Here is a 115,343-nt window from a genome sequence, read left to right on the forward strand (position 1 = left end):
GTTCGTCGATTTGCTTCAAAAACGTATCTTTATCAGTACTGCTTTTCCAATACGCTTCAAGTGCTTTTTTCCATTCCCGGTTCAGTCCGATTCTCGGAAATCCTAAATTCGATGTTTTGATGGTTGTCATTGTTTCTCCTCCTTTATATGTAAAACACTCTCTTTAACCCGCGGATACAGGCTGCTAAGAGGTTTTCTCACAACAAAAAGCCTCTTTCCCATGAGAGAAAGAGGCTTTTCTACGTAAAACACTGCCTCTCTCATCTCTCAGATTCAATCTGATGGAATTAGCACCGTGCCTTATGAGACATCAGTCTCGGCGCGAAAAGCAGTGCGCCCCATTTCACAATGGTATTACGGTCGGTTGCTGTTGGGGTCAAAAGGCCAATCCCTCGCCCAACTCTCGATAAGAGAAAATGTTATTAATTTTTTGAAAAGTTGAATCATTTGTTGGTAATCTTAACAGTAATTCAAATTCATTGTCAACATAGAATTTGAAATTTTTATTTACATGATGTGGTGTATATTATATAAGAAAAATAATCTTATAGGGTCAACAAATGTGATTGCTCTGCTTTTTCTGCGAGCTCATCAGGAGCTGTTAAATACAGGAATCCATTGCCTGCCAGCGTTTTTGCAATATCAAGAGGAAGTGTCCTGCGGATTAGCTGTGCGAAAACCTCAGATTCAGAAAGCTTTCTTTGAAATGATTCTTCTTCATAGCTTTTGATTAAAGCAAGCGCACCGCTGACATGAGGGGCAGCCATTGAAGTGCCGGTCAGCTTACCGTACTTCTTGTTGGGAAGGGTGGATAAGATGTTTTCTCCTGGTGCCACAAGGTCAATCTCTTTATTCGCGTTAGAAAATTCTGATAATTCTCGCGCTACAGAAACAGATCCAACTGCAATCACTTCATTATAAGCTGCGGGGTAGGAAAGCTCTTCTGTGCGTTCGTCGCCGTCACCTTCATTTCCCGCTGCACAAACGACAAGCACTCCGTTTTTGACTGCGTTTTTCACTGCTTCTTCCAGCTCTGGCACATCGCTTGGCCCTCCAAGGGACATTGAGATGATGTCGACTTTCTGTTCCACCGCGTAGTTGATGCCGTTGATTATCCATTCGTATTGTCCGCTGCCGTTCTCGCCGCCAAGAACCTTCACAATCAATAGGCTTGCCTCAGGCGCGACTCCGGCAATGCCTCCGTTTGAATCATTAGCTGCAATCGTTCCGGCGACGTGTGTGCCGTGTCCGTTGTAGTCGGAAATCGCATCTTCCTTGCCGCCGTCGTCATCCGTGAAGTTCTTTCCGCCGATGATTTGATTTTTTAAATCAGGGTGGCTTGTGTCGCAGCCCGTGTCTAATACAGCAACTTTAATATTTTTGCCTTTTACCCCTTTTGCCCACATTTCTGGCGCCTTAATCACTTTAATGCCCTCAGGAAGCTCGTTTACATCCATGATCTGCTCATTCGTCACATACGGGATCAAGCGGATTTCACCATTCATAAAAAAGCCCTCCTTTTTTATGCTTTCAAGTGGATTCAAGGGTGTTGCCTCATATTATATGAAAAAAACAAGCGCTCGGACAGAGCCATTTGAAGCATTTTGAAAAAATAGGATACACACCAAAGAATTAGTAATTTTCAAAATATTGGATGGCTTCGGCGTGTATGACTGGGATTCAACTGTAAGTCAAGTTATAATAGTGTTGGGGAAAGGAGCAGTGTCATGAAACTGAATGAAAAATTATATGCATTTTTTTCAGAGCATGTGGAACAAATGGCCGAGGAATGGATTGAAACGATGGAGGAAAGTGATCCGAATTCGCTTTACGCCCTACATAATGCAACAGTAACGGAAGAATTGAAAGAGCAGGACAGAGAATTTTACCGGCATCTGAATTACATGTATGTTTTACCGGAAAAACAATTTCTCGAAGAGTTTCAAGAGTGGGTCATTGAGCTGACCAACGATCAAAAACATCTCGACACACCGGTTCAGTATGTCATTCGGGAATTTATGAGAAACAGGAGATTATATACGAAGTATTTTGAGAAGTTCGCAGAAGAAAATGGGTCAGCGTTTGAGCCGGGAGAGAAGCAAAAATGGGCTGATTTGATTGTGAAAGTATTTGATTTCACCATTTATACATTCGTTGATCACGCTGAAATGAATGCCAAGCAGCAATTAAACGCCCAAAGAGAAATGATATTGGAATTAAGCTCACCTGTCATTACCCTGAGCAAATCAACAGCTCTGCTGCCGCTTGTCGGTGACATTGATACCGAACGGGCGAAGTTTATTCTGGAAAACACGCTTCAAGCTTGTGCGAAAAGACGTGTGGAGCATCTATTAATCGATCTGTCAGGTGTTGTTGTGGTGGATACGATGGTGGCGCACCAGATCTTTAAATTGATTGAGGCGCTAAATCTGATCGGTGTCCGGTCAACCCTGTCAGGAATCAGGCCTGAAATTGCGCAAACTGCTGTACAGCTGGGGATTGACTTTTCGAATATTACCATTAAAACCAACCTTGCCCAAGCATTAAACTATCATCAATAAAAAAATCCGCTATCTGTGATAGCGGATTTTTTATGATGCGAAACATAAAGATACGAGAAAGGATCCCGCGAATAATATGAGGACGAGGCAAAAGAACACCCAGTCGCGCCGGTTCACGCTCAATGTCCTGTAGTATGTCCGGTTTCTGCTTCCTGTAAATCCTTTCGATTCCATCGCAAGCGCTGTCCGTTCCGCTTTTCTGATGGCGCTTGCCAATAGCGGTATGGTATATCGTTTTAACGCACTGATTTTATTCATGATGCCGCTCTCCGCCGCTCCTCCTCTGATTTTATGAGCCTGCTGAATCAGCTGGACCTCATCCTTTAACAGCGGAAGAAAGCGAAAGCCTGCAATGACACCGTACGCGAGCTTTGGTGAGAGCCTGCACTGCTGGACAAGGCTCAGCATAAATAAAATCGGATCGGTTGTAAAAACAAACATCATCGATAAGGCGGAAAAGCATAAAATACGAAACCCGAGAGAGATGCCGACAGACACATTATCGCTGTTAATTGAGATAGGGCCTGCTTGAAACAAAAAATTATCCGGTGTTGTCGGCACTTTTCCAAAAACTGCGGCTGTCCACACGCATCCGAATGCTAAAACCAAAAACGGAATCGTAAACAACAACCATTTTTTCAATGGGATTCCGGCCGCCAGTAGAACGCCCGCAACGATGATGATATAAAAACATGCCGGAGTGTATGGGTTGTAAATAAACGACAGCATGACGACACAACAAAAAACCGCCGCCGCTTTCACAGTCGGATTAATGAGATGTAACGGCTGCTTCATCACGCACCTCCTCTTGAAATGCCATCTATTCATATAGAAGGGGAAGGGTGAGCTTTGCTTTTTGAACAAGCCCTGTTTCTTGAGAAAACAACTGCGCTGGAGATCCGTCAAAGGCCAGGCCTGTATCGTGAAGCACAAGCACGCTGTCAGCATACGAAGAGACTAGCTCCATATCGTGTGTAATCATAAGGACAGCGGTTCCCTCTGCCTTGATACGCTGAATCATTTCCATGCATTCAGCCGCCGTGCGGGCATCCTGGCCAAAGGTTGGTTCGTCTAATAATAAAACCTTTACGTCATGCATGAGCATAGTAGCAACGCTCAGTCGCCGTTTTTGCCCTTGGCTGATCGCAAACGGATGATGATCAGCCAAATGCGCAAGACCAAAACGCTGCAGCAGGTGTTGCGCTTTTTTCTCAGTTTCAGCATTTGCTTTCTGGCCGAACAGAAGCTCGTCATATACCGTATCGGTGACGAATTGATGCTCAGGGTTTTGAAAAACAAATCCCATCCGTTTACGCAATTCTTTTTCTTTATATTTCTGCAGCGGCTGATCATAGAGAAGGATTTTGCCGCTTTGCGGTTTCATGAGACGGGCCAGAACTGATAGGAGCGTCGATTTTCCAGTTCCGTTCGGACCGACAAGCGCCGTTAAAGAGCCTTCGCGCAACGAAAAGCTGATGTCTTTGAAAATCGCCTGCTGTCCTCTCGCGAACGAAAGGCTGCTGACTTCAAGCACACTCTCCCCAGGAGGGGCTTTCTTCTTTTTGACACGCCCGGCAGGAACAGGCTCTTTGAACAGCATCTCTTTTGATAAAGTAAACGGCATACTCAGCTTTTCCTGCAGATGACAGACCTTTGGAATGGCGATGCCCAATTTCTTTAGTGTCTCCGCTTCATGCTGAAATAGATTTTTCGTCAGGCCATCCAGCGCCTTTTTGCCTGATTTGTCGAGTACGATCGTTCTCTCAATCCAAGGCGCCCATTCATCAAGCTGGTGCTCAATGACGAGGAGGCTGAAACCTTTTTCCCGCTGAAGATCCTTCATCAGATGAACGAACTCCCGCGCTGAGAAAGGGTCTAAAAGAGAGGTCGGCTCATCTAAAATAATAAGCTCAGGCTCCATCGCCAAAATACAGGCGAGAGCCACTTTCTGCTTTTGTCCTCCTGAAAGGGTTGAGATCATTTTTTCTTTTAAATGGGTAATGCGTAATTTTTCTAATACGGCGTTGATTTTCTCTGTCATTTCTTCTTTTGGAATTTGCAGATTTTCCAGCCCGAACGCTATTTCGTCCTCCACCGTCAGCATGCAGAACTGCTGATCAGGATCCTGAAAAACGACCCCGGCATGCTGAGCAATCGTTTCGGAGGTTTCAGCATCTGTGACCGGCTTTTGAAATAGAAAGACATGTCCGGACTGAACGCCGTCGCAAGCCTCCGGATATAGACCGTTTAAACAAAGGGCGAGCGAGCTTTTGCCGCATCCGCTCGGTCCTAATAATAAAACACATTCTCCTTTTTGAAGCTCAAACGAAATGTCTTGAAAAACCGGTTTCTCGTCTTCTTCATAAGAGAAGCTGAGCTGCTCAACCGTCAGAAGCTCATCAAAGGCTTGCATGTTCTGACGCCCGCTTCCGTTTCTTTTTCAGTTCCTTTCCGAGTGCCATTCCGTTTAACACACCTGTATAAGCGAGAGAGTCGCTGACAGCTTTTCCGAGAAGCCCCGCCAAAAGCGCGCCGGAAATGAGGCGGATCACAAGCATAATGAGCAGATAACCTGGTGAATAGGCTGCATAGCCAGAAACAAAGAGATCATAGATAAAGCTGGCTACTGAAGACCCCATACCGGCCAGCATAAGGACAGGGAGAGAGTATGCTTTCCAGCGTGTTGCAAGAAACACAGCCTCAGCCCCGAGTCCTTGAACAATGCCAATGACGATGACCATCGGGCCAGACGGATTTCCCAGCAGGCACTCAACGAGAGCGGCAATGATTTCAGAAACGAGCGCCGCACCCGGTTTTCGAATCATGTACGCGGCGATCACAGAAACGATAAACCAAATGCCGTAAATCGGTTCATAGGCGATTGGCCCAAACATACCTGCAAGCACGTTTCCGAAATGTGTAAATAATAAATAAACAACGGCAAATACGATACTGATAACCGACATGATGACAATTTCTTTTACTTTCCAGCTTTTCATTTTATCCCTGCTTTCTGTTTTTTCTTGATGGACTGTTAGCCGAAAGATTCACAGTCATGGTGATGTGGTTTGTTTGCTGCTCAGCCATGCGGAAAACGGCTTCCAATGTGCTGAATACGTCATGCGCATCCCCGTCAAGCTCGCTCGCGTAATGGACACCCTGTACGAAAGTGCCTTGGGCTTTTGCAATGTCGACAGCCTTCATAATCAATCCCATATAATCCGGCTCGTTCATTGGATAAAGGGCAAATTGGCACGGCGCTTCCGCCTTCAAGCCTCGGACAGCATCTTCATTGACACGCTTATCACCTTTGGAAAGATATGTATCCCCCTGTGTGTCACCCGGGCATCCAATGGAAAACGTGCCGTTCATGACGATGTGTTTTTCGCTGTTTGCTGCATGAAGGTAAATGGCTTTTGCAGCATCGAATACATGATCAATCGATCCGCGTAACACCGTGCTGATATGGTCGGTTTTCGTCCAAACCTTGGATGTATCTGTTTTTTTCAACGCAGACTTGATCACACTGATAAAATCATCCGTCATCGGATATAAAGAGAAGCGAAAACCGGCGATTCTGCTTGTACCGCAAATATGCTCCATTTCTCCGACCTCCTGTTTTTTTGGTAAAATAAAAAACTGCATATCCTAAGGGAATATGCAGTCATAGATCGATTAAGCGCACAAAAAAATACACCATTCGGTCAACCTGCACTTCCCCACGCTGGTATTATCCAGATCGGGTCATAAGGGATCAAAGCGCGTTTCTTCCGCGCTTTATCTCAGCCAAAACAGCACCCCTAGTGCTTTCCGTATACAATTTTTTATTTTGACATCATAATAGATGATAAGAATCATTTTGTAAACAACGAAATCATTTTTTTCATATAGGGACGGGAGAGGATGATCAAATTTGGAAAAAGGACACATATTAATTGTGGAAGATGAAGAAAAAATCGCCAGGGTTCTTCAGCTTGAATTGGAATATGAAGGATACAGCGTCACCATCAAACAAAATGGCACAGAAGGTCTGGATGCGGCAGCGGAGGGCGGGTATTCCTTGGTGCTTCTTGATGTCATGCTTCCGGGGCTTAGCGGACTGGAAGTGCTGCGCAGCTTGAGAAAAACGGATTCGCAGACACCGGTCATATTATTAACGGCGCGAGACAGTATTCCTGATAAGGTAACAGGTCTGGACATCGGTGCAAATGACTATGTCACCAAGCCGTTTGAAATCGAGGAATTGCTTGCGAGAATCAGGGCGGCGCTGCGACAAAATGGAACAAAAACGGAAGATATCGGCACCTTTCTTACATATGACGATTTGCGAGTGAACGAAAAAACCCGTGAAGTGAGACGCGGAGACAAAGAGGTGGAATTAACGCCGCGGGAATTTGATCTGCTCGTCTATATGCTAAAGCATCCGCAGCAAGTGCTGACACGGGAGCAAATTCTAAGCTCGGTATGGGGATTTGATTATATCGGTGATACCAATGTCGTGGACGTCTACATAAGATATATCAGAAAAAAACTGGACTATCCTTACGAAAAACAGCTGATCCATACGATTCGCGGGGTCGGCTATGCCATTAAGGGGTAAACGATGAAGCTGAAGACCAAGATTCATCTATACACTTCGCTATCACTGTTGATTTTATTAATTTTGGTTCATACCGCAGTATATCTCATTTTTTCGTCTGCGCTGACATCAAAGGATGCGGCCCGGCTTGCTGATGAGACGGATAACATTGCCGAAGCGCTGCGTGCCGCTGAAACAGAAGGAGTGGCTTTGCAGGATATGCTGCAGGCCTATCTTCCGGCAAATGGCATGGTGCGTGTAGTGAATAGTGAACAAAAAGCCGTTATGACGATCACAAAAGAAAAAGCCTATAAAGATTTTCCTCTCTCTTTTCATAGCGGAGAAACGGCAGATGTGAGGAAACATGACGGCAAGCTGTTTGCCGAGGCTGCTGTTCCGGTGATTTGGACTGATGGACAAGTGGTGTCTCTTCAGCTGGTTGAAAGGCTTGAGAACACAGAAGAGAGTTTGTTTCTGCTGAAAATCATCTTAATCGCTGCAAGTGCTGCTGTCTGCATTGCTTCTTTTTTTGCCGGCAGCTTGCTTGCCCGCCGTATCATCAATCCGATCAGACGATTAATGATCACAATGAAAGACATACAGCGAGACAAAGAATTTAAAACGATTTCTTTAGAAGGACAGTCCAACGATGAATTGTATCAAATGGGGCTGACATTTAATGAAATGGCAATGATGCTGAAGGATCACTATGATAAACAGCAGCAATTTGTTCAAGATGCTTCACACGAATTGAAAACCCCGCTCACCATTATAGAAAGCTACAGCAGCCTGATGAAGCGGTGGGGGGCAAAAAAGCCGGAGGTGCTTGAGGAGTCGATAGAAGCCATTCACTCAGAAGCGATGCATATGAAAAAACTGACCAATCAGCTTTTGGCGCTGGCCAAAAGTCATCAAGAGCTTGAGCTTGATCTGAAAACAATCGATCTGATTGAAGCGGCGCGCGCGGTTATGCCAAACGCTCCAGTCCGTTTATCAGCGTGACATATTGCTTGAAACAGATAAAGAGAGCCTGCTTGTAAAGGCTGATGAAGAACGCATCAAGCAGCTGTTGACCATTTTGCTTGATAATGCAATAAAGTATAGTGAAAAGCCTGAGATGTCAGCCGGAACGAGGAATGGACGGCCGTTTCTATCAGTGAGGGATGAAGGCATTGGAATACCTGAGGAGCATATCCCGCATTTGTTCGAACGGTTCTACCGGGCAGATGAGGCACGAAACAGAAAAACAGGCGAAATGGGTTTAGGCCTTTCCATTGCCAAGCAAATCGCCGATGAGCATGGCATTGAGCTGTCTGTCAAAAGCAAGCCAGGACAAGGAACAGCTGTCACCATGCAATTCAGCGAACAGAATGGGGGAGGCCGATGACTAAAACAATAAAAATAGTATCTTTTGCTGCAGCAGCCATTTTAGTTGTCATCATCTGTACGTTTCTCATCATTCGGCAAACCCATGAGAACGTATTGTCAAAGGAGACTGTCGTAAAAAAAGTCGAATCCTCTTATGATGGCAAGGTCACGAAAGCAACACAATCAAAGGATAAAAAAACATATGATATAACGCTTGAAAATCAAAAGGGAACTTACTTTGTAAAAGCAGACGCAATATCGGCTGACATTCTTTCAATGAATAGAGTAAAAGCAGTGAATCCATCTGCCATGACAGAAAAAGAAGCCGAGCATCTCGCGCTTGAGCGAGTGCCGGGAACGGTCAAAAAACAAACACGGCAAAGTCGAGTTGCCACTTATACCATACAAAAAGAAGACGGGAAAACATACGAAGTGAAGGTAGACATGCAGGCAAAAACAGTCTTGTCTGCCGATCATCAGCAGCAAAGATCAACAAAAAACGCCGATTACGAAAAAAGAAGCCAAAACAATTGCAGAGCGAAAAACGGGCGGAACAGCGGATGACGCAGATCTCGAAGAAAGTGAGGGCACTCTCATCTTTGAAGTAGACGTTGATCTTCCTGATAATAAGGAAGCGACAGTGAAAATCAATGCCTACTCAGGAAAGGTAGCTAACATTGTGTATGAAGACTGACGGTTTCTCATCAAATTCTCATCTTGCTCTCGTTTTCCTTTCATGTTGAGTGTGTAAACTGTACTCATACAAAACAAAGGAGGACTCACAAATGCTCAAGAAAAAATGGATGGTCGGTCTTTTAGCAGGGTGCCTAGCGGCCGGAGGATTCAGCTACAACGCGTTTGCCAAAGAAAACAATGAAAACAGACAGGCTTCTTCTAAGACGGATGCACTCACTGAACAAGAAGCAGAAGCAATTGCTAAAACAGTTGTTGACGGCACAGTAGAAGACATTGACAGAGACCTTTACAACGGTAAAGAAGTCTATGAAGTGGAGATTGAAAAAGAAGGTGAAGACTACGACGTTTATGTAGATATTCATACAAAACAAGCGCTTAATGACCCGTTAAAGGAGAAAGCAGAACAAGTCGCCATAACCAAAGAAGAAGCTGAAGAAATTGCTTTAAAGCAAACAGGTGGAACCGTAACAGAAAGTAAGCTTGACGAAGATGACGGTGCTTACATCTATGAAATGGAAATCCAAACGAAGCAAGGAACTGAGACAGAATTTGAAATTTCCGCAAAAGATGGACGCATTATCAAACAGGAGATAGATGACTAATCAAAACCCCCGCTGCAGCGGGGGTTTTTCATGATAAGAAACCTTCTTTTGGACAATCTAAGTAGAAAAGGAGGCGAAACGCATGGAAAAGAAAGAGGAGCAATACATCAATCAGGCTGAATATGTCCCTCATCCGACGAAGGAAGGAGAGTACGCCTTATTTCTTCATGAAACGTATCATTTGCTTTCTGAAGATGACGAGACACAAACAACAGAATAAGGGCTTAGGCCCTTGTTTTGTTCCGTAATTGTGATGTAAGCGCATTTATTACTTTTTTGAGTTGACACAGCTTGTTTTTTTCTGTAATCTCAGTGTGTCAATTCAATTAGGAACTTCGTTAGGTGAGGCTCCTGTATGGAGATACGCTGCTGCCCAAAAATGTCCAAAGACGCCAATGGGTCAACAGAAATCATCGACATAAGGTGATTTTTAATGCAGCTGGATGCTTGTCCTATGCCATACAGTGCTAAAGCTCTACGATTGAAGGCGCCCGCACGCTTTTTTTGCCGTGCTTCTTTCACCTTCAATCCCGAAGGCTTTTTTTATGCCTTTAAAACGAAACCAATCAAAGGAGGTGCGGAGTATGGATTCTCCCCATTCGAGTCAATCTGAAGAAGTACCCATATACTATGACAGCAAGACAATTGATTACACGATGAGGAGACGAACTGCCGCACCTTCTGGCGAGGCCGGCACGTCTCCGTAGAGGAGGTACGAGTCCCGATGGTTCAAAACATGACCTATGACGAACTCATTTTACGCATCATTATTTTACTGCGAGACGGGAAAATCAGGGATTTCAGAAGTGTTATTGATGAGCTTCAGCCCTATGACATGGCATTTATTTTTAAAGAAATGCCGGAAAAACACCGCGCCCGCTATTTATCTTATTTAACTGTAGACGATATCACTGATATGATCGGGGAGCTGGAACGCGAATTTCAGCTTGTCGTCTTAAATAAAGTCGGAAAAACAAAAGCAACACTGGCGATGAACAAAATGGACAACGATGACCTCGCTCAATTGCTTGAAGAAATGGACGAAGAACTGAAGGAACAGCTTTTGTCCAGCATGGAAGCGTCAGAATCAAAAGCTGTACAGCTCTTGATGAATTACCCGGCTGATTCAGCGGGACGCATGATGACAAACCGGTATGTGTGGATTCCTCAGCATTACACGGTAAAAGACGCGGTCGTCAAACTGAAAAGCTTCGCTGAAATAGCTGAATCGATCAACTACTTATATGTTATTAATGAAAGCAAACAGCTGGTTGGGGTTCTTTCCTACCGCGATTTGATTCTGGGTGAACCTGAAGAAAAGGTGCAGGATTTAATGTTTACCCGCGTCATATCAGCAGATGCTCTTCAGGACCAGGAAGAAGTTGCCCGCCTGATTGAACGTTACGATTTTTTGGCAATACCGGTTGTAGAAGAAAACAACGTGCTTGTCGGCATTGTGACGGTCGATGATATTATCGACGTCGTTATTCGGGAAGCTGATGAGGATTACGAAAAATTTGCCGCTTCCGGTAAAGACATCACCTTTGACACAAAAGCTTACGTGGCGGCATACCGGCGCCTGCCATGGCTGATTTTACTCTTGTTTATCGGACTGATTTCAGGAAGCATTATCAGCTATTTTGAAGATGCGCTGAAGCAGGTTGTCGCGCTTGCGTTTTTCATGCCGATGGTGTCAGGGATGACAGGAAATACGGGAACACAATCTCTCGCGGTTGTCATCAGAGGTTTGTCTAAAGAAGAAATGAACAAAAAAACGATTGTGCGTCTAATCTTCCGGGAGTTCAGAACAAGCATTTTTATCGGAGCGGTTTGTTCTGTGCTGATTGCGATTGTCTCCATCATATGGCAGGGGAATGCGCTTTTGGGATTTGTTGTCGCCTCTTCACTGTTCTTAACCTTAATCATCGGCACGATGTCAGGAACGATTATCCCTATTATTTTACACAAACTGAAAGTAGACCCGGCAATTGCTTCTGGACCGCTGATTACAACGTTAAACGATATTTTATCTTTATTAATCTACTTTGGCATTGCCACTGCATTCATTCACTCATTATAAACGTAAAAAGTCCGCCTCAACTGCGAGCCGGACTTTTATTATTTAACGGTTTTTGTACCGAAAGTGAGCATTAAGCTGCCCCTCCAGCATTTTTTTCCGCACTTGCGGATCGTTTTTTAACATCTGTTCTTTTTTGCGCATATCCTTTAAAATCTCTGCCGTCTGTACGCCGTCTTCACGCTTATTGGCGATATCCATCAGCCGCTCTACATCGGCAAAGGAGTATTTTCTTGTCCCCCTTGAAGAACGCTGCGGGTAAATGAGCTTTCGTTCCTCATAATACCTGATCTGTCTTACGGACAATCCTGTCAGTTCACTCACAATTCCGATTGAAATCACTTTTTTGTCTTTATAAGAATGATCTTCTGTGGTCATTTTTCCACCCCTGGATGTCTTTTGATAATAGTATATAAAAAACAAAGAGAAAAAACCTGACGCTTGTCATATTTTCTAACATCAAATAGAAGATTTTTGAAAAAATACGGAAGAAAAATTAACAAGAATAATGCGTAACACCCAAGCGCGTTTTATCCTTTATGTAACAAATCAAACGAGGAGGAAGGATAATCATGGAGGAAGAAAAAGCGGTCTCACTGGCAAAAGAAATTATAGAGTTGGATATCCAGCGTGATGAAATGCTGGAGACGTTTATGCAGCTTGCCGGAGAACAGGCTTTTCAATTATTAAGATCGGTTCAAAACGGACAGTACCGAAAATCTTCGTAAACATAAATTCTTTACATTAGATTCATACCACGTTCATTTAAAAAGAGTATCTTTTGTATAGGATACCTCAAAATGAAGGAGGACGCTATGAGTAATTTATTGAAATCCGCTTTAGAAAAAGAACGAAGCCATTATTCTGAAAAACTCTATCAGATTGGGGTTTATAATAAAGAGGTCATGAACAAAATGACGATTTCTGAGCTTCGGAAAGAATACGCTTATTTCTTTCGAAGCATTACAAATCATAAAAATTATCCTTATACAAGATAATGTATAAGGATTTTTTTGCTTTTAGAAGGAATTTCTCGAATTATAGCGAATACGTATAGTAAGGGACTGAACTCTTATTATATGTAAGGGTTTTCATTATTTTTTTATAAAAATCCTATATACGAGGTAGATATGATGAGATTATCGTTTAACGAAGAAGAAGTTGAGCGTGCGATGAATTTGTACAGAGTTTTTGCAAGGGCTTTCAAAAGTGTGTCCGAACATAGTATCCGTGATAGCAAAGAGCACGGTTTTAATCCCACTGAATTTGCTGTACTGGAGCTCCTGTACACAAGAGGCCCGCAAAAATTACAGCAAATTGGGTCGAGACTTCTGCTTGTAAGCGGAAACGTCACATATGTTATTGACAAACTAGAAAGAAACGGGTTTTTAGTTAGGGAGCAGGACCCGAAAGATAAACGCTCTGTTTACGCACATTTAACTGACAAAGGAAATGAGTATTTGGATAAAATTTATCCGATTCATGCACTGCGTATTGCGAGAGCGTTTTCAGGTCTTTCGCCTGATGAACAGGACCAGCTGATCGTCCTGCTCAAGAAAGCAGGCATACACAGCCAGCATTTGCTGTTTCGTTAACTATTCTACACTCTCTATTTCAGGAGAGTGTTTTTTTGATTCCATATGATTCTTTTTAAAACATCTTCAATCTTCCTATCAGACATTTCGCCAAGGTATCCATTGACGTGTTTTTTATACTCCTTCCTCTGTTCGTTCGATTGAAAAAATGCCGCGATATACTCTTCTGCTTTCTGCATGTCCCAGTTTCTCATATCTGTGACGAGCTTCCTTTCATGTAGGAGGTTTAAATTCATTTCCTCCTGTCCCGGCAGTGCATGATAAATAAATACCGGAAGCCGTTTCTGTAAGCATTCACTGATGGTCACGCCTCCGGGTTTAGTCATGATGCCTGTCGCCTGTTCGTACAAACGGTTCATCTCTGCTTTGCTGTGAAGGTAAGGAATCGCCTCAATCAAGGGGTGGTGTAAACTTTTGACATAGGAGTAGAGCTTTTCGTTTCTGCCGCATAATATTTTGTATAAGATCTTTCCGCCTGGCGACAGTTCCTGCACCCATTTTAAAATCCCGCCGACCCCCATACTGCCCCCTGTGATGATGATGGTATATGGCGGGTGGTGCTGCAAGGTATCTGCTGATTCCATTTCAAAATTTCGGTGAACTGGAATACCGGTCAAGTATATGTTGTTCTGATCGATCCCCTCTGATATTAGCTGCTTCTTTACTTCCGTGCTCGGAACAAAATGGTAATCAATGTTCTTCCGTCCCCATAATTGATTTACGAAAAAATCAGTGTATACATTCACAACCGTCAGATTCGGATATTCAGGCTTTAATCGGTTCAGCAGATAAGAAGGCAGCGCATGTGTGCAGAAGGCGATATCAGGCTGTTTTTCTTGGAGAATGTGCCTCATTTGCTGTGTGAACAGCCATTCGTACATGAAATAGCGTTTGTCATGCTGAAATTCTCCGCAGGCGAGGAGCCTGTAAATGCCGCTGTACGTTTTCGGGAAATATTGAATCCATTTTAAATAAGCCACGGAGGACAATTTTTCTAACCGCCTATACGAATGTGAAAAGATATCAATCTTTTCAGCTGCCAGCCCTTGAGACTCTAATTCAGCCTGCAATGCATCAGCCACATGATGATGGCCGGTGGAAATGCTTAAAAAAGGAAAAATGAGAATGTTTTTCATGACAGTCCTCCTTAAAAAATATGGCAACTATATTTTGAGGAGAACGTTCACAAAATATAAGGGTGTCTTTGATCACAAGGAAGGTGAAAAGATGAAAATCTGTTTCCTTTCCATTTGGAGAATGGTTGATCCGATTTATTTCTTTTTTTCAAGGCTAAGCTTGATTGACAACGATCAAAAAAGCGTTTTTCGAGTCAGGCTGACGAAGTATAAAGGACATCATGTCGTACTGAGCGATGGAACGCATATTAGAAAAAATGATGTGCTCGTTAAAATTCATCTGCACAATATTAAGCTGATAAGAGAACTGCAAAGCATTGAGAGCGCAGTCAGAAAGGGAATCATTATTTATCAGAAAGTATATCAATCGATGCCGCTTCTTCTTGACTATATTAACAATCATAAAAAAAGCGAGAAAATCAAAGGAATCATTGGGATTACAATGCTTGACAAAGGTGTGGAAAGGCTCGGCTTTGATGTGATCACCCCGGTGAATCCTTTTTACAGATGTTTTAAAAAAGTGTCCCATGTGCCGATTTTATATTTGACTTCAAAGCCTGTGAGCTTGCGGCATTTACCGAATTCATCCTATTTGTTTATCTCAAAAGAAAAGCTGCAGAAAACCTATCAAAAAAAAGACTGATGCCTCGGTCAGCACAGTCTTTTTTGATTAAATCTGATGAAATGTCACTTCAGGACGGCTTCCGACACGGATATTTACGCCGGTTTGTCCCAAGCCCTCGCTGATATAAAATGGTTTATCGTGATGATAATGAAGGCCTTTAATCATGTTCATTCGCACGAGCTTTCCCATTTTCACCAAATGATACGGTTTTGGCCAGTGAATTTGCCCGCCGTGAAAATGCCCTGACAGCAGGTAATCATAATGAACATCCTTCATATCCAGAATAATATTTGGGTCATGTGTTAAGACAAGATGATAGCCATTTTCCAGACTTTGATAAGAGCCGTTGATATTACTCCGATTCGTACTGTAATCATCAATGCCAATAATATTGACTGGCCCTGCAGCCGTCTCGATTCGAACATGTTCATTTTGCAGCGTGATACAGCCGTTTTCCTCTAAAACTCGCTTCAATCTCTGAAAGTCCTCTTCGTTCAATACATAATCGTGGTTACCGAACACCGCGTACATTCCATATGCAGGCTTTAGCTTTTGCAAGGCGTTCAAGTAACCTGCCAGTTTCGGAATATTACGTTTCCGATCAAGAAAATCCCCGGTAAGAGCAATGATGTCCACAGGCTGATCTTTTGTTAAATGATACAGCTCCTCAGGTGAGACTGAAATGTTTTCCAAGTGAAGATCAGATAAATGAAGGATATTTAATTTTTTTCTGGCTGGAAGGCCGTCTTTTTGGTCGATTGAAATGGTGTTGACTTTCACATCTTTTGTATTGCGGTTCGCTTTATATAGAAATGGCACAAATACGAGTATGGCCAATGAAAGTAAGATTGTAAACAAAATATATCCCCTCCCTTCTATCAGTATAGTAAGTGATCAAGCCCTATGGATAGCGGGAATTAATGGGTAGAGACAGGTTGAAAAACGGATTGTCATATGATGAATGATTTGGAAGGGAAAAGGGATAATAAATTTTGACACATGAGGCAGAACATGCCGACGGAGTCAGAATAACAAATGGATGTGTAAGCAATGTTACGATTGATGAGACAACAAAAAAAAGAAACATATTATCTCTGGATCGCATTATTTCTTCTTTTATTGTATGTATCCCCGCTTTTTATTTTAAAGGAAGATGCCCATATCCGGGTCCACGATAATTTAGATTCCAACATCGCTTGGTACAAGGTTCTGGCCGATAGCGGAGAAATCGTCGGCAAGGTTGACGCTGCCATTCCGCAAATCATTAACGGGCTGCCCCGGGATGCCTTTGGCACCGAGTGGAGCGGAATTGTTTGGCTCCATGCTTTCTTTTCTTCCATGACCGCCTATGCAATAAGCCAGACGGTTACAAGAGTTGTCGCTTTTTTTGGAATGTATGTGCTGCTGAAGAAACATATAATCCCGGAACCAAAAGCGGCTTTTATCCGAATTGGCGTATCGCTTGCATTTGCCTTAACACCGTTCTGGCCTTCGGGAATGCTGAGTACGCTTGGGTATCCCTTGGCACTGTGGGCTTTTTTAAATATCCGAAAAGGGGATATCTCATGGAGAGAGTGGCTGACGCTGGGCTTGCTCCCTCTATACTCAAGCTTTGTTCTAGGCTTTTTCTTTTTCCTGGCAGGGATGGCGTGTTTTTGGCTGTATGATGCCATTACAAAAAGAAGATGGAATTTGATGTTCTTAGGCAGTATTGCATTTATGACGAGTATTTATCTTTTCGTTGAATATCGGCTTGTCTATTCGATGCTGTTTGAGCACGCACCGATGCATCGTATCGAATTTATCTCATCTAGACATGACGTTTGGCATTCTCTTCGGCTTTCCGTAAAAAACTTTGTCTATGGCCATAATCATGTGATGACCGTTCATACCGTTGTCATCCTTCCGATCCTGCTGGTCGTATTTGCTGCTCTGCTGTTCAAACGAAATCGGACAAAGCCAGAAAATGTTTATCTGTTTTTATGTGTGCTTAATTACGGGTTGTCATTATGGTATGCGTTTTGGTTCAACAAAATTTGGGCTGTTCCAAAGCAGAAATTTGCTTTTTTAGCAGAATTTAATTTTGCCCGTTTTCATTTTCTTCGGCCGCTTGTTATATACGTGAGCTTTGCACTTGCTTTATATCTCATTTGGCGGATGGGGAAAGGATGGAAATGGCTTGTGTACGCCGCAGTCGCTGCACAGCTGATGGTGTTGGCGCCTTTTAATGAAGAATATACGTATGGCGTTCATTACAACGCGCCGACATTCAGGGAGTTTTATGCATCAGAGCAATTCAAAGAGATTAAGGAATATATCGGACGTCCGCAAGATTCGTATAGGGTGGCGAGCATCGGACTGCATCCGTCTATCGCCCAATATAACGGGTTTTATACGTTAGATACGTATAACAATCTGTATCCGCTCTCATATAAATATGAATTTAGAAAAATCATCGAAAAAGAGCTGGAAAAAAATTCTCGGCTGAAACAATACTTTGATGAATGGGGCAGCCGCTGCTACCTTTTTGTCGATGAACTCGGTAAACGATATGATTTCAAAAAGAACTCGAAGAAAACGATCAACAACCTTCAATTAAATACAGATGTATTTAAAAAAATGGGTGGACGGTACATTTTTTCTTCAGTTCCGATCATGAATGCTGAACAAAACCATCTCGCGCTCGTAAAGACGTTTGACCATAAAGATTCCGCCTGGCGCATTTATTTATATGAAACAAGATAAGGAGGATATCGATTGAAACAGTCACAGCCAGTATTAACCATCGTCGTCCCGTGTTTCAATGAAGAGGAAGTGTTTCAAGAAACAAGCCGTCAGCTGACAGAGGTTGTAGATGATTTAATTGAAGAAAAATTAATTGCTGAAGACAGTAAAATTCTGTTTGTCGATGATGGCAGCAAAGACCGCACTTGGGCTTTGATTGCTATGGAGAGCATAAGAAACAAGAAGGTTACCGGCTTAAAATTAGCCTGCAATGTCGGCCACCAAAAAGCGCTTTTAGCCGGACTGCATAAAGCGAAGAATAGGTCAGACTGCGTCATTTCAATCGATGCTGATCTTCAGGACGACATCTCTGTGATCCGGGATTTTATGCTGAAGTATCATGAGGGCTGCGAGATCGTTTACGGTGTACGCCGGAGCAGAAAAACCGATACCTTTTTCAAGCGCACGACCGCGTTAGGGTTTTATCGTCTCATGAATAAGCTTGGGATTAAATTAATTTATAATCATGCTGATTTTCGTTTAATGAATAAAAGGTCCCTCGAAGAGCTTGAGCGTTATCCGGAAGCGAATCTGTTTTTAAGAGGTATTGTCCCCATGATCGGCTTTAAATCGGCCGAAGTTTTGTATGACCGCAAGGAACGCTTTGCCGGCAAAACGAAATATCCGCTGAAAAAGATGCTATCCTTCGCTTTTAACGGGATTACCTCATTCAGTGTCGCACCAATTCGATTCTTTACGCTTTTAGGGTTTGTTTTGTTTTTCCTCAGCGCTGTGGCAGGGATTGGCGCGTTTATTCAAAAGCTGCTCGGCCATACGAATGCAGGCTGGGCGTCTCTTATCATATCCATTTGGTTTTTGGGCGGGCTGCAATTGATGGGAATTGGAATCATCGGAGAGTATATTGGAACGATTTTTTCTGAAGTGAAAAGACGGCCGAAATACGCGATTGATATTGATTTGTATAATGAACAGCTGAGCCCGCTTCAGCGCCAGGAAAAAGAGCGGTTAGAAAAAAAGTACAGTTAAACACGGAAAGAGCTGACTTCATTAGTCAGCTCTTTTTCTTCAACTGATGCAATATAGCGCTAAGCGGTTCGTCTTGCGGGTTGCGGTAAAAATCAAAAAATGGGCAGCCCTGCTTCTTAATTCGATCGATGACCGTATCAATTGTAAACAGAGCGGGTGTTAAAGATGATTGCACCTCATGCCAGTAGAGCGGGGCTGCAACAGTCCCAAGCTCATTTCCTCTCGTCGAATAGGGACAGATAATCGTTTTTCCTTCTGCATGCTGCAAATAATCAAGATACAATTTGCCGTGTCTGTTTTTAATCAAGCGTTCAGTGGTAAAGAGCTCGGGAAATGCATTGGTGCAGTACTCTGCGATCAGCTGCGTAAATTGGCGTGTTTCTTCATACGTAAATGCCTCGGGAGACAAGGGAATATAAAGCTGGATGCCTTTGTTGCCGGACAGCTTCGGGTACGATGTGATGCCAAAGGAATCCAACAGCCGCTTCAGTTCATTTGCGGCCTGCACGGCCATAAGAAAGTCATCTCGCGAAGGCGGGTCTAAATCAATGACAATCTCAGCCGGACGCCTGCTTTTAATGGTTTGAAAAGGAACGTGAAACTCCAAAGCAAGCTGGTTGCAAAGCCATAACAATGTAGACATATCCTCACAGACAATATGTTCATGGCTTCCATCATAGAAGGACTGAACAAAATCCGGCGCATAGTCCGGCTTGTTTTTTTGGAAAAATGATTCGCTCCTAGATCCATGCGGATAGCGGATGACGGTGACAGCCCGGTTTTTCAGAAATGGGAGCAGGTAGTCACTGACTTCAATCATATACTGAATAAAATCTTCTTTTGTTTTTTTATTCTTTTCAAATATGATTTTATCCAGGCTTGTGAACTGGAGTTTTGGGTGAACCGGTTTGGAGTGTCGTATGACTTGCGCATACGTGCATTCGGTCCAGTCCATTTGGAATTCGAAACCGATAAACGATACCTCTCTTAATGTGCCATGGAGAATTGTTAAGTATTGAACAGCTGCACAAATCGAAGGTTCAAGCTTAAACTCGCCTGAGGGTGTTTGATGTCCGTGCTGTTCCATAATCTCGCGTATAGCGCTTTTTTCCTCATCGCGCATTCCGTGCGAGACAGAGGCAATCGGTGTCATTATTCCGTTTTTTAACACCGATACCGTCAGAAACCCGTTGTTAGGGTTGAACCCTGTTATGCAAACATAAGCTTGTTTAAAGTTTTTATATTTGAGCCAATCGGACGACCGCTTCTTTTCAAGCCATTTGCTGTTTGTTTTCTTCGCTACAATTCCTTCTCCGTCATATTTTATTACCATCTCCCAGAGTTGATCAAAATGATCATAACAGGGAATGGATTGAATGGTTTCTTTTGCGTAAGGATCTGGAGATGCAGGAAGCTTTGCTGCGGATATGAGTTCACGCAGCGATTTTTTGCGGTCCAAATACGAAAGAAGCGTTACATCTTCTCCGCTTCGCTCTAACAAATCAAAGGCGAGAAAGCAGCACGGCCGCGCGTTTGCCGATTCCTGAATCTTGTCTGGCCTTTTCAAACGCCCCCGCACTTGAAGGTGTTCAAAATCTGCACGACAGGGATTCACCAAACATACGATTTCACCGTCAAGTGTCAGCGGAAGCTCTTTTTCTAGGTGCTGAAAGGCAGTTTTGGCGAATTGTGTGATTTCAGGGAAGGTGCTGCTGAGCTCCACACCATTTCTGCTGGTTAAGGTCACACCTGAAGAATGGATGCGGAGAATACAGCGGTACCCATCATATTTTACTTCGTAACGCCATTCTGCTCCGATTGGCGGTGACGAAGTTAAGACCGGCTGCATGGTAAACGCCATGGGCTATGACGTGCCGGAGGCTTTTTTTCTAGTTGTTTTTCGTTTTTTATCTCCGGCTCCTTTCGGTTCAGCGGCTTGTGCAGGTGCGGCAGCCGGTGTCTCCCGGTTCGGCCTTCTGGTTCGGTCAATGCTGGCTTGCAGAGCGCTTACCAGGTCAATGACATCTTCACGTGGTGGCGCTTTATCAGGAGTGACGGCTGTTTCTTTATTTTCAAGCTTGTCGTTGACTCTTTGCAGCAGCGCCTGTCGGTACGTGTCTTCATATTTCTCAGGCTCAAACTCAGCAGTCAGTTCATCTATTAATGTAATAGCAGTTTGCAGTTCCTTATCGTTTACATTCGATTGATCAGGTACACCTGGGACATGAGCGGCGCTTCTGACCTCATCCGGATAATGGATAGACTCCATGACGATACAATTTTCATAAACACGGAGAATCGCCAGCTGCTGCTTTGACCTGATTGTCATATTGGCGATACCGATCTTTCCGGTTGAGCGCAGCGCCTCACGAAGCAGGGTATAGGCCTTCGTCCCATTATCCCCGGGGCCGACAAAGTAGGAGCGGTTAAAGTAAATCGGATCAATTTCCTGAAGCTGAACAAAGTCAACAATCTCAACCGCTTTCTCCTCATGCTCCTGTTTTAAGCTTTTTAAATCTTCGTCCGTCAGCACTACAAATTTCCCTTTTACATATTCATATCCCTTCACAATTTCATCAGGACTAAGAGTTTTTTCGCAATTTGTACAAACTTTCTCGTATTTGATTGGTGCGTGATCCTCTTTATGGAGGCTGCGCAGTTTAATATCTTTATCTTCTGTGGCCGCATATAGCTTGATGGGGATGTTTACTAATCCGAAGCTGATCGATCCCTTCCACATTGTATGCATATTGATAAACCCCTTTTTTTCTTTAGTGTGAAGAGAAGGAGTACGATTCATGTGTAGTAACTTATGGGTGAAAAAAAGCCGGCGCTGTTATTGCGACGGCTGTTCAATAATGAATTGTTCGAATTGTTCCGGAGGTATTGGCCTGCTGAAAAAGAAGCCCTGCAAATGGTCGCAGCCTTTTTCATATAGAAGCTGCTTTTGAGCTGCATTTTCCACACCTTCGGCAATCACCTGCAAAGACAGCTGATGCCCCATGGCAATAATAGCTCCGGTAATTTGCTCTGATTTAGGATGGGTCTGAATATCGTCAATAAATGATTTGTCAATCTTCAGCCTGTGAATCGGGAAGTCCTTCAAATAGCTAAGGGAGCTGTGACCAGTACCGAAATCGTCAATACTGATTCTGATTCCTAATTCTGTAAGGGATGACAAAACCTTTTTGGAGTGATCGAGATTGTCCATTGTCATGCTTTCCGTCACCTCCACTTCAAGAAGCTGCGGAGGAAGCTGGTATTTATTAAGCGTATCCTTGATGAGGGGAATCAGATCTTCGGATTGGAACTGTCTGGCGGAAATATTAATGGCGACAGAAAGATCATAGCCTTTGTTGTGCCAAATCCTTGCCTGCTTGCATGCTTCATCTATAATCCACTTTCCGATATCAATAATAAGTCCCGTTTCTTCTGCGACACCGATGAATTCTCCGGGCGGACGCAGTTGCCCGTCTGGTGTCACAAGGCGTATCAGTGCTTCTGCTCCTGTCATTTTTTGTTTTTTTACACTGAATTGCGGCTGATAATGCAACACAAATCTATCGTTTTCGATTGCTTCTCTGAGTACCATCTCTTGGTTAAGCTTGACGGTTTCTTTGTTGCCGATTGAAAAAGAATAGTATCTGTATTTGCTTTTGTTTCGTTCTTTAGCCGCATACATCGCCATATCAGCCTTTTTCATCAATTCAAGGCCATCCGTCCCGTCTTTTGGAGATATCGCAATCCCGATACTGACAGATGTGACAAGGGTGTGATCTTGAATTTTGAAAGGTTTTTTTGAATATTTGGATAATTTTTCTTGCTAAAACATCTGCTTCGCCTGTTCCTGTATTGGCGTCTGTTAATATAATAATAAATTCATCACCGCCAAGACGGGCGATAAATCCGTTATCAGGGACTACAGATGACAAACGTTTAGCCGCAAACTGAAGCAGTTGATCCCCGACATTATGCCCTAATGCATCGTTAATCACTTTAAACCGGTTTAAGTCGAGAAAGAAAACAACGGTGTTATAATGCAAGGTATGCTCGCGATTCAGCACCTTTGTTAGATGAGAGATGGCATGTCTTCTGTTAGGTAAGTCTGTAAGCGAATCATAATGAGCCATTCTATGGATTTCTTTTTCTGCTTTGTACTGCTTCGTCATGTCTTTGCAAATGACATAAATGCTGTCCAGTTCCTGATTGACCTCAACAGGTATGAGAGTAATATTTAAGTGAAACTGGCCTTTTTCAGTGATAAGTTCGCCATCACTGTTCATCGCTTGTTTATCTTTTTTAACTTGCTCAAAAAGGCGCTTAATCTTCAGTGATGTGTAATTCCTCCAGTCATGCATGCTGAAGCCAAATTTGCTGATCATTTCCTCACCAGCGTGATTGGAAGATATTATGTTTCCTTCTAATGATAAAATAAAGATTGCATCAATATTGTGGACGATTAAAGACTGAAATCGCTGTTCGTTATCCTTTATGCGTTCGCTCTGTTTAATAAACTTTCGATCTGCATGGGAACTGAATAACAATAACGTTTGGATACAAAAAATAATTAAAGTAACAAAAATTGACCAATGAAACGTTTGCACCTCCATATGGCTTCCGGGCGGAGCCATATCCTTATGGAAAGTTGCCGCAAGCATCCCTGTGTAGTGCATGCCCGAAATCCCAATGCCCATTACAATTGAACTGACGACTTTATAGAATATAAGATGCTCAGAATGTTTTTTTACGGCCAAGTCAAAGAATATTTTTAACGAGACGAAAGAGGCTGCAATCGCAATGATAATTGAAACTGTAAATAAAATAGGTTCGTAAATAATCATTACCCGGGAAATGGCAGACATTCCGATATAGTGCATAGAAGCAATAGATGCGCCAAGCACAACTGATCCGGTAAGCAGTCTGTAATATGTAAGAATGTGCCGGCTGACAAAATATAATGACACAAATGATCCCGAAACAGATGCGCCAATGGCTGCCATTAAAGGCATGAATTCATATTCCATCGGCATTTCCATATGGACGGCCATCATCCCTACAAAATGCATTGACCAAATACCGAATCCCATAATAAGTGAGCCGCCGATCAGCCAAATTTTACTTTTTAAGCCTGTATTGATGGTGACTTTCCTTGAAAGTTCAAGGGAAATATACGAGGCGGTACAGGCAATTAGAATAGATAAACATATGAGAGTCGTATTATATGTAACGTGTATTTCCAAATGGAGATTCCCCCCGTATCGTGTGTTCCAGTCTTGTTGACTCTCTTTATTATCGGCTGCTTAACCGCAGAGTTTCAGCCTTCAAAACGATAGAAATACGAGGGAGATCTATTTTTAGTTCAACTGACCGTGAAAAATGTGTTAAAATCATCTTGACGTTTTCCGAAAAAACAAAAATGTATAATACATAAACATGAAACAAGGGAGTTGGTGGCTATCGAAGAGCTGGTTATGTCATGGATAGAAGCATTTAAAAGCTTATCTTATTTTGGAATATTTCTAGCGCTCAGTATTGAGTTTATCCCGGCCGAAGTCGTCTTGCCGCTTGCGGGCTATTGGGTATCTAAAGGCGATATGACACTTGCCGGCGTTGTTTTGGCAGGATCGCTTGGAGGAGTGGCCGGTCCGCTTACGCTGTATTGGATAGGCCGGTACGGAGGAAGGCCGTTTCTTGAACGTTTTGGGAAGTATCTCTTTATTAAACCTGAAGCGCTTGATAAGTCAGATAAATTTTTCAAAAAACATGGTGGCTTTGTCGCGTTCAGCGGCCGTTTCTTGCCTGGCATCAGGACATTGATTTCCATACCGTGCGGAATTGCAAAAATGAATGTTTGGGTGTTTTCGCTTTATACATTCATTGCTATGCTTCCGATTACATTTGTATATGTTTATCTCGGTGTGAAGCTCGGTGAAAATTGGAAGGAAGTCGGCTCTATTCTTGATCAATATATGCTTCCGATCGGGATAGCGATTTTGGCGCTTTTCCTGCTCTACTTACTGATGAAAAAGAGGAAGAAACGCACGCATTCCGAACAATTATCTGTATTTTTAAAAAATAAACGTTGACAAATCATTGCGCTGCGCATATCATTGACGTATAAAATCATATTTCTTGAAATCCCAAAGGGGAGTAGCGTCCGGAATGTATTCCGGAAACAAAGTCGTCATTTCATGGATTGTATCCATCGGCTTTGTTGGCATGCCTGAATTCATGTCTAGCAAGACCTTTGCCTTATGTCGGCAAAGGTCTTTTTTGCATGGTCCGGCCGGCATAAGATCGGATGAAGAGAAAGAAAACAACTTTTTTGGGAGGGTATCATTTATGGATGCAGCATTATTATTAGAGTATGGTTGGGTTCTTCTCGTCTTGATCGGGCTGGAAGGGATTTTAGCCGCCGATAACGCGCTGGTTATGGCGGTAATGGTAAAACATTTGCCGGAGGAAAAAAGAAAAAAAGCGTTATTTTATGGATTGGCAGGGGCTTTTGTTCTGCGATTTGGCTCTTTATTCGCCATTTCATTTTTGGTCAACGTATGGCAGGTTCAAGCGATTGGCGCGATCTATTTGCTGTATATCTCAGCAAGCCACTTATTGAAAAGATATGTATTTAAGAAAGAAGACACACATAAAGAGACGAAGCAAAGCGGTTTTTGGCCGACTGTTTTAAAAGTTGAGCTGGCAGATATCGCGTTTGCTGTTGATTCCATCTTAGCAGCAGTAGCGCTGGCGGTTACACTTCCTGGGACATCACTCCCGAAGATCGGCGGACTTGACGGAGGACAATTTCTCGTCATTTTGGCCGGCGGTATCATCGGACTGGTGATCATGCGGTTTGCGGCTTCCATGTTTGTGAAGTTATTAAAGGAACGTCCAAGCCTAGAAACAGCAGCCTTTGTGATTGTCGGCTGGGTCGGAGTGAAGCTTGCTTTATATACGCTTGCCCATCGCGACATAGCGGTTGTTTCTGAGCACTTTATTCATTCTGGAACATGGAAGCTGATATTCTGGGGTGTCTTAGCAGCAATCGCGGTTTGCGGCTGGTTTATGTCAGGTGGGAAAAAACAGCCGGAGGGCGCACAAAACGAACAAAGAAACAGCACCCGTGAACGGGCGTAATCTGAAAGACTCTGCTTAAAAGCAGAGTCTTTTTGTGTTTAAAGCGTTTTCATAAGCGAAATAAAATAACATTTTTATAACATCTTTGTTACAAAAAACACGCATAAAACCCCCTTAATTCTTTAGAAAGGCACGAAATCATGTATAGGACGTCAGAATGGTTTGTCATAATTGAGACATTGGAAATCAATATTTCTTTTTCTCCTTTGCGAATCCCTATCAAATTAGCTATCATTAATGAGTAGTTATAGGGAGGAACTGAGGTGAAACCAGTGCTTAGCCTTTTGTTTAAATTGGGAAAAAAGAAGCAAACACTTGAAAAAGCTGTTGAGAGTATACAAAAAGGCAATAAAGATCTGCAAAATGAATTAATACAGCAATATAAGCCATTTATCGCAAAGACGGTTTCATCCGTTTGTAAACGATATATAGATGAAAAAGACGATGAGTTCAGTATTGGACTGATCGCGTTTAATGAAGCTATAGAAAAATATTCACCTGAAAAAGGAAATTCTCTGCTCGCATTTGCTGAGCTTATTATAAAAAGAAAAGTCATTGATTACATTAGAAAAGAAGCCAGAAGCGCACAAAATATAAATATCGATTTACAGGAAGGAGACGATCAGGAGTCATCACAAAGCCTGATTGAAGCCGAGCTTTCCATTGATGAATACCGCCGTCAGATTGAACAGGAGCAGAGGCGGGAGGAAATCCTCTATTTTCAAAAGCAGCTCAAGGATTATGGTTTATCGTTTAAAGAACTGCTTGAAAATTCTCCAAAACACACGGATGCAAGGCAAAACGCCATAAAGGTGGCAATGACGCTTGTTGAACATGAAGAATTGGCCGCTATCCTGTATACAAAGAAGCAGCTTCCGGTCAAACAGCTTGAACAGCTTGTCTCTGTAAGCCGAAAAACGATTGAGAGAAACAGAAAATATATTATTGCGATGTGTATTATCATTACGGGTGATTATATTTATTTAAAAGATTATCTTAAAGGGGTGCTGCACTCATGAGAAGAGGGATTATAGTAGAGAAAAATAAAAAATTCGTCACGTTGCTGACCCCTGACGGACAATTTTTAAAAGCCAAAAATGATCGACACAGCTATGAAATCGGAGAAGAAATCATGCTTCCGAGTGAAACACGCATGGGCAGAAGGGCCAGCTTTTTTGATTTTTTTAAACTGCGCCCTTTCAAAATGGGGATTTTTACGATGACTGCTATTATGCTTTTTATTTTTATAGTTCTCCCCGTTTTTTCTAATAATAAGGCCTATGCGTATATGACAATCGATATCAATCCAAGCGTCGAAATGGCGTTAAACAGCGATTATGAAGTGATTGAACTGACGCCTCTAAACGATGAGGGACAGAAAGTCGTGAATGATATAGATGATTGGGAGAAGACTGATTTTAAAAAGGTGATTGACGATATTATAACCGACTGCAGTGAACACGGGTATGTAAAGAAATCGAAAGAAATATTGATTTCCACTGTTTATGAAAACACAGAAGACAATACATATAAAAAGGCTGTGAAAAAACAGCTGAATGATGTGACTGAAAAATATAAAACGACATACCGCATGGAATCTCTCGAGTCAGATATGCAAACGAGGGAAAAAGCGAAGAAAGAAGGCGTCTCAACAGGCAGCTACATCAAATCAAATGAAAAGAATGACAATAAAGATTTAAAAGATGACTCCAGCAAACCATCCGGGGAAGAGGATCAAAAGAGTGATGAAAATGAGGATGAAAACACCGATCAAACTGACACCCAGGACAGCAAGCAAGGAGATAATGAACAGCTGAATGATGCGGATTCCGGAGACCAGAAAGAAGAGAAAGCGGATGACCAGATTGATGATAGTGACCAAGATAAAAAAATAAAGGAATCAGATGAAAACACAAATACCGAAAAAGATGGGGACCATGAGCAAACCCCAATACAAGATCCTCAAGATAAAGGAAATGAAAATAACGGCGCTGACAAGGGCCAAAGCCAATATCACAGGGACTGGAACAATGGTGAACAAGGCAAGAACCGTTCTTCGTCCAGAAGGGATAACGCTTCAGACCGACGTAATCCAAACGGCTACAGCAGTGATAATAATTCAGCTAAAAATGAAGATTCGCCGAGTGCCCCCGGCGAATAAAGACCTGAATTTATTTAGTTGTGCCATTTAATTGTGATTGTGCTTGCTGTACCAGCCGCTTTGTCATTTCTCCGCCTACAGAGCCGTTAGCGCGTGCGACTGTATCAGAACCAAGGTTCACACCGAATTCTTGAGCCACTTCGAGTTTAAATTGGTCTAGTGCCTGCTCCACCCCTGGAACAACGAGTTTATTTCTGCTCGCCATCTTTTTCATCTCCTTTTTCGATAAAGAAATTCTTAACGCGTATTTAGTTTGAAATATACGGGGTTTATTTATGCTGGCAATTGTTGTGGAGAAAAATAAAACCCCGGCCTCTGAGCCGGGGTGGCGCAGACTATAGAATGTCTGCTGTCATTTTATGTGCGGTTGCCTGAATATGGAATGTCAAAATGGAGAGGACTGTAATGGCGATAATCTGTCTGATTTTAAGCCATTGGCTGTCATTCAGTTCTTCAAAACGGTGACGGAGACGCTCTGTCTCCTGTTCGGCGATCTCCTGCAGATTTGATTCTTTCATAGAAGGAGTATCTTGGTGATGGATGGCATCAAGCACATATGCGCAGCTTTCATAATAAGCAATCGGGCTGATGACATCATCAGATCTGTCTGAGATTGTGTTAAAGGCCACTTTTAAAATAGCCCGTATGTGTTCAAAGTCATAAATGGATTTTAAATCACGTACAATTAAAAGAATAACTGCCTGTTCAACTGAGTATTTTTTGCCCAGCTCAGGGTGTCCGATCAGATCTTTGATATCACGCTTTACCCAGTTTTGAATTGCGGTTGACTTTAACGAAGTCAGCTCGCATAAGTTGCCAAGCTCTACGATTTCATTTGTAGAAAGACCGTATTCTTTTTTCTGTTTTTTTCGTTCGTATCTTGTAAGAAATTCAGGAATTTCTAGATGATTGGCTGCTTTTTCTGCTGACATGTTCGCTGATTGGACGAGAATGTCGAGCGGGCTATGTTCTCCTTGTCCTTTTAGGGAATAGAGCAGCCGCACCATATCGGTTCGAGAGAGTTTAAAAATGTTCATTGTTCACCTCTTTAAACAATTTGACGCGGATATTGGTCTATGTATAAGTTCAAAATTCAAGCGTCAGCAAATTACATTAACATCATACGTCGAATTCCTTGCATTTTCAAATGGATGTTTTATAATTTAAATATACGGGTTCTTTTGAACTTAAAATAACGGAGGTTGTTATGGCGAAAAGAATTTTTCTGTTTATTCTAACGAATATTTTGGTGCTTACAACAATCGGGATCGTTTTGTCTGTTTTAAGCTCTGTTACAGGAGTCGGGACGTACTTTACAGCTGATGGCGGTATCGATCCAATGGCGCTTCTTGTGTTCAGTTTAGTCGTTGGATTTGTCGGTTCCTTTACGTCTCTTGCAATGTCCAGATGGATGGCAAAGACGATGATGGGCGTCAGAGTGCTGAATCCGAAAAAACACTCGCTCAGCTATGAGGAACAGCAATTGGTTGATCGTGTTCACAGATTAAGCCGCTCTGCCGGTTTAACGAAAATGCCGGAAGTCGGGATTTACCGTTCACCTGAAGTAAACGCGTTTGCGACTGGACCGTCAAAACGCCGTTCACTTGTCGCAGTATCGTCAGGGCTGCTGGAGCAGATGGATGACGCAGCGGTTGAAGGTGTGCTTGCCCACGAGGTCGCGCATATCACAAATGGTGATATGGTAACAATGACGCTTTTGCAAGGTATCGTTAATACCTTTGTCGTCTTTTTATCGCGTATCGCCGCTTGGATAGCAAGCCGTTTTGTCAAAGAAGATCTAGCGCCGATCGTTCATTTTATTGCAATGATTATTTTTCAGATTGTCTTTTCGATACTTGGCAGCCTGGTTGTGTTTGCGTATTCACGCCATCGTGAATTCCATGCTGACAGGGGAGGAGCGGATCTTGCCGGCAAGGACAAGATGATTCATGCGCTGCGGACGCTTAAAAGTTATTCTTCCCGGATTATGGAAGACGATCAGACAGCTGTCCAAACGTTAAAGATTAATGGCAAGAAGCGCTCTTCGCTTTTCTCTACTCACCCTGATTTAGATGAGCGAATCAGACGGCTGGAAGCTAAATAATACAAACACATTGTTCCTCTGAGAGAATTCTCAGAGGTTTTTTATTTTATCCATTGACTAAAATCATAAAAAAATAAGCAAGTTAAGAAAATGTTTCGTAAAAGCCTTTAAAAATGGACCTAATATCTTTAGAATAATTACCGTACTTAAAAAGAGAGGCAGAAGGATTTTACATGAGATTAAAGTTTGGAAAATTGATACAGGCCTTGTCACCGGCCCAGCTGATCGCATTATATTATTTTCTTGCAGTTACTGTGGCCGTTATATTGCTGAGTTTGCCGGCGGCCCATAAACCGGGGGCGGATTGGACGTTTATTGATGCGCTTTTTACAGCTGTCAGTTCAGTCAGTGTAACAGGGCTGACAGTTGTTGATACAGCTGATACATTCAGCACAATAGGGATTTTTATATTAGCATTTGTTCTGCAATTTGGCGGAATCGGAATTATGACGCTCGGAACATTCATTTGGCTGATCATGGGAAAACGTATCGGGCTGAAAGAACGGAAGCTGATTATGGTTGATCAAAACCAATCCCAGTTTTCAGGAATTGTCAATCTGATGAAGCAGGTACTGTTTCTGATCTTGTGGATTGAATTTTTTGGCGGGCTGATTCTCGGCACATATTTCTTAACCTACTATGACTCCTATCAGGAAGCTTATTTACACGGATTTTTTGCCAGTATCAGTGCAACGACAAACGGCGGATTTGATATTACCGGTAATTCGATGATTCCATTTCGCCACGATTACTTTGTGCAGTTTATTACAATGCTTTTAATTATATTTGGAGCGATTGGATTTCCCGTGCTTGTTGAAGTAAAGGATTTCCTGTTTTCAAAGCATCGGCGTTATCCATTTACGCTTTTTACAAAGATCACGACGATTACGTTCGGCTCACTTGTCTTGTTTGGAGCCATTGGCATCTTTGCCCTGGAAGCAAACCATGCGTTCGCAGGAAAATCATGGCATGATATTTTGTTTTTGTCCCTGTTTCAATCAACGGCAACCCGAAGCGGGGGGCTGGCAACAATCGATATCAGCCAATTATCAGATTCCACACTCTTTTTTATTTGTGCGCTGATGTTTATCGGAGCGTCGCCAAGCTCAGTCGGGGGAGGCATACGGACAACGACTTTTGCTTTGAACCTTCTTGCGCTGTTTCATTTTGCCCGAGGCAATAAGGCCGTAAAGGTATTCAAACGGGAGCTTCACCCTGCTGACTTGATGAAGTCGCTTGTTGTCACGATGATGGCGATCCTGCTCGTTTTTGGCGCGACACTCATTCTGACCATTACAGAAAAACATTCCCTGCTCGAGCTTTTGTTTGAAGTGTGCTCGGCATTCGGTACAACCGGCCTGTCGCTTGGAATTACGGCAGATTTGAGCAGTGTTGGAAAATGCGTCATTATGATTGTCATGTTTATCGGGCGAATCGGCATCCTGACCTTCCTGTATCTGATCGGAAGAAAGGAAATTGAAGCGAATTATCACTATCCGAAAGAAAGAGTGATTATCGGATAGGCAAAACACCGCATATTTTGCGGTGTTTTTTGATTGCCAAAAAAAAGATGTGTGCCTCCTGTTCAGTTGGAGAACCTAACTCCGACAGGTGCAATTTACGCTCCTGCATCTTAAAATGTCTGAAAATTGGCGAGGAGGATTCGTATGAAGCGTAAAGCTGAAGTGAATGAAGCCATCAAAAATAACAATACACCTACCGAGAGCATGGACCCCAATTCATATAAGACACAATATCATGACGACCCCAATTTTAGAGGGGCAAACCGCAATTCCAAACAGGGCCAGCAGGGAGGCATGTAATTGTGAAGAAAAACCGTCATAGCAGAGATATGCAAAATCATAAAAAGCCTATGAATAAAAAGGTGCTGGAGGAAGAGTTCTCAAGTGAACTTGGGGATTACAATGCCGGGAAGATCATCGAAACGCTGGAAGTCACCAAGCCTGAAAAGAAAAAAGAAAAAAACAAAAATAAAAAACAAAAATAAAAAAGACCTCTTAGGCGGCGTCCGCTTAAGAGGTGCTTTTTCTATTTTAAATAAGCATTTTTGCCCGTTCCTCTGACAAATTGCAATAAGCTGGTCATCCTCAGCTCAATGAAGGGCTGAGCGACTGTCTTAACAAAGTTGCTTGAGAGGACTGATGTCAGGGCTGCTGTTAAAAGCAAGAGGATCACTAAGCTTTGATAGTCAGTAAGCCAATCCTCAAGCCCGACCTGCCGTAATGTTTTAATAATAAACCCGTGAAGCAGATACACGTAAAATGTCCGGGTTCCCCATCTGGTAAAGAAATACCGTTTTTGCGGAACAAGCGCTAAAAAGCTGAAGGTTGCCCCAAAGGCGAGTACATACCAGCCGATTCGGGATAGTCCGCTTACAAGGGTAACGTCTCCAAATGAAGAATACGGTTTTGAACCAAACAGAAAAGAATAGTCAAAATCGATGCCCCAGCAGATGAAGAATACTGCGGAAAGCACTCCGAGCGCAATTTGTTTGCCGCGTTTTGATCTTAATAGATCAAAATGATGTTTATTTAAATAAAAACCGACAAGGAACATCGGTAAGAATACGAATGTCCGTGACAAGCTCAGCGTGCTGCTGACAAAGTCCAGATAACCGATCAGCACGGCGATTCCGCAGCTGACAAACAGCGCCCACTGCTTTGAAAGCTTTGAAAAAGGATATAGGAGCAGGTTCCAAAAGAATAAGCTTACAAGAAACCATAACGACCATTGCGGATCAATCGGGTTCACATTTGCCATGCTTTCATCTTGCATAATGTAATAAAAGACGGAATAAATGATTTGGAAAATCAAATACGGAATAATCAGCTTGACCGCCAGCTTTTTTACATATCCCGCCCGTTTAAAGCCTTTCGCGAAATAACCGGATACAAGAATAAATGCAGGCATATGGAATGTGTAAATGAACTTGTAGAGGTAGAGCATAAAATGATTATCATTAATAAAGGAACGAAGGATATGACCGAATACAACAAGGAATATCAATAAAAATTTTGCATTATCGAAATAACTGTCCCGCGATTTACTCATAGCATCACCTTCTCTTTCATCAGTCACTAAGAGATTATTCCCTGCTGGTACATATTTTAAAATAAAAGATGAAAAAGGAATCTAAAAAAATGCTGATTGTTAGGTCGATGTAAAGTGATGGTAAGGATCGTAGAAAATGTCTTCGTAATGTAATGGCGCTGAAATTTTCTGAAATTTATAGGGCAAATGAAGGAAGTTCCCGCATTTTGTAGAAATATTGAGGGATAGGTTTTGAAGAAGGAGTGTACATGCATGGAAACTCTTGGTGTCCAGACAAACTCGGAGCTGCGAGAGGAACTGAATCGCCTCAAAGAAGAAAACGCGCGACTGAAAAAGGAATTGAATCAGCATCAAGTGATTGTCAACAATACGCTCGATGCTATTTTTATTTGTGATAACGAAATGCGGATTGTTCAGGCAAATGAAGCAACAGAAAGGATGCTTCAAGTTGACTCGGAAGATTTGAAAAAGCGTTCTGTTTTGGATTTTTTGTTTTCAATCCCAAAGGATGAACTGAATCTTTCCGTAAAGAAGTTTTTTAAAAAAGGCTTTCTATGGAAGGAGGTTCCGATCAGGCTTGATTGCGGGGCAACAAAATACATAGAGTTTCTGGCCAAAAGAGGCATTGGTGAGGATTTCTTTTTTGTTGTCATGAGGGACATATCTTCTAAGAAGATTCTGGAGCGGGAATTCTCTATGAATGAACAGCTTTTTAAGGACTTGTTTGACAGAGCAGTTGACGGAATCGTCCTGTTTGATAAAGATGGCGGTTTTATTGATGCCAATTTGTCCTTTTGTAAAAGCTTTGAAATCAATCATAATGAGCTGTCTCATTTATCGTTGTATGAGTTCATAGACAGCGGCTCACGAAAAGATTTCGACAATATCTGGAAGGCGCTCAACCGCAAGGGAAAAGCGAAGGGGGAGCTGCCTGTCAAGCTTCGTTCAGGAGTTCAAAAACTATTTGAATTCACGATTACATCAAACATCATCAGCGGTTTTTATATGTCCATTATGAGGGATATCACAGAGAAGCGGTCTATGGAGCTACAGCTCTTTAAAAGTGAGGAGCGCTTCAGAGAAATCCTTGAAAATGCAATGGACGCCATCATCATCTGGTCGAATGACGGAAGAATCGTAAAAGCGAATCAATCAGCCTGTAAAATTTTTGAGCTGCCGATGAATTTGCTGTTGAAAAGAAAGCTGTGTGATTTTCTCGTTGACTCGCAGCAGAAATACAGCATAACGAAAAGGAAATACGCAAAATACGGAGAGATCAGAGAAGAGCTGCTGTTTCAAATGGGGAACGGGCAATTCAAAGAGCTTGAATTTACTTCAAAACGGACAATCCTTGAAAATCAGCATTTGACGATCTTAAGAAATGTAAGCGACAGAAAGCGGATGGAAAAGGAGCTTCGGGAAAGCGAGCTGAAATTTAGAAAAGTGTTCAACGGCTCAATGGACGGCAATGTATTGTTCGACAATCAATACAGGATCATTGACGCCAACCCGTTAGCAAGCCATATTTTGGGACTGTCACATGAAGAGATCAAACAGCACAGCCTGTTAGATATTATTTCTGCTTATGAAATAGAAAATCTGGCATCACCGGCAAGGCAGATTAATTTTGATGAAATGGACAACGAAATTCCATTTTTGCTGAGCAGCGGTGATAACAGAAAACTCGAATTCTCATTTAAACGGAATATTATTCAAAATATGAACTTGGCTATCTTTAAAGACGTAACAGAGCGAAAAGAATTGGAGGAACGCCTGCGCAAATCAGATACCCTTCATGTTGTCGGCGAACTCGCAGCCGGCATTGCTCATGAAATCAGAAATCCGATGACTGCTCTTAAAGGCTTCATTCAGCTTCTGAAAGGGAGTGTCGAGGGAGACTACGCCCTTTACTTCAACGTGATCACCTCAGAACTAAAGCGCATCGAATCCATCATCACCGAATTCTTGATTTTAGCCAAGCCCCAGGCCATTATGTATGAGGAAAAACATGTTACCCAAATTATGAGGGACACGATAGACCTTCTAAATGCGCAAGCCAATCTCAGCAATGTACAAATGCAACTTGATTTAATTGACGACATTCCCCCGATTTACTGTGAACCGAATCAGCTGAAACAGGTTTTTATCAATATATTAAAAAACGCCATCGAAGTGATGCCTGACGGCGGAAATATTTTTGTAACGATAAAGGCATTGGATCAAGATCATGTTCTTATCTCCTTAAAAGACGAGGGAATCGGAATGACAGAAGATAAATTAAAGCGCCTTGGTGAACCGTTTTATACGACAAAGGAACGGGGAACTGGACTTGGGCTTATGGTAAGCTATAAAATTATTGAAGAACATCAAGGCGAGATTATGGTAGAAAGTGAAGAAGGGAAGGGCACCGTTTTTCATATTACGCTTCCTGTCAGACAGAATGCTGAAGAAAGAAGGAATGATGAATGAACTACTATACGACAGCCGAGACGCCGCTCGGTGAACTTATCATTGCCGAAGAGGAGGACCGGATCACTCGTCTATTTCTCAGTCAGGAAGATTGGGTGGATTGGAAAGAAACGGTTCAGAATACTGAGCACAAGGAAACACCTAATCTTGCAGAAGCGAAACAACAGCTTCAAGAATATTTCGCAGGCGAAAGGAAGACATTCACCCTGCCGCTCAGCCAAAAGGGCACTCCTTTTCAGCAAAAAGTGTGGCAGGCGCTGGAGATGATTCCATATGGCGAATCCCGAAGCTATGCGGATATTGCCGCTGCGGTCGGCAGTCCGAAAGCGGTGCGCGCTGTCGGACAGGCTAATAAACGTAACGACCTGCCGATTTTTGTCCCGTGCCACAGAGTGATCGGCAAAAACAGTGCGTTAACAGGATACGCCGGAACCAAAACGGAGATCAAAGCATTTTTGCTAAACATCGAGCGAATCTCCTATATAAAGAAAAATAAAACATATGGCACGTTCCCTTTTTTCACGGCCGACATATCATTTTATTAAGTTAAAAAAGTTGGTCTGATGAAAAAGGAGGACAAAGCAATTGAAGCCGAGCCGCTCTGAGAAACTTGCCGTTTTTGCCGAACTGTTTGTGAAACTGCATATCTTATCAAGCGCTCAAAAAGATGAAATCATCAATGTTAACAAAAAGAAACAAAAAAACCGCTGACTCGGCTCCAAATGAGCAAAGTCCGGCGGTTTTTTAATGCACCTTTTCTCCTTTAAACAGCTGTTCAATCTCTTCTTCATAGTTTCCGGTCATAATCCCTTTTTCTGTGATGATTCCTGAAATGAGATCATGAGGTGTAATGTCGAAAGCGGGATTAAAGACAGGCACATTGGATGGAGCGGTCCGAACTCCGGAAATCTGCCTGACTTCCTCGGGATCCCGTTCCTCTATCGGGATATCAGCGCCGCATTTGACCTTTGTATCAAATGTAGATAAAGGTGCGGCGACAAAAAACGGAATATCAAAGGCGTTTGCTAAAATAGCAAGACCGTATGTGCCGATTTTATTTGCCGTATCACCGTTCTTTGCAATTCGGTCGGCTCCGACGATAACAGCGGAAATTTGTTTTTCCTTCATCGTATGGGCGGCCATGCTGTCTGTGATCAGAGTGACATCAATGCCCCCCTGCATCAGCTCCCAAGCAGTAAGGCGTGAACCTTGCAGGACAGGCCTTGTTTCACAGGCATAAATGTGCAATCCCAAATCTTTTTGTTTGGCCAAGTAAAACGGAGCTAGCGCCGTTCCATAGCGGCTTGTCGCGATTGAGCCGGCATTGCAGATTGTCATGATCCTGTCGCCTTTTTTGAAAAGCTGCAGGGCGTTTTGGCCGATCAACCGGCACGTTTCCTCATCCTCGACCTGAATCTGAATGGCTTCATGGACAAGGTTTGTTTTTGCTTCATTTACGGAAATCGCGTTTTCGACCGAATGACTCAGTCTCTCAAGCGCCCATGACAAATTAATGGCGGTAGGCCGTGAGCTGTTTAAATATTGTTTGATGTCTTCCAGTCTGCGGCGGAATTCCGTGACATTATCTGTTTCAATGTTTTTGGCAGCAAGCGCCAGCCCGAAGGCAGCCGTAATGCCGATCGCCGGAGCGCCCCTTACTTTGAGCGTGACAATCGCATCAAATACATCCTCTTTCGTCGTCAGCTCCAAATATTCCGTCTCATCAGGAAGCTTTTGCTGATTTAAAATGGTAATAGCTGTTTCTTTCCATTCAACAGAACGTGGAACAGCAAATGAATGGGTCATGAATGGATCATTCCTTTACAAGTAACTTAAATAATTCAATAACATCTGTTATCGTTTTGAATTCCGAACGTTTTTCGATAAAGGCTGTGCCGGTTTCGAGCGCCAGGCGTTTTCTGCCGATTCGTTTATCAAACGGCACGATCGTATCCAGGTCAGCTACGTGGGCAAGGCCGATCGTGCGTCGTATCAGCTCACAGCCCGCAAATCCGATTGCTTCTTCAAAAATATGGCTGAGCGTATCAGTGAGGTAACCGTCGATGTTGGCGTAAACATCCAGACTGTCCTTCTGCCAGGCTTCACTAAACGTCTCTTCAAACGTTTCCCAGACCTGGTTGACATGTTCATATAACGGCTCTCTGTCAGCCCCGTCACGGCTGAGTGCGTTCAAAAATAAGTTGGCGATAAATTGCCCTACATCAAAGCCGATCGGTCCGTAAAAAGCAAACTCAGGATCAATCACCTTTGTTTCGTGCTCACTTGCGAAAATGCTTCCTGTATGCAAATCACCATGAATCAACGTTTCTGCAGACGTTAAAAATGACTTTTTCAGCTTAGCGGCTTCGATTTTAACGCTGTCATTATTCCAAAGCTTTTCGACAAAAGGACGAAGCTCTTCTTCAAAATCATTTGTGTCATGGTCGAAGAAAGGATCTGTAAAAACAAGTCTTTCCGTAATGTCGCATAGCTCTGGATTTGTAAACTGTTTAACAAGCTGTTTTTTCACCTTAGGTTCAAGCGCGTAATCTGATGAGTAGAAAAGTGTTTTTCCTAAAAATTCACCGATGTGCTGCGACAGATGAGGATAGTTTTCACCCTTAATGAGTCCTTTTCTTGCGATCTTGAGGTGAGAGAGATCCTCCATGACGGTAACCGCCATTTCCGTATCAGAATAAAACACTCTTGGAACCAGGTGAGGCACATGCTCGCCCTGACGGATGAGAGCGCTGCTTTCGATTCTTGCACGGTCGATTGTCAGCGGCCAGCTTTCTCCCACCACTTTTGCATACGGAACCGCCTGTTTAATGATCAATGCTCTGTCATGTTCTTGATCATAAATATGAAAAACGTAATTTAAGTTGCCGTCTCCGATCTCCTGGCATGTCAGCGTGCTTTTGCTTGGAAATAGGCCAAGCTTCACCGCCAACGCCACAGCGGAGCTTTCATTTAACGTTTCGTATAAAGGTGTTTTTGTGACTCCCATCATCATAACCTCCAATTATGTAATCACTTAATATGTGGCCGTAAAAAAGCCTCCTTCTCAGAGAGAAGGAGGCTTAACATCTATGTCCGCCTCTCTTATCTCTCAGATCAGATCTGAATGGAATTAGCACCGTGCCTTAAGAGACCAGCGTCTCGGCGCGAAAAAGATGCGCCCCATTTCACAATGGAATTACGGTCGGTTGCTGTTGGGGTCAAAAGGCCAAATCCCTCGCCCAACTCTCGATAAGAGAATATATTCACTTGTTTGACAATTCTAATTTATCAGTTGATGAACATGGTAACAGGTAATTTAGTTAGTTGTCAATATATTTTTTAATATAAATCTTTTCTGATATCATCGAAAACAGGAATGCTCTCCCGAACTTCTGCGCTTTCTTGAAGGTCGATTTCCGCTCGGACTATGCCTTCTTCCCGGCCGCCTTCAGCAAGTACACGCCCCCATGGATCAATAATCAGGCTATGACCTGCAAATTCATTATCCGGATTTGAACCGGTACAATTGCAGGCTGCGACAAAGCATTGGTTTTCAATGGCCCGCGCAATCAGCAGGCTTTTCCAATGATCAAGGCGGGGAAGAGGCCATTCCGCAGAAATAAACAGCACGTTGGCGCCTTTTGTCGTATGTTTTCTGATCCATTCCGGAAAACGGATATCGTAACAGATCAATCCTGAGCTTTTGACGCCGTCAAGCTCAAAGTATCCGTCTTCGGAACCGGCTGATAAATACAGATGCTCATCCATCAGCTGAAAAAGATGGGCTTTTCTGTACTCTTTAATGATTTGCCCTTCCTTATCCGCGATGTACATTGTATTATAAACATCAGAATTCTCTCTGACAGCGACCGACCCGGCGACAATATGAACACCATGTTTTTTTGCCGTTTTCTTCAGCCAGCTCTGAGCGGAGCGGCTGTCTGCATCTGCGAGTTCATCAAGATTGGCCAGATCATATCCGGTCGTCCATAATTCAGGCAGAACAAGAACATCAGCATGTTTGCTTTCTTTTTCGATGAAAAATTCAGCCTTTTTTATATTTTCCGAAGGTTTGCCGTATGAAATATCAAATTGAAGACAAGATATCGTCCATTTCATCTTTTTAACACCCCAAATTTTTCTTTACTTTTTTCATTTAACCATATATGATGATGGACTATCATTTCAAGATTTTTTTAGAAGGTGAGAATAGATGAAATTTGAACAGTCTCATGTATTGAAGGAATTGCCTAAACAATTCTTCGCTTCTCTGGTGCAGAAAGTGAACCGAAAGCTCGCAGAAGGACATGATGTTATCAATCTAGGACAGGGAAATCCAGATCAGCCGACTCCTGAACATATTGTCGAGGAGATGAAACGAGCTGTTGCTGATCCTGAGAATCATAAATATTCGTCTTTTCGCGGCTCATACCGTCTGAAGTCAGCGGCTGCTGCATTTTACAAAAGAGAGTACGGCATTGATCTGGATCCGGAAACCGAAGTCGCTGTATTATTCGGCGGAAAAGCCGGTCTTGTCGAGCTCCCGCAATGCTTGTTGAATCCCGGTGATACGATCTTAGTTCCCGATCCGGGTTATCCAGATTACTGGTCGGGTGTCACACTTGCAAAAGCAAAGATGGAAATGATGCCGCTCGTAAAGGACAGGGCGTTTCTCCCTGATTACAGCAGCATAACCGCTGAAGTAAGGGAACAGGCGAAATTGATGTATTTGAATTATCCGAATAATCCGACCGGAGCTGTTGCTACTTCTGAGTTCTTTGAAGACACCGTGCGTTTTGCGACTGAAAACGGAATCTGCGTCGTTCACGATTTTGCTTACGGCGCTGTAGGATTTGACGGCTGCAAGCCTTTAAGCTTTTTGCAGACTGAAGGTGCGAAGGATATCGGAATTGAAATTTACACGCTGTCAAAAACGTATAATATGGCAGGATGGCGGGTTGGCTTTGCCGTCGGAAACGCTTCGGTCATTGAAGCGATCAATCTTTATCAAGACCATATGTTTGTCAGTCTTTTCAGAGCGACTCAAGAGGCTGCAGCAGAGGCACTGTTAGCCGATCAGACGTGTGTGGCAGAGCAAAATGCCAGATATGAGAGCAGGAGAAACGCTTGGATCACGGCATGCCGGGAAATCGGCTGGGATGTAACAGCTCCCGCAGGTTCTTTTTTTGCATGGCTGCCTGTGTCTGAAGGCTATACTTCTGAGCAGTTCTCAGATCTTTTGCTGGAAAAAGCGAATGTGGCGGTTGCGGCTGGAAACGGCTTCGGTGAATATGGCGAGGGCTACGTCAGAGTCGGACTTTTAACAAGTGAAGAAAGACTTAAGGAAGCCGCTTATCGAATTGGCAAACTGAACCTGTTTACCCAAAAAAGCATTGACAAGACCTTATAACGATGGGATAATTCAAAATAATTTATAAAATCTATATTTTCTTATCAAGAGCAGGCAGAGGGACGAGCCCGATGAAGCCCGGCAACCGACTTATAAAGCACGGTGCTAATTCTTGCAGCTAGCGGCTGAGAGATAAGATTCGGACGAGAAACGAAACCTCTTTAGACGCGATTGCAGTTTGAAGAGGTTTTTTGATATGGATGAAAATGAAAGGAGCTCTGGCATGAGTGAGTTATTAGCGACATATCTCCTGACCGAACCGGGAGCCGATACAGAGAAGAAAGCAGAACAAATCGCAACAGGATTGACAGTAGGCTCCTGGACTGATCTGCCCCTTGTAAAACAGGAGCAAATGCAAAAGCACAAGGGGCGGGTGATAAAAGTTGAGGAGAGAGAGGGAACTGCTGCATCAGAAAAACAAGCGGTCATCACAATTGCCTATCCTGAAATCAATTTCTCTCAGGATATTCCGGCTTTGCTGACAACAGTGTTTGGCAAGCTGTCCCTGGACGGAAAAATCAAATTAATCGATCTTCACTTCTCTGAAGCATTTAAGCGTGCACTGCCGGGACCGAAGTTTGGCGTATACGGCATCCGGAAGCTGCTGGGAGAGTTTGAGAGACCGCTGTTAATGAGCATATTTAAAGGCGTAATCGGAAGGGACCTGAGTGATATTAAAGAACAGCTCCGGCAGCAGGCGCTTGGCGGAGTTGACTTGATTAAAGACGATGAAATTTTCTTTGAGACAGGTCTAGCACCTTTTGAAACAAGAATTACAGAAGGAAAGCAAATATTGAAAGAAACGTATGAGCAAACCGGACATAAAACGCTGTATGCGGTGAATTTGACCGGACGTACGGCTGATCTGAAAGACAAAGCGAGACGCGCCGCCGAGCTGGGAGCGGATGCGCTTTTGTTTAATGTCTTCGCTTACGGCTTGGACGTTATGCAAGGCCTTGCGGAAGATCCTGAAATCCCAGTTCCGATTATGGCGCATCCAGCAGTCAGCGGAGCGTTTACGTCTTCTCCGTTTTCCGGTTTTTCTCACGCTCTTTTACTCGGAAAATTAAACCGATATTGCGGTGCTGACTTCAGCCTCTTTCCGTCTCCATATGGTTCGGTTGCGCTTCCAAGAGCAGATGCACTGGCGATTCATGAAGAATGTGTGAGAGAGGATGCTTTTAACCAAACATTTGCGGTTCCGTCAGCAGGCATTCATCCCGGCATGGTTCCGCTATTAATGCGTGATTTCGGCATAGACCACATTATTAACGCCGGAGGAGGCGTACATGGACATCCGAACGGTGCCCAAGGCGGGGGGCGAGCGTTCAGAGCCATTATTGATGCGGTCCTAGAGGCCCAGCCGATTGATGAAAAAGCCGAACAATGCAAGGATCTTAAGCTTGCGCTAGATAAATGGGGAAAGGTTGAAGCCGTATGACGACTCGAAAACCTTTTATTATTTGTGATTTTGACGGAACCATCACGATGAACGACAACATTATAAATATCATGAAAACATTTGCTCCCCCAGAGTGGGTGGCATTAAAAGACGGCGTACTTTCCAAAACGCTGTCGATCAAGGAAGGTGTCGGGCGGATGTTCGGCCTTCTGCCCAGCCGTTTAAAAGAAGAGATTACAAGTTTTGTATTGGAAGATGCAAAAATCAGGGAAGGCTTTCGGGAATTTGTAGCATTTATCAATGAGCACGAGATTCCGTTTTATGTCATAAGCGGTGGAATGGACTTTTTTGTATATCCTTTGCTTGAAGGCATTGTGGAGAAAGACCGCATTTATTGCAACCATGCTTCATTTGACAATGACTATATCCATATTGACTGGCCTCATTCCTGCAAGGGCACATGCAGCAATCAATGCGGGTGCTGTAAGCCGTCGGTCATCCATGAACTTTCTGAACCGAACCAATATATCATCATGATCGGTGATTCGGTTACAGATGTGGAGGCAGCAAAGCTGTCTGACCTATGCTTTGCAAGGGATTATTTATTAAACGAATGCCGGGAGCAAAACCTCAATCATCTTCCGTATCAAGATTTTTATGAGATAACAAAGGAAATTGAGAATGTAAAGGAGGTACAGGAATGGCTGCAAAACAAGAACGCTGGCGAGAGCTCGCTGAAGTAAAACGGGAATTGGCAGAGAGAGATTGGTTTCCGGCGACTAGCGGCAATCTGTCAATTAAGGTTACAGATGATCCTTTAACATTTCTCGTCACTGCAAGCGGAAAAGATAAACGCAAAGAGACGGTTGAAGATTTTCTGCTGGTTGATCAAAACGGAGAGCCTGCTGAAAGCGGGCATTCTCTGAAACCGTCAGCAGAAACGCTTTTGCATACACATTTGTACAATAAAACCAATGCCGGATGCTGCCTGCATGTCCATACGGTAAACAATAATGTGATTTCAGAGTTATACGGAGACCAAAAGAAAATCACATTCAAAGGCCAGGAAATTATAAAAGCACTCGGCTTGTGGGAAGAGAACGCAGAAGTGACCATTCCGATTATAGAAAATCCGGCACATATCCCGACGCTTGCGGCACTGTTTGCGGAAGAGATTTCAGAAGATTCAGGAGCTGTTCTGATCCGAAATCATGGTATTACGGCTTGGGGGAAAACAGCATTTGAGGCAAAAAGAGTGCTTGAAGCGTATGAATTTTTGTTCAGCTACCATTTGAAATTGAAAACACTCCAGCATCAGCTGGTTAAATAAAAGGAGGAATTGAAATGGCTACAATTCGAATTCATGATGAGGCAAATACAACGATTGAAAATCAAGAGGAAGTGGCAAGCTTTCTGGACAGTCAAGAGGTTATTTATGAGCAATGGGATATCACGAAGCTTCCGGAACATCTCTCAGAGAAATATGACCTGACAGAAGAAGAAAAACAGCAAATTCTTGATACCTTCGAAACTGAAATTAAAGATATCTCAACCCGCCGCGGCTATAAAGCCCAGGATGTTATTTCATTGTCAGACAGCAATCCGAAACTTGATGAACTGCTTGAAAACTTTAAAAGAGAGCATCACCATACAGACGATGAGGTTCGTTTTATTGTAAGCGGACACGGTATTTTTGTCATTCAAGGCAAGGACGGCACGTTTTTTGATGTCCGTTTAAACCCTGGAGATTTAATCTCCGTGCCTGAGAATATCCGCCATTACTTCACGCTTCAGGAGGACCGCAAAGTTGTCGCGGTGAGAATTTTTGTCACAACTGAAGGCTGGGTTCCGATTTATGAAAAAGACAGCGTGAATCAATAAGCATGAGATAGCCCCGTTCATCGAACGGGGCTTTTTATATTTATTGCAAACGCCACTTTTCATATTGTGACAGTTCTTTTTTAATCAGTGTCCAAATCAAACCTAAAACAGCTGCATCGTCAATGAACCCAAGACCGAGGATTACGTCTGGAATGATATCGAGCAGCATGACGATATACAGGATTGCGGCAGTTAACAGCAAAAGTGTTTTAACCTGTGAACGAGGGTAGTCGCCATTTCGCCAATCGCGAAGCATCTGAAAAAAAGTAGTGATGTGCTGAATACATTTTTTTCGGTTTTTCCTTTTCAAAATTGCTTTTCCGCCTGCCGCTCCGAGCATAATTGCTTTCTTTTTCTTCATTGGGCATACCTCCTGCCTGGCGGCGTGTTTAAGATATTCTTCACCTGGGTATTGTTCTTCTAATCCTATCAATATATCTATTATACCTGAAAAATTAACTTATTTAATGAAAATATGTTTACAAATAAAGTATAATCTGTAATAATGCACAATAACCCAATCAAACTTGTTTCCTATTTCTTAGCGGCGAGGGGTGAAGTGAATGGGCGGTTCTTCTGAACAAGAAAGATTGTTGGTGTCTATTGATGAAAAAAGAAAGTTAATGATAGATGCCGCTAGAAAGCAGGGATTTACAGGGCATGACACGATCAGGCACAGTCAGGAGCTGGATTGTTTAATAAATGAATATCACCAGCTTATGCAAGAAAACGAACATTCCCAAGGGATTCAAGGCCTTGTAAAGAAATTAGGCTTGTGGCCCCGCAGAGATGTTATGCCAGCATATGATGCAAATAAATAGCGGCCTATCAGATGCATATATAAAGAGAGAGCTTTTCGGAAGCGCTCTTTTTTTCTGGAAAAAATTCATATGAAAGAGGGAACTAATGAAAGAACTGGCGATTCTCATTACCAAAATGGTCAATCAATTTCATGATGCTTTTATTTCCTTATGCGAAATATTTGGCATTCATTTAACTGACAAAGAAATGCATTTTTGGGTGATCGGCATTTTTGGCATATTCTTTTTCGGTGTCACTCACGCTGTGTTTACATGGCTTTCTAAATGGAGTATGACAGCCTTGTCCTTCATCTATACCGTTACAGTCATCATTGTCATCGTATTTGCGATTGAGATTCAGCAAAAGGTGACGGGGAGAGGGAATATGGAGTTTTTAGATGCCACGGAAGGTATAAAGGGTTTTTTAGTATTTTTTATGTTTTTTTTGCTTTTGAAAATGCTGTTGCGTTTCATCAAAATCCTTTTTCTGGAAGACCAACAAGCAAATCGAATGGCAATGCCCGATCACGAAGATAAAAAACCCTCCTGACATGGTCAGGGGGGCTATGATGCGGATACGGGGAGGGTGATTGTCACCTCTGTGCCTCTTCGCACTTCACTTTCAATATGAATAGAGCCTCCGTACATCAGCACGATCCGTTTACAAACAACAAGGCCGAGCCCGGTTCCTTTTTCTTTAGAAGTAACAAAGGGAAGGAAGATGTGATCCAGCATTTCCTGAGAAATCCCTTCACCGTTATCCACAACTTTGATTATGGCTTTTTTATCTAAAGCTCCCAGGGAAATCGTTAGTTTGCCTCCTTCAGGCATTGACTCGAGGCCATTTTTTGCTACATTTAAAATCACTTGTTTAATATGATCTTTTGTACATTTTACGAGTAAGGGCTGCTCGGTTAAATACTGCAATTCGACTTCAACATTGTATAGATTGCCCTCAGAATAAATGATCGGCATAATTTCTCCGATAATGTCCTGAAGTGAGTTCAGCTCCCATTTTTCAGCTGTCGGCTTGCCGAGAACGAGAAACTCACTCACTATTTGATTGATGCGCTTTATCTCCTGTTCGATAATGGAGAAGTAAAGCTGATCCTCTTCACCTTTATATTTCTTTTGCAACAGCTGAATAAAGCCGCTTATGCCGGTAAGAGGGTTACGGATTTCATGGGCTGTGCTGGCAGCAAGCGTCCCGATCAGTTCTAATTTTTGCGCCTCATTTTCTGAGCGCTCCAGCTGGGTCTGCCGCTTCAGCAAATAATACAGCACGAGAATAAAAAGGATATTCAGCAGAACAATAATACATGAAAGCGGAAGCACTAGGCTTTTCGTCAGTTCTTCTATTGTGACCGGGTTCGGATAGACTTTCATATTCCAGCTGATATCATCCAGATATCCGCTGACAGGTTTCTGATCCTCTGCATGAGAGGCTTGTCCGCTCGCAAAAATCATTTTCCCGTCTTGGTTCACAACTTCAATATAAACATCAGGGCTTAGTAAGTTAATGAGATTTTTCAAATAATCAATTTGAATAGCTGCGACAAGATAATCTGTCACATTACGTTTTGAGTCCGAAACAGGGACACAAATTGTGAAAATTGGCTGACCAGTAATTCTGCTCGAATAACTATCTGAAATGACTGTCTTTTTAGTTTCCTTTGCTTTTGTAAAAAAAGATCTGTCGGCCAGGTTTACTTTCGTTTTTAATTCGGTTGTGCTTGCGGTGACGTCTCCTTTGGCATTGAGAAAATAGAGACCGGAAAATCTCGGCTCTGAATCAAAGGTCTTTTCCAAAATTGACTGCATTTTCTTTATATCAACCGGTCTGTCGATGGCGATGGATAAGGAGGTCATTCTCGCCATTGTTTCTCCGATTAAATAATTGATTTTGTTGCGGTGAAGGTTTAGCAGGACACTTGCTTCTTGTTTATGTTCTGCAGCTATTGTATCTTTTTCTTTTTCATATACGAAAAAGCTGATGACGATTGCCGGAATCACGACCAGTATGATATAAAGTTTGACTCTCCCGCAGGCGCCTTTTAGTATTTTCAATTTGCATCGCTCCAACATACACCTGATTAGAGGTATTATATCATTGTTTCTTCTTCTTTAATAAGAAAAAATAACCAAAAAAATTAGAAAAAGGTGTTGGCAAGCTTACATTTTAAAAAAGAAGAGAAATATTGGAAAGATTTTTATTGACATTTTGGTCTTTGTTTATTAATGTTTCTCTGTAACGGTTTCTAAAAGGATGATTGAGACATGACAGAAAAATCACTGAAGTTATTTATCGTGCTGTCGCGCGCGTATCGGTCTATTAACGATCATATGAATAAGCATATTCATAAGCATGGGCTGAATCCGACTGAATTTGCTGTGCTAGAGCTTTTGTACCATAAAGGCGATCAGCCGCTGCAGCAGATAGGGGATAAAATTCTCTTGGCTAGCGGGAGCATCACATACGTTGTAGATAAGCTGGAGCAAAAAGAACTTCTCATTCGGAAAGCGTCTCCTACAGACAGACGAGTGACATTTGCGCAAATTACTGAAAAAGGAATCGGTCTTTTGAACGATATTTTCCCTGATCACGCTGCTGAAATTGATGAAATGATCAGCGTATTAAGCGAAGAAGAGGTAGAGATGTGCACCGAAATGTTAAAAAGAGTAGGATTAAACGCAAAACAGTTTCATAATAAGTAAAAAAAGGAAGCCTGATATGTCACAAGGCTTCCTTTTTTGCTATTTTTCATTCGTTTCCGCTGCGCCTCTTGGCAAAATGAGAACTTCAACCCGCCGGTTTTTGCTTCGGCCTTCCGCAGTTTTATTGGAAGCCACCGGTTTATACTCGCCATAACCCTTGGCGCTGAACACTTTTGCATCGAGCTTGGGGTTTTCAATCAGGAGCCCCATAAAGTTTACCGCTCTCATGACGCTTAAATGCCAGTTTGATTGGAATTCAGAATTTTTAATTGGCATATTATCAGTATGTCCGCTGATAATGATATTTCTTGGCGGGTTAATCACAAGAAGATTTGAAATCTCTTTTGCAAGCGGCACATCTTCCTTACGGATGGTCGCTTTTCCAGAATCAAAGAAGATGCTGTCTTTAATCGTAATCAGAAGGCCTTCACTAGTCATCTTCGTCTCCAGCTGATGTTCCAGCTTTTTATCTTTGATGAACTTTTCCACCTGGCTCTTCACATTTTCAAGTTCTTCTTGATCAGCTGCTTTTTCTTTTTCTTTCTTGTTTTTCTCTTTCTCTTCTTTTTCCTTTTTCACTTCATCGATGCCGTCTGACTCGTTTTCAGGAGGAGTGACACTGGAGTAGTCCAGTACACCGGTGCTGCCTGTAAAAACTTCATTAAATGATTTTGAGAGCATTTGAAACTTAGCTGCGTCAATCGAGCTGCTCGCGTACAGCACAATAAACAATGCCAGGAGAAGAGTAAGGATGTCGGCGTAAGGAACGAGCCATGATTCATCAACGTGCTCGTCCTCATGCTTCTTCTTTTTTCTCGCCATTTTGCGCCTCTCCTTGTTCTGCAAATTTCAAGCGGTCCTTCGCAGGAAGATACATTAAAAGCTTTTGTTCGATGACTTTCGGTGCTTGTCCTTCTAAAACGGATAAAACACCTTCAATCATGACCTCACGCAGTTTTACTTCTTGTTTTGATTTTCGTTTTAATTTATTTGCGAAAGGATGCCATAACACATACCCTGTAAAGATACCGAGAAGTGTGGCAACAAAGGCGGCACTGATGGCGTGTCCAAGCTCATCTGTGTTATCCATATGAGAGAGAGCGGCAATCAGCCCGATTACAGCACCGAGTACTCCAAGTGTCGGGGCGTACGTTCCCGCTTGTGTAAAAATAGCGGCTCCGGCTTGGTGCCTGTCCTCCATTGCTTCGACTTCCTCTGTCATAATATCTCTGATAAATTCCGCGCTTTGCCCGTCAACAGCCATGCTGAGCCCGTTTTTCAAGAAAGCATCATCTACATCCTCAATGCTTGCTTCTAAAGCAAGCAGACCTTCGCGGCGTGCAATCTGAGCCCATTCAGAGAACATAGGAATGAGTTCCTCTATTGTGAGCTGTTTATTTTCCTTAAATAACACTCGAAACAGCGCAGGCACTTTTTTAATTTCTTTTGTTGGGAACGCAATAACGACTGCTGAGATTGTCCCGGCGATAATAATTAAAATGGCAGCGGGGTTTGCAAGGGCGCTGAAACTGACGCCTTTCAGAACCATCCCGACGCTCAATGCCACAAAAGCAAGAATAATACCGATTAACGAAGTTTTATCCATAGTTTTTCACCAAATCCTTTTTTACTAGCTTGTCTATGGTTAATATCGGTTTTGGTGCCCGGAACTTTAGGGACATTGTGAATTTGTTCATGAAATATTCAAGGAAGAGGCATAGAAGGGAGAAATAAACAAAAACGGGCTCTCCAAAATTGAAAAGCCCGGGGGTCTACTGAAATTAGCAGCTTGCTTGCAAGCTGTCCTTCAGATGGTATTCATATAATAGTAGAAATACATATTCACTGTATATAAACATGTTCCATCCCTCCTTAAAAAAAGTGTAAAGGATGAAGGGAAGTAGCGCTTCAGGAGAAGGGACGGTAATTTCTAAGTCAAGAGTATGAAAGCATAAAAAAAGCGGCTTCCTAAAAGGAAACCGCTGATTGTTATTTCGCTCGAACTTTGATTTTGTCATCTTCTAAAATCACGTGAAAACTTGTGATCTCGCCATTATCAAGCAGCAGATCGGTCATTTCATCCTCAACCCATTCTTGGATGGTTCTTCTAAGCGGACGTGCACCGAATGAAGGGTGGTAGCCCAGCTCAGCGATTTTTTCTTTCGCTTCATCTGTCACATTCAAGCTAATGCCCCGTTCAGCCAATGTTTCTTCAAGTTCTCCAAGAAGAAGGCTGACGATTTTGACAAGATGTTCTTTTTCCAATGAGCGGAACTCAATAATGCTGTCAAAACGGTTGAGGAACTCAGGTTTAAAGAACATGCTCAGTGAATCAATCAATGTTTGTTCTTCGATGACACTGTCATCTGATTGGAAACCGACTTTCGTTTGTTTCTCACCAGCACCCGCATTACTTGTCATGATGATCACTGTGTCTTTGAAGCTTACAGTTCTGCCTTGGCTGTCTGTCAGACGGCCATCCTCCATAATTTGCAGGAACATATGCTGAACGTCTGGGTGTGCTTTTTCAATCTCATCCAGCAACACAATGCTGTAAGGATTGCGGCGCACTTTCTCAGTTAATTGCCCAGCTTCCTCATGGCCGACATATCCAGGCGGTGAACCGATAATTTTAGATACGGCGTGTTTCTCCATGTATTCGCTCATATCGAGTCGGATAATAGCGTCTTTTGTGCCGAATAATTCATCTGCCAGTGTTTTAGAAAGCTCTGTTTTCCCTACGCCGGTAGGACCGACGAAGAGGAAGGAGCCGACTGGTCTGTTTTTGGATTTTAAACCGGCGCGGCTTCGTCTTACCGCCTTTGCCACTTTTTGAACAGCGGCTTCTTGTCCAATCACGCGTTCATGAAGTTTTGCTTCGAGTTCTTTCATTTTCGTTTGTTCGTCTGCCTGCAGTTTGCCGACAGGGATGCCTGTTTTTTGTTCAACAATTTCCTGAATGTGCTCAGCTTCCACAGTGATAGCGGTATGAGCGGAGGAGCTGTTCAGTTTTTTCTCCAATGCGAGTTCTTCATCACGGAGTTTTGCCGCCAGTTCGTAATTTTCTTCTTCCAGGGCTTTTGTTTTTTCGGCTTCAATTGCAGTTAAGCGTTCAGCGGCATCCTCATCATTCAGTTCATCAATTAACAGGTTGGCTTTTGAACCTGCTTCATCTAATAAATCAATTGCTTTATCCGGCAGGTGTCTGTCCTGAATGTAGCGGGATGATAAAGTGACACACGCTTTGATTGCTTCATCACTGAATGTTACGCCATGGTATGCCTCGTATTTGTCTTTAATCCCTTGCAGAATGAGGATAGCCTGTTCAATTGAAGGCTCCTGCACCATGACAGGCTGAAAACGTCTTTCCAGCGCGGCATCTTTTTCGATTTGACGATATTCTTTCAGTGTTGTCGCGCCAATGACCTGCAGTTCGCCTCTGGCTAGGGCCGGTTTGAGAATGTTGCCGGCGTCCATTGATCCTTCTGCAGAGCCTGCGCCGACGAGAAGGTGAATTTCATCAATGAACAGAATGACATTTTTTCGTTCCTTCAGCTCAGTGATCAGCTGTTTCATTCTCTCCTCAAATTGGCCTCTGATCCCTGTGTTTGCAACAAGGGATGCAACATCAAGCAAATATAGCTCTTTGTTTTTCAGTTTGTTTGGAACATCACCTTCAGCAATTTTTAAAGCGAGCCCTTCAGCGATGGCAGTTTTCCCTACACCCGGCTCACCAATAAGAACCGGATTGTTTTTGTTCCGGCGGTTTAGAATTTCGATCACTCGCGCCACTTCATCATCACGGCCGATGACGGGGTCAATGAGACCGGCTTTTGCACCGTTTGTAATATTTTGAGCCAGCTCATCAAGCAGCCCTTTTTTTCCGCTTTGTTTTGCTGCGCTCTTTTCTTTCGGCTGGAATGCCTGTTCAAACGGAAATCCGAAAGATTGAGGACCCATACTCATTGAAGGTTTACGGGTCAGTTCGTTATAGCAAGTTTCACAAAGAACCATCTGTTTATGAACGGAATTTATTTGCATGTTAAGGCGAATCGTCGCCTCGTTTTGATGACAATGTTGACAACGCATTTGCCAAAACCTCCTTAATAATTTGATCTTCTTTGACCAATGAAAGTGAATAAAAAGGTCTATTGGATTTGACCTTCTTTGACTATTAGTATACGGCAAACTTAACGGCATTCAAACCAATATGCTCAAAGCAGACTGAATATTTGACTATCTTTGACCAATTGGTTTTTAAAAAAGGCCGGTTTGTTTGACCAACTTTGATTAATAGTATACTCTGACTATCTTTGACTTTCAAGTCTTATGCACAAAAAATTTTTGATTTGTTACAAAGTAAAACATGTTTTCTTCGTCTTTTCAAGGAACTTGTCTCATAGGTTATAAAAAGGCATATATGGACAAAACTGCGGTTCGTTTGGAGGGAAGAAATGGAACAATCAAAAGGGTCTGCAAGTCAGCTTGCTTTTGTGTATGTCGGCACAGTAGTCGGAGCTGGATTTGCGACTGGGAGGGAAATTGTTGAGTTTTTTCTGAAGTTCGGCTGGTTCGGTTTATTCGGCATTCTCGTCAGCGGCGGAATGTTTACGTTTCTGGGCGCCAAGCTGATGATCATTTCAAAGCGAATCAATGCCAAGTCATACCAAGAAATGAACATCTTTTTGTTCGGGGCGGCGGCTGGGCGGATTATCAATGTATTTATGCTGTTTGTTCTCCTCGGAGTTACATCTGTCATGCTTTCAGGAGCAGGGGCGCTTTTTGAGGAACAATTGGGGATGTCCGCTCAGATTGGGATGCTTATTACAATCGGTCTGAGCTTAATTGTGATGACTAGAGGAGTAAAAGGCATTTTCGGTGTCAATGTGTTTGTTGTTCCCCTTTTAATCCTCTTTTCAATGATTGTGGTGGCCGACTCTTTTATATTCAGCGAATCACGAAACGCAGCTCAGTGGGTCTGGCCGCATCGATGGGATTGGCTGTTATCAGCCTTTTCTTACGGGGCTTTGAATTTATCGCTTGCCCAAGCAGTTTTGGTTCCGCTGGCGAATGAAATGTCCTCGGAGAAAGTGATCAAAAAAGGCGCTTTAATCGGAGGCACGATGCTGACGATTGTGCTGTCCGGGAGTTTTCTGTCTTTGTCAACTCTTCCGGATGTATTTTTGTATGATATACCGATGGCGCAAGTGGTTTATCTCTTTGCACGATCTGTCCATTTGATTTATTTACTCATTATTTTCGGAGAAGTGTTCACATCAGTTATCGGTAATCTATATGGATTAGAAAAACAAGTGCAAAGCTTTCTTCCAGTGAAAAGCAAATATATCTTTGCAGCCATTATGATCACGGCTTATATTACGAGCCAAATAGGGTACGGCAGGCTTATTTCAACGATTTATCCCTTGTTTGGCTATGTGAGCCTGGCCTTCATAGGCGTTTTGCTTTGCAAAAAAGCTCCTCGGCGGCGCAGTTTATAAATATATATAATGAAACGAACCGTCACTATAGAGCGATAATTGATCTAGGAACCGGGGACTGACTTTTTTATTGTCAAGAAAAACATCATTATGGTAAGATAGCAGAAGTGAAAAAATTGAAGAAAATCCGTGCGATATGCGGGAGAGGTTCTAGCTACACCCTCTATAAAAAACTAAGGACGAGCTGTATCCTTGGATACGGCCTTTTTTATGTTTTTCTAGAGCACCTTCCGAAAAAAGGTGTTTTTTTGCGTGAATTAGCTGTAGCGATGTCTCTCGCCGACGTTTTTATTGCGGAGAAGGAGAGGAATCATGAAAAAAGAAAAAGCAATTGTCGTATTTAGCGGCGGTCAAGACAGCACAACATGCTTATTGTGGGCCTTAAAAGAATTCGAAGAAGTCGAAACGGTGACTTTTCATTATAATCAGCGACATTCGCAGGAAATTGAAGTGGCTAAATCCATTGCGGAAAAGCTTGGTGTGAAAAATCATTTGCTTGATATGTCACTTTTAAATCAGCTTGCACCAAATGCCCTGACAAGAAATGATATTGAGATAGAAGTAAAAGACGGAGAACTGCCATCCACATTCGTCCCTGGCCGCAATTTGGTATTCTTATCCTTTGCGTCTATCCTGGCTTACCAAATTGGCGCGCGCCACATTATTACAGGAGTTTGCGAGACAGACTTCAGTGGTTATCCTGACTGCCGTGACGAATTCGTGAAATCTTGCAATGTCACGGTAAATCTGGCAATGGAGAAGCCGTTTGTGATCCACACGCCTCTCATGTGGCTCAATAAGGCGGAAACGTGGAAGCTTGCAGATGAGCTTGGCGCGCTGGAGTTTGTGAAAAACAACACGCTGACATGCTATAACGGCATCATCGCAGACGGCTGCGGCGAATGTCCGGCATGTCATCTTCGTTCAAAAGGTTATGAAGAATATATGATGATGAAAGGAGAGCGTGCATAACTTGTTATCTCAAATTTATCCGCAGGCCCAGCATCCTTATTCGTTTGAACTGAATAAGGACATGCATATCTCAGCCGCTCATTTTATCCCTCGGGAAAGTGCGGGGGCGTGCAGCAGGGTTCACGGACATACGTATACCGTAAATATAACCGTTGCCGGCGACGAACTTGACGATTCAGGCTTTCTTGTCAATTTCAGCGTACTCAAAAAACTGGTGCACGGAAACTATGATCACACGCTATTAAATGATCATGAAGATTTTTCTCAGGACGACCGGTATTCGCTGCCGACAACTGAAGTCGTGGCGAAAACGATTTATGACAACGTACAGGCTTATTTAGACACTTTGGAGAATAAGCCGACCTGTGTACAGGTGTTTGTCCGTGAAACACCGACAAGCTACTGTGTCTACCGTCCGAAGAAGGGTGGTTTGAATGGCTAAAGGAATTCCTGTATTAGAAATTTTCGGCCCGACAATTCAAGGAGAAGGCATGGTGATCGGACAGAAAACGATGTTCGTCCGGACAGCCGGCTGTGATTATTCCTGCAGCTGGTGTGACTCCGCCTTCACTTGGGACGGGTCTGCTAAAAAAGATATTCGCTGGATGACGGCGGAGGAGATTTTTGCGGAGCTTAAGGACATTGGCGGAGACGCGTTTTCTCATGTGACGATCTCAGGCGGCAACCCGGCCCTGTTAAAACAGCTGGATGCTTTTATTGAACTGCTGAAGGAAAATAACATCCGTGCAGCGCTTGAAACTCAAGGGACCGTTTATCAGGATTGGTTTACGCTGATTGATGACCTGACAATTTCTCCAAAACCGCCAAGCTCAAAAATGGTAACGAACTTTCAAAAGCTTGACCACATTTTAACTTCACTTCAAGAGAATGATAGACAGCATGCTGTCAGCTTGAAGGTTGTCATCTTTAATGATGAAGATCTGGAATTTGCCAAAATGGTGCACAAGCGGTATCCGGGAATCCCGTTTTATTTACAAGTCGGAAATGATGACGTGCATACGACAGATGATCAGTCACTGATTACACATTTGCTTGGGAAATATGAAGCGCTTGTTGATAAGGTAGCTGTCGATGCGGAGCTGAATCTCGTAAGAGTGCTCCCGCAGCTGCACACCCTGTTATGGGGCAACAAACGCGGAGTATAATAGAAAGGAAGATGAACATGACGACAAGAAAAGAATCAGAATTAGAAGGTGTAACATTGCTAGGCAACCAAGGTACAAATTATTTGTTCGAATATGCACCGGACGTGCTGGAATCCTTCCCGAATAAACATGTAAACCGTGATTACTTTGTAAAATTCAATTGTCCGGAATTCACATCTTTATGTCCTAAAACAGGACAGCCTGACTTTGCGACAATCTACATCAGCTACATTCCTGATGAAAAAATGGTTGAAAGCAAATCATTAAAGCTGTATCTATTCAGCTTCAGAAACCATGGTGACTTCCACGAGGACTGCATGAACATCATCATGAATGACTTGATCGAATTAATGGACCCGCGCTACATCGAAGTATGGGGCAAATTCACGCCAAGAGGCGGAATTTCCATTGACCCGTACACAAACTACGGAAAGCCTGGCACGAAGTATGAGAAAATGGCCGAATACCGTATGATGAACCATGATTTGTATCCGGAGACAATTGATAATCGTTAATTATTCCGTTGTGTGATACGGAGTGTAAAAGGAAGTGGAGTCACAGTAAAATCCGAACATTCAGCGTTAATTTTCAGCGGAAATGTGACCTGGTCACAGCGAAGTGTGACCCGAAGTGACCGGAGTGTGACCCGCACTAAGCTCAATAAAAGTGGGAAAAGTCACACCTGAAAATGGCTCTACTCATGGGAATTGTATTAAAAAGTGTGACCTGAGGTGCAACCTGAACTGTGACTTTTATGCAGTGAAAAATTGATAGTACAGAAGCAGATTAAGGCGTACAATTTGTACGTCTTTTCTTTTTTATCCGAAAGAAAATATGCCTATCTAGAGATCATAGGCATTAAATATTATTATCAATATCTTCATTTATTTTTTGGCTAAGTTTCTGAACCTTCTCTTTAACATTTGAAACAGCTCTTTTTTGAATTTCATCAAAGTTCTCCTGAATATAGTCGATGACACTTCTTATTAGAACTTCACTTTCAAAATTGAATATCTCATTTATTTCTGACAGTTCTTCATCTGTTAGGTGATGGTATTGAAGTTGTTTAGCATTTACTCCAGCAGCTACATCAATCCTAACTTAGTTGTTCTGGTTGTACAATTTCATATTCACCTTCTGCATACTCTTGCTCCGCATAATAGCCTCCCCATTGACAGAGCTCCTGCAAGATAGGTTTAAGAGATTCTCCAAGTTCAGTGGATGAATATTCAACCTTCGGCGGTACTTGATTATACATCTTTCTGCTCACAAGTCCACTGGCTTCAAGCTCTCTAAGTGTTTGAATCAGCATTTTCTGAGTTATATTTGGGATAATGCGCTTTAATTCACTCGTTCTCTTTGGTCCATTCATTAAAAAGTATAATACAAGGCCTTTCCATTTTCCGCCAATAACTTCCTTTGTCACTTCAAACCCACAGCTAAATTTTTTCATGTCTAAAGCTCTCCATTCCACATTTATTACTTTTTAGTTACTATATTACAAAAAAGTGGGTACTTCCGATAATGTGCTTACTGAAGGATACTATATCTTGTAAGTTGTTCTTCAAGTACTTAAAGGTACTAGACATAAAATAATATTAATTCTAAAGGAGTGTTAAGTATGGGTAAATTTGAAGGTAAAATAGCGCTTGTAACGGGTGGAACAAGTGGGATTGGTCTTGCTACAGCACAAAAATTTGTAAACGAAGGTGCATATGTTTATATCACGGGACGTAGACAAAACGAACTTGATAAAGCTGTTAACCAAATTGGCAAGAACGTAACCGGTGTTCAAGGTGATATTTCTAAGCTTGAAGACTTAGACAGACTATATGACATTATAAAGCAGGAAAAAGGTAAGTTGGACATTCTTTTTGCTAATGCAGGCATCGGCAACTTCCTTCCATTAGGTGAAATTACTGAAGAGCAGGTTGATAGAACGTTCGACATTAACGTTAAAGGAACCATCTTTACTGTTCAAAAAGCGTTATCACTATTCCCGGACAAAGTAGGTTCTATTATTGTAACGGGCTCTACTGCTGGATCAATTGGCAACCCAGCGTTTAGTGTATATGGAGCATCTAAAGCAGCATTAAGAGCACTGGTTCGCAACTGGATTCTTGACCTAAAAGGTACTGAAATCCGTGTAAATGTGGTTAGTCCAGGAGGTATTCTTACACCTGCCTACGATGAGCTTTTTGGTGATGCACTTGAAGAGGTACTGGAAAATAGCAGAAATACTGTTCCAGCTGGAAAAGTTGGGACACCTGAAGAAGTAGCAAACGCTGTATCTTTCCTTGCTTCAGACGAAAGCAGTTACTTGACGGGTGTTGAATTGTTCGTAGATGGCGGGCTAGCACAGGTATAATTTCACTGCGCAGAGATTACAAATAGTCCCCAAAAAAGGTTAATGGGGATTTACTTGAAGAAGTCGTATAAAAAAGTCGTTTTCCTTAAAGGACAGGGAATTCGACTTTTTTATGTTTGAATTTGATTAACGTTGTAAATTCGCATTTTCCTGGGGCTACCACTAAATGACCTGTAAAAAAGATTACACTGTGAATAAATGTACTTAAAGTAACGGGGGCTCTTGACTTTTAATAAAAAATAATAATATCCCTGTCCTTGTATTCTAATACTTTTAAAAATATTTAAAGGAATCCTTATGTCCTGAATAACCACATAGGAAAATATGTTGTAGGTTGCTTTCTTTTTTTGTGGGGCATCCCACACAAGCTATCTCGTGATCTCACACCTGAACGTTTTTTATAGACTAGTACCGCGACAAGTTATATTACATATACATACCAATAAAGTAGACATTAAAAAGTGAAAGAGAGGATGGAAATGTGTGAAAATTCTTTTCCTTGAGAGTCATCCCATGTGGCTCTATGGTTTACCGAATGGGTTTAGGGAAGCAGGACATACCGTAATGATTTCCGGTCCTGTAAGTCGGGAAAATATAACTGAAATGATAGACGAATTTAAACCAGATCTAATAGTATCTATGGGATGGACACCAGAGCATTCAAGGGAAAAGCAGGCCTGGATTCGCAACGCTACTAAAAAGGTGAATATCCCTCTCGTTTATTGGGCAACTGAAGACCCGCTGCACACTCAAAACTTTACTATCCCGTTAATTAAAAAGATGAAACCGGATTTTGTTTTCACGGTTACGCCTTCTCTGTGTAAAACTTATGAAAGCATGGGGATTAAAGCAGCTCACTTAGACTTTGCATTTCACGAAAGTATACATCACCAGATTAAACCATTAGCGAAATACAGTTGTGATATAGCAGTGGTGGCTAATGCTTACCCTAATTTTCTTGAAGAACATCCGGAAGTGTTCCGTTCGTCCTCTTTAAAAACGCTTATTCGTCCTCTTATACGGAAAGGTATTCGCATTGATTTTTGGGGGAGAAATTGGGAAAAAATGAGTAAATATATAGGAAGAGAAATTCCCCCCAATTGGATCCATGGATACCTTGATTATACTGAAGCATATAAAGTTTACAGTTCAGCAAAAGTCGTTATCGGTTTGCAAAACTGTGAAAGCCAACTTACGCAACGCACCTATGAGATTCTTGGTTCCGGGGGGTTTTTATTGACATCGGATACACCAGCAGTTCGAGATAAATTCAAACCTGGCCGCGATCTCATCGTTTCTTCCTCCCCAAAAGAAACTTTGGAAAAGGTTAAATACTATTTGAATCATGATAGCGAGAGAAAAAAGATTCAGATAAACGGTAAAAAGGCTGTAAAGAATGATTCCTATCGGCATAGAGCCGAGAGAATGCTTGAGGTGCTAAAAAGCAGAGGAATTATAAGAAACTTAGGGGAAACCATTCATTATGTAGATGTTCTCAAAGAAAAATACGTGATCCATCATGTTACTCCCGGTGAAACATTATCAATAATTTCCAGGAAGTATAATGTTTCCCTGCAGCAACTCATGGAGCTTAATCATTTCAAATCAGATCAAATATATGCTGGACAAATCATTAAGATTAGAGAGAAACTGTTTAGAAATATTAATAACAAATTATTCTAAAGGAGAGTAATATGAATGAAGGGGAAAATACCTAAAATAAGAAATCAAGCGAATAAAGTAAAAAGAACGCCTCGTTATATGGAATTTCCCGTAACATACGAAGTGTATCATGTGGAATCCGGCGATACATTATGGACGATTGCCAAATCCTTTAAAATTCCGGTACAACAACTTATGAATCTTAATAAGCTTTCTTCAGATAGAATTTATCCTGGACAAATTATAAAGATAAGAGAAAGGTAATCTTTGAGGTTTCGGAAACGAATCAAATTGAAATGACAATCCTCATTTTTTTATTTGTGGGGCACTTGATATTTTTGGGGATGAAGGGGTTATGAGATGTTTCAAATGAGCTATTACTATTCTGGATTAGGATGGGATTTTATTCAACACGTTGATCAAACGAACGGAGTATTAAATGTTGTGTCTCCTGATTTTTTCTATATCAGAAAAGATAGATCATTACTTCTCCGTTCAGCTAATCCCGATGTGATTAAAGCTCTTCATAGAAGAAAATTAAAAGTAGTTCCTTTTCTAAGCAATCATTGGGATCAGGATTTGGGACGATTTGCATTAATGAACCGAGTTCTTTTAGCTAAACAAATTTCTCATGCAATAGAAGAACTGGATTTGGACGGAGTTAATATCGATATAGAAAACCTTACAGAAAAAGATCGGAATCTATTTACAGATTTTATTAGATTAGTGAGGAAAAGTATTCCTAGACATAAAGAAGTATCAGTTGCAGTGGCGGCAAATCCTTTTGGCTGGACGAAGGGCTGGCACGGATCATATGATTACGAGTATTTAGCTAAATATGCAGATTATCTTATGGTTATGGCCTATGATGAAAGCCGCCTTGCTGGGCCTACCGCAAGTGTAGGATGGGTGGAAAAGTCCATTCAATATGTTCTGACCCAAAAAATCTCTCCTCAAAAACTAGTTTTAGGATTGCCATTCTATGGCCGCTGCTGGATGGAAGGCCAATCTGCCTCTCAAGCCATTCCCCTTTACCTTGTTGACTCCTTAGTAAAAAGGCATAGCGGGACAATTATTTTTGACACCAAGAGTCAATCTCCAAAAGCTATTTTTACTGTCAATCACGATAACAAGGGGCCGTTGCCTTCGGGAACATATACATTATGGTTTGAAAATGAACAGTCACTCAGAGCAAAAATAAAACTCGCTCAAAAATATAATCTGAAAGGTCTTGGCAGCTGGAGTCTTGGGCAAGAAGATGTGTCAGTCTGGAATACAGTGTTTAAAAATATATAATGATTTATAGTTCAGAACAAAATTCGAAGATAATTGCAATGAATCTCTAAATGGACATACTGAAAGGAGTTTATTACGGGTGCGGGTAAAACAGTGAGGGCATTCCATAGGCCCTTCTCCCGGAATGTTCTATACGAGGCATTACATTGGGCTTGAAATACACATTCAAACTTATGTTATAGTACGCATTTCAAGTAATTACGGATGTGTTGAATTTATTCTGCTTCCATGATTCAAGTCATACACATGCTACTTGATAGCAGGGTTATCGCATTTCATTCAGAATTGTTCAGGATCGATATGGAAGCGCACGAATAACTAGAACTTTAAAAACATACACTCATATACTTCCTGAATGGATGCTGGTTTATCTAAAAAAACATGATGAGAATTGATTGACCGCTCTCATTAAAGGATGGAGAAATTCAAGGCGCCAAGGTACGCATGGTGAAACATGACTTGTTGATAATCGACCATATAGTTTCTCCTTAGAAATGAGGCGGTTTTTACATAAAAAAGACGAGCGAATCCGGGGGGAATTCCACTCGCCACTTTCTAATGAAAAGACGGGATGCTGGATGGCAGCTCGTCTGTTTTATTATAATTTAACGAACGTATGTTTGTAAAGATGTCTTTTCGAATGAATTGGTTCATATAACCGTTAAGAACAGATTCATTGTAAACATTCGCTAAGGTATGCTAAGATGCATGGACTATAAAGGAGTGATATGAAGTGAAGACATTGCGGTTAAACAATGTAACGTTAGAAATGGCTGCATATCAAGAGGAGAGCGAGCCGAAGCGAAAAATTGCATTTACCTTAAACGTTACGAGTGAGACTTACCATGATATCGCTGTCCTGTTGTATGAAAAAACGTTTAATGTCGAGGTTCCGGAACGCGGTCTTGCCTTCCGGGGGGAAATGACAAATTATTCAACATCATTGACCAACCTGTACGAACCAGGGGCCGTCAGCGAGTTCTATATAGAAATAACGGAAATAGACAAAAACGCCGATTCATGATCGGTGTTTTTTATGTAAAAAAGCTGCCGGCCGGCAGCTTTTGAGAGTAGCGAATTTCATATGTAAGGTGTTAAATTGTCCGTCTTGCAGTTTTTTGAATAAATGTGGAAATAAGGAGGTTTTAATAGGAGTCTCTGATGATCTTATAATTTTTATGATTAACAACTGTCAATGAATCTAACTCAAGATCCCGATAGTTATCCATGATCGTCACATCAACGATAACAGAATTCTCATTTACTTTTTCAACAACACCGGTTAATCCGTTTTTAAATTCAATGACATTCCCAACCTTAGCGATTTTCACAAGCTTCCTCTCCTTTAAACATAATAATGCCTTTTGAAAGTATTTTGCAGTATTTTCATTGAGAAGTAAAGCGATAAGGAGTTTTATCTCCCTTATGAATTGTCCTGTCGCTATAAAGATGATATATTGATTTTCGTCAATAGAAAGAAAAGGGGGGAATTTTTGTTGCGTCCCGAAGAAATAACAGAAATGATTGAACAGCTGCGCACCGGCGCCATAAACGAACTGAGAGTCCAGAAAGAGCATTTTCTTGATTTCAGGGCCGTGTTATCTAAACAAGATGATTTTAAACATTTCCGAGGAATTGCCCAGCAAGGCGGAGATGTTATCTTTCAATACTTAGAACAGCCAAGAAGCTGAAGGTTTCTCATACGTGAGAAACCTTTTTATCATATATGACAGAACACAAGCCTTTTATTACAGCTGTCTGTAACAGGTGTAAATAAAATGTAAAGTGCCAAAGATGGATAAACATGTTTTAATTTAACAATATTTATAGAATTTCAGACTGTTTTTTTGCCATTAAGCAGTGAGTCATCCTCTTTATTCCATCCTGATACCTCCTTGGGAAAGTTGGAAAATCTTTTTCCGTGAAAATGAATGGATCTCTTGTTAAGGTTATGAAGTGTTTTTTGGAGCACTTTAAGGAGGAAACTGTATGACAACGAAATTCACTGCTCTGGCTGTTTTTCTTCTTTGTTTCATGCCTGCAGCCAAAATTGAGCATACACAAGCTTCACTACTGAGCGCAAAGAAGACAAAACATGAAGAAGCGAAATGGCTTACACATATAGATCGAAATACGAATGAATCTTTCCCTTCACTGTCTGCTGATAAAGACAAGAAAATAAAACCGATTAAGCTATCAGCACACACTGAAAAGAAAGAGAAAGATAAACCGGACAAAACAAATGATGAGAAAGAAACATATACACAGTCTGAAAAAGAGTTGCTGTCCCGTCTCGTTCACGCAGAGGCCAAAGGAGAATCATATAAAGGCAAGGTCGCTGTAGCAAGCGTTGTACTGAACAGGACGGAGAAAAAAGGTTTTCCTGATACGATAAGAGGAGTTATTTATCAGAAAAACGCCTTTGAACCGGTCGCAAACGGGAGCATTAACCAAAAGCCTGATAAAGAATCGATTGAAGCTGCCGAAGAAGCGCTGTCCTCAAAAAATAGAGAAACAGATGCCATATTCTTTTATAATCCGAAAACAGCGTCAGATAATTGGATTCGTTCAAGAAAAATCGTAGAAAAAATCGGCAGACACGTTTTTGCCGTCTAAGCATAGAAGAGACAATTTGTCTCAGCTGTGCTTTTTTTCATATAAAGAGTAAAAATAAAATAATTTTTGAACTTGTCTCATATGATGTTGGTAGTACAAGAGACAAGGAGAGACATCATGAATCGATTTGTGAAAGGGATCATTCTTTTATCCATTGCCGCCTTTTTCGCTGAATGCCTTGAATTTGTCGTCAATATGATTTTGGCGCGGGAGCTTGGCGAGCATGGGATGGGGCTTTACATGAGTATTTTGCCCACGATCTTTTTAATTATTGTCATCGCGAGCCTGGAACTGCCGATATCCATTTCTAAATTCATTGCCGAGTCAAATCCTAAGCTTCATGAAAGCATGCTGAGGCACGCTTTCAGAATGACAGCCATTTTTACTGCTTTTTCTACTGCCGCCGCTAGTATTGCGCTTCCGTTTATTCCGGTATTTGATACATACCACCCGTTTATTAAAGGGATTGTCATCGGCTTAATTCCTGTTGTCGCCTTTACTTCAATCGCCAGGGGCTACTTTATGGGTGTGCAGAAAATGGGGAAGATCGCAATTGCCAATGTGCTGAAAAAAATCATCCAGCTCTTGTGCTTATTCCTCTTTTTTCAATGGTACTCATTTGAATTGGACATGGCTGTGCTGATTTCCTTGTTTGTTCTAGTCGTGAGTGATGTGGTCGTGCTTGTTTATTTATATTCACAATTTATCATGGCAAGGCGGGCGTTATCCGGCCAGCAGCACATTCATTTGCGCGGAAAGGATGTAAGGAAAAGACTGCTTGCTGTTTCAATTCCTACAACAGGACTGCGTATTTTTCATGCGGTTGTCAATGCAATTGAACCCTTTTTAGTAAAAGGAGCTCTTTTGGCTGCGGGCGTTGCCGGGACAGCGGCGATCGATCAATACGGAATGCTGGCAGGAGTGGCTGTGACGATAGGGTCGTTCCCTGCTTTTATTGCCCATTCGTTAATGGTCGTCATGATACCGAGTATTTCGGAAGCTTATGCACTTTCTCAGTATGACATCGTGTTAAAAAGGCTGAAGCAGTCGATTTTCATTACATTAGGTTACGGTATACCTGCCGTCTGGGTCATGTTCCAGTTTGCGGGACCTCTCACGCATTTGTTTTTTCACTCTCCTGAAGCGCAGTATTATTTGCAGCTGTTGTGGCCTTACTTTCTCTTTCATCTGTTTGTCATGCCGCTGCAGGCGTGCTTAATCGGGATGGGTTTTGTGAAAGAGGCTTTTTATCACAATGTATGGAGCCATATCATTGCGCTAAGTATGATGTATGTACTGGGATCAATGGAGAATCTGCAAATGCTCGGGATTATCCTTGGAATGAACACTGGCATGATTCTTTTGACGAGCCTGCACTATGCCACGATCTGCAAAGCATTGAAGGTATCCGTATTCCTTACGGGAGGGACCAGAACGCCGCGAATTGAAGGATGATATAGGAACTGCAGGGGCAAGCTAATTGAAAAGCATGAAAGGAAGATTCCATGTTGACGAAGCGCTTAGTTACTATATACATTATGTTATTAGGGTTGATTGCATGGTTTCCATGTGCGGCACAAGCTGAGGAAAAACAGCCTGCTGTACCCGCTGTTTTTCTTATGAAAACGATAGAAGGGGAGGACATCTCGATTCCGAATAAAGGGCAAAAAACAATTCTCCATTTTTGGACGTCATGGTGTCCGCCCTGCAAAAAGGAGCTTCCCCAGTTTCAATCGTTTTATGATGCACATCCATCCGACAGTGTAAAGCTGGTAACGGTGAATTTAGTGAATTCGGAACAAAATCAGCAAGTCGTTGAAGACTTTATTAAAGCAAACAAGCTGACGTTCCCGATTGTCCTTGACTCAAAAGGGGAATTGATGAAGGAGTATCATATCATTACGATCCCAACATCATTTTTGCTGAATGAAAAGGGAGAAATTGAAAAAACAAAAATTGGCCCGATGACAGCTGAACAACTGAAGGAATGGACGGAAGAATAGCTGAGAGCATAGACTCTCAGCTTTTTTCATATAGAGAAGAAGTGAATAAACATTAATGATAATTATTATCAAAAAGAAATTAAAATAATTATAATTGAAATTCTCTTCGTGCGTGCTATAATAAAGGAAGACATCAAGAAATAACTGACGATAAAGCTGCCTTTTGCGCAGCGATTTTGTTTTTATAAGAGAAATGAAGATGATTTGCGTTCTCAATTAGAGAGGAGAATTCGATATGAATGAACAAGTTATCGTTCAACGCGACCCGCATGAGCCATTGAAAACAGACAAGAGTGAAAAAAACTGGGCACAGCACGCGGAGCTTATTGCAGCACTTATATCAGGCGCTCTTATTTTGGCAGGCTGGCTCTTATCCGGATATCAGGTATTATCCATAATACTTTTCTTGCTGGCTTTTGTGATTGGCGGATTTGCTAAAGCAAAGGAAGGAATCGAAGAAACACTCGAATCCAAAACGCTGAATGTAGAACTTTTAATGATTTTCGCTGCCGTTGGTTCCGCCTTGATCGGATACTGGGCAGAGGGTGCTATTTTAATATTTATTTTTTCCTTAAGCGGAGCTTTAGAAACATACACGATGAATAAAAGCAGCAGAGATTTAACGTCTTTAATGCAGCTTGAGCCTGAAGAAGCGACATTGATGGTCAATGGTGAAACCAAAAGAGTTCCGGTTTCAGACTTGCAGGCCGGTGATATGATTGTGATCAAACCTGGAGAACGCGTAGCGGCAGACGGTATCATTGAATCGGGCTCGACAAGTCTTGACGAGTCGGCTTTAACAGGTGAATCAATGCCTGTAGAAAAAAACACAGGCGACACTGTATTCACAGGAACGGTGAATCGCAATGGCTCCTTGACTGTCCGTGTCACGAAAGCAAATGAAGATTCGTTATTCAGAAAAATTATCAAACTGGTTGAATCAGCGCAAAATAGTGTTTCACCCGCGCAGGCTTTCATCGAACGATTTGAAAATGCTTATGTGAAAGGTGTGCTAATTGCGGTGGCGCTCCTTTTATTCGTCCCGCACTTTGCGCTGGGCTGGAGCTGGAGTGAAACCTTCTACCGCGCAATGGTGTTTATGGTTGTCGCGTCACCTTGTGCGCTTGTCGCCTCTATTATGCCGGCGGCGCTGTCCCTGATTTCAAATGGCGCCCGCAACGGTATGCTTGTGAAAGGAAGCGTCTTTCTTGAACAGCTGGGCTCAGTGCAAATGATCGCCTTTGATAAAACCGGAACTGTAACAAAAGGCCAGCCTGCCGTAGAGACGATCAGAATAGCAGAAGGATTCAGTGAAGCGGAAGTTCTTGAGGCTGTCTATGCCATCGAAACGCAATCAAGCCATCCGCTCGCCCAAGCCATAACGGCGTACGCTGAAAGCCGCGGCGTGAATCAGTCCGGCTACATATCTATAGAAGAAACCTCAGGGTTTGGCGTTATGGCAGAAGTGTCGGGTGCGAAATGGAAGGTCGGTAAAGCAGGTTTTATCGGCGAGGAAATGGCAGCACAATTTTTGAAACAAGCAGCATCAGATGTCATTCGAAGCGGTCATACAATTGTATTTGTGAAAAAGGATGATCAAATAGCAGGCTGTATCGCACTGAAGGACCAAATCAGGCCTGAAGCAAAAGAGGTCATGGAAGAACTGAACCGACTTGGGATTAAAACGGCCATGCTGACAGGAGATCACGAAGATACGGCTCAAGCGATTGCCAAGGAAGCCGGCATGACAACTGTCGTAGCAGAATGCCTGCCTGACCAAAAAGTGAATGAAATCAAACGGTTAAAAGAAGAATTCGGAACGATTGCAATGGTGGGTGACGGAATCAATGATGCGCCGGCACTCAAAGCGGCGGATGTCGGCATTGCGATGGGCGGCGGAACAGATGTAGCACTTGAGACCGCTGATATGGTCCTCATGAAAAACGATTTGAAAAAGCTCGTAAACATGTGCCGCTTGTCTCGGAAAATGAACAGGATCATCAAACAAAATATCGTGTTTTCTCTAGCTGTAATCTGCCTGCTGATTTGTGCAAACTTTTTGCAGGTGATGGAATTGCCATTTGGCGTGATTGGTCATGAGGGCAGCACGATTTTGGTCATACTAAACGGTTTAAGACTCCTAAAATAAAACCAGCAGCCTAATCAGGCTGCTGGTTTTTTATGTATCAAGCTTTCCCTTCATTTTTGTCTTTATCAGATCTTTTCATAACCAGGATGAGAGCGAGGATGCAGCAAAGGAAACCCGCTGCACAGCCTATGATAGAGCTGTAATAATAAAAGCCCACCATCTTCATCCCGATAAAAGGAGCGGAAATTCCCAAAACCGTTAAGAGCATAACTGCTTTTCGTCTGAAAAAATTCATCAGCAAACGGAACAACCCCCCTGCGATTGAACGTTACTGTCAGTATACAGGAAGAGGAGCAGGAAATAAAATGCATTAGAAAATGAAGGCGTCGTGAAAGGCAAACACCGGTAAAACCTGTTACAATGGAAGACAGAACAATGCATTGCAAATGGCAGGGAGGAACAAGAAGTGAATAGAATACAACGCGTCTCTTCATGGCTGAAGGAAGCGGGGCATACTGCCGCATTTATTCATACAAAAGAAAATGTTTTTTACTTAACCGGTTTTTACACAGAGCCGCATGAAAGATTAATGGGGTTATTTATTTTTCAAGAAGAGGAGCCTTTCTTTGTTTGTCCAGGAATGGAAGCAGGACAGGCCCGCAACGCAGGCTGGAATCATGAAATCATTGGCTATGCGGATCACGAAAATCCGTGGGAGCTGATAGAGAAGGCCTTGAAAAAGCGAAATATCAGCATACATACGCTTGCGGTAGAAAAGGATTCAATCTCGCTGTCACGTGCAGAACAGCTGAAGCATGCGACTGGCGGGGCTCAATTTGTTTCAGCAGAAGAAACACTCAATCAATTTCGCCTGATTAAAGATGACAATGAGATTCGTTTGCTGAAAGAGGCGGCAAAGCTTGCAGATTACGGTGTTGAAGTCGGCACAGCCGCTTTGCGTGAAGGCATCAGTGAAGTGGAAGTGCTCGCTCACATTGAGTATGAGCTGAAGAAAAAAGGAATTCAGGGCATGTCTTTCTCTACAATGGTTTTATTCGGAGAAAAATCTGGCCAGCCTCATGGAAATCCAGGTACAGCCACGTTGAAGAAAGGTGATTTTGTTTTATTTGATCTCGGTGTTATTCTTGACGGCTATTGCTCTGATATTACAAGAACGTTTGCATACAAAACCATCAATCCGAAGCAGGAGGCCATTTACGAGACTGTGCTTCAAGCGGAAAAAGCCGCGATTGAGGCAAGCAAACCCGGTGTGAGAATCGGAGATCTGGATTTAACTGCCCGCGGAATCATTGAAAAAGCGGGATACGGTGATTATTTTCCTCACCGGCTTGGGCATGGACTCGGAATTTCTGTCCATGAGTATCCATCAATGAGCCAGGCCAACGATACACTGCTGCAGGAAGGCATGGTCTACACGATCGAACCGGGGATTTATGTGCCTGAGATTGGCGGCGTGCGCATTGAGGATGACGTTCACGTAACAAAGGAAGGAGCAGTTGCTCTGACCCAATATCCAAAGGAATTAATCATACTGCCGTAATAGAAATAAAAAAGGACTTTGTTCTCGACATCGTCCTTTTTTATCTGCATTAAATAAAAAAATCATCAAATGTTCGAAAGGGTTTAATTTCATGTTTTTGGTTGAGAGGTTTTACAGCAAGACAGCTGCCACCGAGAACAGTGAGACATAACCCAATTAAAATGAAGAAACCCATGTGATCTTCTCCTTTCAGCTTAAAACACAAAAAGATATCTGGTACGTCCATATCATATTGTATGAAACGCATTCCAGATCAAGGGGATTTAGAAAGAAGGGAATCTATGGCTAATATTAAAGACATTGCAGAAAAAGCCGGTGTCTCTGTTACAACGGTTTCCCGAGTCATAAACAATCATCCATACGTCAGTGAAGACAAACGAAAAAGAGTGTTTGAGGCAATGGAATCATTGGAGTACACGAGAAATATTCACGCTGTACATTTGTCGAAAGGATTTTCAAACATGATTGGTGTTGTCTTGCCGACGGTTAATCTGCCATATTTTGCAGAGCTGATTGCAGGAATAGCCGACGCAGCCGCGGAATCCGGGGTTCACCTCTCTTTATTCCAAACAAACTATGAGGTACAAAAAGAGATCTTTGCGCTGTCCCAATTAAAGCAGCGCCAGGTTGACGGCCTGATTTTTTGCTCAAAGGCGCTTGCTGATGAGAAACTCATGGAATGGGAGGGCCCGATTTTGCTTTGCCAGAATTCAGATAATGCCCGCTTCCCAACCATCAGTATTCCTCACCAAGAAGCATTTCGGAACGGCTTGGACTATTTAATTGCCAAAGGGCACAAAAAAATAGCCATCTGTTTGGCAAGAAAAAAAGGCATGAACAGTCATTTTCGAATCAAAGCCTACAAAGAGGCATTGGAAGAGATCGGCGAGGCATTTCGTGAAGACTGGGTAATTGAGAAAGCGATTACAATCAATGATGGGAAGGCGCTTTTTCATAAATGGAAAACGTGGAAGGAAAAGCCGACGGCTATTTTTGTTGCCAATGACCAAGTCTCAGCAGGACTTTTTCTTGAAGCAAAGAACCAGCGGGTGTCAGTACCGGATGAGCTTGCAATCTTAAGCGTTGATAACCACGAAATCAGCCAAGCGCTTGGAATCACAACGATCGATATTCAGACAAGGGAAATGGGAAAGCAGGCATTTGCCATACTGGAAAAAAGAATTCAAGGACAGCCAATTGAAAGGAAAGTTCTGGATTACCGTCTCATCGAAAGATCGACTGTTTAGTGAATGCATTGAAAAAAGGTTTGACGTGCATTCCGTTCGTTATGTACGATATGAGGTATTGAATGACAAAGGAGCTGAGGATCGTGAATGGGTCCTTCACAGTGAAAAAGGTACTGAATAATAACGTATTAATTGCTTCTCATCATAAATACAGCGAAGTCGTTTTAATCGGAAAAGGTATTGGTTTCGGAAAAAAACAAGATGATGTCATTGAAGATAAAGGCTACGATAAAATGTTCATTTTAAAAGACGAGAAGGAACAAAAGCAATTTAAAAAGCTCCTTGACTATGTTGATGAAAAGCTCGTTGATATTTCAAACGATGTCATCTATCACATAAGAAATAGGACTAATCACTCATTAAATGAACATATTCACATTGCGTTGACAGACCATATCGCATTTGCGATCAAAAGGCAGCAGCAGGGATTTGATATGAAAAATCCATTTCTAATGGAGACTCAGTCACTATATCCTGAGGAGTACCAAATTGCCAAAGAAGTCATAGATATGATCAATGAAAAAGCGGGAATCTGCCTTCCGGAAGGGGAGATTGGTTTTATCGCTCTGCATATCCATTCAGCATTGACAAACCGTCCGCTGTCCGAGGTCAATCAGCACTCTCAGCTCATGGCGCAGCTTGTCGAGGTGATTGAAGACTCATTTCAAATGAAAGTAAATAAGGAAAGTGTCAACTATTTGCGGCTGATCAGGCATATCAGATTTACAATAGAAAGAATTAAAAAAGAAGAACCGACTAAAGAACCAGAAAAATTAATGTTGTTATTGAAAAATGAATATCCGCTATGCTACAATACAGCTTGGAAATTGATTAAAATCTTGCAGCAAACATTGAAGAAACCAGTTCATGAGGCGGAAGCGGTTTATCTGACGCTTCATCTGTACCGATTAACCAATAAAATTTCATAAATTCAGTTTATCCTTATAACGTGTTACTGATTCGATCAGGCATGAGTGATTGAGGGAAAAAACGGGAAGTTCATTCTCGTTCTTTTGCGCACCCAATTTTGCTCATGCCTTTTTGTTGTGTAAAAGGGCAAATGTAAACGGTTAAACTGGAAGACTTACGCCTGTGAATTCGTTGTCATGATTTTTAGCTGTAAGGTCAGACTAGTAAAAAGAGGAGGTCAATTCTTATGTTTAAAGCATTATTCGGCGTTCTTCAAAAAATTGGGCGTGCGCTTATGCTTCCAGTTGCGATCCTTCCGGCTGCGGGGATTTTGCTTGCGATCGGGAATGCGATGCAAAATAAGGACATGATTCAGGTCCTGCATTTCTTGAGCAATGACAATGTTCAGCTTGTAGCAGGTGTGATGGAAAGCGCTGGGCAGATTGTTTTCGATAACCTTCCGCTTCTTTTCGCAGTAGGTGTAGCCATCGGGCTTGCCAACGGTGATGGAGTTGCAGGGATTGCAGCAATTATCGGTTATCTTGTAATGAATGTATCCATGAGTGCGGTTCTTCTTGCAAACGGAACCATTCCTTCGGATTCAGTTGAAAGAGCCAAGTTCTTTACGGAAAACCATCCTGCATATGTAAACATGCTTGGTATACCTACCCTGGCGACAGGGGTGTTCGGCGGTATTATCGTCGGTGTGTTAGCTGCATTATTGTTTAACAGATTTTACACAATTGAACTGCCGCAATACCTTGGTTTCTTTGCGGGTAAACGTTTCGTTCCAATTGTTACGTCAATTTCTGCACTGATTCTGGGTCTTATTATGTTAGTGATCTGGCCTCCGATCCAGCATGGATTGAATGCCTTTTCAACAGGATTAGTGGAAGCGAATCCAACCCTTGCTGCATTTATCTTCGGGGTGATTGAACGTTCGCTTATCCCATTCGGATTGCACCACATTTTCTATTCGCCGTTCTGGTATGAATTCTTCAGCTATAAGAGTGCAGCAGGAGAAATCATCCGCGGGGATCAGCGTATCTTTATGGCGCAGATTAAAGACGGCGTACAGTTAACGGCAGGTACGTTTATGACAGGTAAATATCCATTTATGATGTTCGGTCTGCCTGCTGCGGCGCTTGCCATTTATCATGAAGCAAAACCGCAAAACAAAAAACTCGTTGCAGGTATTATGGGTTCAGCGGCCTTGACATCCTTCTTAACGGGGATCACAGAGCCATTGGAATTTTCTTTCTTATTCGTTGCTCCAGTCCTGTTTGCGATTCACTGTTTGTTTGCGGGACTTTCATTCATGGTCATGCAGCTGTTGAATGTTAAGATTGGTATGACATTCTCCGGCGGTTTAATTGACTACTTCCTATTCGGTATTTTACCGAACCGGACGGCATGGTGGCTTGTCATCCCTGTCGGCTTAGGGTTAGCGGTCATTTACTACTTCGGATTCCGATTTGCCATCCGCAAATTTAATCTGAAAACACCTGGACGCGAGGATGCTGCGGAAGAAACAGCAGCACCTGGGAAAACAGGTGAAGCAGGGGATCTTCCTTATGAGATTCTGCAGGCAATGGGTGACCAGGAAAACATCAAACACCTTGATGCTTGTATCACTCGTCTGCGTGTGACTGTAAACGATCAGAAAAAGGTTGATAAAGACCGTCTGAAACAGCTTGGCGCTTCCGGAGTGCTGGAAGTCGGCAACAACATTCAGGCTATTTTCGGACCGCGTTCTGACGGGTTAAAAACACAAATGCAAGACATTATTGCGGGACGCAAGCCTAGACCTGAACCGAAAACATCTGCTCAAGAGGAAGTAGGACAGCAGGTTGAGGAAGTGATTGCAGAACCGCTGCAAAATGAAATCGGAGAGGAAGTTTTCGTTTCTCCGATTACCGGGGAAATTCACCCGATTACGGATGTTCCTGACCAAGTCTTCTCAGGAAAAATGATGGGTGACGGTTTTGCGATTCTCCCTTCTGAAGGAATTGTCGTCTCACCGGTTCGCGGAAAAATTCTAAATGTGTTCCCGACGAAACATGCGATCGGCCTGCAATCCGACGGCGGAAGAGAAATTTTAATCCACTTTGGTATTGATACCGTCAGCCTGAAGGGCGAAGGATTTACGTCTTTCGTATCAGAAGGAGACCGCGTTGAGCCTGGACAAAAACTTCTTGAAGTTGATCTGGATAAAGTCAAACCGAATGTACCATCTCTCATGACACCGATTGTATTTACAAACCTTGCTGAAGGAGAAACAGTCAGCATTAAAGCAAGCGGTTCAGTCAACAGAGAACAAGAAGATATTGTGAAGATTGAAAAATAAGGGTGTTAGTACGCCGTGCTTGTCAGATGACAAGTACGGTTGTATGATATAATATTGTGAAGTAATTAAGCTTTAAGTTAAAAGGAGAATGATAAAAATGGCACAAAAAACATTTAAAGTAACTGCAGATTCTGGAATCCATGCTCGTCCTGCGACAGTTCTTGTTCAAACTGCTAGCAAATACGACGCTGACGTTAATTTAGAATATAACGGCAAAACAGTTAACCTTAAATCTATTATGGGTGTTATGTCTTTAGGTATCGCTAAAGGCGCTGAGATCACAATCTCTGCTTCCGGAGCTGACGAAAACGATGCTCTTAACGCTTTAGAAGAAACAATGAAAAGCGAAGGACTCGGCGAGTAATGCAAGAATTAAAAGGGATTGGCGCTTCAGCCGGCATCGCGATTGCAAAAGCATACCGGCTTGAAGAGCCAGATTTAACGGTTGAAAAGAAAAACATCTCTGATTCTGAAGCGGAAGTAAGCCGTTTTGATGAAGCGATTGCACGTTCAAAAGAAGAGCTCGAAAAAATCAAAGAGCACGCTTTGAAAGAACTGGGTCAGGATAAAGCTGATATTTTTTCTGCTCACCTTTTAGTTCTCAGTGACCCTGAGCTTCTGAACCCTGTGAAAGAAAAAATCAGCACTGATTCAGTGAACGCTGAATTCGCTTTAAAAGAAACGTCTTCTATGTTCGTTACCATGTTTGAATCTATGGACAACGAATATATGAAAGAGCGTGCGGCAGATATCCGCGATGTAACAAAACGCGTAACCGGCCACCTGCTTGGCGTGGAAATTCCAAACCCAAGCATGATCTCAGAAGAGGTTATTATTGTAGCTGAAGACTTAACACCGTCTGACACAGCTCAATTAAACCGTGAGTTCGTAAAAGGGTTCACTACTGATATCGGCGGACGCACATCTCACTCTGCCATCATGGCACGTTCTCTTGAGATTCCGGCAGTTGTTGGAACGAAAGCGGCTACAGGCACGATCCAAAACGGCGTGACTGTTATCGTTGACGGTATCAATGGCGATGTCATTATTGACCCATCTGCGGAAACTGTAAAAGAGTATGAAGAAAAACATAATGCTTATTTGGCTCAAAAAGCTGAGTGGGCGAAGCTTGTCAATGAACCGACTGTCTCAAAAGACGGACATCATGTAGAGCTTGCAGCGAACATCGGTACTCCTGATGATGTAAAAGGTGTTCTTGAAAACGGCGGAGAAGCAGTTGGCCTTTACCGTACAGAATTCCTTTACATGGGAAGAGATCAGCTGCCTACAGAAGATGAGCAGTTTGATGCTTACAAAACGGTTCTTGAGCGTATGGAAGGAAAATCAGTCGTCGTGCGGACACTTGATATCGGCGGAGACAAAGAGCTTCCTTACCTGCAGCTTCCTAAAGAAATGAACCCGTTCCTGGGATATAGAGCGATTCGTCTTTGCCTTGAAGAGCAAGAAATCTTCAGAACACAGCTTCGCGCGCTGCTTCGTGCAAGTACATACGGAAACTTGAAAATCATGTTCCCTATGATTGCGACAGTTAACGAATTCAAAGAAGCAAAAGCGATCCTTCTTGAAGAGAAAGAAAAGCTCGTAAAAGCGGGACAGGCTGTATCTGACGATATTGAAGTCGGAATGATGGTTGAGATTCCGTCAACTGCAGTCATCGCTGATCAGTTTGCTAAAGAGGTTGATTTCTTCAGTATCGGAACAAACGATTTGATCCAATACACAATGGCAGCTGACCGTATGAATGAACGTGTATCTTACCTGTATCAGCCATACAACCCGGCAATCCTTCGCTTAATTACACTGGTAATTGAAGCAGCACACAAAGAAGGAAAATGGGTTGGCATGTGCGGAGAAATGGCAGGAGACGAGATTGCGATTCCAATCCTTCTCGGCTTAGGCTTAGATGAGTTCTCAATGAGCGCAACGTCTATCCTTCCGGCAAGAACACAAATCAGCAAATTGTCTAAACAAGAAGCTGAGTCATTCAAAGAGAAAATCTTATCTATGAGCACGACAGAAGAAGTTGTCGCGTTCGTAAAAGAAACATTCAAGTAATGTACAAAAACCAGACGGCCTCCGGCCTGTCTGGTTTTTTCATAAGTAAGGGTATAGAAGGAAACAATAACATGGCTAGGAGGGATAGTATGTCAAACCAATTTAACGCAGGAGATACTGTTTATGTGATCTACAGAAATCCGCACGCCGCCAATGTAGCCCACATAAAGGAAGCCGAAATTGTGCACCATCCATACCATGAAGGCGAGCTTTCCCTGTTTATTTATGAAACCTATCATCCGTTCGCAGAGGACGATGCTGTGTTTGCAAGCTATGAAGAAGCTAAATCGCTTTACAAAGAACTCTTTGATATTGATCCGTATGAGTAACAAGGAAATCATTACAACTCATATCCTTTCCGCCTAGTGAGAAAAGTAACGTTAGTAAAGGAAAAGGATGTGGCATCATGCAGAACCCATTTGTTCCGCAGCTTGTATATATTGAACCGAGGGCGCTGGAATATCCGCTAGGCCAAGAATTACAAGATAAATTTGAGAATATGGGCATTGAAATCAGAGAAACAACATCCCACAATCAGGTGCGTAATATTCCTGGGAAAAATCATCTTCAGCAATATCGCAATGCGAAATCAACTTTAGTTATCGGTGTCCGGAAAACATTAAAGTTTGATTCATCCAAACCCTCGGCCGAATATGCCATTCCGTTTGCAACAGGCTGTATGGGGCATTGTCATTACTGCTACCTGCAAACAACTATGGGATCAAAGCCGTATATCAGAACTTATGTAAACGTCGAAGAGATTTTGGATCAGGCAGATAAGTATATGAAGGAGCGCGCACCAGAGTTCACAAGGTTCGAAGCATCATGTACGTCAGACATTGTAGGAATTGATCATCTGACACACACGCTGAAGCGCGCCATTGAACATTTTGGCCAAAGTGATCTCGGAAAGCTCCGATTTGTAACGAAATTTCATCATGTCGATCACCTATTAGACGCAAAGCATAATTGGAAAACGAGATTCAGATTCAGTATTAATGCCGACTATGTGATTAAAAACTTTGAGCCGGGAACTTCACCTCTTGATAAGCGGATAGAAGCAGCAGTAAAAGTTGCAAAAGCAGGCTACCCGCTAGGCTTTATTGTTGCTCCGATTTATATTCATGAAGGCTGGGAAGAAGGATACAGACATCTGTTTGAAAAGCTTGATGCTGCTTTGCCGCAGGACGTTAGACATGACATAACGTTTGAATTAATTCAACACCGTTTTACAAAACCGGCCAAACGAGTGATAGAGAAAAATTATCCGAAGACGAAGCTCGAATTAGATGAAGAAAAGCGCCGTTATAAATGGGGCCGTTACGGGATCGGAAAATATATTTATCAGAAAGACGAAGAGCATGCACTTCGAGAAGCACTTGAATCCTATATTGATATCTTTTTCCCTAACGCGAAAATTGAATATTTCACTTAAACGGGCTGTTGTGATCAACAGCTCTCTTTTTATAAAAAGGATTTTTCCATTCCATCAAAACGCCGTAATTCAATGATTCTTTATCCTCTACATAATTGCTGACTACACGAATAGGTGAACGCCCGCAACGGAGGAGAAAGGACAGCACAGGGTCGTTTTTCCTGCCTTCCATCACATCTTCAACGTACTGAACAGCGCTGATCTCGTGTGCGTATTTATGATACAAAGGAATGCGGCCGCCGCCGAGAAGGCGTTCCAGTCTTTTATCAACAGTCAGCTCATACATCGTATTCATCAGCCATTTTCCGATTCCAAGCTTTCGATAATGAGGAGAAACAGAAATATCCACTACATATAAAGTATTTCCAAGAGGTTCATGATTTTTAATCGATCCGTTGTCAGTTGCTTGTGCCCATGTATGATCAGGAGAATCAGGCTCAAATTGTACAATAAGAGCAGTCATGGAACCGATAATTCTGCCATTGATGAGCGCGCATAAAGCGCCTTCTGGAAAGGTTTTGATATGGCTGGCAAGCTGGTCCTCTGACCACAGCAATTCCTGGGGAAACGGAGGAGGGAAACATTCTTTTTGAAGAGAAATCAGCCTCTCGATGTCAGTCTCAGTGTAGTTTCTGATGGTCAGAGCCTCAAATTTTCTGCCGTCATGCACATACATTTGTTTTAGTATGATCATCACTCTCCTTATGTTGTTTCATTATAACGAAGATTGAATTTTCAGTAAATATATTCCGATTTTCTTATAATTTATTTTTTGATTATTCATTTTTCAAACGAAAGGACCGATATAGAAATTAGGAGGGGATTGGTTTGTTTAAAAAACTTCACATGAAGATTGCTGTTTTTGTTTCGATTATGTTAATCGTCACAGTTGTTCTTTTAATGCTGTCTTCTTATTTGACGCTAAAACCGATGATTACAGAGGATGGGAAAAATACAACTCAAAACGTGACGCAGTCACTTGAACAAAATATTGCATTGCAATTAAAGAGTTATGCCATTTCGTTATCAAGATTGGCTAATGGGGAATTAACGCATACATTTGTAACGAAACCAAGTAAAGAAGCTGCTCGGCTGTTTCACGATGACATTAAGCAAATCAAAGATAACGATGATTATGTTGCGATGGCTTACATAGGCACCGCCAAAAAAGAAATGTTTACATATCCAAAAGCGGATTTCGCTGAGGATTATGATCCAACATCAAGACCATGGTATAAGCTTGCAGCTGAAACCCCGGATCAAGTTGTTTGGACGGAACCTTATAAAGATGTCGTGACAGGAGACATGATTGTTACTGCATCGAAAGCGATCTTAGACGGGCAAAAAGTGATAGGGGTTGCCAGCTATGACTTGAAACTCTCTGCTATCCAGAGTATGGTCAATAAACAAAAGGTGCCTTACAAAGGATTTGCCTTTTTAGCTGATGCGAGCGGCAATCTTTTAGCCCATCCGTCAAATCAAGGAAAAAATATATCAAAGGATCAAACACTGCAAATCATCGCATCCGAGAAAAAAGGGATACAAGATGTGAATGGGAAAATGGTTGTGTACCAAACGATTGGCGAGACAGGCTGGAAGGTCGGAACGCAATTTGATACCGATCAATTAATGTGGATTTCAGATAAAATGAATCGGGCAAATCTTTGGATATCATTGCTTGCGCTTATCATAACAATTATTCTCAGCTACTTCCTGGCCAAAACGATAACCGGTCCGATACAGCAGCTGATCGCAAAAACGAAAGCTGTTTCCGCAGGCGATTTAACAGTGCGCGCGGAATCAAAATCCAAGGATGAAGTCGGTATTTTAACAAGAGATTTCAATCTGATGGTTGAAAATATGAAGGAAATGGTTGAGCAAGTGAGACTCTCTTCAGGGAAAGTATCTGACACCTCTGAACAATTAACGGCTGTCGCTGCCGAAACAAATGAAACAAGCGGACAAATTGCAAAAGCGATTGAAGAAGTAGCCGCAGGGGCATCGGAACAGGCTTCTGAAGTTGAAACCATTAATGAAAAATCGGAAAGCCTGTCAACGAAAATCAGGCAAATCGCTGAGGAGGCAGGCGGAATTAAAGAACGCTCAAAATCGTCCGAGGATGCAAGCTATAAAGGACTTGACGCGCTCGGCCAGTTGCTGATGAAATCAAACGAAGCCAATATGGAAACGAAAAAGGTTGAAACAATGCTGCTGGATTTGGAAAATCAAACTAAGAATATTGAAGAAGTCGTTACAGCGATTTCAAACATATCTGATCAAACCAACTTGCTTGCCTTAAATGCCAGTATTGAGGCAGCAAGAGCCGGAGAAAGCGGGCGCGGTTTTGCCGTCGTAGCCGATGAAGTGCGGAAGTTAGCTGAGCAATCAGCCCTTTCTACAAAGCATATCAGCGAGACTGTGAAGCTTATCCAGCTTGAGACAAAAGAGGCCTCTCACGCGATGGTTGAGGCAAGCAGAATGAATGATGAACAAAACAGTGCCATTCACGAAACTGGAGAGGTATTAAATACGATAACTGCAGAAATGCAGTCACTGGTACAAGGTATTGATCACATTTACGCGGAAATTCAAAGAATGAGTGAAGAACAGCTTGCGATTTCTGAAGCGATTCAAAGCATTTCAGCCATATCACAGGAATCAGCTGCCGCTGCAGAGGAAGTAAACGCATCAACCGATGAACAGCTTGTCACCCTTGATAAAGTCAAACACTCAACGGAAACACTAAAACATGCAAGCCAAGAGCTTATGAACACAATTGTAAAATTCACATTGTAATCCAATTACATCCCCAAACATCATTTGTTTTGGGGATTTTTTATTTTATAAGATGAATAGATATGGTAGTCTAAAAAATGAAGGAAAAATGATAAATTTTAACTAAAATCAAAACGAAACATCTGGGAGGAATGACCTTGAAAAAAACAATTGGTTTTATCGGTCTTGGAGTGATGGGAAAGAGCATGGCATCACATATTCTGAATGACGGCCACCCTGTTTTGGTGTACACCCGGACAAAAGAAAAAGCAGAAAGCATACTTCAAAAAGGCGCGATCTGGAAAGATACGGTCAAAGATCTTTCGAAAGAAGCGGATGTCATCATTACAATGGTCGGCTATCCCAGTGATGTTGAAGAAGTGTATTTCGGAAGCAATGGAATTATTGAAAACGCAAAAGAAGGCGCATATCTTATTGATATGACGACATCTAAGCCTTCGCTTGCGAAGAAGATTGCTGAAGCGGCCAAAGAAAAAGCATTGTTCGCTTTAGACGCTCCTGTTTCCGGTGGAGACGTGGGTGCACAAAACGGAACACTCGCGATTATGGTCGGTGGAGAAAAAGAAGCTTTTGAAGCCTGCATGCCGATTTTCTCTTTAATGGGAGAGAATATTCAGTATCAAGGACCGGCTGGAAGCGGACAGCATACCAAGATGTGCAATCAGATTGCAATTGCAGCTGGTATGATCGGTGTTGCTGAAGCGATGGCTTATGCTCAAAAATCAGGCCTAGAGCCGGAAAATGTTCTGAAAAGCATCACAACGGGCGCAGCCGGAAGCTGGTCATTGTCAAATCTTGCTCCCCGTATGCTGCAAGGCAACTTTGAACCGGGATTTTATGTGAAGCATTTTATTAAGGATATGGGAATTGCACTAGAGGAAGCAGAATTAATGGGGGAAGAAATGCCAGGCTTGTCGCTTGCTAAATCCTTATATGACAAGCTTGCTGCTCAAGGTGAAGAAAACAGCGGAACACAGAGTATCTATAAGCTTTGGGTGAAATAAAAAAGGGAGTGTAATATTAACTGTGTAAGTAAGGAATGCGTACGGTTCCTTACTCACACAGTTTTTTATTTGATAGAATAATAAGTATAAAGCTAAAGGAGTGGTTTCAGTGGGGAAATTGAAAAGAGATCCGAACTCCGTAGAATTAGCTAACAAGATTATCGAACAGTATCAGCCTAAATCAGTAGAAGATATGCAAGAAGCATTAAAAGACATATTTGGTCCCATGTTTGAGTCAATGCTAAAAGGTGAAATGAATCACCATTTGGGCTATGAATCCAATGACAAGGGAGAAAAAGAAACAAGAAATAGAAGAAATGGATATGGCAAAAAGATCGTGAAAACAACAGCAGGAGAAGTTGAAATTGCAGTCCCCCGTGATCGTGATGGTTCATTTGAACCGCAGTTGATTCCAAAGCGTAAAAGAGATGTATCCTCTATAGAGGATAAGGTCATTTCGATGTATGCCAGAGGAATGTCACAACGAGACATTTCTTCCACGATAGAAGACATCTATGGCTTTTCTGTATCTCATGAAATGGTATCCGACATTACGGATACTGTACTTCCTAATTTAGAAGAGTGGCAAAATCGTCCCTTAAGTAACTGTTACCCTTTTGTGTTTGTCGATTGTCTTTACACAACCATTCGTAATGACTATGAAACGAAGAAGTATGCCGTTTACACAATACTAGGATATACCATAGAAGGTAAAAAGGACATTCTAGGTTTGTGGTTGAATGAAACGGAAAGTAAACATAAATGGATGCAAATTTTTGATGAAATCAAATCTCGTGGTGTAGAAGATATCTTCTTTCTCTCAATGGATGGCGTTAGTGGTCTGGAAGAAGGAGCACGTGCGATTTTTCCTGATGTGACCGTACAGAGATGTATTGTTCATTTAATTCGAAATTCGATTAAGTATATACCAAGTAAAGACTACAAGCCTTTTACTGCTGCCTTAAAGAAAGTGTATGGAGCTCCAAGCCTTAAGGCTTGTCACAGTGCATTTGAATCTTTTGAAAAGCAGTGGTCTACGTACCCTGGAGCTGTAGACGTATGGAAACGAAACTTTTCTCATGTGGAACAACTTTTCGATTATGGTGGTAATATTCGTAAAATCATGTACACTACAAATGCCGTTGAAAGTATCCACTCTAGCTTTCGAAAAGTCACGAAAAAAGGAGCATTCCCCCATGAGAATGCCCTATTAAAAATATTGTTTTTACGAACAAAAGAATTAGAAAAGAAATGGGATGGTGGACGCATCCAGCAATGGGCTATGGTCATGAATCAACTATTAGTTCATGACCACCTAAAGGAACGTGTGAAGAAATATCTAGAATAACTTACACACTTTTCTTGACAAGCCCATAAAAAAAGATTGCCTGTACGAAACAGGCAATCTTTTTTTTATTATTTTCCGATGAATTGTTGTGTCCAGATGCTTCCAGACTCAACGTAGCCAACACCGATGTGAGTAAAGTTAGGGTTTAGAATGTTTTTTCTGTGTCCTTCACTGTTCATCCAAGCTTTTACTACTTCTTCTGGTGTCTTTTGGCCCTTCGCAATGTTTTCACCTGCTGTTTTGTAGCTGATTCCGAAAGATTTCATCATATCAAACGGTGAGCCGTATGTTGGGCTTTGGTGATCAAAGTAGTTTTTGTCTTTCATATCCTGAGATTTTGCGCGTGCGGATTTGCTTAACGTTTCATCAATTTGAAGCGGCTTTAATCCTTGTTTTTGTCTTTCTGCATTTGTAAGTTCAACAACTTTTTTCTCATATGCACTTACAGATGAAGGTGCAGACGTTGTTGTGTTTGTTTTTTCAGCAGTTGCGGGTGCTTTAGAAGCAGTGTTTTGATCAGCAGCTGCTTTTTCAGTAGTCTTTTGTGCAGGTTTTGCCGTTTCTGTCTTTTGAACATCCTGAACTTTCACGTTAGATTGCTTCGCATGTTTTTGAAGAAGCTGCTTCATCTCTTTTTCGTTTGCAGCGTTTAACGTTTTGATATTTGTGTTAATATGCAGCTTTTTCACTGCATCGTTAAGTGACATGTTTTGTACTGTGTTCCCCGTTTTTACTGTAACCACAGGCTGGCAGGAGAGTTCTTTCGCTGATGCTTGCTGTACGCCCCCGAATGTGAATAATCCAACCGCAGCGGCAGCAGATAAAATAAATGCTTTCTTCATTAGTTCGTAACCTCCTAGAGTTGTTTGTTTCTACAGAAAAATCATAACATAGCTTTTTTGTCATAAAGATTCCAGCACTTTCCTTTGACAAATAGAGATTGTCATTTTCGTAAAGTAAATCCGTTGAATCACTAAGAATAAGGGAATCAGCGGTATATATGATTTTATCGTACCGTTACATAGCTTCCTTTTTTTTGAACCGTTAGTTATATTTTAATGTGTTTTTATATTGACAGCTTTTTTTACTCCTTTTCGCTGTAACAACTATTACAAAGGTGTTACAATTAATCTCAGTATATGTAAATATATTGAATGATTTGAGAGGGGTAACCAGAAGTGACTGAAATAGGACGTGAACCAAAGAAAAAGAGCAAAGGAAACAGAGCAATCAGAATGAATCTTTTTTTCCTAGCTGTCTTTGTTCTATTCACTGCATTAATTTTTAAGCTCGGGGTTGTTCAAATTGTTGAAGGCGAACAGCATGAAGAAGACGCTGAGAAATCAAATGCAAAAACAGCTTACTATCCTGCGCCTCGCGGGAAGATGTACGACAGAAACCAGAAAGTTGCTGTCGACAACCAGAGCGTTCCAGAAATTGTGTATGTATCAACATCTAGCACAAAAACAGAAGATAAAATCAAAACAGCGAAGCGGCTTGCTTCTTTCATTCATATTGATACCGAATTTTTGAAGGAAAGGGATCTTCGTGATTACTGGATCGCAGCTCATCCGAAAAAAGCCGCCGCTCTGCTTAAGGAATCAGAAAGCAATCTGAAAGGAGACCAAGCTTACAAGCTTCAAATAGAGCGTGTTCCGGATCAAGAATTAAAGGCTATTCAGCAAGATGACGAAGAAATGGAAACTGCTGCGATATATACAAGGTTTTCAAGCGGAAATGCTTACGAACCTCAAATCGTAAAGGCAATGAATCCAAATAAGAGCAATAGCAATGGAAAAAACGGAGCGCTGCTTGATGAGAAGAAAAACTCCTCGCAAAGACCAAAAAATGACTTAACATATGATGAAATTTCCATTGTTTCTGAGCATTTAGAAGAACTTCCGGGAATCGATATCGTAAACGATTGGACACGAAAATATCCTTATGACAAAACCCTTTATTCTGTTTTCGGGGGCGTCACGACACCTGATCAGGGCCTGCTGAGCGACCGGAAAGATTTCTACTTAACAAGAGGCTATGCGAATAATGACAGGGTGGGAAAAAGTTATTTAGAGTATCAATATGAAGAATATTTAAATTCGCATAAAGAAAAAGTGGAATACGTAGAAGATAATAAAGGAAATGTCGTCAGCCAAAAAACCATTGATAAGGGCAGCAGGGGATACGATCTTCAGCTTTCTTTTGACATGGAGCTTCAGGCAAAGGTAGAAAAGATCATTGAAGAAGAAGTAAGAAACAGCCGTGCACGCGGAAATTACATGCTTGACAGAGCCTTTGCCGTAATGATGGACCCGAATAACGGCGATATTTTATCAATGGCAGGGAAAAAGATAGATTTAAAAACCAACAAAATTGAAGATTATGCGATAGGGGCATTTACCACCCAATATGAAATGGGATCAGCAGTAAAGGGGGCCACCGTGCTAGCCGGCTATCAGGACGGAATTCCGCATTATAAATATTATGTCGATGCTCCAATGCTTTTAGGAACGAATCTTATAAAAAAATCTTATACTAATATGGGAACCATCAATGAATTAACCGCATTGCAAAAAAGTTCAAACGTATATATGTTCAATGTTGCCATGCATATTGCAGGCGTAACATACAAGCCGCATGGATCTCTCCCGGCTGATCAGAACGATCTACTGAAAATGAGAAACTATTACAGCCAGTTTGGTCTGGGAGTAAAGACAGGTATTGATCTCCCGCAGGAATCAGCCGGAATGCAAACCACACCTAAAACTGTAGGAGGATTAATTTTAGACTTAGCAATTGGCCAATACGATACATACACACCGCTTCAAATGGCTCAATACATCTCAGTAATCGCCAATGGTGGCTATCGTGTTCAGCCTAGAATCGTCACAAGTATTCATAAGCCAGGAAAAAAAGACCAGCTGGGTAAGGCGATTGAACATAGGAAACCTAAAGTACTCAATAAGATTAATAATTCAGAGAGTGATTTGAAACAAGTACAAACAGGCATGAAATTAGTCACTTCTTCAGGGACAGCAAAAAATACGTTTACAGAAGATGTATCAGGGAAAACGGGAACAGCGGAAACATTTTACTACGGCACGAATCGCAACTGGTGGGGGAAAAAAACATACAATCTGACTTTTGTCGGCTATTACCCGTCGAAAAAACCAAAAGTGGCCTTTAGTGTTGTTGTTCCATCAGTAGATGATGATGATAAGATCAATAAAATTATTGCTAAAAGAGCTATCCACGCCTACGCAGAGCTCGAAAAAAAACACAGTAAAAAATAAAAAACAGGGTGCACAACTAAAAGATTGTGTGCCCTTTCTTTTATTCAAAAATTGACGTTCACCATAAGAATAGAAGGAGAATACTCATTTTCTAGCGAATCATACTAGGTAAAAGTCAATCTGTATATGTCGAAACACGATAATCATGCAAAGGAGGGATTCTGTGGAACAGGATACGCAGCATGTTAAACCACTTCAAACAAAAACCGATATTCATGCAGTCTTGGCCTCGAATGGACGCATCATTTATATATCTGCCAACTCCAAACTGCATTTGGGCTATCTCCAAGGAGAGATGATCGGATCATTCCTCAAAACGTTTCTGCATGAGGAAGACCAATTTTTGGTTGAAAGCTATTTTTATAATGAACATCATCTGATGCCGTGCACCTTTCGTTTTATTAAAAAAGATCATACGATTGTGTGGGTGGAGGCTGCGGTAGAAATTGTTACGACAAGAGCTGAGCGGACAGAACGGGAAATCATTTTGAAAATGAAGGTTCTTGAAGAAGAAACAGGCCATCAATCCCTAAACTGCGAAAAACATGAAATCGAACCTGCAAGCCCGGAATCGACTACATATATAACGGATGATTATGAACGGTTGGTTGAAAATCTCCCGAGTCCGCTATGCATCAGTGTCAAAGGCAAGATCGTCTATGTAAACAGCGCGATGCTTTCAATGCTGGGAGCAAAAAGCAAGGATGCTATTATTGGAAAATGGTCCTATGAATTTATTGAAGAAGAATATCATGATATCGTGAAAAACAGGATTATACGAATGCAAAAAGGAATGGAAGTCGGAATGATTGAACAGACGTGGAAAAGGCTTGATGGCACACCTGTTCATTTAGAAGTGAAAGCATCCCCGACCGTCTACAAAAACCAGCAGGCTGAGCTGCTGCTGCTGATCGATATCTCTTCAAGGAAGAAATTCCAAACCATCCTGCAAAAAAGCCGTGAACGATATCAGCTGCTGATTCAAAATTCCATTGATACCATTGCGGTGATTCACAATGGAAAATGGGTGTTTATGAATGAATCGGGAATTTCCCTGTTTGAAGCGGCTACCTATGAGGACTTAATTGGCAAAAACATATACGATCAGCTGCATCCTTGCGATCACGAGGATGTAAAAGAGAGAATCCAAAACATTGCCGAGCAAAAAACAGAATCTGAAATTGTCAAGCAATCCTGGTTCACCTTTCAGAACAGGGTCATTTATACGGAGATGGTCTGCATTCCGACGACCTTTTTTGGTGAAGCGGCCGTCCAGGTCATTCTTCGGGACATTTCAGAGAGAAAACAAACAGAAGAATTGATGCTGAAATCGGAAAAATTATCAATCGCAGGGCAGCTCGCGGCGGGAATCGCCCATGAGATCCGCAACCCTCTTACAGCGATCAAAGGATTTTTACAGCTGATGAAACCGACAATGGAAGGCAACGAACATTACTTTGATATTGTGTTTTCTGAACTCAGCCGTATCGAATTAATACTCAGTGAATTGCTCATGCTGGCGAAACCTCAGCAAAATGCTGTCAAAGAATATTTGAACTTGAAAAAATTAATTGGTGAGGTTTCAGCCCTGTTAGAAACGCAGGCGAATTTAAATGGCATTTTTATCAGAACAAGTTATGAAAAAGACAGCATTTATATAAACGGGGATCAAAACCAATTAAAGCAGGTATTCATTAATTTAATCAAAAATGCAGTTGAATCAATGCCTGATGGGGGAACAGTAGACATTATCATAACCGAAGATGAGCATTCTGTTCATGTTACTGTCAAAGACGAAGGGGAAGGTATACCTGAAAAGGTACTAAACCGGATTGGAGAGCCATTTTTAACAACAAAAGAAAAAGGTACGGGGCTTGGATTAATGGTGACATTTAATATCATTGAAAACCATCAGGGAGTTATACATGTGGACAGCCATCCTGAAAAAGGCACAGCGTTTAAAATTTCATTTCCAAAAAAATAAAACAACGGCTTAAACGCCGTTGTTTATCGTCTGCATTGCTTCACGTTTTTTTAATACAAATAATTCTAAACGGTCCAGGCCTTCTCTCAGTGTGTCCAGCGAGTACGCAAAAGACAATCTTACATATCCTTCACCATATGTTGAGAACGAGCTGCCCGGCACGAGTGCCACACCAGCGTCTTCCAAAAGAGCCATACTAAAATCAAATGAAGTCATTCCAAATGATTTAATAGAAGGGAAGATATAAAACGCACCGGACGGTTTAACTACGTCAAGTCCCATGGAAACAAGACGGTCATAAACATAGTCGAGACGTTTTTTGTATTGTTCTCTCATAATCAATGCGTCGTCAAAGCCGTTTGTGACAGCTTCAAGCGCGGCTTTTTGAGAAATGGATGAGGCGCACGACACATTGTATTGATGAACCTTTAAAATGTGCTTTGCAATGTCTTTCGGTGCGAATAAAAATCCAATTCTCCAACCGGTCATGCTGTGTGATTTTGACAACCCGTTAATGACAATCGTTTGATCCCGCAAATAGGTTGCGATGGAGTAATGCGGTCTGTCATATGTTAATTCACTGTATATTTCATCAGACAATACGAAGACATTTCTGCCTTTTAAGAGAGCTGCGATGCTTTTCAGTACTTCTTCAGATAAAGTCACGCCGGTAGGATTTGACGGATAAGGAAGCACGACACACTTGGTGTTGGGTGTCAGAGCATCTTCAATCAGCCGGGCGGTAAGCTTAAAGCCGTGTGACGTAGTATCAACAATGACAGGCTTGGCCCCGCACAAATTGATAATAGGTTCATAGCCTGGATAAATAGGTCCTGGCATAATGACTTCATCACCGGGAGATAAAATCGTCCGGAATGCAGCATCAATGGCTTGGCTTGCGCCTGTTGTGATGATAATTTCAGATTCAGCATCATAGTTGAAATCCGCTTTTTTCTTCATATAAAGCTGCACAGCTTGTCTCAGCTCCAGGTAGCCGGCATTCGGAGTATATGACGTCACGTTTTCATCAATGGCTTTTTTTGCGGCAGCTTTCACATGATGCGGTGTGAAAAAATCAGGCTGGCCGATTGTAAGTGAAATGACGTCTTCGTGTTGGGCTACAAGATTCGAGAATTTGCGTATTCCTGAAATTTCGATCTCTCTTGCTTTCGGATTCAGCAAATGTTCCATAATTCATCACCTTAACAAATATAATGAGTTTATCCTATTTTACCACTAGCTGATCATTTGTCACCTTTTTAACTGATATATTTCGATTGTATGCGCCTTTTTTCTAAACATACCTTTCTTTTCAGAAAAAAAGAAGACAACCAGCGATTTGATTGTCTTTATTGTATCATGTTCTATTATTGTTTATATGTGCCAATTTCATTAATAGCCATAATCAAAATGAAGGTCTTCGTGCCAAATCAGATACGGAGGATGCTCTTCTTGAAGGTCAGCTGATTCTTTCTTCATATTCAGGTAAGTTTCTTCACTGATATCCTCTAAAACAGTCATTTCGTTTTCTTTAAATATTACTAAGGTACCCATTATTTACACCCTTCTTTGGAAAAATCCTTGACTATTTTATCACTGTTAGTTGGAAAGTCAATGGTTATTAGGAAAAAAGTTTCTTTTTTGAGGAACGCGTCTTGTTGCCTTCGGAATTCGATTTTGAAGAGCTGCCATTCACTTTTTACAAATTACGCCGATATATACAGTACAATACTGAATGCGAATAGCGAGGGATTGAATTGTCGTTACAACAATACGAAATTTTATTGGATTCTGGTACAAATGAATTAGAAATTGTGAAGTTTGGCGTGGGTGAAAATGCTTTCGGAATTAACGTCATGAAGGTAAGAGAAATTATTCAGCCTGTCGAGGTGACATCAGTGCCTCACTCCCATCAGCATGTAGAAGGAATGATTAAACTCAGAGGAGAAATCCTCCCTGTGATCAGTCTCTTCTCATTTTTTGGAGTAGAGCCTGAAGGATCAAAAGATGAGAAATATATCGTGACTGAATTTAATAAACGGAAAATTGTTTTTCATGTCGGCTCTGTTTCTCAAATTCACAGAGTATCCTGGGAAGCGATTGAAAAGCCGACATCGTTAAATCAAGGAATGGAGCGGCACCTTACCGGGATTATTAAGCTCGAAGACCTGATGATCTTTTTGCCTGACTATGAAAAAATTATTTATGACATTGAATCAGATTCAGGTGTTGACACGTATAATATGCATACCGAGGGCTTCGATGAAAGAAGAACTGATAAAAAGCTTATCATTGTAGAGGACTCACCGCTTTTGATGCGCCTCTTGCAGGATGAATTAAAAGAAGCAGGGTACAACAATATCGCTTCGTTTGAAAATGGAAAAGAGGCATATGAATACATAATGAACCTTGCTGAAAACGAAACTGATTTATCAGAACAGATTGATATGATCATCACTGATATTGAAATGCCAAAAATGGACGGACACAGGCTCACAAAGCTGCTGAAGGAAAATCCGAAAAGCTCAGATGTGCCGGTTATGATTTTCTCATCGTTAATTACGGATGATCTGCGTCACCGCGGCGAAGTTGTAGGCGCAGATGAGCAAATCAGCAAGCCTGAGATCAGTGATTTGATTAAAAAAGTGGATACGTATGTTATTGAATAAATAAAAACAGCCGTTGCCAGAAAGAGGCACGGCTGTTTTTATTTTAAAAGTAACTCTCGCCAAGTTTTTTAAAGACCGGTTTATGGTAAGCTGGCTGCTGGCGATTTGGCACTAGCGGTTTTTCTTTCATGCCGACATATTCTTGCAATAGGTGTTTCGCTTTTGTTAAAGACATTTGAGCTTTAGGATTTCGGTACGATTGATTAAGTGTACCTAAATGCGGAAGATGTTCGAAGTCTTCTTTAGTTGGAGGCATGTGAAAATAGTAGTCTCCGATTGAGATAAGCACGTCCGATTGCTGTTGGCTGAACCTTGGATTTTTTGAAAAATGAAGCCCTATTTTCTTTCCTTTACCTTCTTTGACAAGCTTTTGCAAAGCCCGTTTTTTCAGCAGATATAGGTATTTAGGGTTGGGGGCGGTTTTTGCATGGCGGTTCACAGTGTAAACTGCTTTTGAAAGATTTTCTACGGTTGGCTGCAGATCTTTCGTATATGCATGGTCGTCCATTATTTCTCTCCTTTGCTCTTATCAATTTCTATATGTTTAGATTATACTTTTTTAAAGTTGAAATGCAAATATTGAATGTAAAAATGCGCTTTTTTCTAAGAAAAAAAGCGCATTTTTAACCTGCATTATACAGATCTTGCCTTCTTTTTCGGCTGTTCTTGAAATGCTTCCTGAACATTCACTTCCACAGCCTGGGCACTGTATTTTGGCAGTGCAATAAAATAAAAAATAAAAACGAGCAGGATAATAACACCCATGCCGTAATAAAGATAATCAATGTTTGAAACAAACTTAGGGAATAACAGTGCGACTAAGCCAAGTGTCAAAGACTGTGCAAACATCATAAAAGGGTCCTGCATGCCGCTTACACGTCCCATCAGTTTTGGATGAACAATTTTGGGCATCCACCCTCCGATTGCAATGTTGATCGGTCCGATGCACATTCCCAGTGCAAAAGCTGCCGCGTAATACACCCATAAAATATTGGTGTAGCCGAGGACGAAGATCAGCAAACCTGCAATGAAAATCGGTATCGACATTAAAAAGTGCGGCTTCACTTTTTTAGAGATAATCGTGCCGATTACGCTGCCCGCCAGCAGCCCAAACCCGAGTGCGATCGTAAATACAGACGTATGCCACTCATAACGGTCAGGCGCCAATCCATATTTCATTGTAAACATAGGCAATACGGCGAATCCTCCGTTGACAAATCCAAAAATGAAGAAGCCAAAAATAAGAGATGCCAGCAATTTGTTTTTTAAAATATAGAGGATGCCTTCTCTAAAGTCATTTATTGAATCCTTAACAGAAGTCTTTCTCCAGCTGAATGCACCGTTTGGCTGTCGGGCTTCTTTTGGAATCCGGCAGCTGCGGATCAGCAGCCCGGAAATGATAAAGCTGACAAAATCAAGAATAATGGCGCCTTCAATACCGATTGTGTTGTACATAAACGCGCCTATACCGACTCCAAACACCATAAAAATGCTAAAAAGCATCTGATTAAGCCCTGCCGCTTTCGAATAATGCTCCTTCGGCAGAATGGCTTGTACCAAACTGTTTTCTGCCGGAAAGAAAAACTTTGTTACAGCGCTTCTGATAAATAAGATACAAAAAACAAGAGGAATATTGCCGGTAAATAAAGTGAAAAAAAGCACGACAGTCAGGCCTGCTCTGATCCAATCACAATTTTCTGCCACCTTTTTTCTGTCAAACCGGTCCGCGACGACTCCCACGATCAGAAATACAAATATGGTCGGAAGAGAATACATCAGCTCCGCCAAGGTCGTATATGAAGGCTGGCTGCTGAATCGGTCCAGCAAAAAAAAAGCAAAGGCCATGTTGCCTACTGTCGTGCCCATTTGAGAAGCGAGTGCTGCGAAAAATAGACGAACAAAATTACGATTTTTAAATATATCCATAAAAACGCTCCTTACCCTAAAGGTCCCACTTTATCATATTATAAACCGCCTGTTTTTGAAACAAATAAGAAAACATTACCGGTTAATCGTGACTCTTGTTCCGTTTGGCACAATTGAAGCAAGTTCGATCACGTCTTTGTTATGCATGCGAATGCAGCCTTTAGAAACAGCCTTACCAATCGAAGCGGGATTATTCGTCCCATGTATTCCGTAGTGCTGCTTTGAAAGGCTCAGCCAATAAGCGCCAAATGGGCCGCCGGGATTGCGCTGACGGTTAATAATGTAAAACTCGCCAGTAGGCGTTTGCGTTAGTATTTTACCAACGGCGATGGGATAGGTTTTCATTACCCGATTATTTAGGAACAGCGTAAGGGTCTTCGCTCCGATTGAGACTGCGATATGATACGGAATTGTATAAGGGTCCGGCAGTCCGGGGATGACTATGGACAGTCCTGCGGTGAGCCCTGCCTGCAGTGACGGATTAGCCTGGAGTAATGCAGCCGTGCTGATTCTGAAATCAGCCGCGATGCTGTTCAGTGTATCACCTTGCTTCACCTGGTACGTAAGCAGTTTCCTCATCCTCCTTTTTTACTTATAAGTATTGATGAGGAGCCCATCCTGCTACATTAATTTGTGCTTTTTAAGGTGAAGACAGTGATTTCAGGCTTGGCCAGAAACCGCAAAGGCAGCCTGGTCATCCCGAGGCCTCGGTTTACGTAAATATGAGTGCTGCCCGTTTGATACATTCCCTCTGTGTAGACTTTTCCATATGGAGGCGTAATAATCGGTCCGTAAAAAGGCAGCTGAATCTGGCCGCCGTGTGTATGGCTGGAAAGCTGAAGGTTCACGGGATAATCTGTTGTTTTCAAGGCCGCATCAGGTTCATGGACGAGAAGAATGGAAAAAAGTCTGTCGCTCAGCCTTGAAAGGGTGCCTTCATAATCTGGGTTTCCCAGCATTAAGTCATCAAGCGAAGCAATCTCGATTTTGCTGCCATCTGCGAGTGACAATGTTTGATAGCCATTGCGATATACCGTGAAACCTCCGGCCGTCATCAGGCTTTTGTAAACGGCAGTTCCATAGCCTCCGTGATCATGATTGCCGTAAATACAAAGCTTGCCGAAGGGAGCATTAAGCTTTCTCATTAATGGAATGACTGCCTGGTGGTGCTGGTACGTATCAGGATTATCGATAATATCACCTGTAAAAACAATGAGATCAGGTTTAGATTCATTAATTGTAAGAATGACGGTTTTTAAATCTTCGAGAGTAAAGTAATCACTCAAGTGTGCATCGCTGAACTGCACGATTTTAAAACCGTCAAATCCGTGCGGGATGAGAGAGCTTTTTATTGTGTGTTCGGTTGTCTCGATCATATGCGGCTCGAGATACCTGGCATAGCCATATCCCCCGCCGGCCGTTAAAGCCCCGGCAGCAAGAGCGCCGAACATTCCTTTTAGAAATTGTCTTCTGGACATCTTTTTCATTTCAAACCAACCTTTAATAGAGTTTTTCTATTATATCATCTGTATCTGATAAAAATCTCATATGAGCATGTGCTGACAGAGGCAGGGATATAATGATAGAATATTATTGAATGAATACTCATTCACAATTGGAGGGATAAACATGGAAAAAAAGGCGGTAATTATTACCGGCGGGTCAAGCGGCATGGGAAAAGCGATGGCAAAAAAACAGGCTGAATTAGGGTGGCACGTTATGGTGACAGGGAGGAACCATGAGGCACTTGAGGAAACAAAAAAAGAAATTCAGACCTTTGAGGGACAGGTCGCTTGTTTTCAAATGGATGTCCGTTCCGATTCCGCCGCTTCAGACATGATTAAAGAAGCGGTAAAAGCCTTTGGCCGGCTTGACGCGCTGATTAACAACGCGGCCGGAAACTTTATTTGTCCGGCAGAAAAGCTGACGCCCAATGGATGGAAAGCCGTTATTGAGATTGTTTTAAACGGCACATTTTTTTGCAGCCAAGCAGCGGCAAGGCATTGGATTGACCAGAAGCAGCAGGGTGTCATTTTAAATATGGCAGCCACGTACGCTTGGGGAGCGGGAGCGGGGGTCGTTCATTCCGCTGCAGCCAAAGCGGGGGTATTGTCATTGACAAGAACGCTGGCCGTTGAATGGGGGAGCAAATACGGAATTCATACAAACGCGATAGCCCCCGGACCGATTGAACGAACAGGCGGTGCGGAGAAGCTATTTGAATCGGAAAAAGCGATGGCCCGCACGATGAACAGTGTGCCGCTCGGCCGATTGGGCACACCGGAGGAAATCGCCGCTTTGGCAGCGTTTTTGCTTTCTGATGAAGCATCCTATATAAACGGGGATTGTATCACAATGGACGGAGGGCAATGGCTGAATCCTTATCCGTTTTAATCTGAATATTTATAAGTGAATATTTAAGTTATTAAGAACTTTTATGTTCGAATGTAATACCTCCACAATTAACCTTCTTCCTATCCAATTTGATAACACATAGAGCTTTATTTGTTTATGAGGTGTTGTGTCATACGTAAGCCACCTAATATATGAAAGGTATATTTTAAAAGGGGAGACGAAATATGAAGAACTTAGATTTCAAATAAAACATTCATATAATTACTTCGTTAACTAAAAAGAGAAATTATAAGAATGAAAGGTTTCAAGGTTACATCAGATTGGGAGGAAGGTAATATAATGGACGAGATGGTATTATTAACTCAGGAATGGCTCAATGATACGTACAAAGGAAAAAGTGGCTACAATTCCATTGAGGAAAATGGGAAAACTGGCTGGAAAACAATGTATGCATTAACTAGAGCATTACAACTAGAATTGGGAATTACACAGACTTCCGACAGTTTTGGTCCTACAACTTTAAGAAAGCTTAAAGAATTAGGCCCGATTTCTACGTCAACTAATTCAAAAAAAATATTGTGAAAATTATTCAAGGTGCTCTTTATTGTAAAGGTTATGGTCCAGGTGGATTAACGGGTACATTTGGTCAGGGAACGAAAGAGGCGATAGCAGAAATGCAATTGCATATGGGGCTTTCTAAAACAGACGGTGTAGTAACGCCTAAGGTGTTTAAAGCTTTATTAAACATGGACTCTTATATCCTTTTAAATGGGGCGTCAGAGAAAGTTCGTTCAATACAGCAATGGCTAAATAATAAATATTACAATAGAGAGAATTTCTACTTTATGCCCTGTGATGGCCTGTATTCAAGGGATACTCAAAAGTCTCTTGTTTATGCAATACAGTACGAGGAAGGGTTAAGTGATAGTATAGCTAATGGGAATTTTGGACCAACTACTCAAAGATTGATTCCTGTATTAAGAATTGGAGAAACAGATGAAAAAAACAGTTTTATTCATTTATTTCAAGCTGCTCTAATCTTTAATGGCTACAATGTTCCTTTTGATGGAGTATACTCTGAATCTGTAAGATCAAAAGTAAAGGCTTTTCAGTCTTTTGCAAAATTACAACAGAGTGGTACTGCCGACTTTCAAACATGGGCTTCACTTCTAGTAAGTACTGGAGACCCCAATCGAAAAGGAGTTGCTTGTGACTCAATTACTCAAATTACATCGGACAGGGCGGAGTCCCTTAAGAGGGCAGGTTATAAGATTGTAGGGCGGTATCTAACAAATGCGCCGGGGAGTACACTAAATAAAAAAATACAACCAGGTGAATTAGAAACAATCTTAAAATCAGGTTTAAATGTTTTTCCGATTTATCAAACCTATGGGGGAGCAACAAATTATTTTAATAAAGAACAAGGAAAGAAAGATGCGTTTGCTGCTTATAAAGCAGCAAAAGAATACGGGTTTAAAAATAACACTGTAATATACTTTGCAGTAGATTATGATGCATATGGTAACGATTTAAACAACAATATTATTCCACACTTCGAAGGTATAAATGAAATAATGAACGGTTTTTTAGGTTCAACTTACAAAATTGGTATTTATGCCCCTAGGAATGTATGTACTATAGTTTCTAAAAAAGGTTTAGCATTTGCAAGTTTTGTAAGTGGTATGTCTACTGGCTTTAGCGGAAACTTAGGATATCCTTTGCCTTACAATTGGGCGTTTGACCAAATTTCCACAATTACTGTTGGAAATGGTTCTGGAATGATTGAAATTGATAATGATATTTGTTCAGGTTTGGATAATGGAGTTAATACCATAAATATAGTGTCTTCAGAGAATAAGAAGTTTTTTGATCAAATTGATGTTTTATATGAAACTGCTGAAAAATATGCTCAAATGCAAAGCGACTTAAATAATGGGGTAGAAAAAACACAATTAGCTAATGAGTTGGTTGCCCAGTATTTAAGAAAGGATGACTACAAAGGGTGGAAGTGGGTCCCTACCGCAGGCCAGATTGATCCTATTTATCGTGAATGGGCAGATAAAGCGCTAGGGGAAGACCTAGTAAATGGAATTGTTGATCCTATATCAAAAACTGTCATAGGAACGCAGCATCTTATGGCAACTTATAATGCCATTATTTATAGTGGTGGTTACTCTCAAACACTACGAGATTTTGCTGGTTGGACTGGAGATCTATTAACAACAATACAGGACATGAAATTACACGCTCAAGAATTTAATTCGCCTTATGATGCGGCTATGAAAATAATAGGTAATATGTATCAATTTAGCCTAGATGATTTATTTAGTGATGTAGATGCAATTAATCTAGCGAATAAAACATCAGTTGGTGCTAATGCACAACCTCTAAATATCGCAATTAGAGATTATTATAGTAATAATGACTGTATGAATAGGTTCACTCAATTTGTAAATAATAGATTTGATGGTTCGTTAGACAAAATTTTCTCTGAAGCAGAGTATTATTTAAATACAAACCTTGACCCAGTTGTTGTTCCAATTAGGTTAGCCTTTAAACGTGCTTTTGATGTTGAGGATTATAGTGAAGAGATTGGAAAAATAACAGCACAAGCATTTAGAGATGTTATCGAGAAAAAAATGATATCTGAATAAACTGCAAAACAAGCGAACGTTAAAACTGGTCGTTCGCTTGTTTTATTTTCTATTTAAATTTATGATATAATTTTTAAAGATTAAGGAGTGATTCATTGAAGAAATTGTTAAAAAAGTTAGTTGTATTATTTTTAAGCAGTTTAGTTATCATCTTTAATGTTTGGTACTTTATTATTTGTGCTTTTTCCCCAGAGTATTATCAAAATACAAATCTTACTTCTAATGAAATAATAAGATTTGAAAAACTATACCACATAGATTTTCCTGATGAAACAAAATTTATTAAAGCTAGAGAGTATTTGGCTGGGCCCGGAGGAGATACGTCAGCTGTATTATATGTGTCTCTGCCAACCAAGCGGGTAGAAAAAGTTTTATCTGATTACACGTATATGAAAATAAACTATACTGACAATGTCGGTTCAATGTATGGAGTTGACGTTTCAAAGAGTGTCGCCGGTTTAACCACTCTTACATTTGGCACTTACGATAAAAAAGGAACTTTCTATAATATGAAACATGATGATGATTGGATGTATAAAGGCACTGACTGGAATCTTTACTTTTGGACAGCTGCTAGTTATAATGCTGTTATTTTTGTATTTGTCTTGGTTATTGTGAAACAAATGAATAAAATTCTTAATTAACCAGTATGTAGATTGATAATCTCAAAAAAATTTTCCTCTTCTTTTAACATACTCCATACGACCCGCTTTTCCATACTATGATTTTTTTGAAATTTGTGGTGTAGTTATAATTGTGCGTATAATCAGACAAAGATAGATAAGCAGGTGATAACATGTTGGATCCACTTGATATTTTAACGAACATTGATGATGTCCTTCCATATTACCAGGCGATTTTTAGTGCCGAGGAGCAGAAGGTTGTCGGATATGAGGTGCTTGGACGAATTTTGGCAGATTCAGAAATCCAAAGTCTCGGGCCCTTCTTTTTAGATGCGGGGATACCCGAAGAATATAAATTAGAGGTTGATAACAGAATTATCCGCCAGGCTCTAGACCGCTTTTTAGATGCGGATTCTGATCTGCTGATTTTTATGAATCAGGATGCCAATCTGCTGATGCTGGATCATGGTGAAAGCTTTCTGGAGCTTCTGAAAGAATATGAAGCGAAGGGAATCGAACTCCACCGTTTTGTGCTTGAAATTACAGAGCACAATTTTGAAGGGGATATTGAGCAGCTCTACCATATGCTTGCATACTATCGTACATACGGAATTAAAATCGCAGTTGACAACATCGGAAAAGAAAGCAGCAACTTGGACAGAATCGCGCTGCTCTCACCAGATCTGTTAAAAATCGATTTGCAGGCGCTGAAAGTGTCACAGCCGTCACCGTCATATGAGCATGTGCTGTACAGCATATCTTTATTAGCAAGAAAAATCGGTGCGGCGCTGCTGTATGAAGACATTGAGGCGAACTTCCAGCTTCAGTACGCCTGGAGAAACGGAGGCCGCTATTTTCAGGGCTATTACTTAGTGTCTCCATCTAAAACGTTTCTAGAGAGAGATGTATTGAAACAAAGACTTAAAACTGAATTTCACCAATTTATCACACATGAGAAAAAGAAACTGGAGACCGTCTATGAGCACTCTGAACAGTTTTACAAACGAGTGCATCAGGCTGTGACCTCTTTGAGAAAAAACAATCTGTCTTCTGATGATGACTTTATTAAAAAGCTGGCGGAAGAGCTGACAGATTGCAGCTTCAGGATTTACATGTGTGATGAAGAAGGCGATCAGCTGACGGGAAATGTGTTTAAGCAGGATGGAGAATGGATTTATCAGCCGGAATATGCGGAAAAGAACTGGAGCTGGCGTCCTTATTTTCTGGAGAACATTATGCGAATGAGAAATCTCAGAAAAGGTTTTTTCAGTGATCTGTACAGTGATTTGGAAACAGGTGAAATGATCAGAACGTTTTCATATCCGATGGATGATCAAATGTATTTATTTATAGACTTGCCTTATTCTTATTTATATGAGCAGGACGGACTGATTTAACGGCTGAAAGGCCGTTTTTTTTATGAAATGAAAAAAATATCAAAAAACGATTGACATTGATACTGAGAATCATTATCATTTAATTATAGAGAGAAGCTACTCTCTGTTCCCCAACCCCTCTATCAGATCAAGATCCGAAAAAACTTGGCGCTACCCCCGCCAAGTTTTTTATTTATCAAAGCATAGGACAATCCAATGAAACAATAAACCTAACTAGTGGTAAACGTTTAACACGGGGAGAAACATTCAGTGCCGAACACCCCTGACACTGCTGCACGGGTGTTCAGTTCCCCTCTATCCAGCATGACTCCCATTGATTATGGCCACGCGGGACTTCACCATAAAAATCAAAAGAAGGTTTTGACAAAATTGCAAAAAGGCATTCTTAATGCTGCCAAAGATTCAAAAAAAATTATAATTGTGTGCATGACATTCAAAAAAAGCCTCAAACTAAAGAAAAATAGTTTTTTTCACTTTTTTTCTTTGCTTAAATTCAGCAGTGAAAATGCCATCCTGTCCGACTTTATGGTATGATGCTCAATAGAACTTGTATTATAATAAATACTTGTTGATTTGAAGTTGCTTTTTGAAAGGAGTCTTTTTTTAGAATGTCACAATTAATGGGTATCATCACACGGCTGCAAAGTCTGCAAGAAACAGCGGAAGCGGCTAACGAGCCAATGCAGCGTTATTTCGAAGTGAATGGTGAGAAAATATGCAGTGTTAAATATTTCGAAAAAAATCAAACGTTTGAACTGACGGTTTTCCAAAAAGGTGAAAAACCTAACACATATCCGTTTGATAATATCGACATGGTTTCCATCGAAATCTTTGAACTTCTTCAGTAAGATTCCTGAAATAGGGGGAACAAGCTTCCGCCTTTGCAAAAGTAATCGAAATAAACGGTAAGGAACATACCTGTTTCATGGTTGTAAATCCTTGAAAAGGAGTGTCGTGATGGCTGATTCTTTTCTGTTTTATAATCTTTCAGAAGCACAGATGACCTTTCAAGATGTGATGGAACGGCTTAAAGCCTTTGTTCAAAAGGACCCCCGTTCTTCTTATGTGTTATCGATCGGAACCGATTCACAGGTTTACCGCGATTACACAAAGTTTATTACCGCATTGCATTTGCATCGTACAGGCAAGGGAGCTTGGGGCTGCTTGAAAAATCATACAGTCGACAGACCCATACATAGCCTTCGGGAGAAGATTTCGTTAGAAACGGCGTACAGCCAAGAAACGGCCGCTCATATTCTTGATGGACACTTAATGGATATTACCGATCTGCTCCTGCCCTTTACCGGTGAGGGGGCGGATCTTACCTTTGAAGTTCACTTGGATATTGGGAAAAAAGGGCTTACAAAAGATCTGATCCAAGAAATGACTGGACGTATTACCTCCATGGGGATTGAGGCCAAAATAAAGCCGGATTCATACACTGCCTTCAGCTATGCAAATCGTTTCACAAAATAATTTGGCTGAAAAAGCCAAGGTAAATGTCGAATTATGCGGTTGACGTTTGTTATCTGATTACTTATTCTAGCGGTAGAGCTGAAAGTAAGTTGTCTTGCTTTCAGAGGTATTCAGTATAAAACAGGGGGCCTGATTGCGAATGAGTCTTATCGGTGAACGATTTACAGAAGAAGAACAAAAACTTCTGCTGAATATCCTGATCAACCATGAGTATGCCATCGAGCTATTAAGCAGTGAGATCAACGATATAGAGACAGGGACCAAAAACGTTGACGGAACCACCTACAAAAAACTTGTAACGCTATACGACCGATTTCGATTTGAAAATTAATGGGACACCCTATAATTGATACTCCACAAAGAGTATCTTTTTTATTGAAAGGAAACTTTTCGACAAATACTGATAAAGTTTATATTATTGCAATATAGGGAATGTATTGATGATGAAAATGAAAAGGGGTCGAAAACATGATAAGCTTACAATCAGATCAACTTCTTGAGGCAACAGTCGGACAATTTATGATTGAGGCGGACAAAGTAGCGCACGTGCAAGTCGGAAATAACCTTGAGCACGCATTATTAGTATTGACAAAAACCGGATACACAGCCATCCCGGTTCTGGATCCTTCCTACCGTTTACATGGCTTAATCGGGACAAATATGATCATGAACAGTATTTTTGGACTTGAGCGAATTGAGTTTGAAAAGCTTGACCAAATCACTGTTGAGGAAGTCATGCAGACCGACATTCCGCGCCTTCATATCAATGATCCGATTATGAAGGGATTCGGCATGGTCATTAATAACGGATTTGTCTGTGTTGAAAATGACGAGCAGGTATTTGAAGGGATTTTTACGAGAAGAGTCGTTTTAAAGGAATTGAATAAGCATATACGCTCGTTGAATAAGTAGGCTGTACGGCCTATTTTTATTATATAGCCAGAGCGAAAAAAGAAAGCGCATACATAATTTAAACGAGAATAGGGCTTGAATAAGAAACTAAGATTTTATTAGAATGGGAGATAAGAAAAACTTATTGATAACAAAAAGGAGGACGACATGCAGCTTCAAGAGCTTCATATGCTCGTAGTTTTAGCTGAGGAATTAAATATGAGAAAGGCGGCAGAACGGCTTTTTGTATCTCAGCCGGCTTTATCTCAGCGCTTACAAACCATTGAAAAGGCGTGGGGAACAAAAATCTTTTTAAGATCCCAAAAAGGATTAACGGTAACGCCCGCCGGTGAGAAAATCATTCAGTTTGCAAATGATGTGACATTAGAGCAGGAAAGAATAAGAGAAAATATTGACGAGCTTGAAGGTGAAATTCACGGCACATTGAAGCTTGCCGTCGCCTCCATAATCGGTCAGCATTGGCTCCCTAAAGTCCTGAAGACGTATGTGGAAAAGTATCCGAATGCAAAGATCTCGCTCATAACCGGGTGGAGCAGCGAAATGCTGAAAAGCTTGTATGAGGATCAGGTTCATATCGGCATTATAAGAGGCAACCCTGAGTGGAAGGGGCGCAAAGATTACTTAATGACAGATCATCTGTATTTAGTGGATACTGAAATTTCCTGCATCGAAGATATTGCCCATACAGAACGGCCGTTTATCCAGTTTAAAAGTGACAGCACTTATTTTCAGGAAATTCAGCACTGGTGGCATCAAAAATTTAAAACGTCGCCGAAACAGACGATATTGGTTGATCAGATTGAAACGTGCAAACAGATGGCGCTGCACGGAATCGGGTATGCCATTTTGCCGTCTGTTACCCTTCAAAATGAAGATAAAGTGAATAAAATGCCTCTTTTAGACATGAAAGGGCATCCGATCGGTCGGGATACATGGTTATTAGGCTATGAGCCTGCCTTTGAACTGAAACAAGTTCAAGCTTTTGTACAAGTGATAAAGGATATGCTGGATCAGGAAAATCCATTTTAAAGACAGCGAGGTGCTGTCTTTTTTTTATTTATCTGTTGACAATGAAAATCATTATCATTTAAAGTGATACATATGATATTGAAAATCATTATCAATTAATGGGGTGATAACATGGCTAAAGCCTTGATTACATATGCCAGCATGTCAGGAAATACAGAAGACATTGCCTTCATAATAAAAGATACGCTTCAGGAATATGAGTTGGATATCGATTGTGTCGAGATAGATGATGTGGATGTGCCTTGTTTAACCTCCTATGATTACGTACTGATTGGCACCTATACATGGGGGGACGGCGATTTGCCCTACGAAGCGGAGGATTTTTTCGAAGAGGTCAAACAGCTTCAGCTTAATGGTTTAAAAACAGCCTGCTTCGGGTCTGGCGATTATTCTTATCCAAAGTTTTGCGAAGCGGTGAATTTGTTCAATGCCATGCTGCAAGAGGCGGGAGCTGCTGTTTACCAGGAAACACTAAAAATTGAATTAGCGCCTGAAACAGATGAAGATGTGGAAAGCTGCCGAGCGTTTGCGAGAGGTTTTCTTGCATGGGCAGATTATATGAACAAGGAAAAAAGCCATGTTTCATAAAGGAGCAACTGCTGTTACGGCATCGGCGTTTTCTGGATATTTTGTGGCGGTACAAAGAGAAGGCATTTTTCATTATTCTTTGGAGCAGGGCTGGAGAAAGCTTTTTCGTTTGAAAAGTAAGATACACTGTATCAGCTACATAGGGCCTTACTTATTTGGCGTCGGTGAAAAGGGAACAGTCATTCGTTCGGCTGATGAAGGGAAAACCTGGACGATGTCGAGCTTTCCGACAAATGCAACAGTGTGGGCGATTACCGGCAGAAACAACGGGTTTGTCTGCGCCCACGGTAAGCATTGTATTTATGTATCGGATGATTTTGGTGTCTCATGGCGCGTAGCCAAACCTTTTGCCGAATTTCATAATCCCCCTGTTATCCGGTCGCTATGTCTTCACGGGGGCAATCTTTTTATTGGCACGCAAATACACGAATATTTTGGCGGCATTTGGGCTTACGACATTAAGCGTGACAATGTCCAAATTGTCAAAAAAGAAAAAAACCGGATGACGGCATCCATGCTCGTGTTCAATGAAAATTGGCTGGTGGCGGCGATGGGTTCTGTGAAAGGAAAGCACGGTGCTGTCACTGTACGGAATCTTTTGAATGGTGAAGAATTCATCATTCAATCCAGCATGATCAGAATAGAAGAATCATTTCTTGATCTTTCAGAGGATGATGGCATTATATATGTCACTACAACACAAGATGAAAATGGTTTTTCAAGAATTTACCAGACTGATCTCGAAGCCCGATCGTTAAAATGGTTCGATACCATTAAGGGGCATGGATGGAGAGTGGCCAATCAGAAAGAGAATTTCTTTTGCGCAGGCTTGTATGAATGTAAATTTGTCCAGCCGTACGAAGTTTCAGCAATGATTCATTAGAGGAGGAACAAGGAATTGGCGAAGATTTTGCTCGTTTATGCAACAATGTCAGGCAATACTGAAGCAATGGCAGATTTGATTGAAAAGGGGCTTCAGGAGGCGGAAGCAGAAGTAGACCGTTTCGAAGCAATGGATATTGATGATGCCCAGCTGTTTACCGATTATGACCATATCATAATGGGGACCTACACATGGGGAGACGGAGATCTGCCTGATGAATTTTTAGATCTGGCTGAAGACATGGATGAGATTGATTTTTCCGGCAAAACATGCGCTGTATTCGGTTCCGGTGATACAGCATATGAATTTTTCTGCGGAGCGGTTGATACGCTAGAGGCAAAAATAAAAGAACGCGGTGGAGACATTGTGCTGCCTTCGGTAAAAATCGAAAATAATCCAGAAGGTGAAGAAGAGGAAGAATTAATAAACTTCGGGAGACAATTCGCAAAGAAAAGCGGGTGCGCTGTCTGATCACTAACTGGGAACTGCTAAAACGGCTGTTCCTTTTTTTCTTGTCTTTGTATCTTTCCTTTGATACAGTAATGAGGTAGAAAATCAGGAGGAGGACTATACATATGAAAATGATGGACGCAAATGAAATTATTTCATTTATTCAAAATAGTACAAAATCTACACCTGTAAAGGTTTACGTGAAAGGTGAGCTGGAAGGAATCAATTTCGGCGAATCTGCGAAAGCTTTTATCAACGGAAACACTGGTGTCGTTTTCGGTGAGTGGAGCGAAATCCAAACAGCAATCGAAGAAAACCAAAGCAAAATCGAAGACTATGTGGTTGAAAATGACCGCCGCAATTCTGCGATCCCAATGCTTGATCTTAAAAACATCAAAGCGCGTATCGAACCGGGCGCGATCATCCGCGACCAAGTTGAAATTGGTGATAACGCAGTCATCATGATGGGTGCTTCTATTAATATCGGTTCAGTCATCGGCGAAGGCACAATGATTGATATGAACGTTGTGCTTGGCGGACGAGCTACTGTCGGAAAAAACTGCCATATCGGCGCGGGTTCTGTACTTGCGGGCGTTATTGAGCCGCCATCCGCTAAACCGGTTGTGATTGAAGACGACGTCGTAATCGGCGCAAATGCTGTTGTGCTTGAAGGCGTAACAGTAGGTAAAGGAGCTGTTGTTGCTGCGGGAGCGATCGTGGTAAACGACGTTGAGCCATACACTGTCGTTGCAGGCACACCAGCTAAAAAAATCAAAGACATTGATGAAAAAACAAAAGGCAAAACTGAAATCAAGCAGGAATTACGCCAGCTGTAAGGAAAAGTTTGATAAAAAAGGCGTGGATAATATATCCACGCCTTATTCGTATAGGCAGGAGGAATAGAAATGAAGAAAGAGGAGCTCATCGCAATTCGCAGAGATCTGCATCGTATACCGGAGCTTGGATTTCAGGAGTTCAAAACCCAGCAGTATTTATTAAATGTCTTGGAACAATATCCGCAAGACAGAATTGAAATTGAGAAATGGCGAACAGGGCTTTTTGTAAAAGTGAACGGGACGGCGCCGGAAAAAATGCTGGCGTACAGAGCGGATATCGATGCGCTTTCTATAGAAGAGCAAACCGGTCTTCCATTCGCATCAGAGCATCACGGCAACATGCACGCCTGCGGTCACGATTTGCATATGACGATTGCACTCGGCATTATTGATCATTTTGTTCACCACCCAGTCAAACATGATTTGCTTTTTCTGTTTCAGCCGGCAGAGGAAGGGCCTGGCGGTGCGGAACCAATGCTTGAGAGCGATGTATTAAAAAAGTGGCAGCCTGATTTCATCACTGCGCTTCATATTGCTCCAGAGCTTCCGGTAGGCACCATTGCGACAAAAAGCGGCCTTCTATTTGCGAATACATCAGAGCTAGTCATCGATCTGGAAGGCAAAGGGGGACATGCGGCATATCCGCATTTGGCTGAGGATATGGTTGTAGCAGCAAGTACACTTGTCACCCAGCTGCAAACGATTATCTCTAGAAACACAGATCCGCTAGACAGTGCTGTTATTACAGTTGGTACCATTACCGGAGGCTCGGCACAAAATATCATTGCGGAAACGGCCCACCTGGAAGGCACGATCCGCACGCTTTCTGAAGAATCGATGAAACAGGTAAAGGAACGGATTGAAGATGTGGTGAAAGGAATCGAAATCGGATTCCGCTGCAAAGGAAAAGTGACATATCCGTCTGTCTATCACCAAGTTTACAATACGAGCGGATTAACAGAAGAATTTATGTCTTTTGTTGCTGAACATCAACTGGCGACAGTAATTGAAGCAAAAGAAGCAATGACTGGGGAGGATTTTGGCTATATGCTGAAAAAATATCCCGGCTTCATGTTCTGGCTCGGCGCTGATTCTGAACATGGGCTTCATCACGCTAAGCTGAATCCCGATGAAAATGCGATAGAAACAGCGGTTCATGTCATGACAGGTTATTTTTCTTTTTATGCCAATTAAGTACAAATGAAAGAATAAAATTCCATAAAATGAGCACTCTAGTAAACGGAGGTGTTCAAAAATGGCTAAAAAAATTGGAATTGAACAATCGTTATCAGATGTAGAAGCTGCTTTAAAAGAAAAAGGATATGACGTTGTAATGATGAAAAGCCCTGCTGATGCTCAAGGCTGTGACTGCTGTGTCGTAACAGGTCTTGATAATAATGTGCAAGGGATAGCCGATACGGTAACACAAGCACCTGTCATTACAGCTTCCGGGATGACGGCTGAAGAAATTTGCAGCGAAGTTGAAAGCAGAATTCAGTAATATAAAAACCGAAGCAAAAAGCTTCGGTTCTTTTATTTATTCTGTTTCTTTAGGGAAAGCGCGGTCGAACGCGTTCTTTATTTCTTTTCTCAACACTCGTTCGACTCGCCACTGTTCCATATTTTCTGTTTTGGCAATGACCCTGATCACAATTTCAGAAGTCCCCAGTTCTTGAATCCCGATGACATTTGGGCCTTCTTTTATTTGCGGAAGAGCCGCTGCCGTCTCATCACAAACCTGCTGTAAAATATGAATCATTTCATCAATGTTTCTTTCAGCCGGCACTTTAATATCAACAAGAGCCTGCATGGTACCACGAGAATGATTACTCACGTTTGTGATGTTTCTGTTGGGGATGTAATGCAATGTTCCGTCAAAGCTGCGGATTTGAGTTGTTCTTAAGCCAACCTGCTCGACAATTCCGTCAAAGGTGGAAACGGTAATATAGTCTCCGACATCCAATTGTTTCTCAAGCAAAATAAAAAAACCTGTCACGATGTCACTGACAAGCCCTTGGGCGCCAAATCCGACAGCCAGGCCGACGATTCCTGCCCCCGCTAAAAGAGCGCTTGGATCATAATGAAACAAATCTAGAACCATGACGAAGAATATAAAAATCAAAGTATAAGCAAATATGTTAAGAGTCAGGCTTCGGAGCGTATGTGCACGTCCGATAGACAAGCTATTCTGCTCCTCGAATTTTGCAAACAGATGTTTAATGATTTTCATGCCTAATGATCGAACGATAAAATAGAGCAATATCATAATGGCAAGTTTAATGAGCAGAACACCGGCATTTGTAATCAGTCCCGCCCAATCATATTGTTTAATAAAGTCCATGTTGAGCTCCTTTTCTAATTGATTGCTGCACATTGAGGCTAGTTACCCTGTACATGACCATGTTAAACGTTTTATTCAAAAATGTCGAAGCCAAAGACATGCATGATTTGTTAAAAATTGACTCAGGAAATCTGCTTTTATATAATGGCATTGCAATATAACTAAAAATGGTTAACAACCCTTTATTTTCAAGTTATTTCGACTTTTAAGCCAAACAATAAATTGGAGGGATACATATGGCAGAACGTATGGTAGGTAAACAAGCTCCTCGTTTTGAAATGGAAGCAGTCCTTGCAAGCAAAGAATTCGGCAAAGTAAGTCTTGAGGAAAACATGAAAAACGACAAATGGACAGTGCTGTTCTTCTATCCAATGGATTTCACTTTTGTTTGTCCGACAGAAATTACAGCAATGTCCGACCGCTATGACGAGTTCGAAGATCTTGATGCAGAAGTCATCGGGGTTTCAACTGATACCATCCATACTCATTTAGCTTGGATCAATACAGACCGCAAAGAAAACGGTCTTGGCCAGCTGAAATACCCGCTTGCTGCTGATACAAACCATGAGGTATCCCGGGAATATGGCGTTTTAATCGAAGAAGAAGGTGTGGCTTTGCGCGGATTGTTTATTATTAATCCTGAAGGGGAGCTCCAATACCAAACTGTTTTCCATAACAACATTGGACGTGATGTTGATGAAACGCTTCGTGTTCTCCAGGCGCTGCAAACTGGCGGACTCTGTCCGGCTAACTGGAAACCAGGCCAAAAAACACTTTAATTCTTTCCAAGAACGAAAAGCGGTCTAGCATATTCGTTAGGCCTTTCTGTTAAATAGGAGGGAAAAGCAATGAAATTACGTCAGCCCATGCCGGAATTGACGGGAGAAAAAGCTTGGTTAAATGGTGAAGTGACGAGAGAGCAATTGATTGGGGAAAAGCCGACGCTTATTCATTTCTGGTCCATCAGCTGCCACTTGTGCAAAGAAGCGATGCCGCAAGTGAATGAATTTCGTGATAAATATAAAGATCAGCTGAATGTTGTAGCTGTGCATATGCCTCGTTCCGAAGATGATCTTGACCTTGGTAAAATTAAAGAAACAGCTGCTGAACACGATATCACCCAGCCGATTTTTGTTGACAGTGACCATACTTTAACCGATGCATTTGAAAATGAATATGTACCTGCATATTATGTGTTTGATAAAACAGGACAGCTCCGTCACTTCCAAGCCGGCGGGAGCGGTATGAAAATGCTTGAAAAACGTGTGAACCGCGTTCTGGCTGAAACGGAATAGGTATCTGACTAAATAGTATTTCCTAAAAACCTGATCACATCAGGTTTTTTATTTGTGCAAAAAGCAATGGAAGAAGAGTAAGAAGCTTATTTTTCCAAATTTAGGTATAGGAATTGATGGTTTGTTTGATTGATACGCTAGAAAACACAATTTTAGATAAATCTCATATCTCATAACTCGAAAATTGTAGATATTACACTAAATTTCTTTAAAGAAGTAAGTAAAATATATATTTTCAACATTATACCAAATAAACTAGAAAGCCCCTTAATCCCTTGAGAATAAAGAACTCTTTTGAAAAATAAAACATTTTCAGAAAATAAGGAATTTTTCATAGAGTAAATATAATAGTAAAATGCTAAAATAATAGTTGATAAAATTACTTTTGTAATCTAATATCTTAATTAAAGATGTTAATTTTGATAGGGGGTACATTGAGGAATGTTTAATGAAAGAGAAGCTTTGCGCTTGCGGTTAGAACAATTAAATGAAGCTGAAGTGAAAGTCATTCGTGAATATCAAATTGAACGTGATAAAATATACGCAAAATTAAGAGAGCTGGACAGAAATGGAAGCCCTTCCGAAATCAAAAAGGATTTCCGTTCTGAAAAAAAACCTGACTCTCTGCCGGTTCTCGCTGAGCTTGCGGCTCAGGAAATCAGAAGCTATCAGCCGCAATCACAGCAGCAGTCTGTTCAGCCTCAGCTTCAATCTATTTCCTCTCTTCCTGCCGGTATACCAGACGGAACAACACGAAGAAGAAGAGGAACGGCTAGACCGGGATCAAAAGCAGCTAAGCTGCGTGAAGCTGCTATTAAAACATTAAAACGCCACAACGCGGCGATTAAGAGCTCGGAGCTTCAAAAAGAGATTGAAAAAGAAAGCGGTCTTGAAATCCCTAATATGACAACGTTTATGCAAAGCTTAATTAAAATGTACCCGGAAGTGAAAAAACCATATCGCGGGCAGTACATTTTAGAGGGTGAAATCGAATCTGCAGAATCAGCTGAATCAGCTAATGAATAAATATAAAGAAAAACTGCTTGGCATCGGGGACTGACCCCCGTTTTTGAGACAGGGATCAAAACACCTTTTAAACAGCCAATTGCCGATAATTTATCGGTGATTGGTTGTTTAGTTTCGTTTGAATACGAATATTGTTATAATAATGAATGTATTCTATGACAGTGCGTTCTACGATGGCGGTCGTGGTTCGATCAATGCTGTTAAGATAGAACGTTTCAGACTTTAGTGAGGAATGAAACGATTCGATGGAGGCATTATCAGCGGGTGTCCCTTTGCGGGACATGCTCATGGTAATGCCTTTTGTTTTAACAGCTTTCTGATACTCGTAAGATGTATACACAGATCCTTGGTCACTATGTAACACGCAGTTCTCAGGCAGTGTTGGCAGTTGATCAAGTGTGTGTAAGACAAAGTCTGTGTCCTGCTTATCTCCAATCGTAAAAGCAATCACTTCTCCATTATATACATCCAATATACTGGAAAGGTACAATTGTTTCTGTCCATAAGGCAAATACGTGATGTCTGTTACTAGTTTTTCAAGAGGATGATCAGACTGAAAGTTCCGATCTAATATATTGTCGACCACGGCATATGGCTGCCCATTCTTCTTGCGCTTTTTCACCTTAACCCGGCACTGCCACTGATTTTTCTGCATAATACGCTGAACCGTTTTATGGTTAATACACATTCTCTTTTTTAATATAGCTGTGATTTTTCGATATCCATATCGATACTGGTGCTCTCGGCACAACGTGCCGATTTGTTTTTCTAAATGGCGCTTGGGATGATCTTTCTTCAGATTCTTCTTCCAACGATAATAAGACGAGCGAGAGATACCTAAATGAATACAGATATCCTGCACGGTCATTGTGCTGTGCAATTCTTCTACAAGTTCGACTGACGTTTGGCTATCAACTTCCTTTCCAATTCGTTGTACTTTTTTAACACTTCATTCTGTTGTCTCAGATATCGATTCTCTGCCTGCAGTTTCTCTAATTCGGAAGAATACTCCGGACCTTTTCCATAAGTGTATTGCTTACCAACAGGCTGTTCAAATCGATGTGTATCACCAGCCTTATACCATCTGACCCATGTCTTAATCTGCGTATTATTTTTGATATTCAACTCCTGCATGATCTCTTTCATAGGTACGCCTGCCAATCTCATTTCTACAGCCTTCTGTTTCACTTCAACCGGATAACTCACTCTTGTCCCCATAGAAAAAACACCTCCAAGTCTAATTTCGGATAACAATCATCCGTATTCAAACTTGAAGGTGTTTTTATTTGTCTCATCTTATGGGGTCAGTCCCATCGCTCAAGCAGTTTTTTTATTGAGGTTTTTTCTGTGAAGGTTTGTTTTCTTTTTCAAGATTAAGCTTATACACCCACTTTTGATAAGGCTTTTCTTCAGCGGCTCTGTTTTTCAGCTCTTCGATTGTATGGCTCTTGGCCTGGTCTGATGATTGGGCGCGGGCAAGCTGTTTTTGGAGCACATGTATCTGTTTGGTGACATCTTCAAGGATGGTCTCTACATGATATGGCTGCGTGTAGGCCGCTGGAGCTTCTTCTTCCGTTTTTTCTTTTTGTTTCGTGCCGCCATCAATATCGGCAAAATGAGAAGCAATCCAGGCATCGCTTTCATCAAGCTGCCGTTTATACGATATAATAGTTTCGTGAAATAATTTTTCTTTCGTTTTTTCTATGTCTAGCAGTCTTTCTTTCGTTTCTATGATTCGATCTTTCATATGATCAACTTCTATTTTAATATGTTTTAGCTGATATTCTTTTTCTACCATTTGCTCTTTTAGACGCCCGTTTTCGGCTTTTATCAATTCGGCTTGCTGTTTTGCCTTAAGCAGTGCATTTTGTTCTTGCTCAATTGAGGCTTGAAGTTCGCTGATCCGTTTATGAAGATTTTTATTTTCTTCTTCGATTTTGACTTTAGCAATATGAAGTTTATGTTTTTCTTCGATTTCGGCTCTGCGTTTATAGGTTTCAGCAGATAGAAGCTCCTGCAAAACAACGATTTTATCAAGCAGTTCAGCTCTTATTTGATGCAGGGTTTGGCTGGTGTGGGAGGCATGTTTTTCTTTTGTTGACATATGTGTTAATTCGGCAGACAGCTGCTGGAGTTTTTCTTTCATATTAGTATTTTCTTTGAGCAGTTTGTTATTTTTCTGATGAAAGTAGCTTGCTTCAAGTTCAGCAATCAGCTTATGGCACCTTGAAAGCTCGGATTTTAAATAAAGGTTCTCCTGAGACACGTCGTGGAAAAAAGGACCTGATCTTTTCATTCGAACCATCTCCCTCATGATGTTAACACTACAATATGCAAATACTGAACAGCTATTCCTCTTTAATAAACAGACAAGCAGTAGCGTTGAGCCTTTGCTTTTGCTATGCTTTTAACGAAACTAGAGGTGAGATGATATGAAGCATGTAAACGTACTGCTGGCAGGGGGAGCCTCACGGCGATTTGGAGAACCGAAGGCGTTTGTCAAATGGAAGGGAAGGATGCTTTACGAATGTGCTAAAGAGGCACTTGGAGAACAAACGGTTATCATCAGCCGTCCCGAATTTATTGATAGATTTCAAGAAAACGGTGAAAATGAAGTGTATCAAGATGCTGAGCCATTTCAAGGCATGGGGCCATTGGCTGGTATATATACCGCTTTTAAAAAGACAGACGGTGATCTTTATACTGTTCTTTCCTGTGACACACCGCTGATACAAAGAAGGACGGTGCTGGAGCTCAAACGTCTGATGACTGCCGGTGCTGACGCGGTAGTCCCAATTTCTGACGGACAAGTGCAGCCATTGATTGCGATTTACCACAAACGTATCATGCCAGTTCTATACGATCAGCTTTCTGAGAAGAGGTTGAGAATATCAGATTTATTAGGCAGAATTTCGGTTTGTTACGTACAGGCTGAAAATATCGGAGCAAACCCGGCAGAGTTTATCAACATTAATACACGTGATGATTTTAGCTGTTTGGAAGAAAAATCGAACTCCCTCAAGCGGGACTGACGGGGCAATAACATGATAAGATGACATAAAAGATAAGGAGAACAGGTTTGATGGAGGAACGTTATTCACGGCAAATCAGATTTAAGCAAATTGGGAAAGAGGGCCAGAAAAGACTGGCAGACAGCCATGTGCTGATTGTCGGAGCGGGAGCGCTCGGCACTGCAGGAGCTGAAGGGCTTTCGAGAGCGGGAGTCGGTACGATTACCATTATTGACCGTGACTATGTGGAGTGGAGCAATCTTCAAAGGCAGCAGCTTTATACAGAAAGCGATGCCAAACTCCGCATGCCGAAAGCCATGGCTGCCAAAGAGCATCTATCAGCGATTAACAGCGAGATACATATTGAGGCGTATGTTACCGAAGGAACAGCCGAAACGCTTGAGCCGCTGATTGAAAAAACAGATATCGTAATCGACGCGACAGATAATTTTGAAACCCGCATGCTGATAAACGATCTTGCCCAGAAAACAAAGACACCTTGGGTCTATGGCGCCTGTGTAAGCAGCCAGGGAATGTTCATGACTGTCATTCCCGGAGAAACCCCTTGTCTGTCTTGTTTGTTTGAGCAAATTCCTGTTGGCGGGGCGACGTGTGATACTGCCGGCATTATTCCGCCTGCTGTGCATATCGTTTCAGCATATCAGCAGGCTGAGGCATTAAAGCTGTTAACCGGCCAAATAGAAGCAATACAGCGGGGTTTTGTGACATTTGATGTCTGGAACAATTCGCATATGAAGATTAACGTTAATCATGTACGCCGTGAGGATTGCCCATCTTGCGGAGCAAATGCGGTATATCCTTATCTTCAGGATTGGAACACACCAAAAGCTGCTGTACTATGCGGCCGTGATACAGTGCAGGTAAGGTCAGAATCATTAAAAAGAATCCCGAAACAGGAACTCATTAAGCGGCTGAAAACAATCGGCAAGGTCGAGGCCAATGCGTTTTTGCTGCATATTTTTTACGAGGATTTCAGAATTGTCATTTTCAATGACGGACGGGCGCTGGTGCATGGAACAAATGATGTGAAAGAAGCCAACTCCGTGTTGGCAAGAGTGATTGGATTGTAACAACAGGAGGGGTCAGAATGCTGGAGAAAAGAACACCGATACCGGTAGACGAGGCAGTTCGGCGTGTCTGCCATTTTCAAAAACAAGGTGAAACAGAATGGGTGGCGCTTGAAGACAGCCTTCATCGGTTTTTAGCCGAAGATATAACTGCGGATCACCACGTCCCTGCGTTTGACCGTTCGCCATACGATGGTTTTGCTGTCAGAGCGTGCGATACGGCAGATGCATCACGTGAAAACCCAGTTCGGTTTGAAGTTATTGACCATATTGGAGCTGGGGCAGTATCTGAAAAAGAACTTGGCCCGTTTCAGGCTGTGCGGATTATGACTGGCGCGCAAATCCCTGAAGGGGCAGATGCAGTCGTCATGATTGAACTGACTCAAACCTTTGAGGAGAATGGGAAGTCATTTATGTCTTTAAAACGCCGCTTTCAGACGGGGGATAATATTTCAAAAACAGGTGAGGACGCTCAAAAAGGGAGTGTTTTACTGAGAAAGGGTACCCGGGTGACACCAGGAGTGACGGCTCTTTTGGCAACCTTCGGATACGCATCTGTGCCTGTCGTGAGAAAGCCTGTAGTCGGGATTATCGCAACCGGTACCGAATTGCTGAATGTCAGTGATCCGCTGGAACCGGGAAAAATCCGCAACAGCAATGCGAGTATGGTATATGCGCAAGCGATAGAAGCAGGCGCAACACCGCTTTATTTAGGGAAAATCTCTGATGAACTGGATAAAAGCTTTGATGCAATTAAAGAAGCGATGAAAAAGGTGGATTTCCTGATCACAACGGGCGGTGTGTCAGTCGGTGACTTTGACTTTTTGCCTGCGATCTATGAAAAACTCGGAGCGGACGTGCTGTTTAATAAAGTTGCCATGCGCCCGGGCAGCGTGACAACGGTGGCGCATGCAAACGATATGCTGCTGTTTGGCCTTTCAGGTAATCCGTCA

At 41.8% G+C, this 115,343-nt stretch carries 116 protein-coding genes, 5 pseudogenes and 7 riboswitches (2 of these 128 running past the window's edge); of the genes and pseudogenes, 84 read left to right on the plus strand and 37 right to left on the minus strand.

What is annotated here, in order from left to right; genetic code table 11:
• Both metE and isp read right to left on the minus strand, forming a co-directional pair.
• Positions 1-130: the beginning of a 5-methyltetrahydropteroyltriglutamate--homocysteine S-methyltransferase gene (metE, locus tag NSQ09_RS13070; protein WP_086343754.1), read on the minus strand. The gene continues 2,159 nt to the left of window position 1, outside the view; the window shows 130 of its 2,289 coding nt (coding positions 1-130); the start codon lies at positions 128-130; its stop codon lies beyond the left edge, outside the window.
• A gap of 127 nt (positions 131-257) precedes the next feature.
• A riboswitch (SAM riboswitch) is annotated at positions 258-413 on the minus strand.
• A 132-nt stretch (positions 414-545) separates the two neighbouring features.
• Positions 546-1,505: a serine protease Isp gene (isp, locus tag NSQ09_RS13075; RefSeq protein ID WP_014479598.1), complete on the minus strand. Its 960-nt coding sequence runs from the start codon at positions 1,503-1,505 to the stop codon at positions 546-548.
• 222 nt (positions 1,506-1,727) lie between these two features.
• On the opposite strand from isp, the gene rsbRB reads away from it, so the two are divergent.
• Positions 1,728-2,561 (plus strand): RsbT co-antagonist RsbRB, encoded by an 834-nt coding sequence (gene rsbRB / locus NSQ09_RS13080; protein WP_069322541.1) that lies wholly within the window; start codon positions 1,728-1,730, stop codon positions 2,559-2,561.
• 30 nt (positions 2,562-2,591) lie between these two features.
• On the opposite strand, the gene thiX is transcribed toward rsbRB, so the two are convergent.
• The 4 genes from thiX to thiU are packed head-to-tail and all read right to left on the minus strand — an operon-like array spanning position 2,592 to position 6,164.
• Entirely contained in the window at positions 2,592-3,356 is a 765-nt protein-coding gene (gene thiX, locus NSQ09_RS13085; RefSeq protein WP_341031637.1) for an HMP/thiamine ABC transporter permease ThiX, read from the minus strand.
• 25 nt (positions 3,357-3,381) lie between these two features.
• Positions 3,382-4,974 carry an ABC transporter ATP-binding protein gene (locus NSQ09_RS13090; RefSeq protein WP_341031639.1) on the minus strand — a complete coding sequence of 531 codons (1,593 nt, stop codon included), beginning with the start codon at positions 4,972-4,974 and terminating at the stop codon, positions 3,382-3,384.
• Positions 4,961-5,560, minus strand: a complete 600-nt coding sequence (locus tag NSQ09_RS13095) for an ECF transporter S component (RefSeq protein ID WP_003232554.1) — start codon at positions 5,558-5,560, stop codon at positions 4,961-4,963. The genes NSQ09_RS13090 and NSQ09_RS13095 overlap by 14 nt, the downstream gene beginning before the upstream one ends.
• Position 5,561: 1 nt before the next feature.
• Positions 5,562-6,164, minus strand: a complete 603-nt coding sequence (gene thiU / locus NSQ09_RS13100) for an HMP/thiamine ABC transporter substrate-binding protein ThiU (RefSeq protein WP_014479602.1) — start codon at positions 6,162-6,164, stop codon at positions 5,562-5,564.
• Between the two features lie 96 nt (positions 6,165-6,260).
• A riboswitch (TPP riboswitch) is annotated at positions 6,261-6,373 on the minus strand.
• A 101-nt stretch (positions 6,374-6,474) separates the two neighbouring features.
• Here thiU and ykoG point away from each other — a divergent pair.
• The 7 genes and pseudogenes from ykoG to mgtE all read left to right on the plus strand — a co-directional run bounded on the left by ykoG (position 6,475) and on the right by mgtE (position 11,886).
• A complete protein-coding gene (gene ykoG, locus NSQ09_RS13105) occupies positions 6,475-7,161 on the plus strand; it encodes a two-component system response regulator YkoG (RefSeq protein WP_129137612.1) in 687 nt (228 codons plus the stop codon).
• 3 nt (positions 7,162-7,164) lie between these two features.
• Positions 7,165-8,527, plus strand: a pseudogene (gene ykoH / locus NSQ09_RS13110) (two-component system sensor histidine kinase YkoH).
• Positions 8,524-9,202: pseudogene (locus tag NSQ09_RS13115) on the plus strand (PepSY domain-containing protein). The pseudogenes ykoH and NSQ09_RS13115 overlap by 4 nt, the downstream one beginning before the upstream one ends.
• A 91-nt stretch (positions 9,203-9,293) precedes the next feature.
• Complete coding sequence (locus tag NSQ09_RS13120; protein ID WP_014479606.1) at positions 9,294-9,806, plus strand: PepSY domain-containing protein; 513 nt, start codon at positions 9,294-9,296, stop codon at positions 9,804-9,806.
• A gap of 82 nt (positions 9,807-9,888) precedes the next feature.
• Positions 9,889-10,026, plus strand: coding sequence for a transcriptional regulator SplA domain-containing protein (locus NSQ09_RS13125; RefSeq protein ID WP_003218541.1), 138 nt, complete (start codon positions 9,889-9,891; stop codon positions 10,024-10,026).
• Between the two features lie 107 nt (positions 10,027-10,133).
• Positions 10,134-10,299, plus strand: a riboswitch (M-box (ykoK) riboswitch).
• A gap of 91 nt (positions 10,300-10,390) precedes the next feature.
• On the plus strand, positions 10,391-10,513 hold the full coding sequence (locus NSQ09_RS13130) for a hypothetical protein (protein ID WP_009967087.1): 123 nt from the start codon (positions 10,391-10,393) through the stop codon (positions 10,511-10,513).
• 17 nt (positions 10,514-10,530) lie between these two features.
• Positions 10,531-11,886 carry a magnesium transporter gene (gene mgtE, locus NSQ09_RS13135; RefSeq protein WP_003232543.1) on the plus strand — a complete coding sequence of 452 codons (1,356 nt, stop codon included), beginning with the start codon at positions 10,531-10,533 and terminating at the stop codon, positions 11,884-11,886.
• Positions 11,887-11,928: 42 nt separating this feature from the next.
• Here mgtE and tnrA read toward each other — a convergent pair whose 3' ends face one another.
• A complete protein-coding gene (tnrA, locus tag NSQ09_RS13140) occupies positions 11,929-12,261 on the minus strand; it encodes a MerR family transcriptional regulator TnrA (protein WP_003232541.1) in 333 nt (110 codons plus the stop codon).
• Positions 12,262-12,455: 194 nt separating this feature from the next.
• On the opposite strand from tnrA, the gene NSQ09_RS13145 reads away from it, so the two are divergent.
• From NSQ09_RS13145 to NSQ09_RS13155, 3 genes are all read left to right on the plus strand, one after another.
• Complete coding sequence (locus NSQ09_RS13145; RefSeq protein ID WP_341031643.1) at positions 12,456-12,611, plus strand: hypothetical protein; 156 nt, start codon at positions 12,456-12,458, stop codon at positions 12,609-12,611.
• A gap of 87 nt (positions 12,612-12,698) precedes the next feature.
• Positions 12,699-12,881 (plus strand): stress response protein YkoL, encoded by a 183-nt coding sequence (gene ykoL / locus NSQ09_RS13150; RefSeq protein ID WP_015252233.1) that lies wholly within the window; start codon positions 12,699-12,701, stop codon positions 12,879-12,881.
• 132 nt (positions 12,882-13,013) lie between these two features.
• Positions 13,014-13,478, plus strand: a complete 465-nt coding sequence (locus tag NSQ09_RS13155; protein ID WP_003232536.1) for a MarR family winged helix-turn-helix transcriptional regulator — start codon at positions 13,014-13,016, stop codon at positions 13,476-13,478.
• A gap of 14 nt (positions 13,479-13,492) precedes the next feature.
• Here the strand turns inward: NSQ09_RS13155 and NSQ09_RS13160 are convergent, their stop codons facing one another.
• A complete protein-coding gene (locus tag NSQ09_RS13160; protein WP_129137615.1) occupies positions 13,493-14,614 on the minus strand; it encodes an MGDG synthase family glycosyltransferase in 1,122 nt (373 codons plus the stop codon).
• A 91-nt stretch (positions 14,615-14,705) separates the two neighbouring features.
• Between NSQ09_RS13160 and NSQ09_RS13165 the strand changes: the two genes are divergently transcribed.
• Positions 14,706-15,257, plus strand: coding sequence for a YkoP family protein (locus tag NSQ09_RS13165; protein WP_341031647.1), 552 nt, complete (start codon positions 14,706-14,708; stop codon positions 15,255-15,257).
• Between the two features lie 27 nt (positions 15,258-15,284).
• Here the strand turns inward: NSQ09_RS13165 and NSQ09_RS13170 are convergent, their stop codons facing one another.
• A complete protein-coding gene (locus NSQ09_RS13170) occupies positions 15,285-16,097 on the minus strand; it encodes a metallophosphoesterase (RefSeq protein ID WP_129137616.1) in 813 nt (270 codons plus the stop codon).
• Between the two features lie 192 nt (positions 16,098-16,289).
• Between NSQ09_RS13170 and NSQ09_RS13175 the strand changes: the two genes are divergently transcribed.
• Positions 16,290-17,984 carry a DUF6044 family protein gene (locus NSQ09_RS13175; protein WP_015715772.1) on the plus strand — a complete coding sequence of 565 codons (1,695 nt, stop codon included), beginning with the start codon at positions 16,290-16,292 and terminating at the stop codon, positions 17,982-17,984.
• 12 nt (positions 17,985-17,996) lie between these two features.
• Positions 17,997-19,010: a glycosyltransferase family 2 protein gene (locus NSQ09_RS13180; protein WP_015252230.1), complete on the plus strand. Its 1,014-nt coding sequence runs from the start codon at positions 17,997-17,999 to the stop codon at positions 19,008-19,010.
• 25 nt (positions 19,011-19,035) lie between these two features.
• Here NSQ09_RS13180 and NSQ09_RS13185 read toward each other — a convergent pair whose 3' ends face one another.
• From NSQ09_RS13185 to NSQ09_RS13195, 3 genes and pseudogenes are all read right to left on the minus strand, one after another.
• Complete coding sequence (locus NSQ09_RS13185) at positions 19,036-20,871, minus strand: DNA ligase D (RefSeq protein WP_069837465.1); 1,836 nt, start codon at positions 20,869-20,871, stop codon at positions 19,036-19,038.
• Positions 20,872-20,874: 3 nt separating this feature from the next.
• Positions 20,875-21,759 (minus strand): non-homologous end joining protein Ku, encoded by an 885-nt coding sequence (ku, locus tag NSQ09_RS13190; RefSeq protein WP_445291716.1) that lies wholly within the window; start codon positions 21,757-21,759, stop codon positions 20,875-20,877.
• Positions 21,760-21,846: 87 nt separating this feature from the next.
• A pseudogene (locus tag NSQ09_RS13195) lies at positions 21,847-24,250 on the minus strand (EAL domain-containing protein).
• 180 nt (positions 24,251-24,430) lie between these two features.
• On the opposite strand from NSQ09_RS13195, the gene NSQ09_RS13200 reads away from it, so the two are divergent.
• The 4 genes from NSQ09_RS13200 to rsgI all read left to right on the plus strand — a co-directional run bounded on the left by NSQ09_RS13200 (position 24,431) and on the right by rsgI (position 28,308).
• A complete protein-coding gene (locus NSQ09_RS13200) occupies positions 24,431-25,096 on the plus strand; it encodes a DedA family protein (protein WP_029726984.1) in 666 nt (221 codons plus the stop codon).
• 47 nt (positions 25,097-25,143) lie between these two features.
• A riboswitch (yybP-ykoY riboswitch) is annotated at positions 25,144-25,247 on the plus strand.
• A gap of 105 nt (positions 25,248-25,352) precedes the next feature.
• A complete protein-coding gene (locus tag NSQ09_RS13205; RefSeq protein ID WP_032679119.1) occupies positions 25,353-26,147 on the plus strand; it encodes a TerC family protein in 795 nt (264 codons plus the stop codon).
• Positions 26,148-26,410: 263 nt separating this feature from the next.
• Positions 26,411-27,166, plus strand: coding sequence for an RNA polymerase sigma factor SigI (gene sigI / locus NSQ09_RS13210; RefSeq protein WP_003245855.1), 756 nt, complete (start codon positions 26,411-26,413; stop codon positions 27,164-27,166).
• On the plus strand, positions 27,163-28,308 hold the full coding sequence (gene rsgI / locus NSQ09_RS13215; protein WP_257986583.1) for an anti-sigma-I factor RsgI: 1,146 nt from the start codon (positions 27,163-27,165) through the stop codon (positions 28,306-28,308). Before sigI ends, rsgI begins: the two co-directional genes overlap by 4 nt.
• A 10-nt stretch (positions 28,309-28,318) precedes the next feature.
• Here the strand turns inward: rsgI and sspD are convergent, their stop codons facing one another.
• Both sspD and htpK read right to left on the minus strand, forming a co-directional pair.
• Positions 28,319-28,513: an acid-soluble spore protein SspD gene (gene sspD / locus NSQ09_RS13220; RefSeq protein WP_003218568.1), complete on the minus strand. Its 195-nt coding sequence runs from the start codon at positions 28,511-28,513 to the stop codon at positions 28,319-28,321.
• A gap of 130 nt (positions 28,514-28,643) precedes the next feature.
• A complete protein-coding gene (htpK, locus tag NSQ09_RS13225) occupies positions 28,644-29,345 on the minus strand; it encodes a transcriptional regulator HtpK (RefSeq protein WP_015252224.1) in 702 nt (233 codons plus the stop codon).
• Between the two features lie 170 nt (positions 29,346-29,515).
• On the opposite strand from htpK, the gene htpX reads away from it, so the two are divergent.
• From htpX to NSQ09_RS13245, 4 genes are all read left to right on the plus strand, one after another.
• Complete coding sequence (htpX, locus tag NSQ09_RS13230) at positions 29,516-30,412, plus strand: protease HtpX (RefSeq protein ID WP_003232513.1); 897 nt, start codon at positions 29,516-29,518, stop codon at positions 30,410-30,412.
• A 173-nt stretch (positions 30,413-30,585) separates the two neighbouring features.
• Positions 30,586-31,935 (plus strand): Ktr system potassium transporter KtrD, encoded by a 1,350-nt coding sequence (gene ktrD / locus NSQ09_RS13235; RefSeq protein ID WP_003244672.1) that lies wholly within the window; start codon positions 30,586-30,588, stop codon positions 31,933-31,935.
• Between the two features lie 144 nt (positions 31,936-32,079).
• Entirely contained in the window at positions 32,080-32,235 is a 156-nt protein-coding gene (locus NSQ09_RS13240; RefSeq protein WP_003232510.1) for a hypothetical protein, read from the plus strand.
• Between the two features lie 2 nt (positions 32,236-32,237).
• Entirely contained in the window at positions 32,238-32,420 is a 183-nt protein-coding gene (locus NSQ09_RS13245) for a hypothetical protein (protein WP_015715779.1), read from the plus strand.
• Between the two features lie 41 nt (positions 32,421-32,461).
• Here NSQ09_RS13245 and NSQ09_RS13250 read toward each other — a convergent pair whose 3' ends face one another.
• The gene (locus NSQ09_RS13250) at positions 32,462-33,484 is read right to left on the minus strand and encodes an acyltransferase family protein (protein WP_017695075.1); all 1,023 of its coding nucleotides are present in this window, start codon (positions 33,482-33,484) and stop codon (positions 32,462-32,464) included.
• A gap of 252 nt (positions 33,485-33,736) precedes the next feature.
• Between NSQ09_RS13250 and kinE the strand changes: the two genes are divergently transcribed.
• The 3 genes from kinE to NSQ09_RS13265 are packed head-to-tail and all read left to right on the plus strand — an operon-like array spanning position 33,737 to position 36,664.
• Positions 33,737-35,953: a sporulation two-component system sensor histidine kinase KinE gene (kinE, locus tag NSQ09_RS13255; protein WP_341031656.1), complete on the plus strand. Its 2,217-nt coding sequence runs from the start codon at positions 33,737-33,739 to the stop codon at positions 35,951-35,953.
• Positions 35,950-36,498, plus strand: a complete 549-nt coding sequence (gene ogt, locus NSQ09_RS13260; protein ID WP_341031659.1) for a methylated-DNA--protein-cysteine methyltransferase — start codon at positions 35,950-35,952, stop codon at positions 36,496-36,498. The genes kinE and ogt overlap by 4 nt, the downstream gene beginning before the upstream one ends.
• Before the next feature lie 40 nt (positions 36,499-36,538).
• Positions 36,539-36,664 (plus strand): hypothetical protein, encoded by a 126-nt coding sequence (locus tag NSQ09_RS13265; RefSeq protein WP_003232500.1) that lies wholly within the window; start codon positions 36,539-36,541, stop codon positions 36,662-36,664.
• Between the two features lie 33 nt (positions 36,665-36,697).
• Here NSQ09_RS13265 and mtnA read toward each other — a convergent pair whose 3' ends face one another.
• From mtnA to NSQ09_RS13280, 3 genes are all read right to left on the minus strand, one after another.
• On the minus strand, positions 36,698-37,759 hold the full coding sequence (gene mtnA, locus NSQ09_RS13270) for an S-methyl-5-thioribose-1-phosphate isomerase (protein ID WP_029726988.1): 1,062 nt from the start codon (positions 37,757-37,759) through the stop codon (positions 36,698-36,700).
• A 7-nt stretch (positions 37,760-37,766) separates the two neighbouring features.
• Positions 37,767-38,960, minus strand: coding sequence for an S-methyl-5-thioribose kinase (gene mtnK, locus NSQ09_RS13275; RefSeq protein ID WP_017695073.1), 1,194 nt, complete (start codon positions 38,958-38,960; stop codon positions 37,767-37,769).
• Positions 38,961-39,052: 92 nt separating this feature from the next.
• Positions 39,053-39,209: riboswitch (SAM riboswitch) on the minus strand.
• Positions 39,210-39,292: 83 nt separating this feature from the next.
• Positions 39,293-40,072 (minus strand): carbon-nitrogen family hydrolase, encoded by a 780-nt coding sequence (locus NSQ09_RS13280; protein WP_041337652.1) that lies wholly within the window; start codon positions 40,070-40,072, stop codon positions 39,293-39,295.
• A gap of 94 nt (positions 40,073-40,166) precedes the next feature.
• Between NSQ09_RS13280 and mtnE the strand changes: the two genes are divergently transcribed.
• The 5 genes from mtnE (at position 40,167) to mtnD (ending at position 44,646) form a co-directional block, all read left to right on the plus strand.
• Complete coding sequence (gene mtnE / locus NSQ09_RS13285; protein ID WP_041333448.1) at positions 40,167-41,363, plus strand: methionine-glutamine aminotransferase; 1,197 nt, start codon at positions 40,167-40,169, stop codon at positions 41,361-41,363.
• Between the two features lie 38 nt (positions 41,364-41,401).
• A riboswitch (SAM riboswitch) is annotated at positions 41,402-41,502 on the plus strand.
• 84 nt (positions 41,503-41,586) lie between these two features.
• On the plus strand, positions 41,587-42,804 hold the full coding sequence (mtnW, locus tag NSQ09_RS13290; RefSeq protein WP_272515583.1) for a 2,3-diketo-5-methylthiopentyl-1-phosphate enolase: 1,218 nt from the start codon (positions 41,587-41,589) through the stop codon (positions 42,802-42,804).
• On the plus strand, positions 42,801-43,508 hold the full coding sequence (mtnX, locus tag NSQ09_RS13295; RefSeq protein ID WP_046380981.1) for a 2-hydroxy-3-keto-5-methylthiopentenyl-1-phosphate phosphatase: 708 nt from the start codon (positions 42,801-42,803) through the stop codon (positions 43,506-43,508). Before mtnW ends, mtnX begins: the two co-directional genes overlap by 4 nt.
• A complete protein-coding gene (locus tag NSQ09_RS13300; RefSeq protein ID WP_086343770.1) occupies positions 43,466-44,095 on the plus strand; it encodes a methylthioribulose 1-phosphate dehydratase in 630 nt (209 codons plus the stop codon). The genes mtnX and NSQ09_RS13300 overlap by 43 nt, the downstream gene beginning before the upstream one ends.
• Before the next feature lie 14 nt (positions 44,096-44,109).
• Positions 44,110-44,646: an acireductone dioxygenase gene (gene mtnD / locus NSQ09_RS13305; RefSeq protein WP_003232483.1), complete on the plus strand. Its 537-nt coding sequence runs from the start codon at positions 44,110-44,112 to the stop codon at positions 44,644-44,646.
• Positions 44,647-44,686: 40 nt separating this feature from the next.
• Here mtnD and NSQ09_RS13310 read toward each other — a convergent pair whose 3' ends face one another.
• Positions 44,687-45,007: a YkvA family protein gene (locus NSQ09_RS13310; protein WP_095843662.1), complete on the minus strand. Its 321-nt coding sequence runs from the start codon at positions 45,005-45,007 to the stop codon at positions 44,687-44,689.
• 202 nt (positions 45,008-45,209) lie between these two features.
• On the opposite strand from NSQ09_RS13310, the gene spo0E reads away from it, so the two are divergent.
• Positions 45,210-45,467: an aspartyl-phosphate phosphatase Spo0E gene (gene spo0E, locus NSQ09_RS13315; protein ID WP_003218598.1), complete on the plus strand. Its 258-nt coding sequence runs from the start codon at positions 45,210-45,212 to the stop codon at positions 45,465-45,467.
• Between the two features lie 85 nt (positions 45,468-45,552).
• Positions 45,553-45,983, plus strand: a pseudogene (locus NSQ09_RS13320) (hypothetical protein).
• Between the two features lie 27 nt (positions 45,984-46,010).
• Here the strand turns inward: NSQ09_RS13320 and kinD are convergent.
• Positions 46,011-47,531, minus strand: a complete 1,521-nt coding sequence (gene kinD, locus NSQ09_RS13325) for a sporulation kinase KinD (protein WP_080031039.1) — start codon at positions 47,529-47,531, stop codon at positions 46,011-46,013.
• Positions 47,532-47,723: 192 nt separating this feature from the next.
• Between kinD and mhqR the strand changes: the two genes are divergently transcribed.
• Positions 47,724-48,161: a MarR family transcriptional regulator MhqR gene (gene mhqR / locus NSQ09_RS13330; RefSeq protein ID WP_003232475.1), complete on the plus strand. Its 438-nt coding sequence runs from the start codon at positions 47,724-47,726 to the stop codon at positions 48,159-48,161.
• Positions 48,162-48,200: 39 nt separating this feature from the next.
• Here the strand turns inward: mhqR and motB are convergent, their stop codons facing one another.
• From motB to clpE, 3 genes are all read right to left on the minus strand, one after another.
• The gene (gene motB, locus NSQ09_RS13335) at positions 48,201-48,983 is read right to left on the minus strand and encodes a flagellar motor protein MotB (protein ID WP_017695066.1); all 783 of its coding nucleotides are present in this window, start codon (positions 48,981-48,983) and stop codon (positions 48,201-48,203) included.
• Positions 48,958-49,767 (minus strand): flagellar motor stator protein MotA, encoded by an 810-nt coding sequence (gene motA, locus NSQ09_RS13340; protein WP_041351229.1) that lies wholly within the window; start codon positions 49,765-49,767, stop codon positions 48,958-48,960. The genes motB and motA overlap by 26 nt, the downstream gene beginning before the upstream one ends.
• Before the next feature lie 383 nt (positions 49,768-50,150).
• A complete protein-coding gene (gene clpE / locus NSQ09_RS13345) occupies positions 50,151-52,250 on the minus strand; it encodes an ATP-dependent protease ATP-binding subunit ClpE (protein WP_041333459.1) in 2,100 nt (699 codons plus the stop codon).
• A 365-nt stretch (positions 52,251-52,615) separates the two neighbouring features.
• On the opposite strand from clpE, the gene NSQ09_RS13350 reads away from it, so the two are divergent.
• From NSQ09_RS13350 to queF, 5 genes are all read left to right on the plus strand, one after another.
• The gene (locus NSQ09_RS13350; protein WP_041333462.1) at positions 52,616-53,659 is read left to right on the plus strand and encodes a YkvI family membrane protein; all 1,044 of its coding nucleotides are present in this window, start codon (positions 52,616-52,618) and stop codon (positions 53,657-53,659) included.
• A gap of 138 nt (positions 53,660-53,797) precedes the next feature.
• A riboswitch (PreQ1 riboswitch) is annotated at positions 53,798-53,842 on the plus strand.
• A 129-nt stretch (positions 53,843-53,971) separates the two neighbouring features.
• Positions 53,972-54,631: a 7-cyano-7-deazaguanine synthase QueC gene (gene queC, locus NSQ09_RS13355; RefSeq protein ID WP_003232465.1), complete on the plus strand. Its 660-nt coding sequence runs from the start codon at positions 53,972-53,974 to the stop codon at positions 54,629-54,631.
• On the plus strand, positions 54,624-55,073 hold the full coding sequence (gene queD / locus NSQ09_RS13360; protein ID WP_072557172.1) for a 6-carboxytetrahydropterin synthase QueD: 450 nt from the start codon (positions 54,624-54,626) through the stop codon (positions 55,071-55,073). The genes queC and queD overlap by 8 nt, the downstream gene beginning before the upstream one ends.
• Positions 55,066-55,797 (plus strand): 7-carboxy-7-deazaguanine synthase QueE, encoded by a 732-nt coding sequence (gene queE, locus NSQ09_RS13365; protein ID WP_017695063.1) that lies wholly within the window; start codon positions 55,066-55,068, stop codon positions 55,795-55,797. The genes queD and queE overlap by 8 nt, the downstream gene beginning before the upstream one ends.
• A gap of 17 nt (positions 55,798-55,814) precedes the next feature.
• Positions 55,815-56,312 carry a preQ(1) synthase gene (queF, locus tag NSQ09_RS13370; protein WP_003218613.1) on the plus strand — a complete coding sequence of 166 codons (498 nt, stop codon included), beginning with the start codon at positions 55,815-55,817 and terminating at the stop codon, positions 56,310-56,312.
• A 581-nt stretch (positions 56,313-56,893) separates the two neighbouring features.
• Here queF and NSQ09_RS13375 read toward each other — a convergent pair.
• Complete coding sequence (locus NSQ09_RS13375; protein WP_003245808.1) at positions 56,894-57,250, minus strand: winged helix-turn-helix transcriptional regulator; 357 nt, start codon at positions 57,248-57,250, stop codon at positions 56,894-56,896.
• A gap of 168 nt (positions 57,251-57,418) precedes the next feature.
• Here NSQ09_RS13375 and NSQ09_RS13380 point away from each other — a divergent pair, with 168 nt between their 5' ends.
• The 5 genes from NSQ09_RS13380 to NSQ09_RS13400 all read left to right on the plus strand — a co-directional run bounded on the left by NSQ09_RS13380 (position 57,419) and on the right by NSQ09_RS13400 (position 62,147).
• Positions 57,419-58,165, plus strand: coding sequence for an SDR family NAD(P)-dependent oxidoreductase (locus tag NSQ09_RS13380; RefSeq protein WP_341031674.1), 747 nt, complete (start codon positions 57,419-57,421; stop codon positions 58,163-58,165).
• 483 nt (positions 58,166-58,648) lie between these two features.
• Entirely contained in the window at positions 58,649-59,848 is a 1,200-nt protein-coding gene (gene ykvP / locus NSQ09_RS13385) for a spore protein YkvP (RefSeq protein WP_161985959.1), read from the plus strand.
• 15 nt (positions 59,849-59,863) lie between these two features.
• Entirely contained in the window at positions 59,864-60,091 is a 228-nt protein-coding gene (locus NSQ09_RS13390; RefSeq protein WP_017695061.1) for a LysM peptidoglycan-binding domain-containing protein, read from the plus strand.
• A gap of 96 nt (positions 60,092-60,187) precedes the next feature.
• The gene (locus NSQ09_RS13395; RefSeq protein ID WP_041052606.1) at positions 60,188-61,123 is read left to right on the plus strand and encodes a glycosyl hydrolase family 18 protein; all 936 of its coding nucleotides are present in this window, start codon (positions 60,188-60,190) and stop codon (positions 61,121-61,123) included.
• A 733-nt stretch (positions 61,124-61,856) separates the two neighbouring features.
• Entirely contained in the window at positions 61,857-62,147 is a 291-nt protein-coding gene (locus NSQ09_RS13400; protein ID WP_015252208.1) for a YkvR family protein, read from the plus strand.
• Between the two features lie 121 nt (positions 62,148-62,268).
• On the opposite strand, the gene NSQ09_RS13405 is transcribed toward NSQ09_RS13400, so the two are convergent.
• Positions 62,269-62,454, minus strand: coding sequence for a YkvS family protein (locus NSQ09_RS13405; protein ID WP_003232446.1), 186 nt, complete (start codon positions 62,452-62,454; stop codon positions 62,269-62,271).
• A 165-nt stretch (positions 62,455-62,619) separates the two neighbouring features.
• Here NSQ09_RS13405 and NSQ09_RS13410 point away from each other — a divergent pair, with 165 nt between their 5' ends.
• The 5 genes from NSQ09_RS13410 (at position 62,620) to pfeT (ending at position 67,891) form a co-directional block, all read left to right on the plus strand.
• Positions 62,620-62,814 (plus strand): hypothetical protein, encoded by a 195-nt coding sequence (locus NSQ09_RS13410; RefSeq protein ID WP_003218622.1) that lies wholly within the window; start codon positions 62,620-62,622, stop codon positions 62,812-62,814.
• 298 nt (positions 62,815-63,112) lie between these two features.
• Entirely contained in the window at positions 63,113-63,739 is a 627-nt protein-coding gene (locus tag NSQ09_RS13415; protein WP_003232442.1) for a cell wall hydrolase, read from the plus strand.
• A gap of 117 nt (positions 63,740-63,856) precedes the next feature.
• Positions 63,857-65,194 carry a sporulation protein YkvU gene (gene ykvU / locus NSQ09_RS13420; protein ID WP_041337667.1) on the plus strand — a complete coding sequence of 446 codons (1,338 nt, stop codon included), beginning with the start codon at positions 63,857-63,859 and terminating at the stop codon, positions 65,192-65,194.
• 50 nt (positions 65,195-65,244) lie between these two features.
• Positions 65,245-65,742, plus strand: coding sequence for a sporulation thiol-disulfide oxidoreductase StoA (stoA, locus tag NSQ09_RS13425; RefSeq protein WP_017695056.1), 498 nt, complete (start codon positions 65,245-65,247; stop codon positions 65,740-65,742).
• 235 nt (positions 65,743-65,977) lie between these two features.
• Positions 65,978-67,891: a metal-transporting ATPase PfeT gene (pfeT, locus tag NSQ09_RS13430; RefSeq protein ID WP_017695055.1), complete on the plus strand. Its 1,914-nt coding sequence runs from the start codon at positions 65,978-65,980 to the stop codon at positions 67,889-67,891.
• 37 nt (positions 67,892-67,928) lie between these two features.
• On the opposite strand, the gene NSQ09_RS13435 is transcribed toward pfeT, so the two are convergent.
• Positions 67,929-68,132, minus strand: coding sequence for a hypothetical protein (locus NSQ09_RS13435; protein WP_014476643.1), 204 nt, complete (start codon positions 68,130-68,132; stop codon positions 67,929-67,931).
• Positions 68,133-68,297: 165 nt separating this feature from the next.
• Between NSQ09_RS13435 and papB the strand changes: the two genes are divergently transcribed.
• The 8 genes from papB (at position 68,298) to splB (ending at position 77,406) form a co-directional block, all read left to right on the plus strand.
• Positions 68,298-69,392 carry a di/tri-peptidase gene (gene papB, locus NSQ09_RS13440; RefSeq protein ID WP_017695054.1) on the plus strand — a complete coding sequence of 365 codons (1,095 nt, stop codon included), beginning with the start codon at positions 68,298-68,300 and terminating at the stop codon, positions 69,390-69,392.
• A gap of 281 nt (positions 69,393-69,673) precedes the next feature.
• Complete coding sequence (locus tag NSQ09_RS13445) at positions 69,674-70,639, plus strand: LacI family DNA-binding transcriptional regulator (protein WP_014479644.1); 966 nt, start codon at positions 69,674-69,676, stop codon at positions 70,637-70,639.
• Between the two features lie 62 nt (positions 70,640-70,701).
• A complete protein-coding gene (gene glcT, locus NSQ09_RS13450) occupies positions 70,702-71,568 on the plus strand; it encodes a glucose PTS transporter transcription antiterminator GlcT (RefSeq protein ID WP_014479645.1) in 867 nt (288 codons plus the stop codon).
• 227 nt (positions 71,569-71,795) lie between these two features.
• The gene (gene ptsG, locus NSQ09_RS13455; protein WP_014479646.1) at positions 71,796-73,895 is read left to right on the plus strand and encodes a PTS glucose transporter subunit IIABC; all 2,100 of its coding nucleotides are present in this window, start codon (positions 71,796-71,798) and stop codon (positions 73,893-73,895) included.
• Positions 73,896-73,992: 97 nt separating this feature from the next.
• A complete protein-coding gene (locus tag NSQ09_RS13460) occupies positions 73,993-74,259 on the plus strand; it encodes a phosphocarrier protein HPr (RefSeq protein WP_003154654.1) in 267 nt (88 codons plus the stop codon).
• Positions 74,259-75,971, plus strand: coding sequence for a phosphoenolpyruvate--protein phosphotransferase (gene ptsP, locus NSQ09_RS13465; protein ID WP_003218638.1), 1,713 nt, complete (start codon positions 74,259-74,261; stop codon positions 75,969-75,971). The genes NSQ09_RS13460 and ptsP overlap by 1 nt, the downstream gene beginning before the upstream one ends.
• An 89-nt stretch (positions 75,972-76,060) precedes the next feature.
• Positions 76,061-76,300 carry a splAB operon transcriptional regulator SplA gene (gene splA / locus NSQ09_RS13470; RefSeq protein WP_003218644.1) on the plus strand — a complete coding sequence of 80 codons (240 nt, stop codon included), beginning with the start codon at positions 76,061-76,063 and terminating at the stop codon, positions 76,298-76,300.
• A 77-nt stretch (positions 76,301-76,377) separates the two neighbouring features.
• Positions 76,378-77,406, plus strand: coding sequence for a spore photoproduct lyase (gene splB, locus NSQ09_RS13475; protein ID WP_017695052.1), 1,029 nt, complete (start codon positions 76,378-76,380; stop codon positions 77,404-77,406).
• Here splB and NSQ09_RS13480 read toward each other — a convergent pair.
• A complete protein-coding gene (locus NSQ09_RS13480; protein WP_341031688.1) occupies positions 77,399-78,100 on the minus strand; it encodes a GNAT family N-acetyltransferase in 702 nt (233 codons plus the stop codon). The genes splB and NSQ09_RS13480 overlap by 8 nt on opposite strands.
• Positions 78,101-78,234: 134 nt before the next feature.
• Here NSQ09_RS13480 and mcpC point away from each other — a divergent pair, with 134 nt between their 5' ends.
• The 3 genes from mcpC to NSQ09_RS13495 all read left to right on the plus strand — a co-directional run bounded on the left by mcpC (position 78,235) and on the right by NSQ09_RS13495 (position 82,554).
• Complete coding sequence (gene mcpC, locus NSQ09_RS13485; protein WP_341031691.1) at positions 78,235-80,202, plus strand: methyl-accepting chemotaxis protein McpC; 1,968 nt, start codon at positions 78,235-78,237, stop codon at positions 80,200-80,202.
• Between the two features lie 137 nt (positions 80,203-80,339).
• Positions 80,340-81,206, plus strand: coding sequence for an NAD(P)-dependent oxidoreductase (locus NSQ09_RS13490; protein ID WP_015715802.1), 867 nt, complete (start codon positions 80,340-80,342; stop codon positions 81,204-81,206).
• A gap of 100 nt (positions 81,207-81,306) precedes the next feature.
• Entirely contained in the window at positions 81,307-82,554 is a 1,248-nt protein-coding gene (locus NSQ09_RS13495; RefSeq protein WP_031600262.1) for an IS256-like element ISBsu2 family transposase, read from the plus strand.
• Positions 82,555-82,622: 68 nt separating this feature from the next.
• Here the strand turns inward: NSQ09_RS13495 and NSQ09_RS13500 are convergent, their stop codons facing one another.
• The gene (locus NSQ09_RS13500; protein WP_003244693.1) at positions 82,623-83,396 is read right to left on the minus strand and encodes a CAP domain-containing protein; all 774 of its coding nucleotides are present in this window, start codon (positions 83,394-83,396) and stop codon (positions 82,623-82,625) included.
• A gap of 336 nt (positions 83,397-83,732) precedes the next feature.
• Here NSQ09_RS13500 and NSQ09_RS13505 point away from each other — a divergent pair, with 336 nt between their 5' ends.
• Both NSQ09_RS13505 and kinA read left to right on the plus strand, forming a co-directional pair.
• Entirely contained in the window at positions 83,733-85,847 is a 2,115-nt protein-coding gene (locus NSQ09_RS13505) for a peptidoglycan D,D-transpeptidase FtsI family protein (RefSeq protein ID WP_017697267.1), read from the plus strand.
• A gap of 163 nt (positions 85,848-86,010) precedes the next feature.
• Positions 86,011-87,831: a sporulation histidine kinase KinA gene (gene kinA, locus NSQ09_RS13510; protein ID WP_015252197.1), complete on the plus strand. Its 1,821-nt coding sequence runs from the start codon at positions 86,011-86,013 to the stop codon at positions 87,829-87,831.
• A 9-nt stretch (positions 87,832-87,840) separates the two neighbouring features.
• Here kinA and NSQ09_RS13515 read toward each other — a convergent pair whose 3' ends face one another.
• Together NSQ09_RS13515 and NSQ09_RS13520 are read right to left on the minus strand one after the other, a co-directional pair.
• Positions 87,841-89,022, minus strand: a complete 1,182-nt coding sequence (locus NSQ09_RS13515) for an aminotransferase A (RefSeq protein WP_017697268.1) — start codon at positions 89,020-89,022, stop codon at positions 87,841-87,843.
• A 201-nt stretch (positions 89,023-89,223) separates the two neighbouring features.
• The gene (locus NSQ09_RS13520) at positions 89,224-89,385 is read right to left on the minus strand and encodes a hypothetical protein (RefSeq protein ID WP_003245246.1); all 162 of its coding nucleotides are present in this window, start codon (positions 89,383-89,385) and stop codon (positions 89,224-89,226) included.
• A gap of 203 nt (positions 89,386-89,588) precedes the next feature.
• Between NSQ09_RS13520 and cheV the strand changes: the two genes are divergently transcribed.
• The gene (gene cheV, locus NSQ09_RS13525; protein ID WP_014476655.1) at positions 89,589-90,500 is read left to right on the plus strand and encodes a chemotaxis protein CheV; all 912 of its coding nucleotides are present in this window, start codon (positions 89,589-89,591) and stop codon (positions 90,498-90,500) included.
• A 43-nt stretch (positions 90,501-90,543) separates the two neighbouring features.
• Here cheV and NSQ09_RS13530 read toward each other — a convergent pair whose 3' ends face one another.
• The 4 genes from NSQ09_RS13530 to NSQ09_RS13545 all read right to left on the minus strand — a co-directional run bounded on the left by NSQ09_RS13530 (position 90,544) and on the right by NSQ09_RS13545 (position 93,913).
• Positions 90,544-91,008 carry a YkyB family protein gene (locus tag NSQ09_RS13530; RefSeq protein WP_003232406.1) on the minus strand — a complete coding sequence of 155 codons (465 nt, stop codon included), beginning with the start codon at positions 91,006-91,008 and terminating at the stop codon, positions 90,544-90,546.
• A gap of 125 nt (positions 91,009-91,133) precedes the next feature.
• The gene (locus NSQ09_RS13535) at positions 91,134-92,426 is read right to left on the minus strand and encodes an MFS transporter (protein ID WP_017697269.1); all 1,293 of its coding nucleotides are present in this window, start codon (positions 92,424-92,426) and stop codon (positions 91,134-91,136) included.
• 75 nt (positions 92,427-92,501) lie between these two features.
• On the minus strand, positions 92,502-92,996 hold the full coding sequence (locus NSQ09_RS13540) for a L,D-transpeptidase family protein (RefSeq protein ID WP_072557193.1): 495 nt from the start codon (positions 92,994-92,996) through the stop codon (positions 92,502-92,504).
• 56 nt (positions 92,997-93,052) lie between these two features.
• Positions 93,053-93,913, minus strand: a complete 861-nt coding sequence (locus NSQ09_RS13545; protein WP_341031696.1) for a metallophosphoesterase — start codon at positions 93,911-93,913, stop codon at positions 93,053-93,055.
• 142 nt (positions 93,914-94,055) lie between these two features.
• Here NSQ09_RS13545 and fadH point away from each other — a divergent pair, with 142 nt between their 5' ends.
• From fadH to NSQ09_RS13625, 16 genes and pseudogenes are all read left to right on the plus strand, one after another.
• Complete coding sequence (gene fadH, locus NSQ09_RS13550; RefSeq protein WP_017697272.1) at positions 94,056-94,820, plus strand: 2,4-dienoyl-CoA reductase; 765 nt, start codon at positions 94,056-94,058, stop codon at positions 94,818-94,820.
• Positions 94,821-95,120: 300 nt separating this feature from the next.
• Positions 95,121-96,844 (plus strand): annotated as a pseudogene (locus NSQ09_RS13555) (glycoside hydrolase domain-containing protein); the annotation flags it as partial.
• Positions 96,845-96,916: 72 nt separating this feature from the next.
• Positions 96,917-97,435, plus strand: coding sequence for a hypothetical protein (locus NSQ09_RS13560; protein ID WP_010886501.1), 519 nt, complete (start codon positions 96,917-96,919; stop codon positions 97,433-97,435).
• 95 nt (positions 97,436-97,530) lie between these two features.
• On the plus strand, positions 97,531-98,079 hold the full coding sequence (locus NSQ09_RS13565) for a hypothetical protein (protein WP_003244760.1): 549 nt from the start codon (positions 97,531-97,533) through the stop codon (positions 98,077-98,079).
• A 152-nt stretch (positions 98,080-98,231) separates the two neighbouring features.
• Entirely contained in the window at positions 98,232-99,455 is a 1,224-nt protein-coding gene (locus NSQ09_RS13570; protein WP_041054808.1) for an EAL domain-containing protein, read from the plus strand.
• A 608-nt stretch (positions 99,456-100,063) separates the two neighbouring features.
• Positions 100,064-100,303, plus strand: coding sequence for a YkuJ family protein (locus tag NSQ09_RS13575; protein ID WP_003218671.1), 240 nt, complete (start codon positions 100,064-100,066; stop codon positions 100,301-100,303).
• A 109-nt stretch (positions 100,304-100,412) separates the two neighbouring features.
• Positions 100,413-100,931, plus strand: a complete 519-nt coding sequence (locus NSQ09_RS13580) for a ribonuclease H-like YkuK family protein (RefSeq protein WP_003232389.1) — start codon at positions 100,413-100,415, stop codon at positions 100,929-100,931.
• Between the two features lie 133 nt (positions 100,932-101,064).
• Positions 101,065-101,262 carry an AbrB antirepressor AbbA gene (gene abbA / locus NSQ09_RS13585; RefSeq protein ID WP_010886502.1) on the plus strand — a complete coding sequence of 66 codons (198 nt, stop codon included), beginning with the start codon at positions 101,065-101,067 and terminating at the stop codon, positions 101,260-101,262.
• Positions 101,263-101,399: 137 nt separating this feature from the next.
• Positions 101,400-101,843: a cyclic-di-AMP-binding protein CbpB gene (gene cbpB / locus NSQ09_RS13590; RefSeq protein ID WP_129137622.1), complete on the plus strand. Its 444-nt coding sequence runs from the start codon at positions 101,400-101,402 to the stop codon at positions 101,841-101,843.
• A gap of 147 nt (positions 101,844-101,990) precedes the next feature.
• Positions 101,991-102,872 (plus strand): transcriptional regulator CcpC, encoded by an 882-nt coding sequence (ccpC, locus tag NSQ09_RS13595; protein WP_003232387.1) that lies wholly within the window; start codon positions 101,991-101,993, stop codon positions 102,870-102,872.
• 111 nt (positions 102,873-102,983) lie between these two features.
• Positions 102,984-103,460 carry a flavodoxin gene (locus NSQ09_RS13600; protein ID WP_128473868.1) on the plus strand — a complete coding sequence of 159 codons (477 nt, stop codon included), beginning with the start codon at positions 102,984-102,986 and terminating at the stop codon, positions 103,458-103,460.
• A complete protein-coding gene (locus NSQ09_RS13605) occupies positions 103,450-104,343 on the plus strand; it encodes a WD40/YVTN/BNR-like repeat-containing protein (protein WP_341031702.1) in 894 nt (297 codons plus the stop codon). Before NSQ09_RS13600 ends, NSQ09_RS13605 begins: the two co-directional genes overlap by 11 nt.
• Positions 104,344-104,358: 15 nt before the next feature.
• A complete protein-coding gene (locus tag NSQ09_RS13610; RefSeq protein ID WP_032721472.1) occupies positions 104,359-104,814 on the plus strand; it encodes a flavodoxin in 456 nt (151 codons plus the stop codon).
• 104 nt (positions 104,815-104,918) lie between these two features.
• On the plus strand, positions 104,919-105,629 hold the full coding sequence (gene dapD, locus NSQ09_RS13615; protein WP_003218680.1) for a 2,3,4,5-tetrahydropyridine-2,6-dicarboxylate N-acetyltransferase: 711 nt from the start codon (positions 104,919-104,921) through the stop codon (positions 105,627-105,629).
• A 69-nt stretch (positions 105,630-105,698) separates the two neighbouring features.
• The gene (locus NSQ09_RS13620) at positions 105,699-106,823 is read left to right on the plus strand and encodes an N-acetyldiaminopimelate deacetylase (protein ID WP_305090476.1); all 1,125 of its coding nucleotides are present in this window, start codon (positions 105,699-105,701) and stop codon (positions 106,821-106,823) included.
• 61 nt (positions 106,824-106,884) lie between these two features.
• Positions 106,885-107,130, plus strand: coding sequence for a YkuS family protein (locus NSQ09_RS13625; RefSeq protein WP_003232382.1), 246 nt, complete (start codon positions 106,885-106,887; stop codon positions 107,128-107,130).
• A 36-nt stretch (positions 107,131-107,166) separates the two neighbouring features.
• Here NSQ09_RS13625 and mscT read toward each other — a convergent pair whose 3' ends face one another.
• Positions 107,167-107,970 (minus strand): small-conductance mechanosensitive channel protein MscT, encoded by an 804-nt coding sequence (gene mscT, locus NSQ09_RS13630; RefSeq protein ID WP_003244994.1) that lies wholly within the window; start codon positions 107,968-107,970, stop codon positions 107,167-107,169.
• A gap of 236 nt (positions 107,971-108,206) precedes the next feature.
• Here mscT and ahpA point away from each other — a divergent pair, with 236 nt between their 5' ends.
• The 3 genes from ahpA to rok all read left to right on the plus strand — a co-directional run bounded on the left by ahpA (position 108,207) and on the right by rok (position 110,291).
• The gene (gene ahpA, locus NSQ09_RS13635; protein ID WP_003245371.1) at positions 108,207-108,749 is read left to right on the plus strand and encodes a biofilm-specific peroxidase AhpA; all 543 of its coding nucleotides are present in this window, start codon (positions 108,207-108,209) and stop codon (positions 108,747-108,749) included.
• Between the two features lie 69 nt (positions 108,750-108,818).
• The gene (ykuV, locus tag NSQ09_RS13640) at positions 108,819-109,265 is read left to right on the plus strand and encodes a thiol-disulfide oxidoreductase YkuV (RefSeq protein ID WP_129137623.1); all 447 of its coding nucleotides are present in this window, start codon (positions 108,819-108,821) and stop codon (positions 109,263-109,265) included.
• A gap of 441 nt (positions 109,266-109,706) precedes the next feature.
• Positions 109,707-110,291 carry a transcriptional regulator Rok gene (gene rok, locus NSQ09_RS13645; RefSeq protein WP_014113628.1) on the plus strand — a complete coding sequence of 195 codons (585 nt, stop codon included), beginning with the start codon at positions 109,707-109,709 and terminating at the stop codon, positions 110,289-110,291.
• 67 nt (positions 110,292-110,358) lie between these two features.
• Here the strand turns inward: rok and NSQ09_RS13650 are convergent.
• Together NSQ09_RS13650 and cse15 are read right to left on the minus strand one after the other, a co-directional pair.
• A protein-coding gene (locus NSQ09_RS13650; RefSeq protein WP_087614160.1) for an IS3 family transposase occupies positions 110,359-111,509 on the minus strand; the annotation gives its coding sequence in 2 pieces (ribosomal slippage) (positions 110,359-111,236 and positions 111,236-111,509; 1,152 coding nt in all).
• Positions 111,510-111,621: 112 nt separating this feature from the next.
• Positions 111,622-112,587, minus strand: a complete 966-nt coding sequence (gene cse15, locus NSQ09_RS13655; protein WP_144453922.1) for a spore protein Cse15 — start codon at positions 112,585-112,587, stop codon at positions 111,622-111,624.
• A gap of 136 nt (positions 112,588-112,723) precedes the next feature.
• Between cse15 and NSQ09_RS13660 the strand changes: the two genes are divergently transcribed.
• The 3 genes in view from NSQ09_RS13660 to NSQ09_RS13670 are tightly spaced (at most 50 nt apart) and all read left to right on the plus strand, a layout consistent with a single transcriptional unit that may run on beyond the window.
• Positions 112,724-113,323: a molybdenum cofactor guanylyltransferase gene (locus NSQ09_RS13660; protein WP_144453920.1), complete on the plus strand. Its 600-nt coding sequence runs from the start codon at positions 112,724-112,726 to the stop codon at positions 113,321-113,323.
• 50 nt (positions 113,324-113,373) lie between these two features.
• Positions 113,374-114,393 (plus strand): molybdopterin-synthase adenylyltransferase MoeB, encoded by a 1,020-nt coding sequence (locus tag NSQ09_RS13665; protein WP_144453918.1) that lies wholly within the window; start codon positions 113,374-113,376, stop codon positions 114,391-114,393.
• 17 nt (positions 114,394-114,410) lie between these two features.
• A protein-coding gene (locus NSQ09_RS13670) for a molybdopterin molybdotransferase MoeA (protein ID WP_129137625.1) crosses the window boundary here: on the plus strand, positions 114,411-115,343 show its 5' portion. Its footprint extends 360 nt past the window's final position; only the first 933 of its 1,293 coding nucleotides appear in the window; it begins with the start codon at positions 114,411-114,413; the stop codon falls past the right edge of the window.

The sequence above is a fragment of the Bacillus sp. FSL W8-1202 genome (assembly GCF_038006165.1).
In the GTDB taxonomy this organism is placed as follows: Bacteria; Bacillota; Bacilli; order Bacillales; family Bacillaceae; genus Bacillus; species Bacillus subtilis.

Coding starts and splice junctions, on each gene's coding strand:
- isp (WP_014479598.1), bottom strand. CDS start 1,505: ATGAATGGTGAAATCCGCTTGATCCCGTATGTGACGAATGAGCAGATC.
- rsbRB (WP_069322541.1), top strand. CDS start 1,728: ATGAAACTGAATGAAAAATTATATGCATTTTTTTCAGAGCATGTGGAA.
- thiX (WP_341031637.1), bottom strand. CDS start 3,356: ATGAAGCAGCCGTTACATCTCATTAATCCGACTGTGAAAGCGGCGGCG.
- NSQ09_RS13090 (WP_341031639.1), bottom strand. CDS start 4,974: ATGCAAGCCTTTGATGAGCTTCTGACGGTTGAGCAGCTCAGCTTCTCT.
- NSQ09_RS13095 (WP_003232554.1), bottom strand. CDS start 5,560: ATGAAAAGCTGGAAAGTAAAAGAAATTGTCATCATGTCGGTTATCAGT.
- thiU (WP_014479602.1), bottom strand. CDS start 6,164: ATGGAGCATATTTGCGGTACAAGCAGAATCGCCGGTTTTCGCTTCTCT.
- NSQ09_RS13120 (WP_014479606.1), top strand. CDS start 9,294: ATGCTCAAGAAAAAATGGATGGTCGGTCTTTTAGCAGGGTGCCTAGCG.
- NSQ09_RS13125 (WP_003218541.1), top strand. CDS start 9,889: ATGGAAAAGAAAGAGGAGCAATACATCAATCAGGCTGAATATGTCCCT.
- NSQ09_RS13130 (WP_009967087.1), top strand. CDS start 10,391: ATGGATTCTCCCCATTCGAGTCAATCTGAAGAAGTACCCATATACTAT.
- mgtE (WP_003232543.1), top strand. CDS start 10,531: ATGGTTCAAAACATGACCTATGACGAACTCATTTTACGCATCATTATT.
- tnrA (WP_003232541.1), bottom strand. CDS start 12,261: ATGACCACAGAAGATCATTCTTATAAAGACAAAAAAGTGATTTCAATC.
- NSQ09_RS13145 (WP_341031643.1), top strand. CDS start 12,456: ATGGAGGAAGAAAAAGCGGTCTCACTGGCAAAAGAAATTATAGAGTTG.
- ykoL (WP_015252233.1), top strand. CDS start 12,699: ATGAGTAATTTATTGAAATCCGCTTTAGAAAAAGAACGAAGCCATTAT.
- NSQ09_RS13155 (WP_003232536.1), top strand. CDS start 13,014: ATGATGAGATTATCGTTTAACGAAGAAGAAGTTGAGCGTGCGATGAAT.
- NSQ09_RS13160 (WP_129137615.1), bottom strand. CDS start 14,614: ATGAAAAACATTCTCATTTTTCCTTTTTTAAGCATTTCCACCGGCCAT.
- NSQ09_RS13165 (WP_341031647.1), top strand. CDS start 14,706: ATGAAAATCTGTTTCCTTTCCATTTGGAGAATGGTTGATCCGATTTAT.
- NSQ09_RS13175 (WP_015715772.1), top strand. CDS start 16,290: ATGTTACGATTGATGAGACAACAAAAAAAAGAAACATATTATCTCTGG.
- NSQ09_RS13185 (WP_069837465.1), bottom strand. CDS start 20,871: ATGGCGTTTACCATGCAGCCGGTCTTAACTTCGTCACCGCCAATCGGA.
- ku (WP_445291716.1), bottom strand. CDS start 21,759: ATGCATACAATGTGGAAGGGATCGATCAGCTTCGGATTAGTAAACATC.
- NSQ09_RS13205 (WP_032679119.1), top strand. CDS start 25,353: ATGGATGCAGCATTATTATTAGAGTATGGTTGGGTTCTTCTCGTCTTG.
- rsgI (WP_257986583.1), top strand. CDS start 27,163: ATGAGAAGAGGGATTATAGTAGAGAAAAATAAAAAATTCGTCACGTTG.
- sspD (WP_003218568.1), bottom strand. CDS start 28,513: ATGGCGAGCAGAAATAAACTCGTTGTTCCAGGGGTGGAGCAGGCACTA.
- htpK (WP_015252224.1), bottom strand. CDS start 29,345: ATGAACATTTTTAAACTCTCTCGAACCGATATGGTGCGGCTGCTCTAT.
- htpX (WP_003232513.1), top strand. CDS start 29,516: ATGGCGAAAAGAATTTTTCTGTTTATTCTAACGAATATTTTGGTGCTT.
- ktrD (WP_003244672.1), top strand. CDS start 30,586: ATGAGATTAAAGTTTGGAAAATTGATACAGGCCTTGTCACCGGCCCAG.
- NSQ09_RS13240 (WP_003232510.1), top strand. CDS start 32,080: ATGAAGCGTAAAGCTGAAGTGAATGAAGCCATCAAAAATAACAATACA.
- NSQ09_RS13250 (WP_017695075.1), bottom strand. CDS start 33,484: ATGAGTAAATCGCGGGACAGTTATTTCGATAATGCAAAATTTTTATTG.
- kinE (WP_341031656.1), top strand. CDS start 33,737: ATGGAAACTCTTGGTGTCCAGACAAACTCGGAGCTGCGAGAGGAACTG.
- ogt (WP_341031659.1), top strand. CDS start 35,950: ATGAACTACTATACGACAGCCGAGACGCCGCTCGGTGAACTTATCATT.
- mtnA (WP_029726988.1), bottom strand. CDS start 37,759: ATGACCCATTCATTTGCTGTTCCACGTTCTGTTGAATGGAAAGAAACA.
- mtnK (WP_017695073.1), bottom strand. CDS start 38,960: ATGGGAGTCACAAAAACACCTTTATACGAAACGTTAAATGAAAGCTCC.
- NSQ09_RS13280 (WP_041337652.1), bottom strand. CDS start 40,072: ATGAAATGGACGATATCTTGTCTTCAATTTGATATTTCATACGGCAAA.
- mtnE (WP_041333448.1), top strand. CDS start 40,167: ATGAAATTTGAACAGTCTCATGTATTGAAGGAATTGCCTAAACAATTC.
- mtnW (WP_272515583.1), top strand. CDS start 41,587: ATGAGTGAGTTATTAGCGACATATCTCCTGACCGAACCGGGAGCCGAT.
- mtnX (WP_046380981.1), top strand. CDS start 42,801: ATGACGACTCGAAAACCTTTTATTATTTGTGATTTTGACGGAACCATC.
- NSQ09_RS13300 (WP_086343770.1), top strand. CDS start 43,466: ATGGCTGCAAAACAAGAACGCTGGCGAGAGCTCGCTGAAGTAAAACGG.
- mtnD (WP_003232483.1), top strand. CDS start 44,110: ATGGCTACAATTCGAATTCATGATGAGGCAAATACAACGATTGAAAAT.
- NSQ09_RS13310 (WP_095843662.1), bottom strand. CDS start 45,007: ATGAAGAAAAAGAAAGCAATTATGCTCGGAGCGGCAGGCGGAAAAGCA.
- spo0E (WP_003218598.1), top strand. CDS start 45,210: ATGGGCGGTTCTTCTGAACAAGAAAGATTGTTGGTGTCTATTGATGAA.
- kinD (WP_080031039.1), bottom strand. CDS start 47,531: ATGTTGGAGCGATGCAAATTGAAAATACTAAAAGGCGCCTGCGGGAGA.
- mhqR (WP_003232475.1), top strand. CDS start 47,724: ATGACAGAAAAATCACTGAAGTTATTTATCGTGCTGTCGCGCGCGTAT.
- motB (WP_017695066.1), bottom strand. CDS start 48,983: ATGGCGAGAAAAAAGAAGAAGCATGAGGACGAGCACGTTGATGAATCA.
- motA (WP_041351229.1), bottom strand. CDS start 49,767: ATGGATAAAACTTCGTTAATCGGTATTATTCTTGCTTTTGTGGCATTG.
- clpE (WP_041333459.1), bottom strand. CDS start 52,250: ATGCGTTGTCAACATTGTCATCAAAACGAGGCGACGATTCGCCTTAAC.
- NSQ09_RS13350 (WP_041333462.1), top strand. CDS start 52,616: ATGGAACAATCAAAAGGGTCTGCAAGTCAGCTTGCTTTTGTGTATGTC.
- queC (WP_003232465.1), top strand. CDS start 53,972: ATGAAAAAAGAAAAAGCAATTGTCGTATTTAGCGGCGGTCAAGACAGC.
- queE (WP_017695063.1), top strand. CDS start 55,066: ATGGCTAAAGGAATTCCTGTATTAGAAATTTTCGGCCCGACAATTCAA.
- queF (WP_003218613.1), top strand. CDS start 55,815: ATGACGACAAGAAAAGAATCAGAATTAGAAGGTGTAACATTGCTAGGC.
- NSQ09_RS13375 (WP_003245808.1), bottom strand. CDS start 57,250: ATGAAAAAATTTAGCTGTGGGTTTGAAGTGACAAAGGAAGTTATTGGC.
- NSQ09_RS13380 (WP_341031674.1), top strand. CDS start 57,419: ATGGGTAAATTTGAAGGTAAAATAGCGCTTGTAACGGGTGGAACAAGT.
- NSQ09_RS13390 (WP_017695061.1), top strand. CDS start 59,864: ATGAAGGGGAAAATACCTAAAATAAGAAATCAAGCGAATAAAGTAAAA.
- NSQ09_RS13395 (WP_041052606.1), top strand. CDS start 60,188: ATGTTTCAAATGAGCTATTACTATTCTGGATTAGGATGGGATTTTATT.
- NSQ09_RS13415 (WP_003232442.1), top strand. CDS start 63,113: ATGACAACGAAATTCACTGCTCTGGCTGTTTTTCTTCTTTGTTTCATG.
- ykvU (WP_041337667.1), top strand. CDS start 63,857: ATGAATCGATTTGTGAAAGGGATCATTCTTTTATCCATTGCCGCCTTT.
- stoA (WP_017695056.1), top strand. CDS start 65,245: ATGTTGACGAAGCGCTTAGTTACTATATACATTATGTTATTAGGGTTG.
- pfeT (WP_017695055.1), top strand. CDS start 65,978: ATGAATGAACAAGTTATCGTTCAACGCGACCCGCATGAGCCATTGAAA.
- NSQ09_RS13445 (WP_014479644.1), top strand. CDS start 69,674: ATGGCTAATATTAAAGACATTGCAGAAAAAGCCGGTGTCTCTGTTACA.
- glcT (WP_014479645.1), top strand. CDS start 70,702: ATGACAAAGGAGCTGAGGATCGTGAATGGGTCCTTCACAGTGAAAAAG.
- ptsG (WP_014479646.1), top strand. CDS start 71,796: ATGTTTAAAGCATTATTCGGCGTTCTTCAAAAAATTGGGCGTGCGCTT.
- NSQ09_RS13460 (WP_003154654.1), top strand. CDS start 73,993: ATGGCACAAAAAACATTTAAAGTAACTGCAGATTCTGGAATCCATGCT.
- ptsP (WP_003218638.1), top strand. CDS start 74,259: ATGCAAGAATTAAAAGGGATTGGCGCTTCAGCCGGCATCGCGATTGCA.
- splA (WP_003218644.1), top strand. CDS start 76,061: ATGTCAAACCAATTTAACGCAGGAGATACTGTTTATGTGATCTACAGA.
- splB (WP_017695052.1), top strand. CDS start 76,378: ATGCAGAACCCATTTGTTCCGCAGCTTGTATATATTGAACCGAGGGCG.
- NSQ09_RS13480 (WP_341031688.1), bottom strand. CDS start 78,100: ATGATCATACTAAAACAAATGTATGTGCATGACGGCAGAAAATTTGAG.
- NSQ09_RS13500 (WP_003244693.1), bottom strand. CDS start 83,396: ATGAAGAAAGCATTTATTTTATCTGCTGCCGCTGCGGTTGGATTATTC.
- NSQ09_RS13515 (WP_017697268.1), bottom strand. CDS start 89,022: ATGGAACATTTGCTGAATCCGAAAGCAAGAGAGATCGAAATTTCAGGA.
- NSQ09_RS13520 (WP_003245246.1), bottom strand. CDS start 89,385: ATGGGTACCTTAGTAATATTTAAAGAAAACGAAATGACTGTTTTAGAG.
- NSQ09_RS13530 (WP_003232406.1), bottom strand. CDS start 91,008: ATGGACGACCATGCATATACGAAAGATCTGCAGCCAACCGTAGAAAAT.
- NSQ09_RS13535 (WP_017697269.1), bottom strand. CDS start 92,426: ATGGATATATTTAAAAATCGTAATTTTGTTCGTCTATTTTTCGCAGCA.
- NSQ09_RS13545 (WP_341031696.1), bottom strand. CDS start 93,913: ATGAAAAAGATGTCCAGAAGACAATTTCTAAAAGGAATGTTCGGCGCT.
- fadH (WP_017697272.1), top strand. CDS start 94,056: ATGGAAAAAAAGGCGGTAATTATTACCGGCGGGTCAAGCGGCATGGGA.
- NSQ09_RS13560 (WP_010886501.1), top strand. CDS start 96,917: ATGGCAACTTATAATGCCATTATTTATAGTGGTGGTTACTCTCAAACA.
- NSQ09_RS13570 (WP_041054808.1), top strand. CDS start 98,232: ATGTTGGATCCACTTGATATTTTAACGAACATTGATGATGTCCTTCCA.
- NSQ09_RS13575 (WP_003218671.1), top strand. CDS start 100,064: ATGTCACAATTAATGGGTATCATCACACGGCTGCAAAGTCTGCAAGAA.
- NSQ09_RS13580 (WP_003232389.1), top strand. CDS start 100,413: ATGGCTGATTCTTTTCTGTTTTATAATCTTTCAGAAGCACAGATGACC.
- cbpB (WP_129137622.1), top strand. CDS start 101,400: ATGATAAGCTTACAATCAGATCAACTTCTTGAGGCAACAGTCGGACAA.
- ccpC (WP_003232387.1), top strand. CDS start 101,991: ATGCAGCTTCAAGAGCTTCATATGCTCGTAGTTTTAGCTGAGGAATTA.
- NSQ09_RS13600 (WP_128473868.1), top strand. CDS start 102,984: ATGGCTAAAGCCTTGATTACATATGCCAGCATGTCAGGAAATACAGAA.
- NSQ09_RS13605 (WP_341031702.1), top strand. CDS start 103,450: ATGTTTCATAAAGGAGCAACTGCTGTTACGGCATCGGCGTTTTCTGGA.
- dapD (WP_003218680.1), top strand. CDS start 104,919: ATGAAAATGATGGACGCAAATGAAATTATTTCATTTATTCAAAATAGT.
- NSQ09_RS13620 (WP_305090476.1), top strand. CDS start 105,699: ATGAAGAAAGAGGAGCTCATCGCAATTCGCAGAGATCTGCATCGTATA.
- NSQ09_RS13625 (WP_003232382.1), top strand. CDS start 106,885: ATGGCTAAAAAAATTGGAATTGAACAATCGTTATCAGATGTAGAAGCT.
- mscT (WP_003244994.1), bottom strand. CDS start 107,970: ATGGACTTTATTAAACAATATGATTGGGCGGGACTGATTACAAATGCC.
- ahpA (WP_003245371.1), top strand. CDS start 108,207: ATGGCAGAACGTATGGTAGGTAAACAAGCTCCTCGTTTTGAAATGGAA.
- ykuV (WP_129137623.1), top strand. CDS start 108,819: ATGAAATTACGTCAGCCCATGCCGGAATTGACGGGAGAAAAAGCTTGG.
- rok (WP_014113628.1), top strand. CDS start 109,707: ATGTTTAATGAAAGAGAAGCTTTGCGCTTGCGGTTAGAACAATTAAAT.
- cse15 (WP_144453922.1), bottom strand. CDS start 112,587: ATGAAAAGATCAGGTCCTTTTTTCCACGACGTGTCTCAGGAGAACCTT.
- NSQ09_RS13660 (WP_144453920.1), top strand. CDS start 112,724: ATGAAGCATGTAAACGTACTGCTGGCAGGGGGAGCCTCACGGCGATTT.
- NSQ09_RS13665 (WP_144453918.1), top strand. CDS start 113,374: ATGGAGGAACGTTATTCACGGCAAATCAGATTTAAGCAAATTGGGAAA.